This is a genomic window from Variovorax sp. FW301-JW7 (genome assembly GCF_058788795.1).
In genome coordinates, this window is the sequence record NZ_JBYTBC010000002.1 from 499,257 (window position 1) to 610,061 (window position 110,805).

The 110,805-nt window shown below is 69.1% G+C and carries 106 protein-coding genes (2 of these 106 running past the window's edge); 61 read left to right on the plus strand and 45 right to left on the minus strand.

Going from position 1 to position 110,805, the window contains the following annotated elements; all coding sequences use genetic code 11:
• From AC3WQM_RS07345 to AC3WQM_RS07380, 8 genes are all read right to left on the minus strand, one after another.
• A protein-coding gene (locus AC3WQM_RS07345) for a GntR family transcriptional regulator (protein ID WP_489061959.1) crosses the window boundary here: on the minus strand, positions 1-731 show its 5' portion. 28 nt of this gene lie to the left of the window's left edge; 731 of the gene's 759 nt are visible here — the first part of the coding sequence; it begins with the start codon at positions 729-731; its stop codon lies beyond the left edge, outside the window.
• A gap of 14 nt (positions 732-745) precedes the next feature.
• Positions 746-1,483, minus strand: a complete 738-nt coding sequence (locus AC3WQM_RS07350; protein ID WP_492677596.1) for an aspartate/glutamate racemase family protein — start codon at positions 1,481-1,483, stop codon at positions 746-748.
• A 30-nt stretch (positions 1,484-1,513) separates the two neighbouring features.
• Entirely contained in the window at positions 1,514-3,007 is a 1,494-nt protein-coding gene (locus tag AC3WQM_RS07355) for an NCS1 family nucleobase:cation symporter-1 (RefSeq protein ID WP_492677598.1), read from the minus strand.
• Positions 3,008-3,229: 222 nt separating this feature from the next.
• Positions 3,230-4,930 (minus strand): CehA/McbA family metallohydrolase domain-containing protein, encoded by a 1,701-nt coding sequence (locus AC3WQM_RS07360; protein WP_492677600.1) that lies wholly within the window; start codon positions 4,928-4,930, stop codon positions 3,230-3,232.
• A gap of 183 nt (positions 4,931-5,113) precedes the next feature.
• Positions 5,114-6,340, minus strand: a complete 1,227-nt coding sequence (locus tag AC3WQM_RS07365) for a M20 family metallopeptidase (protein ID WP_492677602.1) — start codon at positions 6,338-6,340, stop codon at positions 5,114-5,116.
• Positions 6,341-6,363: 23 nt separating this feature from the next.
• A complete protein-coding gene (uraD, locus tag AC3WQM_RS07370) occupies positions 6,364-8,151 on the minus strand; it encodes a 2-oxo-4-hydroxy-4-carboxy-5-ureidoimidazoline decarboxylase (RefSeq protein WP_492677604.1) in 1,788 nt (595 codons plus the stop codon).
• Positions 8,148-9,110, minus strand: a complete 963-nt coding sequence (gene puuE, locus AC3WQM_RS07375; protein WP_062480836.1) for an allantoinase PuuE — start codon at positions 9,108-9,110, stop codon at positions 8,148-8,150. Before puuE ends, uraD begins: the two co-directional genes overlap by 4 nt.
• 8 nt (positions 9,111-9,118) lie before the next feature.
• Entirely contained in the window at positions 9,119-9,793 is a 675-nt protein-coding gene (locus AC3WQM_RS07380; protein WP_056574067.1) for a GntR family transcriptional regulator, read from the minus strand.
• Positions 9,794-9,888: 95 nt separating this feature from the next.
• Here AC3WQM_RS07380 and uraH point away from each other — a divergent pair, with 95 nt between their 5' ends.
• Positions 9,889-10,239 carry a hydroxyisourate hydrolase gene (uraH, locus tag AC3WQM_RS07385; RefSeq protein ID WP_070061690.1) on the plus strand — a complete coding sequence of 117 codons (351 nt, stop codon included), beginning with the start codon at positions 9,889-9,891 and terminating at the stop codon, positions 10,237-10,239.
• A 2-nt stretch (positions 10,240-10,241) separates the two neighbouring features.
• Here uraH and AC3WQM_RS07390 read toward each other — a convergent pair whose 3' ends face one another.
• On the minus strand, positions 10,242-10,745 hold the full coding sequence (locus AC3WQM_RS07390; protein ID WP_492677606.1) for a hypothetical protein: 504 nt from the start codon (positions 10,743-10,745) through the stop codon (positions 10,242-10,244).
• Positions 10,746-10,798: 53 nt separating this feature from the next.
• Between AC3WQM_RS07390 and xdhC the strand changes: the two genes are divergently transcribed.
• The 4 genes from xdhC (at position 10,799) to AC3WQM_RS07410 (ending at position 16,062) form a co-directional block, all read left to right on the plus strand.
• Positions 10,799-11,605: a xanthine dehydrogenase accessory protein XdhC gene (gene xdhC / locus AC3WQM_RS07395; RefSeq protein WP_492677608.1), complete on the plus strand. Its 807-nt coding sequence runs from the start codon at positions 10,799-10,801 to the stop codon at positions 11,603-11,605.
• Between the two features lie 215 nt (positions 11,606-11,820).
• Entirely contained in the window at positions 11,821-13,032 is a 1,212-nt protein-coding gene (locus AC3WQM_RS07400; protein WP_492677610.1) for a urate hydroxylase PuuD, read from the plus strand.
• 69 nt (positions 13,033-13,101) lie between these two features.
• A complete protein-coding gene (locus AC3WQM_RS07405) occupies positions 13,102-14,445 on the plus strand; it encodes a glycerate kinase type-2 family protein (RefSeq protein ID WP_492677612.1) in 1,344 nt (447 codons plus the stop codon).
• 174 nt (positions 14,446-14,619) lie between these two features.
• Complete coding sequence (locus AC3WQM_RS07410; protein ID WP_492677614.1) at positions 14,620-16,062, plus strand: NAD-dependent succinate-semialdehyde dehydrogenase; 1,443 nt, start codon at positions 14,620-14,622, stop codon at positions 16,060-16,062.
• Here the strand turns inward: AC3WQM_RS07410 and AC3WQM_RS07415 are convergent, their stop codons facing one another.
• The 5 genes from AC3WQM_RS07415 to AC3WQM_RS07435 all read right to left on the minus strand — a co-directional run bounded on the left by AC3WQM_RS07415 (position 16,063) and on the right by AC3WQM_RS07435 (position 21,404).
• Positions 16,063-16,779, minus strand: coding sequence for an MgtC/SapB family protein (locus AC3WQM_RS07415; protein ID WP_062480849.1), 717 nt, complete (start codon positions 16,777-16,779; stop codon positions 16,063-16,065).
• A gap of 88 nt (positions 16,780-16,867) precedes the next feature.
• Positions 16,868-19,633 (minus strand): magnesium-translocating P-type ATPase, encoded by a 2,766-nt coding sequence (gene mgtA / locus AC3WQM_RS07420; protein ID WP_492677616.1) that lies wholly within the window; start codon positions 19,631-19,633, stop codon positions 16,868-16,870.
• A 24-nt stretch (positions 19,634-19,657) separates the two neighbouring features.
• Complete coding sequence (locus tag AC3WQM_RS07425; RefSeq protein WP_492677618.1) at positions 19,658-20,401, minus strand: PA4824 family protein; 744 nt, start codon at positions 20,399-20,401, stop codon at positions 19,658-19,660.
• A 220-nt stretch (positions 20,402-20,621) separates the two neighbouring features.
• Complete coding sequence (locus AC3WQM_RS07430; RefSeq protein WP_489061941.1) at positions 20,622-20,837, minus strand: hypothetical protein; 216 nt, start codon at positions 20,835-20,837, stop codon at positions 20,622-20,624.
• A gap of 288 nt (positions 20,838-21,125) precedes the next feature.
• Positions 21,126-21,404, minus strand: a complete 279-nt coding sequence (locus tag AC3WQM_RS07435; RefSeq protein WP_260684999.1) for a hypothetical protein — start codon at positions 21,402-21,404, stop codon at positions 21,126-21,128.
• 201 nt (positions 21,405-21,605) lie between these two features.
• Here AC3WQM_RS07435 and AC3WQM_RS07440 point away from each other — a divergent pair, with 201 nt between their 5' ends.
• Positions 21,606-22,082, plus strand: coding sequence for a low molecular weight protein-tyrosine-phosphatase (locus AC3WQM_RS07440; protein ID WP_492677620.1), 477 nt, complete (start codon positions 21,606-21,608; stop codon positions 22,080-22,082).
• A gap of 18 nt (positions 22,083-22,100) precedes the next feature.
• On the opposite strand, the gene AC3WQM_RS07445 is transcribed toward AC3WQM_RS07440, so the two are convergent.
• From AC3WQM_RS07445 to AC3WQM_RS07460, 4 genes are read right to left on the minus strand one after another with little or no spacing between them, the layout of a single operon-like run.
• On the minus strand, positions 22,101-22,547 hold the full coding sequence (locus AC3WQM_RS07445; RefSeq protein ID WP_492677622.1) for an acyl-CoA thioesterase: 447 nt from the start codon (positions 22,545-22,547) through the stop codon (positions 22,101-22,103).
• A 20-nt stretch (positions 22,548-22,567) separates the two neighbouring features.
• Positions 22,568-23,557 carry a Bug family tripartite tricarboxylate transporter substrate binding protein gene (locus tag AC3WQM_RS07450; RefSeq protein WP_492677624.1) on the minus strand — a complete coding sequence of 330 codons (990 nt, stop codon included), beginning with the start codon at positions 23,555-23,557 and terminating at the stop codon, positions 22,568-22,570.
• Positions 23,558-23,571: 14 nt separating this feature from the next.
• Positions 23,572-25,194, minus strand: a complete 1,623-nt coding sequence (locus AC3WQM_RS07455) for an indolepyruvate oxidoreductase subunit beta family protein (protein WP_492677626.1) — start codon at positions 25,192-25,194, stop codon at positions 23,572-23,574.
• A 14-nt stretch (positions 25,195-25,208) separates the two neighbouring features.
• Entirely contained in the window at positions 25,209-27,368 is a 2,160-nt protein-coding gene (locus tag AC3WQM_RS07460; RefSeq protein ID WP_369631869.1) for a thiamine pyrophosphate-dependent enzyme, read from the minus strand.
• Positions 27,369-27,455: 87 nt separating this feature from the next.
• Between AC3WQM_RS07460 and AC3WQM_RS07465 the strand changes: the two genes are divergently transcribed.
• The 12 genes from AC3WQM_RS07465 to AC3WQM_RS07520 all read left to right on the plus strand — a co-directional run bounded on the left by AC3WQM_RS07465 (position 27,456) and on the right by AC3WQM_RS07520 (position 43,211).
• Complete coding sequence (locus tag AC3WQM_RS07465; RefSeq protein ID WP_492677628.1) at positions 27,456-28,370, plus strand: LysR family transcriptional regulator; 915 nt, start codon at positions 27,456-27,458, stop codon at positions 28,368-28,370.
• A gap of 146 nt (positions 28,371-28,516) precedes the next feature.
• Entirely contained in the window at positions 28,517-29,770 is a 1,254-nt protein-coding gene (locus tag AC3WQM_RS07470) for an NRAMP family divalent metal transporter (RefSeq protein ID WP_492677630.1), read from the plus strand.
• 141 nt (positions 29,771-29,911) lie between these two features.
• Positions 29,912-30,709, plus strand: a complete 798-nt coding sequence (locus tag AC3WQM_RS07475) for a TSUP family transporter (RefSeq protein ID WP_492677632.1) — start codon at positions 29,912-29,914, stop codon at positions 30,707-30,709.
• A 186-nt stretch (positions 30,710-30,895) separates the two neighbouring features.
• Positions 30,896-32,506 carry a xanthine dehydrogenase small subunit gene (gene xdhA / locus AC3WQM_RS07480; protein ID WP_492677634.1) on the plus strand — a complete coding sequence of 537 codons (1,611 nt, stop codon included), beginning with the start codon at positions 30,896-30,898 and terminating at the stop codon, positions 32,504-32,506.
• A gap of 2 nt (positions 32,507-32,508) precedes the next feature.
• On the plus strand, positions 32,509-34,968 hold the full coding sequence (xdhB, locus tag AC3WQM_RS07485; RefSeq protein WP_489061930.1) for a xanthine dehydrogenase molybdopterin binding subunit: 2,460 nt from the start codon (positions 32,509-32,511) through the stop codon (positions 34,966-34,968).
• A 94-nt stretch (positions 34,969-35,062) separates the two neighbouring features.
• Entirely contained in the window at positions 35,063-36,058 is a 996-nt protein-coding gene (locus AC3WQM_RS07490; protein WP_492677636.1) for a LysR family transcriptional regulator, read from the plus strand.
• Between the two features lie 76 nt (positions 36,059-36,134).
• Positions 36,135-37,532, plus strand: a complete 1,398-nt coding sequence (locus AC3WQM_RS07495) for an NCS2 family permease (protein ID WP_492677638.1) — start codon at positions 36,135-36,137, stop codon at positions 37,530-37,532.
• A 373-nt stretch (positions 37,533-37,905) separates the two neighbouring features.
• Positions 37,906-39,453: an ABC transporter ATP-binding protein gene (locus AC3WQM_RS07500; protein WP_492677640.1), complete on the plus strand. Its 1,548-nt coding sequence runs from the start codon at positions 37,906-37,908 to the stop codon at positions 39,451-39,453.
• Positions 39,440-40,603 carry an ABC transporter permease gene (locus tag AC3WQM_RS07505; RefSeq protein WP_492677642.1) on the plus strand — a complete coding sequence of 388 codons (1,164 nt, stop codon included), beginning with the start codon at positions 39,440-39,442 and terminating at the stop codon, positions 40,601-40,603. The genes AC3WQM_RS07500 and AC3WQM_RS07505 overlap by 14 nt, the downstream gene beginning before the upstream one ends.
• 3 nt (positions 40,604-40,606) lie before the next feature.
• Positions 40,607-41,527, plus strand: coding sequence for an ABC transporter permease (locus AC3WQM_RS07510; protein WP_056574139.1), 921 nt, complete (start codon positions 40,607-40,609; stop codon positions 41,525-41,527).
• Between the two features lie 52 nt (positions 41,528-41,579).
• Positions 41,580-42,749 carry a BMP family ABC transporter substrate-binding protein gene (locus AC3WQM_RS07515; protein WP_489061924.1) on the plus strand — a complete coding sequence of 390 codons (1,170 nt, stop codon included), beginning with the start codon at positions 41,580-41,582 and terminating at the stop codon, positions 42,747-42,749.
• A gap of 3 nt (positions 42,750-42,752) precedes the next feature.
• Positions 42,753-43,211 carry a hypothetical protein gene (locus AC3WQM_RS07520; RefSeq protein ID WP_492677644.1) on the plus strand — a complete coding sequence of 153 codons (459 nt, stop codon included), beginning with the start codon at positions 42,753-42,755 and terminating at the stop codon, positions 43,209-43,211.
• A gap of 6 nt (positions 43,212-43,217) precedes the next feature.
• Here the strand turns inward: AC3WQM_RS07520 and AC3WQM_RS07525 are convergent, their stop codons facing one another.
• The 3 genes from AC3WQM_RS07525 to fabA form a co-directional block, all read right to left on the minus strand.
• Complete coding sequence (locus AC3WQM_RS07525; protein ID WP_492677646.1) at positions 43,218-43,610, minus strand: nuclear transport factor 2 family protein; 393 nt, start codon at positions 43,608-43,610, stop codon at positions 43,218-43,220.
• Between the two features lie 90 nt (positions 43,611-43,700).
• Positions 43,701-44,921: a beta-ketoacyl-ACP synthase I gene (fabB, locus tag AC3WQM_RS07530; RefSeq protein ID WP_492677648.1), complete on the minus strand. Its 1,221-nt coding sequence runs from the start codon at positions 44,919-44,921 to the stop codon at positions 43,701-43,703.
• A 10-nt stretch (positions 44,922-44,931) separates the two neighbouring features.
• Positions 44,932-45,447, minus strand: coding sequence for a 3-hydroxyacyl-[acyl-carrier-protein] dehydratase FabA (gene fabA / locus AC3WQM_RS07535; RefSeq protein WP_095744206.1), 516 nt, complete (start codon positions 45,445-45,447; stop codon positions 44,932-44,934).
• Positions 45,448-45,682: 235 nt separating this feature from the next.
• Between fabA and AC3WQM_RS07540 the strand changes: the two genes are divergently transcribed.
• Positions 45,683-46,750, plus strand: coding sequence for an adenosine deaminase (locus AC3WQM_RS07540; RefSeq protein WP_062477527.1), 1,068 nt, complete (start codon positions 45,683-45,685; stop codon positions 46,748-46,750).
• Here AC3WQM_RS07540 and AC3WQM_RS07545 read toward each other — a convergent pair.
• The gene (locus AC3WQM_RS07545) at positions 46,711-48,024 is read right to left on the minus strand and encodes an MFS transporter (RefSeq protein WP_492677650.1); all 1,314 of its coding nucleotides are present in this window, start codon (positions 48,022-48,024) and stop codon (positions 46,711-46,713) included. The two genes, AC3WQM_RS07540 and AC3WQM_RS07545, sit on opposite strands and share 40 nt — an antisense overlap.
• Before the next feature lie 106 nt (positions 48,025-48,130).
• Here AC3WQM_RS07545 and AC3WQM_RS07550 point away from each other — a divergent pair, with 106 nt between their 5' ends.
• The 3 genes from AC3WQM_RS07550 (at position 48,131) to AC3WQM_RS07560 (ending at position 52,641) form a co-directional block, all read left to right on the plus strand.
• Complete coding sequence (locus AC3WQM_RS07550; protein WP_492677942.1) at positions 48,131-49,084, plus strand: LysR substrate-binding domain-containing protein; 954 nt, start codon at positions 48,131-48,133, stop codon at positions 49,082-49,084.
• Positions 49,085-49,186: 102 nt separating this feature from the next.
• Positions 49,187-49,996: a helix-turn-helix domain-containing protein gene (locus AC3WQM_RS07555; RefSeq protein ID WP_492677652.1), complete on the plus strand. Its 810-nt coding sequence runs from the start codon at positions 49,187-49,189 to the stop codon at positions 49,994-49,996.
• A 113-nt stretch (positions 49,997-50,109) separates the two neighbouring features.
• Positions 50,110-52,641, plus strand: coding sequence for a penicillin acylase family protein (locus tag AC3WQM_RS07560; RefSeq protein ID WP_492677654.1), 2,532 nt, complete (start codon positions 50,110-50,112; stop codon positions 52,639-52,641).
• On the opposite strand, the gene AC3WQM_RS07565 is transcribed toward AC3WQM_RS07560, so the two are convergent.
• Positions 52,631-53,866, minus strand: coding sequence for an MFS transporter (locus AC3WQM_RS07565; RefSeq protein ID WP_492677656.1), 1,236 nt, complete (start codon positions 53,864-53,866; stop codon positions 52,631-52,633). The genes AC3WQM_RS07560 and AC3WQM_RS07565 overlap by 11 nt on opposite strands.
• A gap of 168 nt (positions 53,867-54,034) precedes the next feature.
• On the opposite strand from AC3WQM_RS07565, the gene AC3WQM_RS07570 reads away from it, so the two are divergent.
• The 7 genes from AC3WQM_RS07570 (at position 54,035) to AC3WQM_RS07600 (ending at position 60,974) form a co-directional block, all read left to right on the plus strand.
• A complete protein-coding gene (locus AC3WQM_RS07570; protein WP_492677658.1) occupies positions 54,035-55,150 on the plus strand; it encodes a BMP family ABC transporter substrate-binding protein in 1,116 nt (371 codons plus the stop codon).
• Positions 55,151-55,252: 102 nt separating this feature from the next.
• Positions 55,253-56,539, plus strand: coding sequence for a guanine deaminase (gene guaD / locus AC3WQM_RS07575; RefSeq protein WP_492677660.1), 1,287 nt, complete (start codon positions 55,253-55,255; stop codon positions 56,537-56,539).
• Between the two features lie 85 nt (positions 56,540-56,624).
• Positions 56,625-57,191, plus strand: a complete 567-nt coding sequence (dcd, locus tag AC3WQM_RS07580; protein ID WP_099795730.1) for a dCTP deaminase — start codon at positions 56,625-56,627, stop codon at positions 57,189-57,191.
• A gap of 112 nt (positions 57,192-57,303) precedes the next feature.
• Positions 57,304-58,188: a KPN_02809 family neutral zinc metallopeptidase gene (gene ypfJ / locus AC3WQM_RS07585; protein WP_492677662.1), complete on the plus strand. Its 885-nt coding sequence runs from the start codon at positions 57,304-57,306 to the stop codon at positions 58,186-58,188.
• A gap of 130 nt (positions 58,189-58,318) precedes the next feature.
• A complete protein-coding gene (locus tag AC3WQM_RS07590; protein WP_139701960.1) occupies positions 58,319-59,788 on the plus strand; it encodes a DEAD/DEAH box helicase in 1,470 nt (489 codons plus the stop codon).
• 266 nt (positions 59,789-60,054) lie between these two features.
• Positions 60,055-60,624, plus strand: coding sequence for a hypothetical protein (locus AC3WQM_RS07595; protein WP_492677664.1), 570 nt, complete (start codon positions 60,055-60,057; stop codon positions 60,622-60,624).
• Positions 60,621-60,974: a hypothetical protein gene (locus tag AC3WQM_RS07600; protein ID WP_492677666.1), complete on the plus strand. Its 354-nt coding sequence runs from the start codon at positions 60,621-60,623 to the stop codon at positions 60,972-60,974. The genes AC3WQM_RS07595 and AC3WQM_RS07600 overlap by 4 nt, the downstream gene beginning before the upstream one ends.
• A gap of 2 nt (positions 60,975-60,976) precedes the next feature.
• On the opposite strand, the gene AC3WQM_RS07605 is transcribed toward AC3WQM_RS07600, so the two are convergent.
• Genes AC3WQM_RS07605 through AC3WQM_RS07620 form a run of 4 tightly spaced genes read right to left on the minus strand, consistent with a single transcriptional unit; the run spans position 60,977 to position 65,407 of the window.
• Positions 60,977-62,614: a rhodanese-related sulfurtransferase gene (locus AC3WQM_RS07605; protein ID WP_492677668.1), complete on the minus strand. Its 1,638-nt coding sequence runs from the start codon at positions 62,612-62,614 to the stop codon at positions 60,977-60,979.
• Positions 62,611-63,210 carry a cysteine dioxygenase family protein gene (locus AC3WQM_RS07610; RefSeq protein WP_062477560.1) on the minus strand — a complete coding sequence of 200 codons (600 nt, stop codon included), beginning with the start codon at positions 63,208-63,210 and terminating at the stop codon, positions 62,611-62,613. Before AC3WQM_RS07610 ends, AC3WQM_RS07605 begins: the two co-directional genes overlap by 4 nt.
• Positions 63,207-64,178: an ABC transporter substrate-binding protein gene (locus AC3WQM_RS07615; RefSeq protein ID WP_492677670.1), complete on the minus strand. Its 972-nt coding sequence runs from the start codon at positions 64,176-64,178 to the stop codon at positions 63,207-63,209. Before AC3WQM_RS07615 ends, AC3WQM_RS07610 begins: the two co-directional genes overlap by 4 nt.
• Positions 64,175-65,407 (minus strand): acyl-CoA dehydrogenase family protein, encoded by a 1,233-nt coding sequence (locus AC3WQM_RS07620; RefSeq protein ID WP_492677672.1) that lies wholly within the window; start codon positions 65,405-65,407, stop codon positions 64,175-64,177. Before AC3WQM_RS07620 ends, AC3WQM_RS07615 begins: the two co-directional genes overlap by 4 nt.
• 147 nt (positions 65,408-65,554) lie before the next feature.
• Between AC3WQM_RS07620 and AC3WQM_RS07625 the strand changes: the two genes are divergently transcribed.
• The 8 genes from AC3WQM_RS07625 (at position 65,555) to AC3WQM_RS07660 (ending at position 73,653) form a co-directional block, all read left to right on the plus strand.
• Positions 65,555-66,553: an ABC transporter substrate-binding protein gene (locus AC3WQM_RS07625; protein ID WP_492677674.1), complete on the plus strand. Its 999-nt coding sequence runs from the start codon at positions 65,555-65,557 to the stop codon at positions 66,551-66,553.
• A 33-nt stretch (positions 66,554-66,586) separates the two neighbouring features.
• Positions 66,587-67,696, plus strand: coding sequence for an LLM class flavin-dependent oxidoreductase (locus tag AC3WQM_RS07630; protein WP_062482534.1), 1,110 nt, complete (start codon positions 66,587-66,589; stop codon positions 67,694-67,696).
• 3 nt (positions 67,697-67,699) lie between these two features.
• A complete protein-coding gene (locus tag AC3WQM_RS07635; RefSeq protein WP_492677676.1) occupies positions 67,700-68,524 on the plus strand; it encodes a class II aldolase/adducin family protein in 825 nt (274 codons plus the stop codon).
• Between the two features lie 32 nt (positions 68,525-68,556).
• Positions 68,557-69,558 carry an ABC transporter substrate-binding protein gene (locus AC3WQM_RS07640; protein ID WP_492677678.1) on the plus strand — a complete coding sequence of 334 codons (1,002 nt, stop codon included), beginning with the start codon at positions 68,557-68,559 and terminating at the stop codon, positions 69,556-69,558.
• Positions 69,555-70,622: an ABC transporter permease gene (locus tag AC3WQM_RS07645; RefSeq protein ID WP_492677680.1), complete on the plus strand. Its 1,068-nt coding sequence runs from the start codon at positions 69,555-69,557 to the stop codon at positions 70,620-70,622. The genes AC3WQM_RS07640 and AC3WQM_RS07645 overlap by 4 nt, the downstream gene beginning before the upstream one ends.
• The gene (locus tag AC3WQM_RS07650; RefSeq protein WP_095744224.1) at positions 70,616-71,404 is read left to right on the plus strand and encodes an ABC transporter ATP-binding protein; all 789 of its coding nucleotides are present in this window, start codon (positions 70,616-70,618) and stop codon (positions 71,402-71,404) included. The genes AC3WQM_RS07645 and AC3WQM_RS07650 overlap by 7 nt, the downstream gene beginning before the upstream one ends.
• A 109-nt stretch (positions 71,405-71,513) precedes the next feature.
• Entirely contained in the window at positions 71,514-72,656 is a 1,143-nt protein-coding gene (locus AC3WQM_RS07655; protein ID WP_492677682.1) for a c-type cytochrome, read from the plus strand.
• Positions 72,657-72,690: 34 nt separating this feature from the next.
• Positions 72,691-73,653, plus strand: coding sequence for an ABC transporter substrate-binding protein (locus AC3WQM_RS07660; RefSeq protein WP_492677684.1), 963 nt, complete (start codon positions 72,691-72,693; stop codon positions 73,651-73,653).
• Here the strand turns inward: AC3WQM_RS07660 and AC3WQM_RS07665 are convergent.
• Entirely contained in the window at positions 73,650-74,687 is a 1,038-nt protein-coding gene (locus AC3WQM_RS07665) for an AraC family transcriptional regulator (protein ID WP_492677686.1), read from the minus strand. The two genes, AC3WQM_RS07660 and AC3WQM_RS07665, sit on opposite strands and share 4 nt — an antisense overlap.
• 234 nt (positions 74,688-74,921) lie before the next feature.
• Here AC3WQM_RS07665 and AC3WQM_RS07670 point away from each other — a divergent pair, with 234 nt between their 5' ends.
• On the plus strand, positions 74,922-75,437 hold the full coding sequence (locus AC3WQM_RS07670) for a response regulator transcription factor (protein ID WP_492677688.1): 516 nt from the start codon (positions 74,922-74,924) through the stop codon (positions 75,435-75,437).
• A gap of 2 nt (positions 75,438-75,439) precedes the next feature.
• Here AC3WQM_RS07670 and AC3WQM_RS07675 read toward each other — a convergent pair whose 3' ends face one another.
• Positions 75,440-76,384, minus strand: coding sequence for a LysR family transcriptional regulator (locus tag AC3WQM_RS07675; protein WP_492677690.1), 945 nt, complete (start codon positions 76,382-76,384; stop codon positions 75,440-75,442).
• A 128-nt stretch (positions 76,385-76,512) separates the two neighbouring features.
• On the opposite strand from AC3WQM_RS07675, the gene AC3WQM_RS07680 reads away from it, so the two are divergent.
• A complete protein-coding gene (locus AC3WQM_RS07680) occupies positions 76,513-78,066 on the plus strand; it encodes a M20/M25/M40 family metallo-hydrolase (protein WP_492677692.1) in 1,554 nt (517 codons plus the stop codon).
• Between the two features lie 24 nt (positions 78,067-78,090).
• On the opposite strand, the gene AC3WQM_RS07685 is transcribed toward AC3WQM_RS07680, so the two are convergent.
• On the minus strand, positions 78,091-78,942 hold the full coding sequence (locus AC3WQM_RS07685) for a symmetrical bis(5'-nucleosyl)-tetraphosphatase (protein ID WP_492677694.1): 852 nt from the start codon (positions 78,940-78,942) through the stop codon (positions 78,091-78,093).
• Between the two features lie 23 nt (positions 78,943-78,965).
• On the opposite strand from AC3WQM_RS07685, the gene AC3WQM_RS07690 reads away from it, so the two are divergent.
• From AC3WQM_RS07690 to AC3WQM_RS07715, 6 genes are all read left to right on the plus strand, one after another.
• Entirely contained in the window at positions 78,966-80,276 is a 1,311-nt protein-coding gene (locus AC3WQM_RS07690; protein ID WP_489061873.1) for a hemolysin family protein, read from the plus strand.
• Between the two features lie 16 nt (positions 80,277-80,292).
• Positions 80,293-81,237, plus strand: a complete 945-nt coding sequence (locus tag AC3WQM_RS07695; RefSeq protein ID WP_492677696.1) for a protein kinase family protein — start codon at positions 80,293-80,295, stop codon at positions 81,235-81,237.
• 40 nt (positions 81,238-81,277) lie between these two features.
• On the plus strand, positions 81,278-82,249 hold the full coding sequence (locus AC3WQM_RS07700) for a VWA domain-containing protein (RefSeq protein ID WP_492677698.1): 972 nt from the start codon (positions 81,278-81,280) through the stop codon (positions 82,247-82,249).
• A 10-nt stretch (positions 82,250-82,259) separates the two neighbouring features.
• Entirely contained in the window at positions 82,260-83,588 is a 1,329-nt protein-coding gene (locus AC3WQM_RS07705) for an adenylosuccinate synthetase (protein WP_492677700.1), read from the plus strand.
• A gap of 18 nt (positions 83,589-83,606) precedes the next feature.
• Entirely contained in the window at positions 83,607-84,032 is a 426-nt protein-coding gene (locus AC3WQM_RS07710; protein WP_492677702.1) for a hypothetical protein, read from the plus strand.
• Between the two features lie 77 nt (positions 84,033-84,109).
• Entirely contained in the window at positions 84,110-84,745 is a 636-nt protein-coding gene (locus AC3WQM_RS07715) for an FABP family protein (RefSeq protein ID WP_492677704.1), read from the plus strand.
• A gap of 6 nt (positions 84,746-84,751) precedes the next feature.
• Here the strand turns inward: AC3WQM_RS07715 and AC3WQM_RS07720 are convergent, their stop codons facing one another.
• Positions 84,752-85,108: a tetratricopeptide repeat protein gene (locus tag AC3WQM_RS07720; protein WP_062481904.1), complete on the minus strand. Its 357-nt coding sequence runs from the start codon at positions 85,106-85,108 to the stop codon at positions 84,752-84,754.
• Between the two features lie 99 nt (positions 85,109-85,207).
• Here AC3WQM_RS07720 and AC3WQM_RS07725 point away from each other — a divergent pair, with 99 nt between their 5' ends.
• Both AC3WQM_RS07725 and AC3WQM_RS07730 read left to right on the plus strand, forming a co-directional pair.
• A complete protein-coding gene (locus AC3WQM_RS07725; protein WP_492677706.1) occupies positions 85,208-85,693 on the plus strand; it encodes a DUF2165 family protein in 486 nt (161 codons plus the stop codon).
• Positions 85,694-85,769: 76 nt separating this feature from the next.
• Complete coding sequence (locus AC3WQM_RS07730; RefSeq protein WP_492677708.1) at positions 85,770-86,114, plus strand: hypothetical protein; 345 nt, start codon at positions 85,770-85,772, stop codon at positions 86,112-86,114.
• Positions 86,115-86,118: 4 nt separating this feature from the next.
• Here AC3WQM_RS07730 and AC3WQM_RS07735 read toward each other — a convergent pair whose 3' ends face one another.
• Positions 86,119-86,583 carry a GNAT family N-acetyltransferase gene (locus tag AC3WQM_RS07735; RefSeq protein WP_070061748.1) on the minus strand — a complete coding sequence of 155 codons (465 nt, stop codon included), beginning with the start codon at positions 86,581-86,583 and terminating at the stop codon, positions 86,119-86,121.
• 4 nt (positions 86,584-86,587) lie between these two features.
• Positions 86,588-87,574, minus strand: a complete 987-nt coding sequence (locus AC3WQM_RS07740; protein WP_491513727.1) for a LysR family transcriptional regulator — start codon at positions 87,572-87,574, stop codon at positions 86,588-86,590.
• 177 nt (positions 87,575-87,751) lie between these two features.
• Between AC3WQM_RS07740 and AC3WQM_RS07745 the strand changes: the two genes are divergently transcribed.
• A complete protein-coding gene (locus AC3WQM_RS07745; RefSeq protein WP_492677710.1) occupies positions 87,752-88,036 on the plus strand; it encodes a hypothetical protein in 285 nt (94 codons plus the stop codon).
• Positions 88,037-88,049: 13 nt separating this feature from the next.
• Here the strand turns inward: AC3WQM_RS07745 and AC3WQM_RS07750 are convergent, their stop codons facing one another.
• A complete protein-coding gene (locus AC3WQM_RS07750; protein ID WP_492677712.1) occupies positions 88,050-88,337 on the minus strand; it encodes a helix-turn-helix domain-containing protein in 288 nt (95 codons plus the stop codon).
• A 303-nt stretch (positions 88,338-88,640) separates the two neighbouring features.
• On the opposite strand from AC3WQM_RS07750, the gene AC3WQM_RS07755 reads away from it, so the two are divergent.
• The 5 genes from AC3WQM_RS07755 (at position 88,641) to AC3WQM_RS07775 (ending at position 92,805) form a co-directional block, all read left to right on the plus strand.
• Entirely contained in the window at positions 88,641-89,198 is a 558-nt protein-coding gene (locus AC3WQM_RS07755; RefSeq protein ID WP_492677714.1) for a hypothetical protein, read from the plus strand.
• Positions 89,195-89,569 (plus strand): hypothetical protein, encoded by a 375-nt coding sequence (locus AC3WQM_RS07760; RefSeq protein ID WP_492677716.1) that lies wholly within the window; start codon positions 89,195-89,197, stop codon positions 89,567-89,569. The genes AC3WQM_RS07755 and AC3WQM_RS07760 overlap by 4 nt, the downstream gene beginning before the upstream one ends.
• A gap of 31 nt (positions 89,570-89,600) precedes the next feature.
• On the plus strand, positions 89,601-90,179 hold the full coding sequence (locus tag AC3WQM_RS07765; RefSeq protein WP_492677718.1) for a dihydrofolate reductase family protein: 579 nt from the start codon (positions 89,601-89,603) through the stop codon (positions 90,177-90,179).
• Between the two features lie 114 nt (positions 90,180-90,293).
• A complete protein-coding gene (locus tag AC3WQM_RS07770; RefSeq protein ID WP_492677720.1) occupies positions 90,294-91,541 on the plus strand; it encodes an Lcl C-terminal domain-containing protein in 1,248 nt (415 codons plus the stop codon).
• Between the two features lie 103 nt (positions 91,542-91,644).
• On the plus strand, positions 91,645-92,805 hold the full coding sequence (locus AC3WQM_RS07775) for an ABC transporter substrate-binding protein (RefSeq protein WP_492677722.1): 1,161 nt from the start codon (positions 91,645-91,647) through the stop codon (positions 92,803-92,805).
• A 75-nt stretch (positions 92,806-92,880) separates the two neighbouring features.
• Here AC3WQM_RS07775 and AC3WQM_RS07780 read toward each other — a convergent pair whose 3' ends face one another.
• The 7 genes from AC3WQM_RS07780 to AC3WQM_RS07810 all read right to left on the minus strand — a co-directional run bounded on the left by AC3WQM_RS07780 (position 92,881) and on the right by AC3WQM_RS07810 (position 100,625).
• The gene (locus AC3WQM_RS07780; protein WP_492677724.1) at positions 92,881-94,236 is read right to left on the minus strand and encodes a DUF8696 domain-containing protein; all 1,356 of its coding nucleotides are present in this window, start codon (positions 94,234-94,236) and stop codon (positions 92,881-92,883) included.
• Between the two features lie 110 nt (positions 94,237-94,346).
• Entirely contained in the window at positions 94,347-96,131 is a 1,785-nt protein-coding gene (locus AC3WQM_RS07785) for an ATP-binding response regulator (protein WP_492677726.1), read from the minus strand.
• Between the two features lie 40 nt (positions 96,132-96,171).
• Complete coding sequence (locus AC3WQM_RS07790; RefSeq protein ID WP_489061846.1) at positions 96,172-96,861, minus strand: response regulator transcription factor; 690 nt, start codon at positions 96,859-96,861, stop codon at positions 96,172-96,174.
• Between the two features lie 287 nt (positions 96,862-97,148).
• Positions 97,149-98,183, minus strand: coding sequence for an NAD(P)/FAD-dependent oxidoreductase (locus tag AC3WQM_RS07795; protein WP_492677728.1), 1,035 nt, complete (start codon positions 98,181-98,183; stop codon positions 97,149-97,151).
• On the minus strand, positions 98,180-98,674 hold the full coding sequence (locus AC3WQM_RS07800) for a GFA family protein (protein ID WP_492677730.1): 495 nt from the start codon (positions 98,672-98,674) through the stop codon (positions 98,180-98,182). The genes AC3WQM_RS07795 and AC3WQM_RS07800 overlap by 4 nt, the downstream gene beginning before the upstream one ends.
• Positions 98,675-98,728: 54 nt before the next feature.
• Positions 98,729-99,679, minus strand: a complete 951-nt coding sequence (locus AC3WQM_RS07805) for a hypothetical protein (protein ID WP_492677732.1) — start codon at positions 99,677-99,679, stop codon at positions 98,729-98,731.
• 118 nt (positions 99,680-99,797) lie between these two features.
• Entirely contained in the window at positions 99,798-100,625 is an 828-nt protein-coding gene (locus AC3WQM_RS07810) for a sulfite exporter TauE/SafE family protein (RefSeq protein ID WP_492677734.1), read from the minus strand.
• Between the two features lie 99 nt (positions 100,626-100,724).
• Here AC3WQM_RS07810 and AC3WQM_RS07815 point away from each other — a divergent pair, with 99 nt between their 5' ends.
• Positions 100,725-101,489 carry an AraC family transcriptional regulator gene (locus AC3WQM_RS07815; RefSeq protein ID WP_492677736.1) on the plus strand — a complete coding sequence of 255 codons (765 nt, stop codon included), beginning with the start codon at positions 100,725-100,727 and terminating at the stop codon, positions 101,487-101,489.
• A 32-nt stretch (positions 101,490-101,521) separates the two neighbouring features.
• Here the strand turns inward: AC3WQM_RS07815 and AC3WQM_RS07820 are convergent, their stop codons facing one another.
• Genes AC3WQM_RS07820 through AC3WQM_RS07830 form a run of 3 tightly spaced genes read right to left on the minus strand, consistent with a single transcriptional unit; the run spans position 101,522 to position 104,569 of the window.
• Positions 101,522-102,490 carry a Bug family tripartite tricarboxylate transporter substrate binding protein gene (locus AC3WQM_RS07820; protein ID WP_492677738.1) on the minus strand — a complete coding sequence of 323 codons (969 nt, stop codon included), beginning with the start codon at positions 102,488-102,490 and terminating at the stop codon, positions 101,522-101,524.
• A gap of 48 nt (positions 102,491-102,538) precedes the next feature.
• Positions 102,539-103,489, minus strand: a complete 951-nt coding sequence (locus AC3WQM_RS07825) for a PDR/VanB family oxidoreductase (RefSeq protein ID WP_492677740.1) — start codon at positions 103,487-103,489, stop codon at positions 102,539-102,541.
• 3 nt (positions 103,490-103,492) lie between these two features.
• On the minus strand, positions 103,493-104,569 hold the full coding sequence (locus tag AC3WQM_RS07830) for an aromatic ring-hydroxylating dioxygenase subunit alpha (RefSeq protein WP_492677742.1): 1,077 nt from the start codon (positions 104,567-104,569) through the stop codon (positions 103,493-103,495).
• A gap of 108 nt (positions 104,570-104,677) precedes the next feature.
• Here AC3WQM_RS07830 and AC3WQM_RS07835 point away from each other — a divergent pair, with 108 nt between their 5' ends.
• The 6 genes from AC3WQM_RS07835 to AC3WQM_RS07860 all read left to right on the plus strand — a co-directional run bounded on the left by AC3WQM_RS07835 (position 104,678) and on the right by AC3WQM_RS07860 (position 108,961).
• Positions 104,678-105,646 (plus strand): LysR family transcriptional regulator, encoded by a 969-nt coding sequence (locus tag AC3WQM_RS07835; RefSeq protein ID WP_492677744.1) that lies wholly within the window; start codon positions 104,678-104,680, stop codon positions 105,644-105,646.
• A 116-nt stretch (positions 105,647-105,762) separates the two neighbouring features.
• A complete protein-coding gene (locus AC3WQM_RS07840) occupies positions 105,763-106,809 on the plus strand; it encodes an SAM-dependent methyltransferase (RefSeq protein ID WP_492677746.1) in 1,047 nt (348 codons plus the stop codon).
• The gene (locus AC3WQM_RS07845; protein WP_492677748.1) at positions 106,806-107,609 is read left to right on the plus strand and encodes a DUF1295 domain-containing protein; all 804 of its coding nucleotides are present in this window, start codon (positions 106,806-106,808) and stop codon (positions 107,607-107,609) included. Before AC3WQM_RS07840 ends, AC3WQM_RS07845 begins: the two co-directional genes overlap by 4 nt.
• Positions 107,610-107,671: 62 nt before the next feature.
• Positions 107,672-108,142, plus strand: a complete 471-nt coding sequence (locus tag AC3WQM_RS07850; protein ID WP_492677750.1) for a DUF4124 domain-containing protein — start codon at positions 107,672-107,674, stop codon at positions 108,140-108,142.
• A gap of 35 nt (positions 108,143-108,177) precedes the next feature.
• Positions 108,178-108,642: a ribonuclease HI family protein gene (locus AC3WQM_RS07855; RefSeq protein ID WP_492677752.1), complete on the plus strand. Its 465-nt coding sequence runs from the start codon at positions 108,178-108,180 to the stop codon at positions 108,640-108,642.
• Between the two features lie 64 nt (positions 108,643-108,706).
• The gene (locus AC3WQM_RS07860) at positions 108,707-108,961 is read left to right on the plus strand and encodes a DUF3297 family protein (protein ID WP_099795789.1); all 255 of its coding nucleotides are present in this window, start codon (positions 108,707-108,709) and stop codon (positions 108,959-108,961) included.
• 46 nt (positions 108,962-109,007) lie between these two features.
• On the opposite strand, the gene AC3WQM_RS07865 is transcribed toward AC3WQM_RS07860, so the two are convergent.
• Positions 109,008-109,964, minus strand: a complete 957-nt coding sequence (locus tag AC3WQM_RS07865) for a DUF2272 domain-containing protein (protein ID WP_492677754.1) — start codon at positions 109,962-109,964, stop codon at positions 109,008-109,010.
• 182 nt (positions 109,965-110,146) lie between these two features.
• Between AC3WQM_RS07865 and AC3WQM_RS07870 the strand changes: the two genes are divergently transcribed.
• Positions 110,147-110,805: the 5' portion of an alpha/beta hydrolase gene (locus tag AC3WQM_RS07870; RefSeq protein ID WP_492677756.1), read on the plus strand. 343 nt of this gene lie beyond the right edge of the window; the window shows 659 of its 1,002 coding nt (coding positions 1-659); the start codon lies at positions 110,147-110,149; its stop codon lies off the right edge, out of view.

The window sequence follows — 110,805 nt, forward strand, 5'->3', positions numbered from 1 at the left end:
AGCTGGCGGTCGGGCTTCTCGGTGCCCAGTTCGAGGCTCGCCTCGATGCGTTCGAGGTGCTCGATCATGCAGGTCACGGCCGCTTCCACGTCGCCCTTGCGGCACAGGCGCAGGAAGTCGGAGTGCTCGTCGGACGAGCAGTGCGGGTCGTTCGACGAGTGGTAGAGCATCGCGATCAGCGAGCTGCGCGCCACCAGCTCGCGCACCATCTCGGCCAGCGTGTGGTTGCCGGTGGCTTCGGCCAGCGCCACATGGAAGTCGCCCAGCAGCTTCTCGCGCACCGTGCCCATGGTGCTCTGGCGCAGCGCGGTGCGTTCGAACTTGATGTGCTGCTCGAGCGTCTGGTAGTCGCGAGGCCGCGCATTGGCGATGAACAGGCGCACCACCTCGCGCTCCAGGATGCGGCGCACCGCGAACACCTCGCGTGCCTCGTCCACCGTGGGTTGGCAGACGAAGGCGCCCTTGTCGGGAATCATCTCGATGAGCTTGTCCTTCGACAGCATCAGCAGCGCCGCGCGCACCTTGGTGCGGCTCACCGAGTAGACGCGGCCCAGCGCCTCTTCGCGCAGCCAGGTGCCGGGCGGCAGGCGCTTCTCGACGATCGCGGTGGCGATGTCGTTGGCGATGCTCTCGATGGAACTGCTCTTGTCGGCCGGCGCCGTGCCGTTCTCGGCCGTTTCGGCAACGGGGGCGGCGGAAGGGACGGAGGGTTTGGAACTGGCGCGGGGCATCCGCCGATTGTGGCTCAGCGCGTGAGCGTGAAGGCCTCGAGCGCGCCGATCATGGGCTTGGGCAAGGGCCTTGCCAGCTCGCCGCGCTTGCTGGTGCGCAGCTTCAGCGCCACCAGCGATTCGACGAGCTTGGTGCCGGCGGCCACGCCGTCGATCACCGGCACGCCGAGCACCTGCTCGATGTGCGCGCACAGGTCGGTCATGCCGGCGCAGCCGAGCACGATGCAGTCGGCGCCGTCTTCTTCGAGCGCGCGCCGGCATTCGTCGACGATGCGCTCGCGGGCGTTGGAACCCGGCTCTTCCAGCTCGAGCACCGGCAGCTCGCAGGCGCGCACGTTCGCGCAGAAGCGCTCCATGCCGTAGATCTCGGCCAGGTGCCAGGCCTGGCCCATGGTGCGACCCAGCGTGGTCACCACGCTGAAGCGGCTGCCGATCATGCTGGCCAGGTGCATGGCGGCCTCGGCGATGCCCACCACGGGGCCGCGCGCCAGCTCGCGTGCGGCCTTCAGGCCCGGGTCGCCGAAGCAGGCGATCACGTAGCCGTCGATGCCGTCGCGCTCGCCCGCGGCGATCTCCTGCAGCAACCCCGGCACGGCCAGCGCCTCGTCGTAGTGGCTCTCGATGGAGACCGGCCCCATGGCCGGGCTCACGGCCACGATCTCGGTGCCGGCGTGCGCCACCGCGCGGGCGCAGGCACCGATCTTCTCGGTCATGCTCCAGGTGGTGTTGGGGTTGATGATCTTGATGCGCACGGCGCGGTCCCTTTCTTACTCTCTACAGTTTCAAGTCTTGTTGTTGCGGTTCAGCAGCACGTACAGGATGAAGCCCAGGCCCATGCCGATGAACCACGCATAGTTGGCGGCGCCGCGCAGCGTCGGCACCATCACGCACAGGATGGGCACGAGGGCCGAGGGCACCAACGCCTGGATCGCCTTCGGGTTGTAGCCGCCGCTGTACCAGTACTGGCCTTTGGGGCTCATCGTGTAGAGCGCGTCGACGTCGATGCGCTGCTTGCGCACGATGTAGTAGTCGGCAATCAGGATGCCGAACAGCGGCCCGATGAACGAGCCCAGCACGTCCAGCGTGTAGTGGATGACCTCGGGGCTGTTGTAAAGGTTCCAGGGCGTGAGAAACACCGAGCCCACCGCGGCGATCATGCCGCCCGTGCGCCAGCTGATGTGCTGCGGCGCCACGTTCGAGAAGTCGAAGGCCGGCGACACGAAGTTGGCCACGATGTTGATGCCGATGGTGGCGATCATGAAGGTCAGCGCGCCCAGCACCACGGCTGTGGTGCTGTCGATCTTGCCCACGGTGTGCACCGGGTCGGTGATCAGTTCACCAAAAACGGGCAACGTGGCCGCCGTGGTGATCACCGTGAGCAGCGAGAAGAACACGAAGTTGACCGGCAGGCCCCAGAAGTTGCCCTTCTTCACCGCGTCGAAGCTCTTGCCGTAGCGCGAGAAGTCGCCGAAGTTGAGCATCGGACCGCTGAAGTAGCTCACCACCAGCGCGATGGCCGAGAGCATCACGGGCAGCGCGTCCCAGCCCTGGAACTTGATGCCGCCCAGGTTCAGGTCGATGTTGCTCCAGCCGGCCTTCCACACCAGCCAGCCGCACAGCACGGCCATCACCACGTACACGGCCGGGCCGGCCCAGTCGATGAACTTGCGAATGGCTTCCATGCCGTGCCAGAACACGAAGGCCTGCAGCACCCACATGACCATGAACGCCACCCAGCCCAGGGCCGAGAGGCCGACGAAGCCGTACTGCGCCACGTCGGCGTACGGCGCCAGGCCCGGCGCCATGTGCAGCGCCAGCACCATGAAGGCCGCCGAGGCGAGGTAGGTCTGCACGCCGTACCAGGCCACCGCGATCAGCCCGCGGATGATGGCCGGGACGTTGGCGCCCAGCACGCCGAACGAGGCGCGGCACACCACGGGGTAGGGCACGCCGGTCACCTGGCTGGGCTTGGCCACCAGGTTGCAGAAGACCTGCACGATCACGATGCCCACCAGCAGCGCCACCAGCACCTGCCAGCTCGACAGCCCCAGCGCGAACAGGCTGCCGGCCGTGATGTAGCCGCCCACGCTGTGCACGTCGGACATCCAGAACGCAAAGATGTTGTATTGCCCCCAGGTCTGCTTCTTCAGCGGGGCGAGGTCCTCGTTGGTCAGGCGCGGGTCGTAGCCCGGCTTGATGAGGGCATTCGATTCCGCGTGCGGCGCGATGCCGGCTTCGCTGGCCCCCGCGGGGGCATGGCTGGCGACTGTGCTCATGGTCTTTCCTCGTACTTGGTTGGGATGAGGGACTTTTTGACGCAAATTTCGCGCCGTCTTTATGGGTGCGTTATTTGTATACAAAAATTGAACCCAATCAAGACCATGCGGGGAATCATATATCCGTAGATTCCCTGATGCGAGGCGGGCCGGGGCAAAGAAAAAGCGCCATGCCCCGCGAGGGACATGGCGCCTTGGAGGCCGGGGCGAGGGTGGCACCGCCTACTGCGCCGCCACCTTCACGAACACCGGGTTCGAATAGAACCACAGGTCGTTGTAGTTGCGCGCATTGATCGCATTGAAGCGCGTGACCGGGTCGTCGCCGGCCGGCGTGGGCGTGCGTGCATCGAACAGCGGCTCGCCGCCCGCCGTTTCGTTCGGCACGTCGGTGCCCAGGTTGGTGCCGCGCAGGCGGAAGTACTGGTTGTTGCCGGCCTTCACGGTGTAGCTCACCGCGAAGTAGCCTTCGGTGTCGAGCGTCCAGTCGGCGCGGGTGAAGCGCTTGACCACGCGGGTCGTCGGGTTGGTGTCGCGTGCGTAGCCGGGGGTGCCCGGGAGTTCGCGGCCGGTCACGTCGCCGGCGATGAGGTCGATGTGATCGACCACCGGCTTCACGTTGGCGTACACGCCGCTGCCGAGCTGGTACTCGAAGTTGTTGCGCTCGGGGCTCTTGAAGCGAATGGTGATCTTCAGGTCTTCGCCAGGTTTGGCGCTCACTTCGGCGCCCATCTCGCCCGCGCCCTTGGCGCTTTGCACCTTGAAGTCGAGCGCGTTGATGAGGCTGCCGTTGACTGCGAACAGCTTGCCTGAACGCATCGCCGTGAGCAGCGACTTCGGGTCCTTGATGTCGCCCCAGAGATGATTCTTCGCGTACTCGCCGGGCGCGTAGCCGCTGCTGTACAGGCCCTTGGAGGTCGTGAAGTGGTAGTCGGAATCGGCCACGTTCCAGATGCGGCGGCCTTCGGACAGCAGGGCGTCCCAGGTGCCGCCGAGCTTGGCGACGAGGTAGTCGACGCCGCCGTAGGTGCGCGAGGGCAGGTTGGCCGGCGTGTAGTCGCTGGCGTAGCCGCCGCGGTCGGGCTCCATCTGGTTGCCGACCATGCCCTCGAGCAGGAACGCGATGTCGGGCGCGGTGTCGTTCATCTCGCGCAGCTGGGCGGCGGTGTACTTGCCGGTGTTGCGCGACGGGTGGTTGATCTGCAGGTAGCTGGAATCGGGGTAGTTCTTCTTGAGCCAGGCGATGGCCTTGATCACGTCGTCGTGCGTGGTGAAGGCTCGGGCGTCCTTGGCGTTCCACGCCGCGACGTCGGCGGCCGGGAACAGCGCGGGGTCGCGGTTGGTGAACAGGTATTCGAACTGGCTCACGGCCTTGAGCGCCGCGTCGGACATGGGGCTGTCGGTCAGGATGCCGACGTTGCCGTGGTCGTGCGTGGCCATGTCCCACTCGAAGGACGCGAAGATCGTCTTGTCGGTGTACTTGCCGCCGGCCTGCAGCGCCTTGATGCGCGGCACCTGGTAGTCGGCCATGCCCTTCGAGAACGGAATCTGCGCCGGCAGCTTGCGGCCGTCGTTGTCATAGGAAGACATGCGCAGGTGGTCCGACAGCGCGACCCAGTCGAGGCCGAAGCTGTCGAAGGCCTTGGCGAGCACCTGGTCGAGCGTGGAAATCTGCTGCGTGTCCTCCGACTGGATGGTGTGGACGTGCAGGTCGCCCACGGTCCAGCGGCCGGCGGGCTCGGCCGGTGGCGGCGGTGGTGTGGCGGGCGAGGGTGCCGGTGCGGGGGCCGGCGGTGCGATGGGCAGGCCGGCGAACGGCGCACCGCCGCCGGAGCCGCCGCCGCAGGCGGTCAGCAGGGCCGCGCCGAGCGCGAGGGAAGAGAAAAGCGTGGTGCGAAAGCGGGGTGCGGGAGGCAGGATTTTCATGGCGACACAAGCAGCAACGGCCAGCGCATGGCTGGCCGTCGCATCGGGATTTCAACGAGGCGGATGGCGTGAAAGCGCATCCGCCGGAGAACCCCGGAGTCTGAAATCCTGTCGTGACGCTTCGATGAAACTGCGATGAAAGTTCACACCCAAAGGCGTGTACTTTCAACGGCTTGCGCGCGTTCAGGCCAGCAGGTCGCTCAGCGTGCGCGCCACCACCTTGGTTGCGCGGCGCAGGTCTTCGAGCACCACGCGCTCGTCGCTGCGCTTGGCGTGCGACTCGAGCACGGTGCGCGGGCCGGCGCCGTAGATCACGCCGGGAATGCCGGCCTCGACGTACAGGCGCACGTCGGTGTACAGCGGCGTGCCCATGGCCTTGATGGGTTCGCCGAACAGCTCGCCGCCGTGCTTCTGGATCGCGTCGACCAGCGGTTGGTTGCCGGCCAGCGGCTTCATCGAGTTGGCGAGCAGCATGCGCTTGATCTCGACCGTGATGCCCGCGCTTTCGGCGGCGGCATCGGCGATCACCTGGCGGATGTTGGCTTCGACCTCGACCGGGTTCTCTTCGGGGATCATGCGGCGGTCGAGCTTGAACACGACCTTGCCGGGCACGACGTTGGTGTTGGTGCCGCCCTCGATGCGGCCCACGTTCAGGTAGGGGTGCGTGATGCCCTCGACCTTCGACGTGACCTGCTGGTAGAGCGTGTTCTGCGCGTACAGCGCGTTCAGGATCTTGGTGGCGCCCTGCAGCGCGTCGATGCCGGTGGTGGGCACGGCGGCGTGGGCCATCTTGCCGTGCACCGTGACTTCCATCTGCAGGCAGCCGTTGTGGGCGGTGACCACTTCGTAGCTGAAGCCGGCCGCGATCATCAGGTCGGGCTTGGTCAGGCCCTTCTCGAGCAGCCAGCCCGGGCCGAGGATGCCGCCGAACTCTTCGTCGTAGGTGAAGTGCAGCTCGATGCTGCCCCGGGTGGGCTTGGCCACGGCCTCGAGGGCGCGCAGCGCGAAGGTGAAGCTGGCGAAGTCGCTCTTGCTGACGGCGGCGGCGCGGCCGTACAGGCTGCCGTCGACGATCTCGCCGCCGTACGGGTCGTGCGTCCAGCCTTCGCCGGGCGGCACCACGTCGCCGTGGGCGTTGAGCGCGACGGTGCGGCCACCGTTGCCGTAGGTGCGGCGCACGATCAGGTTGGTGATCGATTCGAGGCCGTAGTCCTTCACCTCTTGCGCGGGCACGGCGTGCTTCTCGGCGTCGAGGCCGAAGTCCTTCAGCAGCTCGGCGGTGCGTTCGGCGTGCGGCGCGTTGTTGCCGGGTGGCGTGTCTGTGGGCACCTGCACCAGTTGCTGCAGGAATTGCACTTCCTCGTCGAAGTGGGCGTCGATCCAGGCGTCGAGTTTGGCGTAGTCGGTCATGGTGGTTGTTCTTGTGGGGTCGGTCAGTGGGCTTGTTCGGCGGCGAGGTTGTCCAGCAGCAGTTGGAACGCTTGCACGGCCAATTGAATGTCGTCGTTGGTGCTCGACTCGAGCGGGTTGTGGCTGATGCCCGAGTTGATGCCGCGCACGAAGAGCATGGCCTGCGGCATCACCTCGTGCAGCTTCATCGCGTCGTGGCCGGCGCCGCTGGGCATGCGGAACAAGGGAATGCCCAGCGCGTCGACGGCCTGTTCCCAGCGCTGCTGCCAGGCCGGTGCGCTCGGCGCGGCGGCGGCGCGCATGGTTTCCTCGAGCTCGTAGCGCACGCCGCGGCGTTCGCAGATGTCCTTCAGCGCGGCGACCACGTCGTTGGCCAGCGCGTCGCGCTGTGCGTTGTTGGGTGCGCGCAGGTCGAGGCTGAACTTGCAGCGGCCGGGCACGACGTTGATCGAACCACTCGGCACTTCGAGCATGCCGACGGTGCCGACCGAGTCGCCGTCTTTCGCGGCGCGCTGCTCGGTGTAGAGGATGAGTTCGGCCACGGCGGCGGCGGCGTCGCGGCGGCGGTCCATGGGCGTGGTGCCGGCGTGGCTGGCCATGCCGATGACTTCGCCCACGTAGCGCACGCTGCCGTTGATGGAGGTGACGATGCCCAGCGGCAGGTCGAGCTCGGTGAGCACGGGGCCCTGCTCGATGTGCACCTCGACGAAGCCGAGGTAGCGCGCGGGGTCGCGCTGGATCTTCGGAATGTCTTCTTCCTTCAGGCCCGCGTGCTGCATGGCCTCGCGCATGGTGATGCCGTCGGCGTCCTTCTGGTCGAGCCAGCGTTGGTCGAAGTGGCCGATGAGCGCGCCCGAGCCGAGGAAGGTGGCCTTGTAGCGCTGGCCTTCTTCTTCGGCGAAGCCGACGACTTCGAAGGCGAAGGGCAGGCGGCGGTTCTGGCGCTTGAGTTCGCGCACGCAGGCCATGGGCACGAAGATGCCCAGGCGGCCGTCGTACTTGCCGCCGTTGCGCACGGTGTCGTAGTGCGAGCCGGTGAGCAGGGTCTTGGCGTCAGGCTTGGCGCCTTCGTAGCGGCCGACCACGTTGCCGACCGCATCGATGTGCACGGAGTCGAAGCCGCAGTCGCGCATCCAGCCCGAGATGTCCGCGGCGCAGGCACGGTGCGCGTCGGTCAGGTAGGTGACGGTGAGCTGGCCCTTCTCGGCATAGCCGGGGTCGGTGTGCACCGACAGCTGCTCCTGCCAGTCCCACACGTCGTTGCCCAGCGTGATGTCGGCGCCGAACTTGTCGTTCAGGCGGATTTCGGCGATGCGGTGGATGTTGCGCAGCGCCTCGCCGAGCTCGAAGCTCGGGTGGTTGTGCAGCCGGCGCGCGAAGGTCTCGATGATCTCGCGCTTGGCGAGACCCGTGCCGCGCGGGCCGCGCACGGCCAGGATGAACGGGAAGCCGAACTTCGCGTTGTAGTCGGCGTTGAGCTTCTGGATCTGCGCGAACTCTTCGGGCGTGCAGTCGGTCAGGCCGGCCTTGTTCTGCTCGTTGGTCGACTCGGCGGTGAGCGTCTTGCTGACCATGGCCTTGCCGGCGAGCTCAGGGTGGGCGCGGATCAGGCCGATCTGTTCGTCGGCCGACGACGCGGCCAACGCTTGCACCAGCGCGTGCTTCAGATGCGCGAGCGAGCGGAAGGGGCGCTGCACCAGCGCGCGCTGCGCGATCCAGGGCGAGTGCTCGTACACGCCGTCGAGCATGGCGACGGCAGCGGCCGGCCCCGCGGCGTTGAGTTGGGCAAGGGTGAGGAGAGGGGTGCTCATGATGCGGCTCCGGCTTCGAAAGGATGTGCCTGCTTCCAGTGGCGTGCGATGTCGACGCGGCGGCAGACCCAGACCTTGTCGTGCGTGGCGATGTGGTCGAGAAAGCGCTGCAGCGCCGTGATGCGGCCGGGGCGGCCGAGCAGGCGGCAGTGCATGCCGATGCTCATCATCTTGGGGCTGTCGTCGCCGTTCGGGTCGCCTTCGGCGTACAGCGCGTCGAAGGTGTCCTTCATGTACTGGAAGAACGGGTCGGCGTGCGAGTAGCCCTGCGGCAGCGCAAAGCGCATGTCGTTGCAGTCCAGCGTGTAGGGCACGATGAGCTGGGGCACGACGCTGCCGTCGGTCTTTTGCACCTTCATCCAGAAGGGCAGGTCGTCGCCGTAGTAGTCGCTGTCGTACTCGAAGCCGCCGTAGTCGGCCACGAGGCGGCGCGTGCGCGGGCTGTCGCGGCCGGTGTACCAGCCGAGCGCGCGCTCGCCGGTGAGCTTTTCGATGGCTTCCATGCCCAGGCGCATGTGCTCGCGCTCGGTGGCTTCATCGAGGTTCTGGTAATGAATCCAGCGCCAGCCGTGGCAGGCGATCTCGTGGCCGAGTTCCTTGAAGGCGGCGGTGAGCTCGGGGTAGCGCTGCAGCGCCATGCCCACGCCGAAGACGGTGAGCGGCAGGCCGCGCTTTTCGAACTCGCGCAGGATGCGCCACACGCCGGCGCGCGAGCCGTACTCGTAGATGCCTTCCATGCTGATGTGCCGGTCGGGGAAGCTCGCCGGGTTGAACATCTCGGAAAGGAACTGCTCCGAGCCCGCATCGCCGTGCAGCGTGGCGTTCTCGCCGCCTTCTTCGTAGTTGAGGACGAACTGCACCGCCACGCGCGCGCCGCCGGGCCAGCGGGCGTGGGGCGGGTTGCGGCCGTAGCCGATCAGGTCGCGCGGGTAGGGCAGGGTGGTGTCGTAGACGGTCATGGTGTGGATCAGGACAGCGCGAGGGAGATGTCGTTGGTCGGGACCTTGCGGTCGAAGGTGAGGTTGGCCTCGACGTGTTCCAGGTGCTCGGTCATGAGGCGCACGGCGAGTTCCTCGTCGCGCGCGGCCAGCGCCTTCACGATGTCGGCGTGCTCGTCGTTGGAGTGCTCGGCGGCGCTGGTGCTCTGGTACATGAGCGTGATGAGGGCACAGCGCGAGATCAGCTCGCCCAGAATCTGCGCCAGCACCTGGTTGCCCATCAGCTCGGCCATGCGCACGTGGAAGTCGCCCAAGAGCTCGGTGCGGCCCGACACGTCTTCGCCGCCGACGGCCGATTTTTCGAGCGCCACGTGCTCCTTGAGCGCCTTGATCTTGGCGGGCGTGACGCTGCGCACGAAGGCGCGCGTCATTTCGGCCTCGAGCATGCGGCGCACGGCGAACACCTGCTTGGCCTCGTCGACGGCGGGCGCGGCCACGAAGGCGCCGCGCGCCGGCTCGAGCCGGATCAGCTTGTTCTGCGAGAGCTGGAACAGCGCCTGGCGCACCAAGGTGCGCGACACGCCGAAGTGATCGGCCAGCTTCTGCTCGGCGAGCTTGGTGCCGGGCTGAAGGCGGTGCTCGACGATGGCCTTCGTGAGGGCATCGACGATCGAACGGGTGGTGGAGGACTCCATGTTTTTCATGATAGACCCAAAGCCGGTAACTGTATACACTTTTGTCCACCGGAATTTCCCGCACCCCGATCTCACCGATCCGACACCCTTTGAAGGAGCGCCCCATGGGCTTGAGCACTCACGTACTGGACACGATGCACGGCGGCCCCGCGGCCGGCATGGAGGTGGCGCTGTACACCACCGACGGCGACGCCGCGACGCTGGTGAAGCGCTTCACGCTGAATTCGGACGGCCGCAGCGACGGCCCGCTCTATGACAACAACTCGATCAAGGTCGGCACCTACCGCTTGGTGTTCGACGTGGCGGGTTACTTCAAGGCCCGCGGCGTGACGCTGCCGGAGCCGAACTTCCTGAACAAGGTGGCGCTGGACTTCGGCGTGGCGCACACCGACCAGCACTACCACGTGCCCCTGCTCGTGAGCCCGTGGAGCTACTCCACCTATCGGGGCTCCTGAGGTCAGTCCCCTTGTTGCTGTCCCTCTGTCAGGGTGTCGAGTTGGAAGCGCCCGCTCTTGTCCCACAGCCAGGTGTCGGTCCAGGTGACCGCGCCCAGGCGCTGGGCGGGCGGGAAGGGCGCGGCCTGCAGCACGGCGCGCTCGATCTCGGCGATCACCTCGGGCGCGTGCTTGGGCGCGCGCAGCCAGTGCATCGAGACCACCTTGCCGCCGGTGTCCAGGTTCACCTGCAGCGTGCCGACCGCGTACAGCAGCGGCGGCATCTGGCCCTTGTAGATGCGCGAGGGGTTGGCGTTGTAGATGTGGCGTGCGGCGTCGCGGCGGTAGTCGCGCGCGGTGGCCGCACTGGAGGCGCGCGGCGCGGGGCCGCTGCCCTGTGCGCTGCTGGCGCCGCTCAGCTGGCCGGGCACCGAGCCCGTCGAGCCGCAGCCGGCGAGCCACAAGGCGGAAAGAACAGTGGCGGCCCAGGCGAGGCGGCGCGGCGTAAGCTGGCGGTTCGTCATCATCGCCGGGGTTATACCGTGAGTTGTTGCTGCCTCGGCAACCGAAGGTATCGGTCATGAACGGTGCGGTCGATCAATTGTTGGCGCGTCTTCGCCATGAAGACGCCGTGCTGGTGCGCGTCGAGTCGACGCAGGGCTCGGCCCCGCGCGAGGCCGGCACCTGGATGGCCGTCTGGGCCGACGGGCTCACGGCCACCATCGGTGGCGGGCAGCTGGAGTTCCAGGCCACCCAGGAAGCACGCGAGATCCTGGCCGGCACCCGCAGCCTCGACGGCGTGCAGCGCTACCCGCTGGGCCCGAGCCTGGGCCAGTGCTGCGGCGGCGTGATGTTCCTGACCTATCGGCGCATCGGCGCGGCCGACGCGCCCGCGCTGCAGAAAGAACTGGTCGCGCAGCTCGAACCCGTGGCCCTGTTCGGCGGCGGCCATGTGGGCGCCGCGCTGGCGCGCCTGCTGGCCGTGCTGCCGTTCTCGGTGCGCTGGATCGACAGCCGCGACGGCGTGTTCCCCGACGCACTGCCCGCGCAGATCGACACCGAGCACTCCGAGCCCGTGCAGGACGCGGTGGCCGCGCTCGCGCCCGGCAGCCGCGTGCTGATCATGAGCTTCAGCCATGCCGAAGACCTGGACATCGTCATCGCCTGCCTGAAGCGCCTGCGCGCGCGCAACGACCTGCCCTACATCGGCCTCATCGGCAGCAAGACCAAATGGGCCACCTTCCGCCACCGGCTGGAGGCGCGCGGCTTCACGGCCGACGAGCTGGCGCGCGTCACCTGCCCGATCGGCGTGCCCGGCATCACGGGCAAGGAACCCGAGGTGATCGCGGTCGCCGTGGCGGCACAGTTGTTGCAATCGCTGGGCTGAACAGGGTTTTCCCTTGGCGACGACGCCGCAAATAGCATCCCGCCTCGTGCCAAAACTGTATACACTTTCGGTCCACAACAAGCCGCAGCGGAGCGAGGTCCATTTCAACGGACCTGCGTTCGCGGCACTTTCTCTGCTTACAGCGCCCGCGGTGGTGAGCAGGCTGAAACCCCTCCTTGGCGCCCCCACGCGCCAACAGGGTTGAGAGAGAGCACATGGAAAGCTATTACCTCGACTGGGCCAACCTGCTGCTGCGCTGGGTCCACGTCATCACCGCCATCGCCTGGATCGGCGCCTCCTTCTACTTCGTGATGCTGGACAACAGCCTCGAGAAGCCGCAGGACCAGGAATCGCTCGACAAGGGCGTGGGCGGCGAGCAATGGGCCGTGCACGGCGGCGGCTTCTACAACAGCCAGAAGTACGCGCTGGCGCCCAAGAAGCTGCCCGACCACCTGCACTGGTCGTACTGGGAGAGCTACTCGACCTGGCTCACGGGCTTTGCGCTGTTCACGATGTCGTACCTGTGGAACGCGAGCACGTACCTCATCGACAAGAGCAAGATGGACTGGCAGCCCGGCGCCGCCATTGCCGTGGCGCTGGCCTTCTTCGTCGTGTTCTGGATGGTCTACGACGGCATCTGCCAGATCTTCGGTCGCCGCAAGCACGGCGACACCATCGTGGGCGTGCTGATCGCGATCTTCATCGCCTTCGCGACCTGGCTGGCCTGCCAGTGGTTCGCGGGCCGCGCGGCCTTCCTGCTGGTGGGCGCCATGATGGCCACCACCATGAGCGGCAACGTGTTCTTCTGGATCATCCCGGGCCAGCGCAAGAACGTGAAGGCGCTGCGCGAAGGCCGGCCGGTCGATCCGGTGCACGGCCAGCGCGGCAAGCAGCGCAGCGTGCACAACACCTACTTCACGCTGCCGGTGCTGTTCGCGATGCTGAGCAACCACTACAGCTTCACCTACACGCACAAGTACAACTGGATCGTACTGCTGCTGATCATGCTCGGCGGCGCGGCCATCCGGCAGTTCTTCGTGGTGCGCCACCGCTTCAAGCTGGGCAATGCGGGCAACCCGCTGCCCTACGCCATGGTCGGCATCGCGGTACTGGGCCTGACCATCGTGTGGATGAAGCCCGAGCCGGCCGCGCCCGTGGCGGCCACCGCCGCCCAGGCCGCGCCCGCCGTGGCTTTCCAGGACGTGCAGAAGGTGCTGGAGCAGCGCTGCTTCATGTGCCACGGCGCGGCCGTGCAGATGAAGAACGTGCGCGTCGACACGCCCGACCAGGTGGCGGCGCACGCCCAGGCGATCTACCAGCAGGTCGTGGTGACCAAGATCATGCCGATGAACAACGCGACCAACATCACCGACGAAGAGCGGGCGTTGATCAGCCGCTGGTTCCAGGCCGGCGCCAAGACGAACTAGAGGCGCAGCGGCCTGCAGGGGTGGGCCGCCGGTCGTCGCACAATCGCCAACCGAGACAACACGCAAGCCATGACCGCATCGACCTCGCCCTCCGCAACCGCCGTTCCCGACCCGCGCGAAGCCCCGCGCGCCTTCCTCGAACACCTGTACCGCGTGGCGGTGGACCGCGCGCTGCCGCTGTCCACGCTGGGCGCGCACCTGCCCCAGCCGCCCAAGGGCCGCACCGTGGTGCTGGGTGCCGGCAAGGCCGGCGGCTCGATGGTGCAGGCGCTCGAAGCGTTGTGGCCGGCCGACGCCCCGTTGTCGGGCCTGGTCGTCACGCGCTATGACCACATTCCGCCGCGCCCCGAAGGCGTGCCGCAGCGCATCGAGCTCGTCGAGGCCGCGCACCCCGTGCCCGACGCGGCCGGCCAGCAGGCGGCCGAGCGCATCCTGGCGCTCACGCAGGGCCTCACGGCCGACGACCTCGTGCTGTGCCTCATCTCCGGCGGCGGCTCGTCGCTGCTGGTGCTGCCGGCCGACGGCCTCACGCTGGCCGACAAGCAGCGCATCAACAAGCAGCTGCTCGACAGCGGCGCCCACATCGGCGAGATGAACTGCGTGCGCAAGCACCTGTCGCGCATCAAGGGCGGTCGGCTTGCGGCGGCCTGCGCGCCGGCGCGCGTGGTCACGCTCACCATCAGCGACGTGCCCGGCGACGACCCGGCCGTGATCGCCAGTGGCCCCACCGTGCCCGACGCCACCACCTGCGCCGACGCGCTGGCCATCCTCGATCGCTACGGCATCGAGGTGCCGGCGCCCGTGCGCGCGCAGCTCGAAAGCGGCGCGCTCGAAACCCCCAAGCCCGACGACGCCGCGTTCGCCGGCCACAGCACCCACCTCATCGCCACGCCGCAGCAGTCGCTCGAAGCCGCCGCCGCGGCCGCGCGCGCCGCCGGCATCGGCGTGCACGTGCTGAGCGACGAAATGGAAGGCGAATCGCGCGAAGTGGGCAAGGTGCATGCGGCGCTCGCCCGCGCCGTGGCCCTGCGCGGCGAGCCCTTCGCCCGGCCCTGCGTCATCCTGTCGGGCGGCGAAACCACCGTCACCATCCGTCCGCGCCAGCCCGGCCAGGCCAAGGGCCGCGGCGGACGGGCCGGCGAGTTCTGCATGGGCCTGGCCGGCGCGCTCATGGGCCAGCCGCAGGTGTGGGCGCTGGCCGCCGACACCGACGGTATCGACGGCGTGGAAGACAACGCCGGCGCCTTCGTCACGCCCGACACCCTGGCGCGCGCCACGGCGCAGGGCAAGAAGCTGTCCGACCACCTCGACCGCAACGACGCCTACGGCTATTTCGACGCCATCGGCGACCTGTTCGTGACCGGTCCGACGAACACCAACGTCAACGACTTCCGCGCGATCCTCGTGCTGTAGGCGCGCCCCGGCCCCTGGCGGGGCCGCCGGCAAGCTTTGTGAACTCAGGTTAATCTACGGCCCCGGCGGCACTTGGCCGCCGTTGTCGCATGCGCACCCCCACGGGGTGCCGCGCCGCGCGCCCGATTTCCCGTTTCGTTTTCACCATCCAGTCCTCGAAGGAAAGAGTTCGCCATGACCGCCACCTACACCGACACCCGCCTGCTGATCGACGGCCAATGGGTCGACGCCGCCGACGGCAAGACGCTCGACGTGCTGAACCCCGCCACCGGCAAGGCCATCGGCAAGGTGGCGCACGCCAGCATCGTCGACCTCGACCGCGCCCTGGCCGCCGCCCAGCGCGGCTTCGAAGCCTGGCGCGACACGCCCGCCAACGAGCGCGCCGCCGTGATGCGCCGCGCCGCCGGCCTGATCCGCGAACGCGCCCTGGACATCGCCAAGCTGCTGACGCAGGAGCAAGGCAAGCCGCTGGGCGAGGCCAAGGTCGAAATGATGGCCGCCGCCGACATCATCGAGTGGTTCGCCGACGAAGGCCGCCGCGTGTACGGCCGCATCGTGCCCTCGCGCAACCTGGCCGCGCAGCAGCTGGTCATCAAGGAGCCGGTCGGCCCGGTCGCGGCCTTCACGCCGTGGAACTTCCCCGTCAACCAGATCGTGCGCAAGCTCGGCGCCGCGCTGGCCACCGGCTGCTCCTTCCTGGTGAAGGCGCCCGAGGAAACCCCGGCCTCGCCGGCCGCACTGCTCAAGGCCTTTGTCGATGCCGGCATTCCGGGCGGCGTGGTGGGCCTGGTGTTCGGCAACCCGGGCGAGATCTCGAGCTACTTCATCGCGCACCCGATCATCCGCAAGGTCACCTTCACCGGCTCGACCCCGGTCGGCAAGCAGCTGGCCGCGCTGGCCGGCTCGCACATGAAGCGCGTCACGATGGAACTGGGCGGCCACGCCCCGGTGATCGTGGCCGAAGACGCCGACGTGGCGTTGGCCGTCAAGGCCGCCGGTGCCGCCAAGTTCCGCAACGCGGGCCAGGTCTGCATCTCGCCGACCCGCTTCCTGGTGCACAACAGCCTGCGCCATGAGTTCGCGAGCCTGCTGGTCAAGCATGCCGAAGGCCTGAAGATGGGCGACGGCCTGGTCGAAGGCACCAACCTCGGCCCGCTGGCCAACGCTCGCCGCCTCACGGCCATGGCCCATGTGCTGGAAGACGCGCGCAAGAAGGGCGCCACGGTCGCGACCGGCGGCGAACGCGTCGGCGACACCGGCAACTTCTTCGCGCCCACCGTCATCACCGACGTGCCGCTGGACGCCGACGTGTTCAACAACGAACCCTTCGGCCCCATCGCCGCCATCCGCGGTTTCGACACGCTCGAAGAAGCCATCACCGAAGCCAACCGCCTGCCGTTCGGCCTGGCCGGCTATGCCTTCACCAAGTCGATCAAGAGCGCGCACCTGCTGAGCCAGAAGCTCGAGCTGGGCATGCTGTGGATCAACCAGCCCGCCACGCCCTCGCCGGAAATGCCGTTCGGCGGCGTGAAGGATTCGGGCTACGGTTCGGAAGGTGGGCCGGAGGCGATCGAGGCCTATCTGAACACCAAAGCCGTTTCGATCCTCGGCGTTTAACTAGTCTTCGGCGGAGGCGTTCCAGAACGCCTGCTGGACACCCTCCAGGGTTTCCAGCTCCGCGATCACCTGGTCGAGCTCCTCGGGCTCGACCGCGGTGGCGTACAGCGTCGCCGCAATCTCCGTGTCGGCCTGCCCGAAGGCGTGCTGGTCGATGTCGCGCACCGGGTAGTTCGCGGCTTCCAGCTGCACCAGCAGCTGGTCCATCACCTCGGGCCGCGCCGCGCGCGAACAGATCACGCGCACCGTGTACGTGGCCTCGCTCGATTCCTCGTGCACCGGGCGGCGGTTGATGCGGTTCACCACCGGCCGCAGCAGCGTGTTGCTCGCCAGCACGAAGAGCGCGGCGATCAGCGCTTCGCCCAGCAGGTCGGCGCCCGCGCAGGCGCCCACCGCGGCCGACCCCCACAGCGTGGCGGCCGTGTTCAGGCCCGTGATGTTGGCGCCTTCCTTCATGATCGCGCCGGCGCCCAGAAAGCCGATGCCCGAGACCACGTAGGCGACCACGCGCACCGCGCCGTCGGGGCCGCCCAGGCGGGCCGCCATGTCGACGAACACGGCGGCGCCCACGGCCACCAGCGTGTTGGTGCGCAGCCCCGCGGTGCGCTGGCGCACCTGGCGCTCGAAGCCGATCAGCGAGCCCAGCAGAAAGGCCGCGCCCACGCTGACCAGGGTGTCCAGCAGCGAAGGCAGGTTGATGTGGCGAATGGCTTCCATGCGTGATCCTCCTGATCCTCTGTGTGCGAAGCAGGGTAGCGGCCTTGTGTGACAGCCGCGACCCTGCGTTCGCCGGGTGGTTCTTGTCTTACTGCCAGCCGTACTTGCGCGCGTACCAGCCCTTCACGGCCTGCGTCAGCGTCGCGTAGCCGACCAGCATCAGCACCAGCCAGGGGAAGTACGCGAGCGGCAGCGCCTGCAGCTTGAAGTAGTGCGCCAGCGGCCCCATCGGCAGCCAGATGCCCACGGCCGCAATGGCCGCGCCCATCGCCAGCAGCGGCCAGGCCGCGCGGCTTTGCAGGAACGGAATCTTGCGGGTGCGGATCAGGTGCACGATCAGCGTCTGCGACAGCAGGCCCTCGATGAACCAGCCCGACTGGAACAGCGTCTGGTGCTCCACCGAGTTGGCCGCGAACACGAACCACATCACGGTGTAGGTCAGGATGTCGAACACCGAGCTCAGCGGCCCGAAGAACACCATGAAGCGGCCCAGGTCGGCCGGGTTCCAGCGCTGCGGCGTCTTCAAAAATTCCTCGTCCACGTTGTCGAACGGGATCGCGATCTGCGACACGTCGTACAGCAGGTTCTGCACCAGCAGGTGCAGCGGCAGCATCGGCAGGAAGGGCAGGAAGGCACTGGCCACCAGCACCGAGAACACGTTGCCGAAGTTCGAGCTGGCCGTGATCTTGATGTACTTGAGCATGTTGGCGAAGGTGCGGCGGCCTTCGACCACGCCTTGCTCCAGCACCATCAGGCTCTTCTCGAGCAGGATGATGTCGGCCGATTCCTTGGCCACGTCCACCGCGCCGTCCACCGAGATGCCGATGTCGGCGGCGCGCAGCGCGGGCGCGTCGTTGATGCCGTCGCCCATGAAACCGACCACGTGGCCGTTGGCATGCAGCGCCTGCACGATGCGTTCCTTGTGCGCGGGCGTGAGCTTGGCGAACACCTGGCGCATTTCCACCACCTGCCGCAGCTCGGCCTCGTTCATGCGCTCGACCTCGTGGCCCAGCACCATGCGTCCGGCGTCGATGCCGACGTCGCCGCAGACCTTGCGCGTGACCAGCTCGTTGTCGCCGGTCAGCACCTTCACCGCCACGCCGTGCGCGGCCAGCGCCTGCAGCGCGGGCGCGGTCGATTCCTTCGGCGGATCGAGAAAGGCCACGTAGCCCAGCAGCGTGAGCCCGGCTTCGTCGGCCACGCTGTAGGCCGGCTTGCGCGCGTCGGCGTGCAGGGTGCGGCTGGCCACGGCCACCACGCGCAGGCCCTGGGCATTGAGCTCCGAGGCCACGCGGTGGATGCGCGCCATCACGTCGGCGTCGAGCGCGAGCACTTCGGCGCCGCGTTCGACCGAGGTGCACACCGACAGGATCTCTTCGAGCGCGCCCTTGCAGATCAGCAGGTGCTCGTCTTCGCCGTGCGCCACCACCACCGACATGCGGCGGCGCGAGAAGTCGAAGGGCACTTCGTCGACCTTGCGCCAGCCGGTCTGCAGCTGCGTGTCGAGCTGCACCTCGGCGTGGCTGAGCACGGCCTTGTCGAGCAGGTTCTTCAGCCCGGTCTGGTGAAAGCTGTTGAGGTAGGCCTGCTGCAGCACGTGGTCGGAGTCTTCGCCCCAGGCGTTGGTGTGGCGTTCGAGCACGATGCGGTCCTGCGTCAGCGTGCCGGTCTTGTCGGTGCACAGCACGTCCATCGCGCCGAAGTTGTGGATGGCCTCGAGCCGCTTCACGATCACCTTCTGGCGCGACATCACGACCGCGCCCTTGGCCAGCGTGGCCGTCACGATCATCGGCAGCATCTCGGGCGTGAGGCCGACCGCGATCGACAGCGCGAACAGCGCCGCCTCCCACCAGTCGCCCTTGGTCACGCCGTTGATCACCAGCACCAGCGGCGCCATCACCAGCATGAAGCGGATCAGCAGCCAGCTCACGCGGTTGATGCCGGCCTGGAAGGCGGTGGTGCCGCGGTCGGTCGCGCTCACGCGCTGGGCCAGTGCACCGAAGAAGGTGCGCTCGCCCGTGTGCACGATCACCGCGGTGGCGGTGCCGCTGATCACGTTGGTGCCCATGAACAGCAGGTTGTCGCGCTCCAGCACGCCGGCCTGGTGGTCGGCGGCGGTGGCTGCGAACTTCTCCACCGGCATCGATTCGCCGGTGAGCGCCGACTGGCTGATGAACAGGTCTTTCGCCGAGAGCAGGCGCGCGTCGGCCGGGATCATGTCGCCGGCCGACAGCGCGATCACGTCGCCGGGCACGAGGTCGCGCATCGGCACTTCGATGCGCTGCGTGCCGGCGTGCGCGAGGTCGAAGCCCTCGTCACCGGCGCGGCCGGCCTTCTCGCCGGGCGCGGGGCGCAGCACCGTCGAGGTGTTGCTGACCATCGCCTTGAGCCGGTCGGCGGCCTTGTTGGAGCGCGACTCCTGCAGGAAGCGCAGCACGGTCGACAGCAGCACCATGCTGCCGATCACCAGCGTGGCCTTCGTGTCTTCGGTGATGTAGGAGACCAGCGCGAGCACCGTCAGCAGCAGGTTGAAAGGGTTGCGGTAGCACTGCCACAGGTGGTTCCACCACGGCAGCGGCTGCTCGTGGCGCACCTCGTTGCTGCCCAGCCGCTTGCGCAGCGCCAGCGCGTGCGCTTCGGTGAGGCCTTGCGACGAGCTGTTCAGGCGCACCAGCACCTCGCCCGCGTCGGTGTGCGAGGCAGCGGCCAGCGCCTTGGCGATCTCGGGCGGCATCGCGGCCGAGCCGCGGTTGCTGGGCTTGGCGCTCAGCAGCGTCTGCCAGCGCTCGAAGTGATGCCGCATGTGGCGGCTGTGCAGGAAGCTCTCGAAAAAGGACTTCAGGACGTTCTTCATTTTTCTTCTCCTGTGTGAGGGCGCTCAGCGAGCGAACGCCCAGGTGAGGCCCAGCGTCCAGCCGCGCGGGCCGTCGTGGCGCAGGTCGCGTGCGTGGCTGAGGTCGACGTTCAGGGCCGGCGTGGCCGCCCAGCGCAGGCCGGCGCGCCAGGCGTTGCGCCCGCCTTCGCGGAAGCGCTCGGCCACGAACGACAGCGCGGGCAGGGCGGCCCATTCGAGCGCGGCGCCCGAGTGGCTGGTGCTCGGTTGCGCGCGATGGAAGTCGCGCCCCAGGTTCAGGTGGGCGCGCCAGGCGTCGTCGAACTGCCAGGTGACGGGGATCACCACGCTGCGGTCGGCCAGGCGCAGCGAGGCGTGGCCGGTATCGCTGCGTTGCCACGTGGCCGAGGCCAGCACGCCGGTGCTCAACGTGTCGGTGAGCGCGAAGGCCCACTTGATCTGCGGGCCGGCGCGCACGGTGCGGCCGTCGGCGCCGCGCTCGCGTTCGAGGTTCAGGCCCAGCTCGACGGGGCCGACACGGCAGGCCGGGCCGAAGTGCACGAGGCGCCGGCCGCCCCAGGTCTCGATCTGGCACTGGCCCGGATCGAGGATGGCAGCGTCGTCCACCGAATGGTGTCCGCCGGCGGCGTGGGTCTGCGTGGCGGCCAGGCCGCAGAGGGTGGCCAGCCAGGCGCGGCTTGGCGCGGGGCGGCGGGAGGCAAAGGGGCGGGCGGTGGCGCGGGCGGCCGTGGCCGTCCGCACGACACGCCGCAGGCGTTCGCGGGTCATGGGCGTTTCTCCTTCGGATGCGGCGCGCCGCGAAGGAAGGAAACGCCCGTGGAGACTGCTTACTTACTCAGCAGCAGTCAGCCGGCGGGGCTCCTTCGCAGCGCGGCAGGCTGCGAGGTGAATGGGGGATCGATCGGGCAAGGAAGGCGGCGCGCAGCGGCGCAAGCAAGGGTCCGGGTCCATGAGGGCCTCCTGTTCTGTGGGGTGGCAGGGGCGGGCTTCAGCGGCGCGTGGTGCCGTGGCCGGGTGGGTCGAGCAGCAGGAAGAAGCTGCGGATGCGGCGCGTGGTCCACAGCGCGGCGGCGCGGTCCAGGGCCTGCTCGTCGTCGACGTGCGGGGCCGGGCTCACCCGCGTGGGCGCACCGGCGTGCGCCGACGGACGACCGTGCGACGGTCGCACCTGCGGATGCAACGGACGAATCTGAAACTGGCGCATGACAAGGCTCCTTCACGCTGAAGGGCCTCGCGCACGGACGCACGCAAGCTGACTGACAAAGTCAGCGACGAAGAACAACGGGAATCGGTAGGGGAGCCGCCTGCCCGAGGGGCAAGGGGTTCGCGCTGCGGACACGGCGACCGCCAGCGCGGGAGCTGCCTGCGCTAGAGGGCCGGGGGTGTCACGCCTGCCGAGGCACGCGTCTTGTCACTGATCCAACTGGCACTGTCCACGCACGGGGCTCCGAAATGATGATTTCCGGATTGTTGCACCGCATCATTGCCAGCGTCAACCCTTGGCATGAAGCAACAGGCTGCGCCGGGGTGGCGCGAGGTGGAGGCGGGCGTCGTTCGCGCTGCGTTCGATGGGGCTCGGAAACCAGCGGAAGACGTTCGAGTCGCCGCGCCAGCCGTCGCTGAAGCGCACGAACAGGAAGCCCGACATCGCATTGCCCAGGTCGTCCACCGGAATGCCCGCGGCGCGCAGGGCCTCGACCTCTTGCGCGGCGCTCATGTCGAAGGGAAGTTTCAGCGTGATGCTCGCGCTGTGAAGACTGGGTCGGGGCATCGTGACCTCCTTTGCACTGACCATGGGCCGTAGTGAAGCGCAAGGAGTTGTGTCAGGCGATACCGAAGATATGGGAGCTGTCCATTGGTGAGGGAGGGTGCGATTCGCCCTCGCTCCCTCGTGGCATCCCCCGACCGGGGGATGTGATGGGTAGGGTGGCCTATGCCGAATGCCTGCCCTCTGTGCCTATAGTCGACGCGCATGAAACCAAGCACCCCCGCCATCCTGTTCGTGTGCACCGGCAACATCTGCCGCTCGCCAACCGCGCACGCATTGCTGCTTCACAAGGCGCAGCGCGCAGGCTTCGCGGTGGAGGTCGACAGCGCTGCGATCTCCGACGAGGAGCGCGGCAATCCGCCCGACCCGCGCTCGGTGGCCGAGGCGCTGCGGCGCGGCATCCAGATGCCCGCGCACCGCGCGCGCCAGGTGCGCGCGGCCGACTTCGAGCGCTTCGATTGGCTCGTCGGCATGACGCAGCAGCACTGCGCCGCGCTGCGCAGGCGTGCGCCCGCGGATGCGGCGCGCAAGGTGCGCCTGCTCTCGGAGTTTGCCGATGCCATCGGCGGCGACGTGCCCGACCCGTGGTACGGCGGCCACCAGGCCTTCATCGAGGCCTTCGACCTGATCGACCTCGGCGTGGAAGGCCTGCTCGCGCAGCTGCGTCGCGACGCGGCCTGAGCGGGCAGGGCTCGTGGCTCAGCCTGTGCAGAGCGCCCGGATCGTCGGCGGAATCGGCACCGCGCGGATGCCGCCGCCTTCGCGCTTCGCTGCAAAGATCCGCACCTCTTCGCATTCGAGGATCAGGTCGTCGCCGCGCGTCACGCGGTAGGTCTGCACGAAGCTCTTGTCGCGCCACTCGGTGATGCGCACCGCGATCTGCAGCGTGTCGCCGTAGCTGGCCGCCTTGACGAAGCGCGTGTGCGTGTCGACCAGCGGCGTGCCGATCACGCCGAGCGTCTGGGCCGTTTCCTCCCAGCGCGGCACGCCGCACTCGGCGAAGAAGTGGCGCGAGGCCGCGTCGATCCAGCGGAAGAAATTGGGAAACCAGACGATGCCGGCCGGGTCGCAGTCGCCGAACTCGACGCGTGCGGTGTAGACGACTTCCTTGCCGGAAGCGTCGGTGGGAGAGGAAGTGCTGCTCATCCGTCGATTGTCCCGGCTGCTCAGTCCGCCTTGATGCCGCGCTCGCGGATCAGCGCGCCGAAGCGTTGCGAATCGGCCGCCGCGCGGCGCTGGAAGTCGGCCGGCGTGCCCGGTGCCGGCTCGCCGCCGATGGCCGCGATGCGCTCCTTCACCGCCGGCAGCGCGAGCGCGCGGTTGACCTGTGTGTTGAGCTGCGCCACCACCTCGGGCGGCGTGCCGGCCGGTGCGTAGAAGCCGAACACCGTGTCGGCGTCGAAGCCGCGCAGGCCGGCCTCGTCGAGCGTGGGCACGTCGGGGAACTGCGAAGAGCGGTGCGGGCTGCCCACGGCCAGCAGCTTGAGCTTGCCGGCGCGCACCTGGTTCAGGGCAATGCCGGGGTCGAAGGCGTAGTCGATCTGGCCGGCCAGCAGGTCCTGCAAGGCGGGCGCCGCGCCGCGGTAGGGCACGTGCAGCGCGAACAGGCCGGCCTGGCTCTTGAACATCTCGCCCGCCAGGTGCGGCGAGCTGCCGTTGCCCGGCGAGCCGTACGAGAGCTTGCCGGGGTTGGCCTTGAGGTAGGCCATGAACGACTTCACGTCGGTCGGCGGCAGCGACGGCCGCGTGACCAAAAACACCAGCACGCGCGCGGCCGCGGCCACGGGCACCAGGTCCTTGGCGGGGTCGAAGCTCATGCGCGCATACAGGTGCGGGTTCACCGACACCATGCCGCCCGAGCTCATGAGCAGCGTGTAGCCGTCGGCCGCCGCGCGCGCCACGGCCTCGCCGCCGACGTTGCCGTTGGCGCCGCCGCGGTTCTCGATCACCACGGGCTGCTTCAGCGCTTCCTGCAGCGGTTGCGAGACGGCGCGCGCGAGCTGGTCGGCCGCGCCGCCGGCCGGGAAGTTGACGATCACCTTGATGGGCTTGGAGGGCCAGGTGTCGGCGTGCACGGCGGGCGCGCACAGGGCGGTGCTGGCCAGGGCGAGCGCCAGCAGCAGGCGGCGCGAGGGAACGGAGGTGGATGGGTTCATGGTTCTTTGTCTCCTCAGATCGTGGTCGTTGTCTTGGGCCGCTTCATCCAGCGGATGGGTTGCGCCTGCACCGGGCGCGGCGCGGCGCCGTGGCGCGTGAGCGCGGCGTCCAGCGCCTTTCCGCCTTCGTCCGCGAGCGCAGCCTCGCGCGCCGCGGCGATCGCCTCGGCGCGCGCGGCGGGCTGCAGCGTGGCGCGGCCCGCCAGCTCGTCGATCACGTGCAGCAGGTTGTGCTTGCCGCGTTCGTTGGTGCTGCCGTAGCCCTTGATGAGCCGGCCGCACAGCGCCAGCTCGCGGCCCAGCGCCCAGTGCGCGCGCGTGCCGGTCTCGACGGCGGCCAGCCAGCGCTCGATCAATGCCTGCTCTTCGGCAAAACGGCTGCCGCGCCGGCGCAGCCAGGTGAGCGAGGCCAGCACGCGCAGCGAGGCCATGCCGAGCACCGAATGGCTGCCCACCTGAAGCGGCAGCGCCCAGGGCGCAAGTCCGCGCGACTGGCGGCCACGGTCCCAGGCGGTCACGCGGCGCGCGAGCGACGGCGGCAGCAGCGCCGCGAACTCGGGCGCACCGGGCTTGAAGTGGTCGAAGACCTTCACGAGGTCGTCGTCGCCCGCGCGCACTTCCTGGCGCACGCGCTGCGCGCGGCTGGCGCGACCCTTCAGCGCGGCCACGCGCACGATGTCGTCGAAGGCCATCCACAGCGCCAGCCAGCGCGCCATTTCGCGCGTGACCGCGAAGCCTTGCGCGCCCGACGGATCGGCGGCGCGCTCGGCCTCGAGCACCCGCGCGAGACGCTCGGCGTACAGCGCGGCGTAGGCGTTGTCCTGGTAGTCGCGCACCCGCGCATGGCCGAGCGCGAGCATGTCGTGCACGGCCGGAGGAAAGCGGCGCGCCACGTCGTCGGGCAGGGGTTGCGGCGACGGGGGCGGGTCGCGCGTGTCGTCGCCGGCCAGCACGCCCTGCACGAAGGCGGCCTGGGCGCGCGGCGCGCGCACGGCCTCGAAGGCGGCGGCAAAGCCGCGCAGGCTGGCGGCGGCCATCTTGCCGAGCTTGTCGGGCGCGGCCTCGTCGCCGCCGCGCACCGCGCGCTCGTAGGCTTCGCGCGGAAACGGGAACAGGCCGCTGCCCGCGATCGCGCCCAGCATCACGGCGCTGACCACCGTGCCGGCCTCGCGCGCCATGGCGCCCATGTCGAGCACGTGGTGCTCGCGGCTGAAGGCCTTGACCACGTCCAGCAGGCGCTGCGCGTCGGCGCGGCCGTCGCCGGGCACCATGCGCTCGGCCGTGGTGAGCACGCGCGCCGACGAGCTGATGACCAGCGTGCGCAGCGGTGCGCTCATGCCGTTGCCGATCTGGCGCGTGGTCTCCAGCAGCTCCGACGAGACGATCGCGTCGAGCGCGCCCGGCACCGGGCCCAGGCTGAACACCGGGCGCCGGCCGCCGAGCTGCGCCATCGGCACCGGGAACACTTCGAGGTAGTAGGTGGTGGCGCCGGTGCGCTGCGCCACGCCGGGGATCGACGTGCTCTGCGCGGCGTAGCCCGCGTGCCGCGCGGCGTCGACCAGCCATTCGGTGAGCACGCCGCCGCCTTCGCCGCCGAGGGCGCACACGAGCAGGGTGGTGGGACGGTTCTGTTCCATGTCTCGGTTCTCTTTCATGCCGGGCGCAGGGCGCCGACGATCGCGCTGCGCAGGCCGTGCAGCAGGCGTTCGTGCCACTTCGGGTTCTGCACCACCTCGGCGCGGTAGAAGCTCGGGCACAGCGTGGCCGCGTGCGCGTTGGCGCCGCACAGGCCGCAGCCCACGCAGCCGTCGATAACCACGGCCACCGGGTCGACCTTCAGCGGGTCGGGGTTGTCCTTGAGCGTGAGCGTGGGGCAGCCCGACAGGCGGATGCAGGCGTGGTCGCCGTTGCACACGTCCTCGTCGACGCCGTACTTCACGCGCACCACGCGCTTGCCTTTTTTCAGCAGGCCGGCGATCCACGGCTTGATGCGGCGTTGGCGCTCCAGCTGGCACTCGCCCTCGGCGATCACCACCTTCAGGCCATTGAAGTCGCTCGTGAGCGCCTCGGTGAGCGTCTTGCGCATGCGCTCCACGTCGTAGGTGGTCACGGTGCGCATCCATTGCACGCCCAGGCCCTTCAGCGTGGCCTCGATGGTCTGGTTCTTGTCGACCAGGCTCTGCTGCTTGTCGACCGCGCGTTCCTTGATCTCGTCGTCGGGCGTGGAGATGATGTCCTGCGTGCCGGTGGCCGAGGTGTAGCCGTTCTTGAAGATCAGCAGCACCGCGTCGTCGTCGTTGAACAGCGCGCTCTGCACGCCCGTGAGCAGGCCGTTGTGCCAGAAGCCGCCGTCGCCCATGATCGACAGCGTGCGCCGGTTCATCATCGGCGCCACGCCCGCGCGGCTGGCCAGGCTCATGCCGTAGCCGAGGATCGAGTGGCCCATCGAGAAGGGCTCGAAGGTGCCGAAGGCATGGCAGCCGATGTCGGCCGCGATGTGCACCGGCCCCGTCTCCTGCTGTGCCAGCTTGAGGGCCGAGAACACCGGCCGCTCGGGGCAGCCCACGCAGAAGCTCGGCGGGCGGTTGGGCAGCGGCGCGTCGAGCCGGCGCGCCACCGCCTCGCGGCGTTCGCGGTTGCCGGCCAGCCAGGCCTGCGCCGAGGCTGCCGCTTCGCTCGCGCCGAGGTAGCGCTCGGCAAAGGCCGCGAGGCCGCCGGACAGCACCTCCACGCCGTATTCGCCGGCCTGCGGCAGCAGGTCCTTGCCGTGCAGCGGGGTCTGGATGTCGCGCCGGCGCAGCAGCGTGGCGATGTCCTGCTCGATGTACTCGGGCTGGCCTTCTTCCACCACCAGCACCGCGCGCTTGCCGATGCAGAAGTCGGCCACCTGCTCGGGCACCAACGGGTAGGTCACGTTGAGCACCAGGATCGGGATGTCGGTGTCGCCGAAGGCATCGGCCAGGCCCTGCTGCTGCAGGCTGCGGATCAGCGCGTTGTACAGGCCGCCCTGCACCACGATGCCCAGGTCGGGGTGGCGCCGGCCGGGCATGAGTTCGTTGAGGCCGTTGGCGACGATGTGGCGGCGCGCGGCCGGCATGCGCTCGTCGCCCTTGAGCTTCTCGTGGCGGAAGGTGACGGGCGGGTGCGCCAGGCGCATGTAGTCGAAGCCCGCGGGCTCGTCCATCAGTGCGCGCGTGGACACGGCGGGCGCGATGTTGTCCTTGCAGTCGAAGCTGCCGCGCACGTGGCAGGTGCGGATGCGCAGCTCCATCAGGCAGGGCATGTTCGACGCCTCCGACAGCTGGAAGCCCTGCTCGACCATGCGCACCATCACGCCCAGGTCGGGCCGCGGATCGAGCAGGCACATGCTCGACTTGAGCGCGTAGGCGTGCGTGCGCTCCTGGATCACGCTGGCGCCTTCGCCGTAGTCTTCGCCCACCACGATCAGCACGCCGCCGGTCACGCCGGGCGACGACAGGTTGGACAGCGCGTCGGCCGCCACGTTGGTGCCTACGATCGACTTCCAGGTCACGGCGCCGCGCAGCGGGTAGTGGATGGACGCGCCGAGCATCGCCGCCGCCGAGGCCTCGTTGGAGCAGGCCTCGACGTGCACGCCCAGCTCGTCCATGTAGGCCTTGCCTTGCACCATCACGTCCAGCAGGTGCGACACCGGCGCGCCCTGGTAGCCGCCGACGTAGGCCACGCCCGACTGCAGCAGGCCCTTGGTGATCGCGAGGATGCCCTCGCCGTGGAAGGTGTCGCCCGCGCCCAAGCGCAGCATTTCCACTTCCTTGCTGAATGAAACTTCCATCGTGTCTCGTGCTTCTTGTCGTGGGGAGAACGCGGGAGTGTGGGCGGAGCTGCGTCATACTTCAATGCAATGAGCCAGCTATCGAATATGAATGGGGTGCATATTGATTCGGTCGACCTCAACCTGCTGCGGTTGTTCGACGCCGTCTACCGCACCCGCAACGTGAGCCGCGCCGCCGAGGCCCTGGGCCTCACGCAGCCGGCGGCCAGCCACGGCCTCACGCGGCTGCGCCTGCTGCTGGGCGACGCGCTGTTCACGCGCAGCCTCGGCGGCGTGGCGCCCACGCCGCGCGCCGAGCGGCTGGCGGTGCCCGTGCAGTCGGCGCTGGCGATGCTGCAGCAGGCGCTGGCCGAGCCCGAGCGCTTCGACCCGGCCGCGTCGCGCAAGCTCTTTCGCATCCACATGAGCGACATCGGCGAGGGCCGCTTCCTGCCCGCGCTGATGGCGCGGCTGCGCGAGCTGGCGCCGGGCGTGCGCGTGGAGACCATGCCACTCGCGCCGGGCGAGATCGCCACCGCGCTGGACAGCGGCAGGGTCGACTTCGCCTTCGGTTTCCTGCCGCACGTGGAGGACACCCAGCGCACCCAGCTGCTGAAAGACCGCTACATCGTGCTGCTGCGCCACGACCATCCCTTCGTGAAGCGCCGGCGCAGCGGCCAGGCGCTGCTGGCCGCGCTGCACGAGCTCGACTACGTGGCCGTGCGCACCCATGCCGATACGCTGCGCATCCTGCAGTTGCTGAACCTCGAAGACCGCCTGCGCCTGACGACCGAGCACTTCATGGTGCTGCCGGCCATCGTGCGCGCCACCGACCTGGCGGTGGTGATGCCGCGCAACATCGCGCGCGGCTTCGCGGTCGAGGGCGGCTACGCCATCGTCGAGCCGCCGTTTCCGCTGCGCGACTTCACGGTGTCGCTGCACTGGAGCAAGCGCTTCGAGGCCGACCCGGGCAACCGCTGGTTGCGGCAGGTGATCGTGGCGTTGTTCTCGGAAAAGGCCTGAAGCGGCGGCGTCCGATTCATGTGGTGGTCAGGTTGGGCGTGCAACCATCGACGGGCTCATTGCCAGAGCGTCGGTTGACTGGCAGCGTGCCCCGGTGTCCTGTGCATGCGCCCCGAGCCGCAGCGCCCCCAAGCCAGCAGAACCACATGAAGAAACGCATCCCCTCCTTCCTGCGCCACGTCGGCCCCGGCGTCGTCACCGGCGCGGCCGACGACGACCCGTCGGGCATCGCCACCTACACCCAGGCCGGGGCCCAGTTCGGCACCGGCCTGCTGTGGACCGTGTTCCTGTCGCTGCCGTTCATGGTGGCCATCCAGCTCGTGTCGGCCCGCATCGGCCGCGTCACCGGCAAGGGCGTCGCGGCCAACCTGCGCGAGCACATGCCGCGCGGCTTCCTCGTCACCCTGGTGGCGCTGCTGGTGGTGGCCAACACCATCAACATCGCGGCCGACATCGCCGCCATGGGCGAGGCCCTGCAGCTGGTGGTGGGCGGCGGCGCGCACTTCCATTCGCTGATCTTCGGCGTGGTCACCGTGCTGCTGCAGGTGTTCGTGCCGTACCGCAAGCTGGCCCACATCCTCAAGTGGCTGACCCTCACCCTGTTCGCCTACGTGGCGGCCGTGTTCGTGGTGCAGGTGCCGTGGGCGCAGGTGCTGCACGACCTCGTCGTGCCGAAACTGCAGTGGCGCGGCGACTACTGGATGATGCTCGTGGCGCTGCTGGGCACCACCATCTCGCCCTACCTGTTCTTCTGGCAGGCCTCGCAGGAAGTCGAGGAACGGCGCCTGAAGGGCGGGCGGCGCGGCACCGACAAGCAGGTGCGCCACGACCTGCGGCGCGTGCGCATCGACACCTGGATGGGCATGACCTTCTCCAACCTCATCGCGTTCTTCGTGATGGTGGTCGGGGCCGCCGTGCTGTACGCGGGCGGCGTGCACGACGTGACCTCCGCCGCGCAGGCCGCCGAGGCCCTGCGCCCGCTGGCCGGCGACTTCGCGTTCTGGCTGTTCGCCGGCGGCATCGTCGCCACCGGGCTGCTGGCCGTGCCGGTGCTGGCCTCGTCGGCGGCCTACGCGGTGGCCGAGGCCTTCGGCTGGGAAGAGGGGCTGGAGCGGCACTGGCGCGAGGCCAAGGAGTTCTACGCCATCATCGCCGTGGCCACGCTGGTGGGCACGGGGCTCGACTTCACGCCCGTCGACCCCATGAAGGCGCTGTACTGGAGCGCGGTCATCAACGGCGTGGTGGCGGTGCCGATCATGGCGGCCATGATGGTGCTGGTGACCCGCGAGAAGGTGATGGGGGCGTTCACCTCCGGGCGGCGAATCCGCTGGCTCGGCTGGGGCGGCACCGCGCTGATGGGCTTCGCCGCGCTGATGATGGGCTGGGACATGGTGCACTGAGCGCCGTCGCCAAGGGCTCGGCGGGCGCGGTATTCTCGGGTGGCCGCTCCGCGGCGTTTCCGTTGCCCTGATGTCCCCCCGCATGTCCGTTTCTTCCTTCCCCTCCCACGCCTTCTTTAACCGCCTCGCGCGCCGTCGCGCGTGCTGACGGCGTCCGCGGTGCAGGCGGTGCTTTCCGGCGCCGTCCCGGTCCTGATCTTCATGGCCTGCGTCGGGCTGGCCACCTACGCGCAGAACCTCACCGGCTTTGCCTTCAGCCTCATCCTGCTGGGCCTCGTGTCGGTGTTCGACATCGCCAGCGTGAACGACGCGGCCAATGCCGCGACCGTGCTCAGCCTCATCAACGCCTGGACCTACTTCCGCGCGCGCCCCGGCCCCGTGCCCTGGCAGCTGATGAAGCCCGCGCTCAACGGCAGCACCGTCGGCGTGATCGTCGGGCTCATGCTGCTCGTGTGGCTCAGCGGCAGCGCCGTGTCGTGGCTGCGGGGCCTGCTGGGCGTGTCGATCCTGATCTGCGCCGTGCTGCTGTTGCTGCAGGGCAAGCCGCTGCCGGCGGTGTCGGGCCGCACCAGCTTCGCCCTCATCGGCGGGCTCTCGGGCGTGCTGGGCGGGCTGTTCTCGGCCTCGGGCCCGCCCATCGTCTTCCACATGTACCGCCAGCCGCTGGACCGCGAACTGGTGCGCCGCGCGCTGCTGCTGATGTTCGGCTTCAACTCGCTCGTGCGGCTCGTCATCGTGGTGCCGACGGGCCACTTCTCGTGGCACTCGGCGCTGCTGGCAGGTTGCGCCATGCCCGTGGTCTACGCCGCGACGCGGCTGCACCATCGCCTGCCCAACAAGCTGCAGCCGCGCACCTTGCAATGGCTGGTCGCCGGACTGCTGTTCGTGGCCGGCGTGACGCTGCTGGCCACCGCCTGGACCGCGATCGCACACGCCTGAAAAACGGCTGAAAACCCCCGGTTTCCGGCGTGGCCCGGGAATTGCAGCGTCAATCCAAGGGTTTCCCCGGACGTGGCATACCGACCCTTACATACGCGTTATGGGCGTGCCCGTATGCAAGACCCCACGCAAGCCGCTAACGTCCATGACTGGCCCATGACGGGCCGCCCACGAGCCAGAAAAAGCATGAGCACCGAGAGCAGTAACCCGATTCAACCGATCCGCTTCTTCCATCGCGGAAAGATCGTCGACGTCAGCGGGGTCCATCCGACCCGCTCCGTGCTCGACTGGCTGCGCGAGGACGCGCGCTGCACCGGCACCAAGGAAGGCTGCAACGAAGGCGACTGCGGCGCCTGCACCGTCGTCATCGGCGAGCTGGCCACCGACGCCCACGCGCCCGGCGCGGTCGATGGCCTGCAGCTGCAGACCGTCAACGCCTGCATCCAGTTTTTGCCCACGCTGCACGGCAAGGCGCTGTTCACGGTCGAAGATCTCAAGGGCCAGTGCGCATCGCAGTGCAAGCCCAAGGCCGACGCTCCCGCCAAGCACGCCGTTCACCCGCTGCACCCCGTGCAGCAGGCCATGGTCGACTGCCACGGCTCGCAGTGCGGCTTCTGCACGCCGGGCTTCGTGATGTCGCTGTGGGCCACCTACGAACACCACCAAGCCGAGGGCACGCAGCCCACGCGCCAGCAGCTGGCCGACGACCTGTCGGGCAACCTGTGCCGCTGCACCGGCTACCGCCCCATCCTCGACGCCGGCCAACGCATGTTCGACCTGCCGGCCGTGCGGCTCGATACCGCCCCCGTGGTGGCCGCGCTCACCGCGCTGAAGAACGACGGCCTGGACTACGCGGCCCCGCTCGGCGCCCGCATCGACCACTTCCACGCCCCCAAGACCCTGGCCCAGCTCGCCGCACTGCGCGTGCAGAAGCCGCGCGCCCAACTGCTGGCCGGCTCGACCGACGTCGGCCTGTGGGTCAACAAGCAGTTCCGCGACCTCGGCGACATCATCTATGTCGGCGACGTGGCCGAGATGAAGACGGTCGAAGAGCGCGCCGACGAGCTCTACATCGGCGCCGGCGCCTCGCTCGAAGCCGCCTTCGGCGCGCTGGTCGAGCGCGTGCCCAGCCTGGCCGACGTGTGGCTGCGCTTTGCCTCGCCGCCGATCCGCCACGCCGGCACCATGGGCGGCAACGTCGCCAACGGCTCGCCCATCGGCGACTCGCCGCCGGTGCTGATGTCGCTCGACACCGAGATCGAACTGCGCCGCGGTGATGTGGTTCGCCGCATGCCGCTGCCCGCGTTCTACCTCGACTACATGAAGAACGAGTTGCAGCCCGGCGAGTTCGTGCAGGGGCTGGCCGTGCCGCTGTCGGCCATGCGCCGCCAGGTGCGCGCCTACAAGATCAGCAAGCGATTCGACTGCGACATCTCGGCGCTGTGCGCGGGCTTCGCCATCGAACTGGAAGCCGGCAGCGACACGGTGAAGGCCGTGCGCCTGGCCTTCGGCGGCATGGCCGCCACCGTCAAGCGCGCCGCCAACGCCGAAGCGGCGCTCGTGGGCAAGCCCTGGACGCAGGCCAGCGTGGCCACCGCCAAGCTGGCGCTGGCACAAGACTTCAAGCCGCTCTCGGACATGCGGGCCTCGGCCGACTACCGCCTGCAGGTGGCGCAGAACCTGATCCAGCGCCTGTGGCTCGAAACCCGCACGCAGGACGCGCTGTCCCTCGAGGAAACCAGCGTCTGGAGCGTGATGCCCCATGTCGTTGCCAAGGTGGCGGCGGAAGGACTCTGACCATGAACAAACCCATCGACGCCCGCCTGCTGCAGCCCGCCGAGGCCTTTGCCGACTACCTGAAGAACACCGCCGCCCGCATCGACGTGGGCGCCGAAGCGCTGGCCCACGACCGCGGCATGCGCGTGGGCATCAGCCGCCCGCACGAGTCGGCGCACCTGCACGTTGCCGGCGAAGCCACCTACATCGACGACATTCCCGAGCTCGCCGGCACGCTGCACTGCGCGCTGGGCCTGTCGCCGGTGGCCAACGGCCGCGTGACGGCGCTGTCGCTCGACGCCATCCGCGCCATGCCCGGCGTGGTCGCGGTGCTCACCGCCGACGACATCCCCGGCACCAACGACTGCGGTTCGATCATTCACGACGATCCGATCCTGCTGCCCGTGAACGACGGCGGCCAGATCCGCTACCTCGGCCAGCCCGTGTTCGCCGTGATCGCCGAAACCCGCGATGCCGCGCGCCGCGCCGCCGCGAAGGCCAAGGACGCGATCACCCTCGAGGCGCAGCCGCCCGTCATCACGCCGCAGGACGCGCATGCGCGCGGCCAGTACGTGGTGCCGCCGATGCACATCGTGCGCAGCGGCGGGGCCGCCAACGAAGGCGACGAGGCCGCCGTGCGCGCCGCCATCGCGAAGGCACCGCACCGCCACACCGCCACGCTCGACGTGGGCGGGCAGGAACAGTTCTACCTCGAAGGCCAGATCAGCTACGCCATTCCGAAAGAGGGCGGCACGCTGCACATCCACTGCTCGACGCAGCACCCGAGCGAGATGCAGCACCTGGTGGCGCATGCGCTGCACCTGTCCTCGAACGAAGTGCACGTGGAATGCCGGCGCATGGGCGGCGGTTTCGGCGGCAAGGAATCGCAGTCGGCGATCTTTGCTTGCGTGGCAGCCATTGCGGCGCGCCAGCTGCAGCGCCCCGTGAAGCTGCGCCTGGACCGCGACGACGACTTCATGATCACCGGCCGTCGCCACTGCTTCTGGTACGAGTACGACGTGGGCTACGACGACGAGGGCCGCATCCTCGGCGCCGAGATCACCATGGTCTCGCGCGCCGGCCACTCGGCCGACCTGTCGGGCCCGGTGATGACGCGCGCGCTGTGCCACTTCGACAACGCCTACTGGCTGCCCAACGTGAGCATGCACGGCTTCTCGGGCAAGACCAACACGCAGAGCAACACCGCGTTTCGCGGCTTCGGCGGCCCGCAGGGCGCCATCGCCATCGAGAACATCATGGACTCGGTGGCCCGCGAGCTGAAGCGCGACCCGCTCGACGTGCGGCGCGTCAACTTCTACGGCAAGGGCGAGAACAACGTCACGCCCTACCGCCAGACCGTGACCGACAACATCGTCCACGAACTCGTGGCCGAGCTGGAAGAAACCAGCGACTACCGCCTGCGCCGCGAAGAGATCGCCGCCTTCAACGCCAAGAGCCCGGTGCTCAAGCGCGGCCTGGCGCTGGCACCGCTGAAGTTCGGCATCTCGTTCAACGTGAAGCACTTCAACCAGGCCGGCGCGCTGGTGCACGTGTACACCGACGGCTCGATCCTCGTGAACCACGGCGGCACCGAGATGGGCCAGGGCCTGAACACCAAGGTGGCGCAGGTGGTGGCGCACGAGCTGGGCGTGAGCTTCGAGCGCGTGCGCGTCACCGCGACCGACACGACCAAGGTGGCGAACACCTCGGCCACGGCCGCCTCGACCGGCGCCGACCTGAACGGCAAGGCCGCGCAGGACGCCGCCCGCCAGATCCGCGAACGCCTGGCCGCCTGCGCCGCCGAGCGCCATGGCGGCAACGCCGCCGACGTGCGCTTTGCCAACGACCAGGTCGAGGTGAACGGCCGCACGCTGGCCTTCAGCACCGTGGTGGGCGAGGCGTACCTCGACCGCAAGCAGCTGTGGTCCGACGGCTTCTATGCCACGCCCGGCCTGAGCTGGGACAAGGACAAGATGCAGGGCCGCCCGTTCTACTACTACGCCTACGGCGCGGCGGTGAGCGAAGTGGTGGTCGACACCCTTACCGGCGAATGGAAGCTGCTGCGCGCCGACATCCTGCACGACGCGGGCAAGTCGCTGAACCCGGCCGTGGACATCGGCCAGGTCGAGGGCGCCTTCATCCAGGGCATGGGCTGGCTCACGACCGAAGAACTGGTGTGGCACCCGGCGAGCGGCAAGCTCACCACGCACGCGCCGAGCACCTACAAGATCCCGACGGCCAACGACTGCCCGCCGGTGTTCAACGTGCGCCTGTTCGAGGGCCAGAACTTCGAAGACTCCATTCACCGCAGCAAGGCCGTGGGCGAACCGCCGCTGTTGCTGCCGTTCTCGGTGTTCTTCGCGATCCGCGATGCCGTGTCGGCCGCGGGCGGGCACCGGGTCGATCCGCCGCTGAAGGCGCCGGCCACGAGCGAATCCATCCTCCGCGCCCTGACCGCGGTGCAGGCAGCCTCTGGCGAATGAGCACCGGCCGTGCTCGCACGGTCCGAGCGTCCTTCCGTTCTCCAAATGTTGCGCTGTATAACTGTTCGCACAGACAAGAAAGGTGTGAACAGCCATGAGAGACCAGGCGCTTTTCGACAAGATCGACCTTCATCTGATTCGGGTGCTTCACACCGTGTTGACCGACCGCAGCGTCTCGCGCGCCGCCATCCGCCTGGGCATGTACCAGCCGGCCGTCTCGGCCGCGCTGAAGCGCCTGCGCGAGCTGTCGGGCGACCCGCTCCTGGTGCGCTCGGGCTCGGGCATGGTGCCCACCGACGCGGGGCTGCGGATGATCGAGCCCGCGGCCAGCATTCTTCGGGCGGCCGAGATGCTGTTCTCGGATGCGCGCGGTTTCGAGCCGCAGTCGGCGGCCACCACCTTCCGCATCGCGGCCAGCGACTACATGGACCCGCTGTTCCTACCGCTGCTGGTGGCGCAGGTCAAGCGCGAGGCGCCGCTGTGCCAGATCGAGATCCATGCGCTCTCGCCCGACTCGGACTACCACGGGCACCTGGCGCTCGGGCAGGTCGACCTGGTGATCGGCAACTGGCTCAAGCCGCCGGAAGACCTGCACATGGCGCGTCTCTTCGGCGACGAGGTGGTGTCGCTGGTCAACCAGGACCATCCGGCCGTGCGGCGCGGGTGGGACCTGGAAACCTGGCTGGCGGCCGAGCACATCGCGCCCACGCCCATGCACCCGGGCGGGCGCGGCATCATCGACCAGATGCTCGACGAGCTGGGGCGGCAGCGCAACATCACGGCGCGCTGCGCGCACTTCAGCCTCATCCCGGACATGGTGGCCTCGAGCCTGCTGGTGCTGACCACCGGGCGCCAGTACTGCGAGCGCTTCGCCGCACGGCTGCCCGTGAAGATCCTCGAGTGCCCGGCTGCCTTGCCGCGCCTCATGTACTACCAGCTCTGGCACGAACGCACGCATTCGTCGAGCTCCGCGCGCTGGCTGCGCGAATGCATCAAGGGCGTGGCGGCGTCGCTGCGGCCCGGCTTCGACGCCGCACCTGTCGCCACTGCCCGAGCCCTGCCGGCTGAGCCGCTTTCCGATCCTCCCTGAGCCCTCCGTCGCGCCGGCGTCGCGACCGAGGCAACGATGAACGAACCGCCACATACAACAGCTGGAGACAAGCGAAATGAACAGGTATGAAGAGGTGCCCAAGGCCACCACTCCCCGGGCCGCCGGGGCCACCGAGGCGGCGCCGTTGCGTGCGGCCACCGCACCGGCCAACGTCGGTCTGCTGGAACGCTTTTTCAAGCTGACCGAGCACAACACCACCGTGCGCACCGAAGTCATCGCAGGGCTGACCACCTTCCTGACGATGGCCTACATCATCTTCGTGAACCCGTCGATCCTCGGGGACGCGGGCATGCCCAAGGGTGCTGTCTTCGTCGCCACCTGCCTGATCGCAGCCATCGGCACGCTGATCATGGGCCTGTACGCCAACTACCCGATCGCCATGGCGCCGGGCATGGGCCTGAACGCCTACTTCGCCTACGTGGTCGTGCTCGGCATGGGCTACACGTGGCAGGTCGCGCTGGGCGCGGTGTTCATCTCCGGGTGCCTGTTCCTGATCGTGACGGTCACCGGGTTGCGGGAGCTGTTCATCGCGGGCATACCGCAGTCCTTGCGAACGGCGATCACCGTGGGCATCGGCATGTTCCTGGCGCTCATCGCGCTCAAGAGCGCGGGCATCGTCGCCGCCTCGCCGGCCACCTTCGTCACGCTGGGCGACCTGCACTCGGCACCGGTGGTGCTGGCCACGCTGGGCTTTCTCGTCATCGTGGCGCTCGACCGATTGAAGGTGCGCGGGGCGATCCTGATCGGGATCATGCTGGTGACGGTGCTGTCGTTCTTCTTCGGCGGCAACAAGTTCCACGGCGTGTTCGACGCACCGCCGTCCATCGCACCGACCTTCATGCAGCTGGACATCCTCGGCGCGCTCAAGGGCGGCATCCTGAACGTGGTGCTGGTGTTCTTCCTGGTCGAGATGTTCGACGCCACCGGCACGCTGATGGGCGTGGCCAAGCGCGCGGGCCTGCTGGTGCCGGGCAAGATGGAGCGCATGAACAAGGCGCTGCTGGCCGACAGCGGCGCGATCTTCGCGGGCTCGCTGCTGGGCACCTCGAGCACCACGGCGTATGTGGAAAGCGCGGCCGGCGTGCAAGCCGGCGGCCGCACCGGCCTCACGGCCGTGGTCGTGGCGCTGCTGTTCCTGGCCTGCCTGATGATCTCGCCGCTGGCGGGCTCGGTGCCGGCCTACGCCACCGCACCGGCGCTGCTCTTCGTGGGCTGCCTGATGCTGCGCGACCTGGTCGAGCTCGACTGGGAAGACACGACCGAGGTGATCCCGGCGGCCGTCACGGCGCTGGCCATGCCCTTCACCTACTCGATCGCCAACGGCCTGGCCTTCGGCTTCATCACCTACGCCGTGCTCAAGCTGTGCACCGGCCGGGCACGGGAAGTGCATGCGATGGTCTGGGTGATCGCGGCGATCTTCCTGTTCAAGTTCGCCTACATCGGCGGACATTGAGAGGCTGAGTAGAGCGCCGTCGGGCGCCGATGGTCGCGGGGACGCCCGGGCCTGTAAACACTGTGTTTTGGTGCCGCGTTGGCCGGCAAAGGGGCTGGATGCAAGGCGCCCGCGCGCAGCAAGGCTTCTGCCTTGCAAGCGCGGGCAACGCCGCAGGCAGCCCCTTTGCCGGCCAACCCGGAGGGAAGGCCTGCCAGGGCGGGCCACTCGGCGTTGCGCTCCTTGCGTGTGCGCATGCACACGCGGCGTCGCGCGCCTTGATTGGCCCGCCCTGGCAGGCCTTCGCGGCACCAAAACACAGTGTTTACAGGCCCTAAACTTATAGCTGTCCCCGCTTGTTGATGTTGAACGAGACAAACCCACGAAACCCGGCATGACAACCCCCAGACTCCAGCTGGCGCACATCACCAAGCGGTACCCCGCGGTGGTGGCCAACAGCGACATCTCCCTGGCCGTGCAGCCCGGCGAAATCCATGCCGTGCTCGGAGAGAACGGCGCGGGCAAATCGACCCTGATGAAGATCATCTACGGCTCGGTCAAGCCCGACGAAGGCACCGTCACCTTCGACGGCCAGGCGGTGAACCTGCGCAACCCGCAGCAGGCGCGCGCGCTGGGCATCAGCATGGTGTTCCAGCACTTCAGCCTGTTCGACACGCTCACCGTGGCCGAGAACGTCTGGCTGGGCCTGGACAAGTCGCTCGCGCTGGCCGAGGTGGCCCGCAGCATCACGGCCAAGGCGAGCGAATACGGGCTGGACATCGACCCCGCGCGCCCCGTGCACACGCTGTCGGTGGGCGAGATGCAGCGGGTGGAGATCATCCGCGCGCTGCTCACCAACCCCAAGCTGCTGATCCTGGACGAGCCGACCTCGGTGCTCACGCCGCAGGCCGTGATCCGCCTGTTCGGCGTGCTGAACAAGCTGGCCTCGGAAGGCTGCAGCATCCTGTACATCAGCCACAAGCTGCACGAGATCCAGGAGCTGTGCACGGCCTGCACCGTGCTGCGCGGCGGCAAGGTCACGGGCGTGTGCAACCCGCGCAACGAGAGCACCGAATCGCTCTCGCGCCTGATGATCGGCAGCGAGCCGCCGCCGCTGCAGCACCGACCGCTGCATGCCGGCGCGGTGGCGCTGCGCGTGCAGGGCCTGAAGCTGGCGCGCGAAGACCAGTTCGGCGTCGACCTGGACGGCATCTCGTTCGACGTGCGCGCGGGCGAGGTCGTCGGCATCGCCGGCGTCTCGGGCAACGGCCAGAAGGAACTGCTGTACACGCTCTCGGGCGAGGACGTGCGCGCCGAGCCCGCCATGGTGCGCGTGTTCGACCAGCCGGCCGGCCGGCTGCGCCCGCGTGCGCGGCGTGCGCTGGGCCTGCATTTCGTGCCCGAGGAACGGCTGGGGCGCGGTGCCGTGCCCACGCTGGGCCTGGCGCACAACCTGCTGCTCACGCGCAGCAACGCGGTGGGCAAGGGCGGCTGGATCCGCACCGCCGAACTCGACAAGCAGGCGCGTTCCATCATCGATCGCTTCAAGGTGAAGGCCGGCGGCCCGGGCGCGGCGGCGCGCTCGCTGTCGGGCGGCAACCTGCAGAAATTCATCGTCGGTCGCGAGATCGACGCCAACCCGAAGCTCTTCATCGTCTCGCAGCCGACCTGGGGCGTGGACGTGGGCGCGGCCGCGCTCATCCACGCCGAGATCCTCGCGCTGCGCGACGCCGGTTGCGCCGTGCTCGTGATCAGCGAGGAACTGGACGAGCTGTTCAACATCTGCGACCGGCTGCACGTGATCGCCAAGGGGCGGCTGTCGCCCTCGATCGACCGCGCGGCGGCCACGCTGCCGCAGATCGGCGAATGGATGAGCGGCCTGTGGCCGCAGGCACAGCCCCACCAGAACAACAACAAGGAGGGCGTGCATGCTCAAGCTTGAACCCCGCCCGGAGCTGTCGCGCTTCTGGAGCTATGGCTCGCCGATCCTGGCGCTCTTGATCACCGTGCTCATCGGCGTGGCGCTGTTCGCCGCGCTGGGCAAGGACCCGGTCAAGGGCTTGCAGGTGTTCTTCTACGAGCCGATCAAGAGCGGCTACGCCATCGGCGAGCTGATGGTGAAGGCCACGCCGCTGCTCATCATTGCGCTCGGCCTGGCCGTGTGCTTTCGCTCCAACGTCTGGAACATCGGCGCCGAAGGGCAGTTCGTCTGCGGCGCCATCGCGGCGGGCGGCGTGGCGCTCCTGGCCGACAAGAGCACCGGCAGCTGGATCGTCGTGGCCATCCTGCTGGCGGGCATTCTGGGCGGCATGGTGTGGGCGGGCATCGTCGCGTTCCTTCGCGACAAGTTCAACGCCAACGAAATCCTCGTGAGCCTGATGCTGGTCTACGTGGCCACGCTGATGCTGAGCTACCTGGTCTTCGGCCCCTGGAAAGACCCGCAGGGCTACAACTTTCCGCAGACCAAGACCTTCGAGGCGGTGACGCAGATCCCGCGGCTCATGAAGGGCTCGCGCGTGTCGATCGGGCTGATCATTGCGCTCATCGGCGCAGGCGCGCTGTGGGTGTTCCTGTTCCGCACGCGCGCAGGCTTCGCGCAGCAGGTCGGCGGGCTGGCGCCCGCGGCGGCGCGCTATGCGGGCTTTTCGGCACGCCGCGCGGTGTGGATTGCGCTGCTCACCTCGGGCGGCGCGGCCGGCCTGGCGGGCGCGCTCGAAGTGGCGGGCCCCATCGGCCAGCTCACGCCGTACGTGCCTGCAGGCTACGGCTTCGCGGCCATCATCGTGGCCTTCGTCGGGCGGCTGCATCCGGTGGGCATGATCTTCTCGGCCATCCTGATGAGCATGTTCTACATCGGCGGCGAGCTCGCGCAGTCGCGCCTGGGCCTGCCCAAGTCGCTCACCGGCGTGTTCCAGGGCCTGCTGCTGTTCACGCTGCTGGCCTGCGACACGCTCATCGCCTACCGCATCCGCCGCAAGGCCGGCGCCAAGGCGGCGACGCTGACCACAAGCTCGCTGCAGGTCAGCACGCCGATCACCGCGCCGACCGCGCCCGTTGCGCCGACCGCGCGTGCCACCGAAGGGGGTCTCTGAACCATGGAAAGCTACGCACTCCTGCTGGGCTCCACCCTGAGCGCGGGCACCGTGCTCGCCATCGCGGCGCTGGGCCTGTTGATCAACGAGAAGGCCGGCATCGTCAACCTCGGCGCCGAGGGCATGATGCTGTGCGCCGCCATCGCCGGCTTCGCGACGGTGGTCATCACGCACAACCCCTGGCTCGGCTTCCTGGCCGGCATGGCGGCCGGTGCGCTGCTCGCCGCCTTCTTCGGCGTGCTCGTGATCTGGCTCAACACCAACCAGTACGCCACGGGGCTGGCGCTGAGCCTGTTCGGCGTGGGCTTCTCGGCCTTCGCGGGCATCAGCTTCGTGCAGGCCAAGCTGCCCGAGAGCACGCCCTTCGCCATTCCCGTGCTGGCCGACATTCCGCTGGCCGGCCCGGCGCTGTTCCGGCACCACCCGATGGTGTACGTGGCCGTGCTGCTGACCATCGGGCTCATCTGGTTCCTGTACCGCACCCGCGCCGGCCTCGTGCTGCGCTCGGTGGGCGAGTCGCCCGAGTCGGCGCATGCGCTGGGCTACCCGGTGCGGCGCATCCGCTTCCTGGCGGTGATCGCGGGCGGCGCGCTGTGCGGCCTGGCGGGTGCGTACCTGTCGACCGTGTACACGCCGCTGTGGGTCGAGGGCATGGTCGCCGGCCGCGGCTGGATCGCGCTGGCGCTGACCACCTTCGCCACCTGGCGCCCGATCCGCGTGCTGCTCGGCGCCTACCTGTTCGGCGGCGTCTCGATGCTGGGTTTCCACCTGCAAAGCAGCGGCGTCGACGTGCCCTCGCAGTTCCTCAGCATGGCCCAGTACATCGCGCCGATCGTGGTGCTGGCGCTGATCTCGCGCAACCCCGCCTTCATCCGCATCAACATGCCGGCCTCGATGGGGAAACCGTTCTACCCCGGCTCATAATCGCGTTCTCGTTTTTTTGCCAACCCGTCCTTTTCTTCTGAGGATTTCGACAATGAATGATCTGAACAAGCGTTCCCTGCTCAAGCTCGCGGCACTCACCGCAGTGGCTTCGGCGGCCCTCATCGGCTGCGGCAAGAAGGAAGAGGCGGCCGCCCCCGCTGCACCGCCGGCCCCGGCGCCCGCCGCCGCGCCGGCCCCCGCGCCAGCAGCCCCGCTGAACATCGCATTCGCCTATGTCGGTCCCGTGGGCGACGGCGGCTGGTCCTTCGCGCACGACAACGCCCGCAAGGCGCTCGAGAAGGAATTCGGCGACAAGATCAAGACCACTTTTGTCGAAAGCGTGCCCGAGTCGGCCGACGCCGAGCGCGTGTTCCGCGACTTCGTGGGCCAGGGCAACAAGCTGATCTTCGGCACCACCTTCGGCTACATGGAGCCCATGCTCAAGGTCGCCAACGACAGCAAGGACGTGAAGTTCGAGCATGCCACCGGCTACAAGACCGCCGAGAACATGCGCACCTACGACAGCCGCACCTACGAAGGCGCGTACATGGCCGGCGTGATCGCCGGCTCCATGACCAAGAGCAACACGCTGGGCGTGGTCGGCTCGGTGCCGATCCCTGAAGTGCTGCGCAACATCAACAGCTTCACGCTGGGCGCGCAGTCGGTCAACCCGAAGATCACCACCAAGGTCGTGTGGGTGAACGAGTGGTTCAGCCCGCCCAAGGAAACCGAAGCCGCCACCGCGCTGATCAACGGCGGCGCCGACGTGCTGTTCCAGAACACCGACTCGCCGGCCGTGCTCAAGACCGCGCAAGAAAAGGGCAAGCGCGCCTTCGGCTGGGACTCCGACATGACCGCCTACGGCCCGAAGGCCCACCTGGGCTCGGCCATCATCAACTGGGCGCCGTACTACATCAAGACCACGCAGGATGCGCTGGACGGCAAGTGGACCACCGGCCAGACCTGGTGGGGCGTGAAGGAAGGCGCGATCGACATCGTCTCGATCGCCGAAGATGTGCCGGCCGAAGCCAAGGCCAAGGTCGAGGAAGTGAAGAAGGGCCTGAAGGACGGCAGCTTCTCGATCTGGAAGGGCCCGATCGTCGGCCAGGACGGCAAGGAACTGATCGCCAAGGACGCAGTCGCCGACGACAAGTTCCTGTCGGGCGTGAACTTCTACGTCAAGGGCGTCGAAGGCAAGGTGCCTGGCGGCGACAAGAAGTAATCATTGATCGATCGCTTCGGCGATTGCCACAAGAAGGGTCGTCTGCGGACGGCCCTTTTTTCATTCAGGAAAGGGATTCACACCATGAAGCTGCAGCGGGTCATGGCGGCAGGTGCGGCACTGCTGGCCGTGTCGATGTCGTTCGCCGCACCGCCGACGTTCTCGAAAGAAGAGCAGCGCCTGCGCAAGGCCGTGGACGACGCGGAAATGTGCTTTCACTTCGCCGGCGAATTCAACGGCGACGGTTCGGCACACGACAAGGAAGTGGCGCGCCAGCAGCGCCGGCATTGCGGCAAGGAAAGCCAGCAACTGGTGCTGCGTGCCTACCGCAAGAACCCGCAGGACACGCGCCTCTACCCGGCGGTGCTGCGGCTGGACGGGCTGATGCCGGGGCTCACGTTGCCCGCGGCCGAGAAGGCTCGGCTGTGCGCCGTGGCCAGGACGGAACTGGCCTGCCCCTGAGTCCGCTTACTGCGTCGCCGCCTGCAGCTGCGCCGCCATCTTCTGGTGGATCAGGTTCACCGCCTTCAACGGCCGCAGCATCACCTTGAACTCGGTGATCTGTCCTTCCGCGTTCCACTTCATCATGTCCACGCCGTTGATGGCGATGCCGTCCAGCTCGAGTTCGAACTCGAGCACCGCGTCGTTCGGGCCCTGGAGCTCACGCACGTAGCGGAAGCTCTCGTTGAAGAAGACCTGGAAGGCCGCGGCGAGGTACTGCTTCGTGATCGCCTTGCCGACCTGCGGCCGGTGCACCACGGGCGAGAGGAAGACGGCGTCGTCGGCCAGCAGGGCATCGAGGCCCGCCACGTCGCGTGTCTTGACGAGCCGGTGCCAGGTGGAAAGGGTGTCGATCGCCATGGGTCTCCTCGCGCGGTGGATGGGGAAACCCAGTCTAGCGAAGCGCCCGCAGGCCCGTCGTCGCGGGCGCGACGGGGCCGGCAGGCGTTCTTACGCGCCCTGCCAGCGCTTGAGCACCAGCGTGGCGTTGGTGCCGCCGAAGCCGAAGCTGTTGCTCATCACGGTGTCGACCGTGGCGTTCTCGCGCGTGGCGGTGAGGATGGGCATGTCGGCTACTTCGGGGTCGAGCGCCTCGATGTTGGCCGAGCCGGCCATGAAGCTGCCTTCCATCATCAGCAGGCAGTAGATCGCCTCGTGCACGCCGGCGGCGCCCAGCGAGTGGCCCGACAGGCTCTTGGTGGAGCTGATGGCCGGCGCCTTGTCGCCGAAGACTTCGCGCACGCCCTTCATTTCCATGACGTCGCCGACGGGCGTCGAGGTGCCGTGGGTGTTCAGGTAGTCGATGGGCGTGTCGACGGTGGACATGGCCATCTGCATGCAGCGCACGGCGCCTTCACCGCTGGGCGCGACCATGTCGTAGCCGTCGGAGGTGGCGCCGTAGCCGACGATTTCGGCGTAGATTTTTGCGCCGCGTGCCAGTGCGTGGTCGAGCGACTCGACCACGACCATGCCGCCACCGCCGGCGATGACGAAACCGTCGCGCTCGGCGTCGTAGGCACGCGAGGCCTTTTCGGGGGTCTCGTTGTACTTGGTGGACAGCGCGCCCATGGCGTCGAACAGGAAAGACTGGGTCCAGTGCTCTTCTTCACCGCCGCCGGCGAACACGATGTCCTGCTTGCCCATCTGGATCTGCTCCATGGCGTTGCCGATGCAGTGCGCGCTGGTGGCGCAGGCCGAGGCGATGGAGTAGTTCAGGCCCTTGATCTTGAAGGGCGTGGCCAGGCAGGCGGACACGGTGCTGCTCATGGTGCGCGTCACGCGGTAGGGACCGACGCGCTTGACGCCCTTTTCACGCAGCAGGTCGAGCGCTTCCATCTGGTTCAGCGTGGAGGCGCCACCCGAGCCGGCGATGAGGCCGGTGCGCGGGTTGGACACCTGCTCCTCGGTCAGGCCGGCATCGGCGATGGCGTCCTTCATGGCCAGGTAGGCGTAGGCCGCCGCGTGGCCGACAAAGCGATAGAGCTTGCGGTCGATGAGGTCTTCGAGGGGAAGGTCGATGGAGCCGGCCACCTGGCTGCGCAGGCCCATTTCGGCGTAGGCCGGCTGGAACCGGATGCCGGGGCGGCTGGCGCGCAGGTTGGCGGAGACGGTCTCCTTGTCGTTGCCCAGGCACGAAACGATGCCCAGACCGGTGATGACGACGCGTCGCATGGCGAAACCCTCAGAAGTTGTCGGTGGAAGTGAACACGCCGACCCGCAGGCCCTCGGCGGTGTAGATCTGGCGGCCGTCGACGCTCACCGAGCCGTCGGCGATGGCCAGGTTCAGCTTGCCCTTGAGCACGCGCTTGATCTGGATGTTGTAGGTGACGAGCTTGGCGGTCGGCAGGACCTGGCCCGTGAACTTCACTTCACCCGAGCCCAGGGCCCGGCCGCGGCCCGGCAGGCCCTGCCAGCCGAGGAAGAAGCCCACCAGCTGCCACATGGCGTCCAGGCCCAGGCAGCCCGGCATGACCGGGTCGCCTTCGAAGTGGCAGGCGAAAAACCACAGGTCGGGCGTGATGTCGAGCTCGGCCGTGAGTTCGCCCTTGCCGTAGGTACCGCCCTCGGCGCTGATGTGGGTGATGCGGTCCACCATCAGCATGTTCGGGGCGGGCAGCTGTGCGTTGCCGGGGCCGAACAGTTCGCCGCGGCTGCAGCGCAGCAGGTCTTCGCGGGTGAAGGCGTTTTGTAGGGTCATGCGAGTCGATCAAGGACGGCGCCAGGGCATGAATGCACGCTGCGCGCGGATTGGAGGGAGAACACACCCGATGCCGGGCCTGCCGGGGTCCAAGCCTAGCGCATCCGCCGCGGCCCGATTTGACCCAGATCAGTTTGGGGGAAAAGGGGCTGGCAGCGTATACGTTTTCGGGGATGCCGCGCAGGGTGTCTGCCCTTATGCTGTGCGCGATCACAACGTCGATTTTCCACGCCCCATGACCGATTCCAGCCGCCCCCTGTTCGACCCGAGCTTCGCGCAACGCATTCCCGCCGAACGCCTGCCCGAGCTGCTGCGCGCCATGCCCAAGGCCGAGCTGCACATGCACATCGAAGGCTCGCTCGAGCCCGAGCTGATCTTTGCGCTCGCGCAGCGAAACGGTGTCTCGATTCCGTATGCCAGCGTCGAAGAACTGCGCAAGGCCTACGCCTTCACCAACCTGCAGACCTTTCTCGACATCTACTACGCCGGCGCGAGCGTGCTGCTGAAAGAGCAGGACTTCTACGACATGGCCTGGGCCTACCTGGAGCGCGCCGCGGCCGACCAGGTGGTGCACACCGAGATGTTCTTCGACCCGCAGACGCACACGGCGCGCGGCGTGGCGATGGAAACGGTGGTGAACGGCCTGCATCGCGCCTGCGTCGATGCACTGCCGAAGCTGGGCGTGAGCGCCTCGCTCATCCTGTGCTTCCTGCGCCACCTGAGCGAGGAAGAAGCCTTCGAGACGCTGGAGCAGGCGCTGCCGTACCGCGACAAATTCATCGGCGTGGGGCTCGATTCGAGCGAAGTCGGCCACCCGCCCGAGAAGTTCGCGCGCGTGTTCGCGCGCTGCCGCGAACTGGGCTTTCACCTCGTCGCGCACGCGGGCGAAGAGGGCCCGCCGGCCTACGTGTGGAGCGCGCTCGACGTGCTGAAGGTCGAGCGCGTCGACCACGGCGTGCAAAGCGCGAAAGACCCGGCGCTGATGAAGCGGCTGGCGCAAGACCGCATTCCGCTCACCGTGTGCCCGCTGTCGAACCTCAAGCTGTGCGTGTTCCCCGACCTGTCGCAGCACAACCTGGGTGCGCTGCTCGACGCGGGGCTGGTCGCCACCGTCAACTCGGACGACCCGGCCTACTTCGGCGGCTACATGAACCAGAACTTCACGCAGACCTTCGCCGCCACCGGCCTGGGCGTGCAGCAGGCCTGGCAGCTTGCGGCCAACAGCTTCGAGGGCAGCTTCATCGACGCGGCCGCCAAGCGCGCCTACGTCGACCGGCTCAACGCCGTCTTCGCGACCTTCTGAGTCAGCTCGGCCGTGCAGGCGCCGGGACCGGCGTTGCGGCGCGGCACGAGCAGCGGCATCGCCACCAGCGCGCAGGCGCTGGCCGCCAGCCACACGACCGGCCAGCCCTGCAGCGCCAGCAGGTGCGGAATCGAGAAGGGCGTGACGAAGCACACGAGGAACACGCTGGTGTTCGCCATGCCCAATGCGGTGCCGGCGCGCGCCGCGCCGGCCAGCGTGGCCAGCTCGGTGTACGCCACGCCGTGCCAGGCCGACACGCACACGCCGCTCACCGCCAGCAGCGCGATCAGCGCCAGCCGCAGCGGTGTGGAGGGTGCCTCGGTGCCCGCCGCCATCACCAGCGCGGCCAGGCCCGCGAACAGCAGCACGCTGAGCGCACTGCAGGCGCGCAGGTAGGCCGGGCGGTTGCGGCGGCGGTCGGTCCAGCGGCCGCTCCACACGCGCATCGCCATCGCGCCCACCTGCACGAAGACCATGGCGGCGGTGATCGTGCCCAGGCCCACGTGGCCGAAGTCGTGCAGGAACACCGTGCCGAAGGACAGCACCGCGAACTGCGGCGCGCACAGGATGCCGATGCCGGCCACGATGCGCCACACGCGCACGTCGCGCAGCGGGCCGGTCTTCGGTGCGGCGGCCTCGGTGGTCTTTGGGTGCGGCGTGATGGGCGGCTCGTGCACCCAGGCCCAGCTCATCGCCGCGCTCAGCGCGCACAGCAGCGCCAGCAGGCCGTACAGCGCGGCAAAGCCGAAGTGCAGCGCCACGAAGGGCAGCACCAGTGCGCCGATGCCGCCGCCCATCGGCACGGCGGTCTGGCGGATGCTCATGGCCAGGCCGCGCTCGCCGGCGTCGAACCAGGTCATCACCGCGCGCCCGCTGGCGCCGTTCACGCTGCCGCCGAGCAGGCCCACCAGCAGCAGCCCCGCGCCGAGCACGCCGAGGCCCGGCAAGTGTCCGGCGCCCGGCGCGGCCCACAGCGCCATCGCGACCAGCGCGATCGCCGTGCTGCCCAGCCCGGCCAGCAGCACGGGGCGGTCGCCCCAGCGGTCGGTCAGCAGGCCCCAGGGCAGCTCGCTCACGGCGATGCCCAGGCCCATGAGGCCGAGCACCAGGCCGAGCGCGGCGTTGTCGAGCTGGTAGCCGGTGCGCATGAGCACGGCGGTCATGGGGATGCCGCTGAAGGCGACCGAGAAGGCCGCGTTGGCGGCCACGCCAGCGGCGAGCACCTTCCAGCGGTGGCGCGGCGACAGCGGGGGGGAGGAGGGCGATTGGGTCATGTTGCAGCGCAGTGTCCGCCGCTGCAAAGGTTTCGAAAATCAGAAAATAATGAGCGGATCGTCCTGAAATTCGGGATGATTGAGAAGCCTCATGCAAGGACCCGCGATGACCCAGGTGATGTTCGATCTCGACGTGCTGCGCACCTTTTCCACCGGCATGGCCCTCGGCAGCTACGCGCGCGCGGCCGACAAGCTGGGCCGCTCGACTTCGGCCGTGAGCGCGCAGCTCAAGAAGCTGGAGTCGCAGGCCGGCACCGTGCTGTTCCGCAAGGAGGGCCGCGGCCTGGCGCTCACCGATGCGGGCGAGACGCTGCTGGCCTATGCGCACCGCATGCTCGAACTCAACGACGAGGCCAGCGCCGCGCTGCGCGGCGTCGACCTGCAAGGCTGGGTGCGGCTGGGCCTGCAGGAAGACTTCGGAGAGACGCTGCTGCCGGCCGTGCTCGGCCGCTTCGCGCGCGCCCACCCCAAGGTGCGCATCGAGGCCTGCGTGGCGCGCAGCGGCGAGCTGCGCGAGCGGCTCGAGCTGGGCCAGCTCGACCTGGCACTGGCCTGGGACGCCGGCGACCAGCCGCTGTCGCCGTATGCCGAGCGCGTGGCGCGGCTGCCGCTGCTGTGGATCGGCCCCACGGCGCCCGAGCGCGTCGATGCGCCCTGGTGGACCGAGCGCGAGCACCGCGCGGGCGTTCGCGCCGTGAAGAGCAAGGAGCCGCTGCCGCTCATCATGCTGGACGCCCCGTGCCCGCTGCGCGAGATCGTCATCACCGCGCTCGACCGCGCCGGCCTGCCGTGGCGCCGCGCCTTCGGCAGCGCCAGCCTGGCGGCGCTGTGGGCCGCGACGTCGGCCGGCCTGGGCCTGACCGTGCGCACGCCGTTTGGGCTGCCCTCGCATGTGCGCACGCTCGATCGCTCGGTGCTCTCGCTGCCGGCGCTGCCGCAGATCTCGCTCGTGCTGTACCGCGCGCAGGCCCGCGCCGAGGCGCCGGCGAGCCGGCTGGCCACGCTGCTGCTGGAGGCGGTGCGCCAGCATGCGCAGCTGCAGGCCGTGCCACCGCGCTGACCCCGCCGATCGCAGGCCCTTGCCGGGGCCGGGGGCGCAATGCGTGAGAATCCGCCGCTGGAGACAAGACAAGCGCAAGCGACAAGACCCAAGCGAGGCGGCATGACCATTACGCGGCACAACTCCCTGCATCTGTGGGACGACAGGTTTCTCTACATCACACCGGCGATCCAGTCGGGGCTCACGGCGCGTTCGTCGGCCACGCTGCTGGCGTCGGTGAGCGGCCATCCCTTCACGCTGGAGGCGCTCGACGGCACGCGCGTGCGCTGCACCGCCGCGCTGGTGGGGCCGCATGTGCCGCGCCGCCTGGACGTCGACGGCTGCGGGCTGCTGTCGCTCAACCTCGACCCGGCCTCCAGCGCCTACCGCATGCTCGCGCGGCACATGGGCGGCCACGGCATCCAGCCGATCGACGCGCGCCGCTTCGGCCGCACGCGCGACGACTTCGAACCGGCGCAGCACGGCGCGCTGTCCGACCGGCGCCTGCAGATGCTGAGCGCGAAGCTGGTCACGTCGATCACCGAGAGCCCCGAGCTGCAGGCCGCCATCGACCCGCGCATCGACCGCGTGCTGCAGGCCATCCGCACGCATGCGGGGCAGATCCCGCTGCGCGAGTTGTCGGCGCTGGCCTTTCTCTCGCCCGACCGGCTCACGCATTTGTTCGCGCAGCAGGTGGGCGTGTCGATCAAGCGCTATGCGCTGTGGACCAAGGTGCGCCGCACGGTGCAGCAGTTCACCGCGCGCCGCCCGCTGACCGACGTGGCGCTGGTCAGCGGCTTCACCGACGCGGCGCACATGAGCCGCACCTTCCAGCGCTACTTCGGCCTGTCGCCGTCCTTCCTGTCGAACCAGGTGCGCGTGACGGCCGACGAGCAGGCCTCGCACGCGTGGGGTCGCGGGATGGCGCACTGAGTCTTCAGCGGTCTCCAGGCGCGGCGCAGGACAGCGGCTGCGTTCAAGCCGCAGCCGGTCTGCCTGCCTAAGCTGGCGGTGCTCCATCAAGAGAGCACCAACCGGAGACATCCATGAGACAGACATCCTCGCGCGGCGCCATGCCGCTGTCCCTGCTCGCGTTGGTCACGGCCGCTGCACTCACCGCTTGCGGTGGCGGTGGTGGCGGCGGCAACGGGTTCCCGTTCTTTCCCATCGGCGGCAACCCGCCCACCAACCCGCAGGCCGAAGGCAGCTACAAGGCCGAGATCCGCCGCACCGCCCTGGGAGTGCCGCACATCAAGGCCGACAACTGGCCCGGCGTGGGCTACGGCTACGGTTTTGCGCAGGCCGAAGACGACCTGTGCACGATGGCCGACTCCTTCCTCACCTACCGCGGCGAGCGTTCGCAGTACCTCGGCGGCGACGCGCAGCTCGTGGCCAGCAGCACCATCGCGCGGCCGCAGAACATCGACTCCGACTTCTTCCACAAGCAGGTGATCTCGGCCGATGTGCTCGCGAAGATGATCGCGGCCCAGCCCGACAACCTGAAGCAGCTGGTCGAGGGCTTCGCCGCCGGCTACAACCGCTACGTGCGCGACGTGAAGGCCGGCGGCACGGCGCACCAGGCCTGTCGCAACGAAGCCTGGGTGAAGCCCATCACGGCCGAGGACATCTACCGCCGCATGTACGCGGCCAACCTCGCGGGCGGCTACAGCAACTTCCTGCCGAACATCGCCAATGCGATCGCACCCGCACCGGCAGCACCCACCAAGATGGCTGCGCGCAGCGGCGCGAAGAAGGCCTCGTTGCAGCTGGCGGCGGTCGTCAACGTGCCCGAGCTGCAGGTCGGTGGCAAGGAGGGCGTGGGCAGCAACATGATCGGCTTCGGTACGGCAGCCACCGGCGACAGCAGCCCGCTGCTCTTCGGCAACCCGCACTGGTACTGGCGCGGGCCGGACCGCTTCTACCAGGCGCAACTCACGATTCCGGGCCAGCTCAACATCAGCGGCACCTCGTTCCTCGGCATTCCGGTGATCCTCATCGGCTTCAACGACAACATCGCGTGGAGCCACACGGTGTCGACCGCGCGCCGCTTCGGCTTCTACGAACTGAAGCTTGCGGCGGGCGACCCGACCAGCTACATGCGCGACGGCAAGCCCGTGAAGATGCAGGCGCTCAACATCACCGTCAACGTGAAGCAGGCCGACGGCAGCGTGGCGCCGGTGACGCGCACGCTCTACAAGTCGGAGTACGGGCCGATGGTCAACCTCACGACCTTCGGTACGCCGTTCGCCTGGAGCCAGACCACGGCCTTCGCGATCCGCGACATCAACGGCGAGAACTACCGCACCTTCAAGAACTGGCTGCGCTGGAACCAGGCCAAGTCGCTGGACGAGTTCATCGCCATCCAGCGCGAGGAAGCGGCCATTCCGTGGGTCAACACCGTGGCGGTGGGCCGCGGCGCGGCCAAGGCCTGGTATGCCGACATCGGCGCGATTCCCAACGTGTCGCCCGCCCAGGTGGCCAGCTGCACGACGCCGCTGGGCGCGGCGGCCGGCGCCTCGCTGCCGCGCGTGCCCTTCTTCGACGGCTCGAAGAGCGAATGCGACTGGCAGACCGATGCCGACTCGGCGCAGAAGGGCGCCATCGGCGCGGCCCGTCTGCCGAGCCTGCTGCGCGACGACTACGTCGAGAACTCGAACGACAGCTACTGGCTCGCGAACCCCAAGGCACCGATGACCGGCTACCCGGCCATCATGGGACCCGCGGGCACGGAGGCCGTGAGCTTCCGCACGCGCCTGGGCAACCTGATGGCGCAGGCGCGCATCGACGGCGCCGACAGCTACGCCGGCAAGGCGGCCACGCCCGAGACCGTCAAGCAGATGGTGCTCAACAGCCGCGTGCTGACGGCCGAACTGTTCAAGGACCAGGCGCTGGCCATGGTGTGCGCGACGCCGACGATCAACGTGGCAACCGATCCGCAAGGCGGCGCCGCCATCGGGCGCGACGTGGACACCGGCCCGGCCTGCGCGGTGCTCAGGGCCTGGAACAACACGGGCACGATCGGCGCGCGCGGCGCACACATCTGGGACGAGTTCTGGAACCGCGCGTCGCTGCAATCCGCGGCCACGCTCTACAACGTGCCCTTCAGCGCGAGCGATCCGATCCACACGCCGCGTGACCTGAAGGCAGGCGCCGCGAGTGCCCTGCAGCAGGCCTTCGGCGCGGCCGTCGCGCGCGTGGAGGCCAGCGGCTTCGCACTCGATGCACAGCGCGGCGACTACCTGTTCGCCACGCGCGGCGGCCAGAAGATCCCGCTGTACGGCGGCTGCCACGGCCCGGGCTACTTCACCATCGCGTGCTCGGAGAACCGTCTGGACAAGGGCGGCTACACCATGGACGGCAACCCGAACGGCAACAGCTACATGCAGATCGTGCGTTTCCCCGAAGGCGGCGTGGAGGCGCACACCTTCCTGACGTTCTCGCTGTCGGACGATCCGGCCTCGGCGCACAACGCCGACTACACCCGGGCCTACAGCGCGGGGCAGTGGCTGAAGGTGCCGTTCTCCGAAGCCGAGATCAAGGCCGACGCGGCCTACCGCAGCGCCGTCGTCAGCGAGTAGCGAACGACGTACGGGACGCGGCTCGCTGCGCGAGCCAGTTCCACCCGGCGCCTGCGGCCATGAGCACGCAGGTGCCGAGGAACACGGCGCGCATGCCGATGTGCCCGCCCACGAAGCCGCCCAGCAGCGGGCCCGCCACCTGGCCCGCGTACTGCGCCGAGGTCGAGTAGCCCAGCATGTTGCCGGCCACGTGCTCGGGCACGTTGTGGCGGATCACGCTCGCGATGCACGGCAGCAGCCCGCCGAGCGACAACCCCATCAGGAAGCGCAGCACCACCAGCTGCCAGCCCGACGTGACGAAGGCCTGCGGAATCAGCAGCAGCGCCGACACCGCCAGGCAGCCGACGATCACGTTCCAGTGCCCCACGCGGTCGGCCAGCTTGCCCAGCCGCGAGGCCGAGAGGATGCTGCCGAGCGCGGCGGCCGACATCACGAGGCCGGCCATCATCGTCACGCGCTGCGGGTCGTCGAGCAGCGTGGCGACGTAGACCGTGATGATCGGCTCGATCGACATGTTCGCGAGCATCAGCAGCATGCCGGTGAAGAGCATCGCGACCAGCGGGCGCTTGTCGGGCACGGCGGCCCAGCCGGTATCGGGCGTGTCGCTTTGCCTTGCGGCCGAGGGTGCTTTCTTCTCCTCGCGAATCAGGAAGGCCGTGGCGAGAAAGGCGATGAAGATCATCGCGCCCGCCGCGAAGAAGGTGTTGCGGATGCCGACCAGCGGCGGCAGCACCCCGCCCACCAGCGGCCCCACGAGGTTGCCCGCCATGATGGCCGACGACATCGTGCCCAGCGCCCAGCCCGTGCGGTCCTTGGGCGTCTGCGTGGCGACCAGCACCATCGAGCCCGAGGCGTACCCGCCGAGCAGCCCCGCCAGCAGCCGCAGGCCCACGAGCTGCCACACGTTGGCCGCGAGGCCGATCAATGCCATCGCCACGGCCATGCCGAGGCTCGCGCGGATCAGCATCGGCTTGCGCCCGTAGCGATCGGCCAGCCGGCCCCACAGCGGCGCGACCAGCGCGGCGCTCAGGAAGGTGGCGCCATAAGCCGCGCCGGACCACTGCACGATGGCCGCGTGGTCCTTCACGCCAAGCTGCTCGACGTACAGCGGCAGGAAGGGCAGCAGCAGCGTCATCGCGATGATGGTCGTGAAGGAGCCGAACATGCAGACCGCGAGGTTGCGCTGCCAGTGTGCGTGGCTGGCGTGGGTGATCGGGTTCGTCATGGGGGAATCGATTGTGTGGCGCGGGGAGCGAAAGCCGCACTGCCGATTCGCGGCGGGTCCCATCGCCGCACCCGACGGATCGCCGCGCACTAAAATCTTCCCCCCGCAGCCGGGCGTCCCGGCCGGCTGCGGGTTTTTTGTTCGACCGGGGCCATGTAGAGGACCACCATGTACAAAAACCTCGCGGGCCGCGCCGTTCTGGCGCTGGCAGCCGCTTGCTTTTTATCTCCCGCCCTGTCCCAGACCGCGCCGCCGAAGCCGCCTCCCGCCAAGGACGCGCTGAAGGTCGGCTTCGTCTACGTCACGCCGGTCACCGATGCCGGCTGGGTGCGCCAGCATGAAGAAGGCCGCAAGGCCGTCGAGGCCGCGCTGGGCCCCCGCGTGAACACCGTCTTCGTCGAGAACGTGCCCGAGGGCGCCGACGCCGAGCGCGTGATCCGCGACCTCGCGCAGCAGGGCAGCCAGCTGATCTTCACGCCCAGCTTCGGCTACATGGAGCCGACGCTGAAGGTCGCGAAGGACTTTCCCGGCGTGAAGTTCGAGTCGATCACCGGCTACAAGACCGCGCCCAACGTCGCCACCGCCAACGCCCGCTACTACGAGGGCCGCTACCTCGCGGGCATCGCGGCGGGGCGCATGACGAAGACGAACGTGGCCGGTTACGTCGCAGGCTTTCCGATTCCCGAGGTGCTGCAGGGCATCAACGCCTTCACGCTCGGCATGCGCTCGGTGAACCCGAAGGCCAAGGTGATCGTGGTGTGGCTCAACGAGTGGTTCGATCCGCCGAAGGAGCGCGACGCGGCCATGGCGCTGTTCAACCAGAACGCCGACGTGCTCGCCTTCCACACCGGCTCCACCGCCGTGATGGCCGCCGCGCAGGAGCGCGGCAAGATGGCCGTGGCCTACCACTCCGACATGCGCAAGATCGCGCCCGACGCGCAGATCGTCGCGGTCACGCACCAGTGGGGCGGCTACTACACGCAACGCGCGAAGGCCGTGCTCGACGGCACCTGGAAGAGCGGCAACCTCTGGGGCGGTGTGAAGGAGGGAATGATCCGCGTCGGCGACTTCGGCACCAAGGTACCCAAGGCCGTGCAGGACGAGGTGCAGGCGCGGCAGAAGGACATCGCGGCAGGCAAGCTGCAGCCGTTCCGCGCGGTGGCGGCCGACGTGCGCGACAACGAAGGCCGCGTCGCGATCGCCAAGGGCGCCCAGTTGAGCGACGAACAGGTCCTGCAGATGAACTGGCTGGCCGAGGGCGTGCAGGGGCGGGTGACGCGCTGAGCGCGGCCTTTTGCCCCGTTTGAAGAGAGCGTTGCGCGTATAGCACTCATACGCGCAGGGCAATTCCCGCCGTCCGGGGCTGGATTACCCTCCGAATCCACGATGAAAAAAGCCTACCGCGCCTCCCTCCTGCGATTCGACGCCGCCGGCCTGCCTGTCTTCGACGAGGACGGCCTGCTGGTCGTCGCCCCCGACAGCACCGGCCGCCAGCGCGTGCTCGACGCCGGCAGCCATGCCGACGTGGCGCCGCGCCATGCCGGCGCCCACACCACCCACCTGCCGGGCCGCATCCTGGCGCCGGGCTTCGTGGACATGCACGTGCATTACCCGCAGACCGACATCATCGGCGCGCCCGCCGCCGGCCTGCTGCCCTGGCTCGAGAACTACACCTTCCCGGCCGAAAGCAAGTTCGCCGACCCCGCGCACTCGCGCGTGGTGGCCGACGTGTTCTTCGACGAGCTGCTGCGCAACGGCGTGACCACCTCGCTGACCTTCGCGACCTCGCACGTCGCCTCGGTCGACGCCTTCTTCGAGAGCGCGCAGCGCCGCCAGCTGCGCATGATCACCGGCAAGGTGCTGCAGGACCGCAACTCGCCCGACGGCGTGCGCGACGACACCGAGCAGAGCCTGGTCGACACCGAGGCGCTGATCCGCAAGTGGCACAACGTCGATCGCCTGGGCTACGCCATCACGCCGCGCTTCGCGCCCACCAGCACCGACGCACAGATGCGCGGCGCTGGCGAGCTGGCCGCCAAATACGGCGACACCTGGATCCAGTCGCACGTGGCCGAGAACCGCGACGAGGTGAAGTGGGCGCGCGAGCTGTACCCGAAGTCGCGCTCGTACCTCGACGTGTACGCCGACTTCGGCCTGCTGCGCGAACGCGCCGTGTACGCCCACTGCATCTACCTGGACGACACCGACCGCGCGCTCATGCACGAGACCAAGACGGCCGCCGCCGTGAGCCCCACGAGCAACCTGTTCCTGGGCAGCGGCTTCTTCGACTTCGGCGCGGCCGACCGCCTCGAGCAACCCTACGGCCTGGCCAGCGACGTGGGCGGCGGCACCAGCTTCAGCCCCTTCCACACCATGCTGGCCGCGTACTACGTCGGTCGCGAGGGCCAGACCAAGACCGGCCTGAGCATCGCGCCCTCGCGGCTGTGGTGGCACCACACCGGCGGCGCGGCGCGTTCGCTGGGGCTGGGCGGCGTGGTCGGCAACCTGCAGCCGGGCTGCGAGGCCGACTTCCTGGTGCTGAACCCGTCCGCCACGCCGCTCCTGGCGCGCAAGACCTCGCTGGCCAACAACCTCGAAGAGCTGCTGTTCGCGATGATCGTGTTGGGCGACGACCGGCTGGTCGAGCGCACGGTGATTTCGCAGGCGGGCTGAGCGGCGCCTGCGGGGGGAGGGCGCGCAGGGCGCCCATGCCACAATTCGGCCCCGATTTCCCCCGCAGCAGCATCAGCGAGCGCATATGAGCATCAAGAGCGACAAATGGATCCGGCGCATGGCCGAGAACGAAGGAATGATCGATCCCTTCGAACCGGGCCAGGTGCGCGAGAACAACGGCCACAAGATCATCAGCTACGGCACCTCCAGCTACGGCTACGACATCCGGTGCGCGCCTGAATTCAAGGTCTTCACCAACATCCACAGCACGGTGGTCGACCCGAAGAACTTCGACGAGAAGAGCTTCGTCGACATGCACGGCGACTACTGCATCATTCCGCCGAACAGCTTCGCGCTGGCGCGCACGGTGGAGTACTTCCGCATCCCGCGCAACGTGCTGACCATCTGCCTGGGCAAGAGCACCTACGCGCGCTGCGGCATCATCGTCAACGTGACCCCGTTCGAGCCCGAGTGGGAAGGCTACGTGACGCTGGAGTTCAGCAACACCACGCCGCTGCCTGCCAAGATCTACGCGGGCGAAGGCTGCGCGCAGGTGCTGTTCTTCGAGAGCGACGAGGTCTGCGAGACCAGCTACAAGGACCGCGGCGGCAAGTACCAGGGCCAGCGCGGCGTCACGCTGCCCAAGACCTGACAGCCTGATACAGGCATCCTGACCGCCGGTTACGTTCCGGGCGGCCGGGCCAAGTACCATCCTGCGACGTTCCGGCAAATACGCCGTTCAGCAAGCCGGCAAGGAGACTGCGATGAGATGGGAAGGCAACGAACAATCCGACAACGTCGAAGACCGCCGTGACGGCGGGGGTGGCGGCGGAGGCGGCGGTTTCATCGGTGGGCGCGGCATTGGCATCGGCACCATCGCGGTCGCGCTCATCGCGGGCTGGATCTTCGGCATCAATCCGCTCACCGTGCTGGGCCTGCTCAGCGGTGGCGGCGATCCGGTCCAGGTGCAGCAACAGCAGGGGCCGGCACCCAAGCCGCCGTCGAACGACCGCGAAGCGGCCTTCGTTTCCACCGTGCTGAAGAACACCGAGGTGGTCTGGACCGATCTGTTCCGCAAGAGCGGCGGCAACTACCAGGCGCCCCGGCTCGTGCTGTTCCGCGGCGCCACGCCCACGGCCTGCGGCACCGGGCAATCGGCCATGGGGCCGTTCTACTGCCCGGGCGACAAGAAGGTCTACATCGACCTGGCGTTCTACGACACCCTGAAGAACCAGCTCGGCGCACCCGGCGAGTTTGCGCAGGCGTACGTCATCGCGCACGAGGTGGGCCACCACGTGCAGGACGAGCTGGGCATCACCGCCAAGGTCGACGGCATGCGCGGGCGCCTGAGCGAGTCGCAGAACAACGCGATGAGCGTGCGTGTCGAGCTGCAGGCCGACTGCTTCGCGGGCGTGTGGGCACACCATTCGCAGGAGTCGAAGAAGTGGCTCGACCCGGGCGACATCGAGGCCGCCATGAACGCCGCCCAGAAGATCGGCGACGACGCTTTGCAGCGTTCCGCAGGCCGCGCGGTGGTGCCCGACAGCTTCACCCACGGCTCCAGTGCACAGCGCCAACGCTGGTTCGGCACGGGCTATCAGACGGGTGAAATGAAGTCCTGCGACACTTTCAACACGCGCAATCTGTAAAGATTGTCTCCCGAGAGCCCCGGATTCATTGGGGCTTTTGCTATTGAATAAATAGCAATTCGGCCTGCGCGGATGTTGTCGTTTCGTTGTCACTGCCGTTTTTTGCGGCAGTGCGACAATAGAAGGCTCAATGACAATGTCCTTCTCCAATCTTTCGCTGGCAGAACCGCTGGCCCGCGCCGTGGCCGAAATGGGCTACGAGACCATGACGCCCATCCAGGCAGAGGCCATTCCGGTCGTGCTTTCAGGCCAGGACGTGATGGGCGCCGCGCAGACCGGCACCGGCAAGACGGCGGCGTTTTCGCTGCCCTTGCTGCAGCGCATGCTCAAGCACGAAAACGCCTCCACCTCGCCCGCGCGGCATCCGGTGCGTGCGCTGGTGCTGCTGCCCACGCGTGAACTGGCCGACCAGGTCGCGCAGCAGGTCAAGCTGTACGCCAAGTACACCAACCTGCGCAGCACGGTGGTGTTCGGCGGCATCGACATGAAGCCCCAGACGCTGGAGCTGAAGAAGGGCGTCGAAGTGCTCGTGGCCACGCCCGGCCGTCTGCTCGACCACATCGAAGCCAAGAACGCGGTGCTCAACCAGGTCGAATACGTCGTGCTCGACGAGGCCGACCGCATGCTCGACATCGGCTTCCTGCCCGACCTGCAGCGCATCCTGAGCTACCTGCCCAAGCAGCGCACCACGCTGCTGTTCTCGGCCACCTTCTCGCCCGAAATCAAGCGCCTGGCCAGCAGCTACCTGCAGAACCCGGTGACCATCGAAGTGGCGCGGCCGAACGAAACGGCCTCCACCGTCGAACAGCACTTCTACAGCGTCTCTGACGATGACAAGCGCCGTGCGCTCAAGCAGATCGTCAAGCAGCGCGGCATTACGCAGGCCTTCGTGTTCGTCAACAGCAAGCTCGGCTGCGCGCGCCTCGCACGCTCGCTGGAGCGCGACGGTCTGCGTACCACCGCACTGCACGGCGACAAGAGCCAGGACGAACGCCTGAAGGCGCTCGCTTCGTTCAAGGCCGGCGAAGTCGACCTGCTGGTGTGCACTGACGTCGCGGCCCGCGGCCTGGACATCAAGGACGTGCCCGCCGTCTTCAACTTTGACATCCCGTTCAACGCCGAAGACTACGTGCACCGCATCGGCCGCACCGGCCGTGCCGGCGCCTCGGGCCTGGCCGTGAGCTTTGCCAGCGGCGGCAACGATGCGCGCCTGGTGGCCGACATCGAGAAGCTGATCAAGAAGAAGATCGAGCTCGAACCCGTCGAGTTCGAAGAAGACCGCCCGCGCGGCCGCATCAACGACGGACGCCGCCATTGGCGTGAAGAAGGCGAAGCCGGCGACGCACGCGACGTGCTCGACCAGCCGCGCGAACGCCGCGAAGCCGACACCCGCCGCAGCATGAGCGGTGGCGGCCGCCCGCACCGCGCACCGTCGGCGCCGCGCGATCCGTTCTTCGACAAGCCCTACGAATCCGGCGAGCGCGAAGCCGCACCGGCCTGGGAAGCGTCGGCCAAGGCCGCGCCCGCACGCGGCATTTCGAGCAACATCAAGAGCAAGCGCAAGGTCGCGGCACTGTTCAAGGCGGCCGAGCCGGGTTGAGCCGGAGCTGCGCGACAGCGAAAGTCAAAAAGCCGGGCATGCCCGGCTTTTTTGCTTTCTGGTCACCCTCTCCCGATGACCCGGCTTACTTGTTTTCGGGGATTGCGAGATGCGGGGGGCTCCCTATCCTTGCCACTGATTTCCGGGGGTGTTCGTCGGCCACGAACCCGGATCGGTGAGATGCATGCGCTTCCTTGCCAGTGCCAGCGCACACCCGTTTCGCCGCCATCGCACCGGCCGATTGCACGCAGGAGGAGGGGCATCCCATGACAAGCATCAGTTCGGCGCACCACGCGATTCCCGACATCGTTTCGAGTGCGCAATTGCTACCCAGGGCCGTGGCTGTCGACAGCGGCGAGATCAAGATCACCTTCATCAACTACTCGAAGTACGAGTTCAGACGCGACGTCACCGGCTACACCAAGGACTTCGCACTGGGGAGCATCACGTCCTCGCCGGGGACGGTTCTCAAGGCGCACTCGGGCATGGAGTCGCTCGACATCTGCCAGATTGCGTTCTCGTGGATCGCGGAGGGCGCAAACAACGCCTACGTGACCTGGTACAGCCCCGAGATTCCGGTGCGATTCGGCGCCCGGATCGTCGCGCCGGTGCAGGTCTTCGGCATGGGCCCGCGCCCGCACTGGGAAGTGTGCTGGGACAACAACCCCGGGGCCGATCCGCACTGGGCCAAGTCCGGGTCCGAGCCGTCGGACCCGCGGGTGTTTTTCGCCGACGGCCATATCGCAGGCCTGACTGCGACCGGCCGCGCGCGATCGTGGCACACCGCGCTCGACCTGACCGTCACCATCAGCAACTACACGCCAGGCAAGCCATGAACGATCTGCTGATGGTCTACACCAGCGAGGGGCGATGGGTGGCCAGGGTGGCGAACGCCGGCATCGAGTATGCGTTCCGCTACCTTGCAGAAGAGCCTGACTTCAGCGGACTCTGCGTGCGGTCGCTGGCGCTCGCCATGCGGGTGAGCCGTGAACAGGTGATCCAGAGCATCGCAGGCAACGGCATTTTCGACCTCCCCGATGGCATCCCGGCCGAAAGGGTGGTCGGCGAGCTGTTTGACGCGACCCAGGTCTTGCGCGTCGGGGGGGGCCCCGTCTTCACCGCCGAAGCTGCTCTGGCCCAGGATCTGGACGGTGCCGGGGAGGCCCTGCTAGTGGCGCTTGGCTGAACTCAGGCCACGCGAAAGTGATGCGTGCCGTCGCGTCCCAGCTGCTCCACCAGCCCGAACTCCCAGTCCAGGTAGGCCTGCATGGCCTCGGCGGGTGCGTCGGTGCCTTCGTAGGGCCGGCGGTAGCGGTCGGTGCGGGCGGTGGCCAGGCGGGTCTCGCCGGTCTCGGCCGGCAGACCGGCGGCGAACCAGGCGGTGTTGCCGCCCGTGAGCACCTGTACCTCCACGTCGCGCTGGCCGCGCGCGTCGAGCAGGGTGCGCAGGTCGGCTGCGGCGTAGCGCGCGAGCAGGCTGCTGCCGCAGGTCAATACGTAGCGCGGCGCGGACGGGATCGCGTTGTTGTCGATCGCCTGTGCCAGCTGCGCGCGGATCGCGTACCAGGCGCCGGGGATGTGGCGCTTCACGTAGTTGGCGCTCGTGGTCACGTCGATCACGGCGGTGGCGGGTTGCTGCTTCAGCAGCTCGGCCAAGGCTTGCGGCGCGATCTCGGCGACCGTGGCCGCGACGGGCGGGTAGGCCGACGTCGGCGTGCCGGTTTCGCTGAGCGCGGCGGCCGGTGGCACCGCATCGGGCACGTACACCTCCCAGCCCATCTGCGCGAGCCATGAGGCGCTCATCGATGCGCGCACGCCGTCGTCGTCGGCCAGCACGACGCGTGCGCCGCGCACCGGCACCTGGTGGTCGGTTTCCTGCACGAGCTGCCCGCCGGGCGCGCTCGCGAAGCCGGGCAGGTGGCCGGCGGTGTATTCCTCGGGCGTGCGCACGTCGAAGCGGTACACGGTGCGGCCCGGGGCCTCGAGCGTGTCGAGTGCGTCGAGTGCGATGCGGCGCACGCCCGCGGCGTCGGCCACGCGGCGCGCGTCGGCCTGCGCCTGCGCGCGGTTCGCGTCCGACACCGCAGCCGGTGCCTGCCGGCCGGCGCCGTGGTCGAGCACCTGGCCCGCGAGCTTCCAGCCGATGGTGCCGTTGCGCAGGGCCGCCACCGGGTTCGGGATGCCCGCGTTCACGAGCGACTGCGTGCCGATGATGCTGCGCGTGCGGCCCGCGCAGTTCACGATCACGCGCGTGGCCGGGTCGGGCGCGAGCTCGCGCACGCGCAGCACCAGCTCCGCGCCGGGCACGCTGGTGGCCGAGGGGATGCTCATGGTCTGGTATTCGTCGAAGCGACGCGCGTCGAGCACGACCACGTCGGCGCGGCTGTCGATGAGCGCCTGCACCTCGGGCGCCGACAGCGACGGCGTGTGCCGCTCGTGCTCGACCAGCTCGCCGAAGGATTTGCTCGGCACGTTCACGTCGCGGAACAGCTCGCCGCCCGCCGCGCGCCAGCCTTCGAGGCCGCCGTCGAGCAGGTGCACGTGGGTGTAGCCCAGCGCGGCGAAGGTGCGTGCCGCCAGCGGCGCGAGGTCGACACCGTCGTGCGCGCCGTACAGCACGATGAAGGTGTCGCGCCGCGGAATGCGTCGCCACGCTTCGATCTCGATGCGCGACAGCGGCAGGTTGGCGGCCCACAGCGGGTGCTCCTGCGCGAACGGGTCTTCCTCGCGCAGGTCGAGCAGCGCGGTCTCCTCGCGCGCGATCAGCCGTTCGCGCAGCGCGGCGAAGGGCAGCAGGGGAAAGGAGGCGGTCGTCGTTGTCGTCATGCGGCAGTGTTTCGGAGTTCGGCGGAGCGGTCCCACAGGTTGGGCAGCAGCGTGTTGGAGTAGCCGGAGACGAAGGGCTTGCGCCCGCCTTCGGCCGGGTAGGTGTGGCGGCGCACGGCGCCGATGTTGGCGCCGTACACGTGGATGCTGATCGACACGCGGTCGGCGTGCGCGTTGTGCACGCGGTGCAGGTCGCCCACGGTGGGCGACACGGCCTCGACATGGCCCGCATCGAGCCGCACCGGCTCGCCCTGGGGCCGTGCGGTGCCGTCGGCGTCGAGCGCGTAAGGCTGGCTGTACTCGGCGCCGCGCAGCATGCCGATGAGGCCCCACACCGTGTGGTCGTGGATCGGCGTGGCCTGGCCCGGCCCCCAGACGAAGCTCACGACCGAGAAGCGCTCGGTGCTGTCCGCATGCAGCAAGAACTGCTGGTAGTAGGTCGGGTCGGCCACGGCGAAGGCGTCGGGCAGCCAGTCGTCGCGCGCCACCAGCGTGCGCAGCAGCGCGCCGCCTTCGGACAGGATGCGCGGCTCGTCGGGCCGGCTGTCGAGCAGCCGGCCGAAGGCGCCGACGAAATCGCGCAGCGGAGCAATCATGCGGGGCGTTTCCAGAGTTGGGTGTCGGTGATCGCGCGCACATCCACGCGTGTGGGAAGGATACCGTCACGCGCCGAGCGGTCGGCCACAGTTTGTAGCGCGACGATGTCGGCCTCGCTCACGGGCCGCCCCGCCACCGAGGCGCGCGCCGTGATGAGCCGCGCCGACGCGATCGGCAGCCGCGTGAGCTGGCTGTAGGCCTGCGCATAGGCCTCGGGGTTGGCCAGCGCCCAGTCGCCCGCGCGGGCGAGCCGTTCGAGGAACTGCACGATGGCCGCGCGCTTGGCCACATCGGCCAGCGAATGCTCGCTCGCGGTGATGAAGCCCAGCGCCGTGTTGATGCCGCGCCCGTCGCGCAGGATGCGCCCGCCCTGCTGCAGCGCGATCGCGTAGTAGGGGTCGAAGATGGCCCAGGCGTCGATCTGCTTCGACGCGAACGCGGCGGCCGCGTCGGTGGGCAGCACGAACTTCACCGTGACCTCGTCGCGTCGCACGCCGGCCTCTTCGAGCGCGCCGTAGAGCTGGTATTGCGAGATGCTGCCGCGCGCCGACGAGACGACCACCGTCTGGCCGCGCAGGTCGGCCACGCGGCGCAGTGGCGAGTTGGGCTGCACCACGATGCCCAGCGACTCGGCCTTGCCCACGCGCGTGGCGACGATCTTCAGCGGCGTCTTGCCGACGGCCGCCGCGAGCACGGGCAGGTCGCCGGCCATCGCGGTGTCGACCGCGGCGCTGCGCTGCGCCTCGAACAGCGGCGCGGCGCCCTGGAAGTTGGCCCAGCGGTAGGCAAAGGGTGCGTCGTCGAGGGCCTTGGAGGCCTCGAACAGCGAGCGCAGGCCGCCGGCCTGGTCGCCGAGCACCAGCGTGGCCTGGGGCTGTGCCACCGCGCGCAGCGGGCCGGCCACGGCCAGCGACAGCGCGGCGCCTTGCGCGAGCCAGGCGCGGCGAGAAATTGGCAGCGCGCTCACGCTGCAGCTCCCGATGCCTGCAACGCACGCTGGCCCGCCGCGACCAGGATCGCGTCGTTCTGCGGCGTGTGGATGCGGCTGCACAGCACGTCGCGGTAGTGGCGTTCGAGCGGGTTCTGCCGCGTGAGGCCGTGGTTGCCGCTCAGCTGCAGCGCCAGCTCGACCACGCGGATGGCGTGCGTGGTCACGGTGTGCTTGAGCAGGCCGCTGTCGGCGGCGGGCGGCGTGTGGCCGCTGTCGACCGCAGCGGCCGCGTCGTCGAGCAGCACGCGGTTGGTGCGCAGCAGCGCCTCGATCTCGCCGACTTGCTCCTGCACGCGCGGCAGGCTGGCCAGCGGCGCACCGAGGCTGCCGGGCGCGCGCCGGTTCAGGAAGTCGACCAGCCAGTCGCGCGCGGCGCGTGCCACGGCGTCGTAGAGGCTGCCCAGCAGCACGACCATCCAGGCCTGCTGCGCCGCATGGGCGTCGATGTCGGTCTGGCTGCCGGCGCCGGGCGCCCAGTCGGCGGGCGCGCGCAGGTCGACGGCGTGGTCGGCGGCGATGGCGACGTCCTCGAACACCACCTCGTGGCTGCCCGAGGCGCGCAGGCCCAGGTGGTCCCAGCTCGCGATCACGCGGATGCCGGGCGCGTCGCGCGGCACCAGGAACACGCCGGTGCGCGGCGCGGCCTCGTCGGTGCGGGCCCAGACCGCGAGCCACGACAGGCCCTCGATGCCGGTCGTGTAGAGCTTGTGGCCGTCGATGCGCCAGCCCTCGGGCGTGCGCCGCGCCACGGTGCCGGGCAGGCCGCCGCGCGCCGGCGAGCCCAGCGCGGGCTCCACGCGCAGCGCGTTGATGAGCGCGCCGTGCGCCACCGCGTCGCGTGCCACGCGCTCGCGCAGGTGCGCGGGCCAGCGGCTCTCGCGGCGCGCGAGCGCCTGGTGCTGCAGGTAGGTCATGGTGAGGATCAGCGCGGTGGCGGACTCGCCGCGCGCCACCGCCGCGATCACGCGGCGTGCCGTGGCCAGCGTGGCGCCGCCGCCGCCGTATGCGGCGGGCGCGACGAGGCCGATCAGGCCGTTCGCCTGCAGCGCCTCGAAGTTCTGGCGCGGAAAGGCGCCGCTGCGGTCGTGGTCGGCCGCCGTGGACGCGAACTGGTCCGACAGGCGGGCCAGCACGGCGGGGTCGACGGAGGGCGGGGTGTCGGTGTCGGGAACGGCCGGCGCGCGGCGCAAGGGGAGTGCACTCATGGTGCCCGCACGGTAAAGGCCCGCTGCCAGCGCGCGAAGGATGCATCGCGCATATCCAAATTCGTTTTTCTGCGTTCGTTTTCGGGGCCCGCCTCGGTACGGTCTCGCTTCTCCTCGTGAGTGAGTGAAGAAGAAAGAACACAAGGCATGACACCCGAATTCCCACTGGACCGACGCCGCCTGCTGCAGGCTGCCGCTGCATGGGGCGTGGCGGCTTCGGGCGTGGCGCAGGCCGCCGCGCCCTCGCGCGACCTGTCGGGCGTGACGCTGCGCGTGGGCACCTACAAGGGCCTGTGGCGCCCGCTGCTCACGGCCTCGGGCCAGGCCGACACGCCCTACAAGATCGACTGGCGCGAACTCAACAACGGCGTGCTGCACATCGAGGCCATCAACGGCGACGCGCTCGACCTGGGCTCGGGCAGCGAGATCCCGCCGGTGTTCGCGGCGCGGCAGAAGTCGAGCGTGCGGCTCGTGGCCGTGACGCACGAAGACCTCAACAACCAGGCCACGCTGGCGCGCAAGGACGCGCCGATCCGCAGCATCGCCGACCTCAAGGGCAAGCGCGTGGGCTATGTGCGTGCCACCACCTCGCACTACTACCTGGCCAAGCAGCTGGCCGAGGCGGGCCTGTCGTTCGCCGACATCCAGCCCGTGAGCCTCACGCCGGCCGACGGCCTCTCGGCCTTTGCGCGCGGCGACCTCGATGCGTGGGCCATCTACGGCTACAACGGCCAGCTCGCGCGCACCCAGTACGGCGCGCGCACGCTCAAGACCGGCGTGGGCTACCTGTCGGGCAACTTCCCCATCTATGCCAACCCGCGCGCGCTCGACGACACGCTGCGCCGCGCGGCGCTGGGCGACCTGCTGCAGCGCCTGCAGCGCGCGTTCGCCTGGATCAACGGCAACTTCCTGGCCTACGCCCGCGCGCAGTCGGCCGAGACGCGCGTGCCCGTGGGCGACCTGGTCGAGCTGTTCAACGGCCGCAGCGGCGACTACAGCCTGGGCCCGGTGACCGACGCCGTGGTGCGCAGCCACCAGGACGTGGCCGACACCTTCCAGAAGATCGGCGTGCTCGACGGCCCCGCCGACGTGAAGCCCCTGTGGGACCGCCGCTTCGAAAACCTGCTGCGGCTTCCCGCCGCCTGACCCCTTCATTCCATCCGCATCCACGAGGACACCATGAGCCAGAACGACGTTGAATTCATCGGCATGATCCAGGGCCAGAAGGTCTCGGAGATCCACGCCGCCAAGGGCCCGGCCATCGACCGCGACTACGTGCGCGCCTTCGCGCAGGCACACGAGAACGCCGGCTTCGACCGCGTGCTGGTGCCGCACCATTCCACCAGCCCCGATGCCACGCTCACCGTGGCCTACGCGGCCTCGGTGACCGAGCGCATCCACTTCATGCTCGCGCACCGCCCGGGCTTCGTGGCGCCCACGCTCGCGGCGCGCCAGTTCGCCTCGCTCGACCAGTTCAGCGGCGGCCGGCTCGGCGTGCACTACATCTCGGGCGGCTCCGACGAGGAGCAGAAGCGCGACGGCGACTGGCTCGACCACGACCAGCGCTACGCCCGCACCGACGAATACCTCGAGGTGCTGCACAAGGTGTGGACGGCCGAGAAGCCCTTCGACCACGAAGGCGCGCACTACCGCTTCCAGAACGCGTTCTCCGAAGTGAAGCCGGTGCAGACGCGCCACGGCAAGCCGCACGTGCCCGTGTACTTCGGCGGTGCGTCGGAGGCGGCGATTCCGGTCGCGGGCAAGTACGCCGACGTGTACGCGCTGTGGGGCGAGTCGCTCGACCAGGCGCGCGAGCTCACGACGCGCGTGCGAGCCGAGGCCGCCAAACACGGGCGCAGCGTGCGCTTCTCGGTGTCGTTCCGCCCGATCCTGGCGGACACCGAAGAGGCCGCATGGGCGCGCGCCGAGAACATCCTGGCGGAGACGAAGCGCCTGCGCGTGGTGCAGGGCTACAACCGTGGCGGTCCGCAGCAGAGCGAAGGCGCCAAGCGCCTGCTGGCCGCGGCCGAGAAGGGCTCGCGCCTCGACAAGCGCCTGTGGACCGCGGTCGCGCAGGAGATCGGCGGGCGCTCCAACAGCACCGCGCTGGTCGGCACGCCCGAGCAGGTCGCCGATGCGCTGCTCGACTACTACGACCTGGGCGTGACGACCTTCCTGATCCGCGGCTTCGATCCGCTCGAAGACGCGACGGACTATGGGCGCGCGCTGATTCCGCGCACGCGCGAACTCGTCGCGCAGCGCCTGCAGTCGCAGCGCAAGGCGGCCTGAGCCATGAGTGCCGTTCTTTCCATCGACCGGAACACAGCCCAGCCGCTGAAGCTCCACGCGAACCCGCAGCAGAAGCACTGGTTCGACCCCATCCCGCCGCGCCCCACCGTGCAGGCCGAGCGCCGCCACCGGCAGGAGCGCCTGGCGGGCGCCTTCCGCCTGTTCGCGCGCTTCGGCTTCGCGCAGGGCCTGGCCGGTCACATCACGGCGCGCGACCCCGAGCTGACCGACCACTTCTGGGTCAACCCGCTGGGCGTGCACTTCTCGCGCATCAAGGTGTCCGACCTGCTGCTGGTCAATTCGAAGGGCGAGACGGTTGTCGGCGACCGGCCGCTCAACAAGGCCGCCTTCGCCATCCACGCCGCGATCCACGAGCACAACCCGAACATCGTGGCCGCCGCCCACACGCACTCGACCTACGGCAAGGCCTGGTCCACGCTGGGCCGCCAACTCGACACGCTCACGCAGGACGCCTGCGTGTTCCACGACGACGTGGCGCTGTTCGACGACTTCACCGGCATGGTGGTCGACACCAGCGAAGGCGATCGCATCGCCCGCGCGCTGGGCGACAAGAAGGGCGCCATCCTCAAGAACCACGGCATCCTGACGGCCGGCCCCACCGTGGAGGCCGCTGCGTGGTGGTACATCGCGCTGGACAACGCCTGCCACACGCAGCTGCTGGCCGAGGCGGCCGGCACGCCGCAGCCGATCGACGAGGCCACCGCGCGCCACACGCACGGCCAGATCGGCGGGCCCGAAGGCGCCATCCATTCCTTCGACAGCCTGTACGAAGGCCTGGTCGAGGCCGAACCCGAACTCCTGCTTTGACGATGACGACGAACCCCCGGAGCCTTTCCCCGATGAACGCATCCCTTTCCCGCCGCAGCGTGCTGCGCACCGGCGCCGCCGCCGCCGTGGTCGCCTCGGGCGGCCTCATGGCCTCGCAGGCCTTCTCGCAGCAGGCGCGCAAGCTCACCTTCGCCTGGAACGCCGCGGCCTTCTGCCTCTCGCCCGTGGTGGTGGCGCAGGAGCGCGGCTACTTCGAGCGCAACGGCCTGCAGGTGGACCTCATCAACTACACGGGCTCGACCGACCAGCTGCTCGAATCGCTCGCCACCGCCAAGGCCGACGCGGCCGTGGGCATGATCCACCGCTGGCTCAAGCCGCTCGAATCGGGCTTCGACGTGAAGATCGTCGGCAGCTCGCACGGCGGCTGCGTGCGCCTGGTGGGCGCCAAGGACGCGGGCGCCACCAGCCTGGCCAGCCTCAAGGGCAAGATCATCGGCGTGTCGGACATCGCGAGCCCGGGCAAGAACTTCTTCTCGATCCTGCTGGCCAAGAACGGCATCGACGCCGACCGCGACGTGACCTGGCGCCAGTACCCGGCCGACCTGCTCGACATCGCGGTGAAGAAGGGCGAGATCCACGCCATCGCCGACGGCGACCCGAACGTCTACCTCATCGAGAAGCGCAACCAGGGCACCTTCGTCGAGCTCGCGAGCAACCTCTCGGGCGAGTACAAGGACAAGGTCTGCTGCATCGTCGGCGCGCGCGGCGAGCTGGTGCGCAAGGACAAGGCCACCGTCGCCTCGCTGGTGCGCGCCATCGCGCAGGCCTCCGACTACGTGGCCGAGAACCCAAACGAGTCGGCCAAGCTCTTCGCCAAGTACTCGCCCAAGGTGCCGGTCGAAGACCTGCGCGCGCTGCTGGGCACGCTCACGCACAACCACCACCCGCTGGGCCGCAAGCTGCGCGACGAGGTGGAGTTCTACGCACGCGACTTCCGCGGCGTCGGCGTGCTCAAGAAGACCACCGACCCGGTGCGCTTCGCGGAGCACGTCTCCTTCGATCCGCTGGCATGAGCGCCGTCATCGACCGGGTGCTCGAGGCACCACCGCAAGCGCCGGGGCACTGGCGCCGCCCTGGCATCGAGAAAGCCGCGCCGGCCGCCGTGTTCGCGCGTCCCGCCGAAGGCTTCTGGCGCACCGGTGCGCTCGCGAGCGTGGGCTGGGTCGCGCTGGGCCTGCTCACCGTCTACTGGCCCAACAAGGCCGTGGGCTTCAGCGACTGGGCCTACACCGACGAGTTCGGCATCGCCGCCATCGCCATCGGCGCGGTGCTGCTGCTCGTGGCGCTGCTCGGCGCGCGCGCGGGCCGCGTGGCGCGCACGCTGCGACCGGTCGGGCCGTGGCTGGTCGCGCTGCCGGTGCTGTTCGCCCTTTGGGAAATTGCGACCGCCAAGCTCGCGCTGCTGCCCACGCCGTTCTTCGCGCCGCCGCAGAGCCTCATCGAAACCTACATCGACGACTGGCGCCGCCTCGGGGAAAGCCTGGCGCATTCGGCGCGGCTGCTGGCCCACGGCTTCGTGCTGGGCGCGCTGGCGGGCTTTCTCACGGGCGTGACCATCGGCTGGTCGCGCATCGCGGGCTACTGGGTGCATCCGGTGCTGCGCTTCGTGGGGCCGGTGCCGGCCTCGGCGCTGCTGCCGCTGGCGTTTTTCTTCTTTCCGTCGAGCTACGCGGCGGCCGTGTTCCTCATCGCGCTGGCCACGGGTTTTCCGGTGGCGGTGCTCACGTGGTCGGGCGTGGCGGGCGTCAACCGCAACTACTACGACGTGGCGCGCACCATGGGCGCGAGCGAGCGCTTCCTGGTGCTGCGCGTGGCGATTCCCGCCGCGCTGCCGCAGGTGTTCGTGGGCCTGTTCATGGGGCTGGGCGCCGCCTTCTCGGTGCTGGTGACGGCCGAGATGATGGGCGTGAAGGCCGGGCTGGGCTTCTACCTGTCGTGGGCGCAGGGCTGGGCCTCGTACTCGAACATGTATGCCGCGCTGATCGTCATGGCGCTGCTGTGCTCGGGCCTGATCACGCTGCTGTTCAAGGTGCGCGACCGCGTGCTGTCGTGGCAGAAGGGGACCGTGAAATGGTAGCCACCGCCGAAGCCAACGTGCGCCAGGCCGGTGCGCAGATCGACATCCAGGGCGTGAGCCACTGGTTCGACGTGCCGGCCGGGCCACTGCAGGTGCTCGACGACATCGACCTCACGGTGAAGCCCGGCGAGTTCGTCGCGCTGCTCGGGCCGAGCGGCTGCGGCAAGTCGACGCTGCTGCGCCTCGTGGCCGGGCTGGAGCCCGCCACGGCCGGTCGCATCACGCAAGACGGCGCGCCCATCACGCGGCCCGACCCGTCGCGCATCGTCGTCTTCCAGGACCCGACGCTCTACCCCTGGCGCAGCGTGTGGGACAACGTGGCGCTCGGCCTGCAGGCGCGCGGCGTGCTCAAGGCGCAGCGCGGGCGCGTCGACGAGGCGCTGAAGCTCGTCGGGCTCACCGACTTCGCCAAGGCCTTTCCGCACCAGCTCTCGGGCGGCATGGCGCAGCGCGTGGCGCTGGCGCGCGCGCTGGTCAACGACCCGCAGCTGCTGGTACTCGACGAGCCGCTGGGCAAGCTCGACTCGCTCACGCGCATCGCGATGCAGAGCGAGCTGGTCAACCTGTGGCAGCGCGCGGGCTTCTCGGCGCTGCTGGTGACGCACGACGTGGAAGAGGCGCTGTTCCTCGCCAACCGCGTGATCGTGCTGAGCGACCGGCCGGCGCGCATCGCGGCGGAGCTCGTGGTCGATTTGCCGTATCCGCGGCATCGGGGCCATGCGCGGCTGGCAGAACTTCGTCACGAGGCACTGCGCCACTTGGGGCTCGACGCCACCTGGTAGATGTAGCTCGCCCCCAGGCTGCGCGCACTTCGTGTCGCTTCGCCAACCCCCTACCGGGGGCGGGCCGGCCGCTTCGGGCGGCCGTGCGCGGCGGCCCCCTTGAACAGATATGAACGCTCTGCCGGAAGCCGACGGGCTCAATTTCCTGATCGACCTGCTCCAGGGCGCCCAGGTGCAACTGCTGCGCGTGCTCGATGCGCTCGGCCTCGTGCAAAAGGTGAACGGCCAGCCGGCGTGGCCGTGGGCGCACCGGCTGTCGGGCGAGAACCTGCTGATCGACCTGGGGCAGGCGCGCAGCCTCGCGTGGACGCTGGTGTGCGTCGGCGTGGCGGTGCTGCTGCTGTCGGTCGCGTTGCTCTGGCGGCGCCCGCGCTGGTACCTGCTCGCGCTGGTGCCGATGCTGCTGATCGCCGCGCCCTGGCCCCACGCGAATGTCGTGCTCGTGCCTGCAACGCCGACGAGCTTCCACGTGTCGCCGACCGGCTTCACGGCCACATCGATCGCGCAAGGCCGCGTGCTCTACGCGCAGCACTGCGTGAGCTGCCACGGCACCGACGGCAAGGGCGAAGGGCCGCTGGCCGCCTCGCTGGCCGTGTGGCCGCCGAACCTCACGGGCCCGCTGCTGTGGCGCCGCGCCGATGGCGACCTGCTCTGGCGCGTGCTTCACGGCACCGCCACCATGCCCGGCTTCGACGGCCCGCTCGACGCGGCCGATGCCTGGGCGCTCATCGACTACATGAAGGCGCAGGGCGCGGGCCAGAGCCTGCGCGCGCAGGGCCACTGGCCGCAGCCCGTCGGCCTGCCCGACATGGCGGTGCGCTGCGGCGCGCAGGCGCCCCGGTCGCTCGCGCAGTGGCGCGGGCAGCGCGTGCGCGTCGTGGCGGGCGCGGTCGCGCCCAGCGAAGACCCGCGCCTGGTGACGGTGCAGTTGCTGCCGCCCGGGGCGAAGGCGGCGGGCGTTACCGCCGATTGCGTGGCCGACTCACCGGCCGCGTGGGAGGCACTGGCGCTCATCGCGGGCACCGACCAGCTCGCGGGCATGCAGCTCATCGCCGACCGCGACGGCTGGCTGCGCGTGCGCGGCCTGCCGGGGCAGGCCGGCTGGTCCGACGACGACCTGCTGTGCCGCAGCGACAGCCCGCCGGCCGCCTCGGCGAAAGGCACCGTGCTGCCACCCGATGGCCTGGGCGCGCTCATCGCGCGCATGGACGCCGAGCCGGTGCGCTTCGTCAAGGGCGGCTTCATCCACTGATTTCCTTTTCACTGCTTTTACGGAGAACGAACCCATGACCTCACACCTCGACCGATCGCGCCGCCAGCTGCTTGCCGGCGGCCTTGCTGCGGCCACGACCGCCACCTTGCCCGCCTTCGTGCGTGCACAAGGTCGCCCGGTGCTCAAGGCCGGCGACCAGAAGGGTGGGCTGCGCGCGCTGCTCGAAGCGGCGGGCGGGCTCGACGGCCTGGGCTACGACATCCAGTGGTCGGAATTCCCGGCCGCCGCGCCGCTGGCCGAAGCGCTCAACGCGGGCGCGGTCGACTCGGGTCCGATCGGCGATGCGCCGCTGATCTTCGCGCTCGCGGCCGGCACGCGCGTCAAGGCCATCGGCGCGAACCGCTCGGACGCCTACGGCACGGCGGTGCTGGTGCGGCCCGATTCGCCGCTCAAGAGCGCGGCCGAACTCAAGGGCAAGAGCGTCGCCACCAACCGCGGCTCCATCGGCCACTACGTCACGCTGAAGGCGATCACCGCGGCGGGGCTGAAGCCCGAGGACGTGAACATCCGCTTTCTTGCACCGGCCGATGCCAAGCTCGCGCTCACCCAAGGCTCGGTCGACGCCTGGGCCACCTGGGAGCCCTACACCGCGCTGGCCGAAATCAGCCGCCATGCGCGCGTGCTGGTCAGCGGGCGCGGCCTGCTGCCGGGGCTGAGCTACCTCGCCGCGACCGACGCCGCCATTGCCACCAAGCGGCCGGTGCTGCAGGACTTTCTGCAGCGCGTGGTGAAGGCGCAGCGCTGGTCGTACCGCAATGTCGATGCCTTCTCGGCCACGCTGGCACGCATCATCGGCATTCCGCCCGAGGCGGCGAAGCTGCAGTTCGAGCGCCGCCAGCAGCAGTGGATTCCCATCGACGCGCAGGTCATCGCCGACCAGCAGGGCACGGCCGATTTCTACCGGCAGGTGGGGCTCATCAAGCAGCCGCTCGACGTGAAGGGCACGTTCGACACGGGCTTCGGTGCCACGGCCTAGGGTCGTCGCTCGAGCGCCTGCACGCGGAAGTCCTGCGGCGCGATGCCGTAGGCGCGGCGGAAGGCGCGGCTGAAATCCGAGGCGCTGCGAAAGCCCGCGCTGTAGGCGATGTCGGTCACCATCACATGCGGGTAGCGCGCCAGGTCGCTTGCCGCCTGGCGCAGCCGCAGGCTGCGGATGTAGCTGCCCAGCCCGCCCTCGTGCTGGAACATGCGGTACAGCGTGGGGCGCGGCAGCTGCAGCGCGGCCAGCACGCTCTCGGGCGTGAGGTCGGCGCGGTGCAGGTGGGTCTGCACGTGGCGGCGCACCTGGTCGAACATGGCGGCACGTGCCGCCGAGCGCGCGTTGCCGTCGAAGCCGGCCTGCTTGCCGAAGGCCGACACCACGAGCTGCGCGCCCGTGCGCACCGCGCTCTGGGCCGCCGCCGGCGTCATGCCGCCGATGTCGCGCGCCAGCGAGATCGCGTGCCCCGCCGCCAGCCGCGCCAGCGGCGTGGTGCAGGTGAGCATGCGCCCGTGGATGGCCTCGGGGTCGGGGAAGCTCTCCTGCACCAGCGTGCCGGGCACGAAGAAGGTGTGGACCCGGCAGTCGTGGCGCCGCATGCGCACCGGCTGGTTCATGTCCAGTGCAAGGATGGTGGGCGTGCCGGCGGGGGCGGGCGGCGGTTCGCCCTTGCGGCGTGCACCGGGTGTGGCACGCACCCGCAGGTCGTCCACGCCGCCTTCCTCGAACACATGGAACACGAAGTCGCGCACGCTGTCGGTCGATACGCGGGCCAGCGAGCGCTCCAGCACCAGCGTGTCGGAGCGGCACTCGGTGAAGACCAGGCCGCCCACGTCGTAGCGGTCGATCGCGGCGTTGAACGGACGCTCGAGCGCATCGCGCGTGGGCAGCGCGTCCATCACATGGCCGACGCGTGCGCGCCAGGCCAGGAACTGCCGGTCGGGCGGCTCCGCGCGCACGTCGAAGTGGCTGTGCGCCACGCCCGGGGGAGAGAGGGGGCGTTCGGGGGCCGCGGCGGCGCTGGATGTCATGGGCGAGGTCGGAACAGCGCCAGGGCGTGAGGCGGGCTGTTCCGCCAAATAGTACTAACTAAGCGTTAAAAAATCACAGATTTCGCGGAATTCTCCCAAGAACTGAGACGGATGGTCAAGGCTGTTTACAAAGCGCCCTCAGGCTCGCAGCAGGCGTCCCGCATGGCAATTTCATTGCACAGGGACACCGGGTTTACTTTTTTCCCAGCGTTGATTGACCGAGCGAGCATTGACATGTCCAAAGGAAGCGCCGAGCTGCGTGCCATTTCGGAACTGGACGACGCACCGCCCTTGAGCCCCGCCGTGGCCGCGAACGCCGCGGCGCGGCTCTTTGCCCAGGCCAACCAGCTGGAGCTGGCCAACCTGATGGCGGCGGTCGAGCGCGGCGACGTGTGGGCCGCTGCGCGCACGGCGCGGCAGATCCTGTGCGACATCGAGGAGGCGGCCCTGGCGGCGCACGGGCTCGACCGGGCGCAGGAAGAAACCGGCGACGAGGGCCTGCTCTCGCCGCGTGAACTCAAGGTGCTCGAACTCGTGGCCCAGGGCTGGAGCAACCGGCGCGTGGCCGAGGCGCTGCACCGCTCCGACAGCACGGTTGCCAGCCAGATCAAGAGCATCTACCGCAAGCTGTCGGTCCATTCGCGCACGCAGGCCGTGCACGAGGCCATGCGGCGCGGGCTGCTGCACCCCTCGGGCGCGACGCAGCGCCGGGTGATCAGGTTCCCGGGGGCCGGGCCCACGCGCGGCTGAGTTCAGGCGGCCTTGCGCGTGCGCGGCCTGGGCGTGCCGCCGGGCGCTGGCAACTGCTCGCGCAGGCAGTCCAGGAAGGTGCGCACCACCTCCGGCAGCGTGCGGTCGGCCAGCGTCTGCAGCTCGACCGAACGCCCGCGCATGCCGGGCTCGCGGATCTCGGCCGCGACCAGCTCGCCGCGCTGCACGCGGTCGCGCACCGTGATCTCTCCCGTGATGCCCAGGCCGCCGCCCTGCAGCACGAAATTGGCGATGGCCTCGAAGCGGTTGCTCACCAGCACGGGTTCGAACACGAGGCCGCGGTTGCTGCAGGCCACGTCGAACAGCTGGCGCACCGTGTTCTCGGGGCTGCTGAGTGCGATGGGAAAGGGATGCATCTGCGCCAGCGTCACGCTGCGCGAGGTGGCCAGCACATGGTCGGGCCGCATCACCACGAACACCGACGCCGGCTGGCGGTGCTCGACCCGGATGCCGCGCACCGCCGCGCGGCTGTAGGTCAGGCCGATGTCCGCCTCGCCGAGCAGCACGGCATCGCTCACCTGCGTCGGGCCGGTGGCATCGAGCCGGAAGCGCACACCCGGGTACTGCGCGCGGAACGCCGCGATGGTGCGCGGCAGGAACTCGTTGGCGAAGCCCGAGGAACAGGCGATGCGCACCCGCCCGCTCAGCGGCCCCTGCAGCGCCTGGATGTCCGACAGCACGCGCTCGGCCTCCAGCGCGCCGCGCAGGGCGTGCGCCGCCAGCAGCTCGCCCGCGGCGCTGGGCACCATGCCGCGCGGGCGGCGCTCGAACAGCGGCGCGCCCACCAGCGTTTCGAGCGCGGCCACCTGGCGGCTGATGGCCGAGATGCTGACGTTCAGTCGCGCAGCCGCCTCGGTGAGCGAGCCGGTGCGGGCCACTTCGAGGAAGTAGCGCAGCGAGGTTTCCTGCAGGCGACGGCTGGGCATGGGGGCGTGAGAGGTTTGCAAGGAATGCAAAGGTAGCTCAAGAAAATAGCAATTGTTGAAAAGGTGCCCGCTTTTTATGCTGCGCAGACACCCCGTTCCTCGTTCTGCTCCCTTCTGCGCTGCCATCCATGCCCACTCGTTCCCCCCGCTTTCCCCGCCGCCTGATGGCACTGGTGCCCATGGCCTTCCTGCTTATGGGCCACGGCCTCGCGCAGTCCGCCGAACTCTCGCCGGCCCAGGCCGAGCGCCATGCGCAGGGCACCTACCGCGAGTACTTCGAGCTGCTGGCCCTGCCCAACGACGCCACCGTGCCGGAAGACATCCGCAAGAACGTCGACTGGCTGGAGCAGGCCTTCCGCAAGCGCGGCTTCACGACGAAGCAGCTGCCCAACAACGGCAAACCGATGCTCTACGCCGAGTTCCCGGGCAGCGACCCGGCGCGCAAGACGGTGCTCTTCTACATGCACCTCGATGGCCAGCCGGTGATTCCCGCGCAGTGGGCGCAAAAGAGCCCGTGGACGCCCGTGCTCAAGCGCAAGACCGATAAGGGCGAGTGGGAAGAGATCGATGCGGCCCCGCTCTTCAGCGGCCCGCTGGACCCCGAGTGGCGCGTGTTCGGCCGGGCCTCGGCGGACGACAAGGGCCCGATCATGATGCTGCTGGCGGCCATCGACGCGCTGAAGGCCGGCGGCGGCCAGCCAGCGGTCAACGTGAAGGTGATCCTCGACAGCGAGGAAGAAAAGGGCTCGCCGTCGATCAGCCAGGTCATGCAGGCGCACCGCGAGCTGCTGCGCAGCGACGCCATCGTGATCCACGACGGCCCCATGCACGCCACCAACCGGCCCACGCTGGTGTTCGGCAACCGCGGCGCGGCCGATGCGCGGCTCACCGTGTACGGCGCCAAGGTGCCGCTGCACAGCGGGCACTACGGCAACTACGCGCCCAACCCGGCCCAGCGCCTGGCCAGCCTGCTGGCCACGATGAAGGACGACACCGGCCGGGTCACCGTGCCCGGCTACTACGACCGCGTGAAGATCGGCGAGGCCGAGCGCAAGATCATGGCCGCCGTGCCCGACGACGAGGCCGCGCTCAAGCGCCGCCTGGGCATCGCGCGCACTGACCGGGTCGGCGCCAACTACCAGGAGGCGATGCAGTACCCCTCGCTGAACGTGCGCGGCATGGCCTCGGCGGCGGTGGGCGACAAGGTGGCGAACATCGTGCCCGACAAGGCCGAGGCCGAGATGGACCTGCGCACCACGCCCGACTCCGACGCGCCCTACCTGGGCAAGCTCATCGAGGCGCACATCGTCAAGCAGGGCTACCACCTCGTGAAGGGCGCGCCGACCGACGAGGAGCGCGCCCGCTACGACAAGATCGCCAGCTTCAGCTACCGCAGCGAGGGCGCCGACGCGGCAGGCTCGCCGATCAACTCACCGATCGGCCAGTGGGCCTACAAGGCGCTGACCGACACCTTCGGCACCACGCCCGAGCCGGTGCGCATCCGCATGATGGGCGGCACCGTGCCGACGGCGGAAATCGTGCGCGTGCTGCAGGTGCCCTTTGCGATCATTCCGCTGGTGAACGCCGACAACAACCAGCACGCGGCGAACGAGAACCTGCGCATGGGCAACTACGTGACCGGCGTGCAGACCGTGTACGCGCTGATGACGCACGGGTTCTGAGCCCCCGAACGGGGCGGGTGCCCGTCAGGCTCCCTTGCCGGGCTTCTGCGCCTGCTCGCAGTTCACCTGGACCAGCTCGCGCTGGTCCAGCGTCGCGCCGAAGCGCACCGCGCTGAGGCAGCCGCCCCACACGCAGCCGGTGTCGGTCGAGAGCAGGTCGGGCCGCGAGAGCCAGCCCAGCGTCGACCAGTGGCCGAAGGCGACCGTGGCCGCAGCCGTCTTGCGGCCCGGCACGTCGAACCACGGCAGGTAGCCTTCGGGGCCGGGAATCGAACCGTCCTTGCTCTCGAACTCCATCACGCCCTCGGGCGTGCAATAGCGCAGGCGCGTGAGCGCGTTGACGATCACGCGCAGCCGCGCATGGCCCGTGAGCGTGTCGTCCCAGTGGTCGGGCGTGTTGCCGTACATCTCGTGCAGGAAGTCGCCCAGCGCGGGGCCGCGCAGCACCGACTCGACCTCCGACGCCAGCGCCAGCGTGTCGCCCACCGTCCACTGCGGCAGTACGCCGGCATGCACCATCAGCAGGTCGCCGCCGCCGATCTGCATGTGCAGCGCCATGTGCTGCTGGCGCAGCCAGTCGAGCATCGCCTCGCTGTCGGGCGCGGCCAGCAGGCCGGCCACCGTGTCCTTGCGGCCGCCCTTGCGCACGCCGTGCGCCACGCCCAGCAGGTGCAGGTCGTGGTTGCCCAGCAGGCTGCGTGCCGAGGCGCCGTAGCCCTGCAGGCGGCGCAGCACCGCGGCCGAATCGGGGCCCCGGTTGACCAGGTCGCCGAGCACCACGAGGGTGTCGCGGCTGGGGGAGAAATCGATCTTGTCGAGCAGCCGGCCCAGGGGGGCATCGCAGCCCTGGACGTCGCCGATACAGTAAAGTGACATTCCCTCATTCTCTCCCCCTGTTCATGGATGTCTTCCTGCTGGCCTTGCTGACCACCCTCAATGCGGTGTTCGCAATGTCCGAAATGGCCCTTTCCACCAGCCGCCGCGCACGCCTCGCGGCCTTGGCCGAAACGGGGGACACCGGGGCGGAGGCCGCGTTGAAGCTGATGGAATCGCCCACGCAATTCCTCTCGACCGTGCAGATCGGCATCACGTCCATCGGCATGCTCAGCGGTATCGTGGGCGAAGCTGCTTTTGCGGCGCCGCTCGCGGTGTGGATGGAAAGCGTCGGCATGGGCGCCGGCACCGCCAGCGTCGTGTCGACCGCGGTGGTGGTGACCTGCATCACCTTCTTCACCATCATCTTCGGCGAGCTGGTGCCCAAGCGCATCGGCCAGCTGTACCCCGAGCCGGTGGCGCGTTTCGTGTCGCGCCCCATGCGCAGCCTGGCCAAGGGCGCCAAGCCTTTCGTGTGGCTGCTGGCCGGCGCCACCGCCACCACGCTGAAGCTGTTGCGCATCGACGCCAACGCCGCGCGCTCGGTGACCGAAGAAGAAATCTCGGCCAGCCTCGAAGAAGGCGTGGACGCCGGCGTGATCGAGCAGCACGAGCACCAGATGGTGCGCAACGTGTTCCACCTGGACGACCGCCGCCTGTCGTCGCTCATGATCCCGCGCGCCGACATCGAATGGCTCGACGCCTCCAACACCGTGGCGCAGGCGCTGCAGAAGGTGGCGGACGCCGCGGCGCTCAACCTCGTGCATTCGTGGTACCCCGTGTGCCGCAACTCGCTGGACGACGTGGTCGGCGTGATCAGCGTGGCGCACCTGCTGCGCCTGGGCTCGGCCCACACCGGCGTGCTGGGCCAGGAGGCCACGCCGGCCGTGTTCGTGCCCGAGACGCTCACCGGCATGGAGCTGCTCGAGCAGTTCCGCACGCGCGCCGGCCGGCTGGTGTTCGTGGTCGACGAGTACGGCGTGGTGCAGGGCCTCATGACCCCGCGCGACCTGCTCGAGGCCATCACCGGCGAGCTGCAACCCGGCATGCAGGCCGATGCCTGGGCCCACCAGCGCACCGACGGTGTGTGGGAGCTCGACGGCCTCATGCCCGTGTCGGAACTGCGCGCGCGCCTGGGCATCCGCGAGCTGCCCGATGAAGAGCGCGGGCGCTACAACACCGTGGCCGGCTTGCTGATGTCCGTGTCGGGCCACCTGCCCGCCGTGGGCGAGCACATCGACTGCGCCGGCTGGTGCTTCGAGATCGTGGCGCTCGAAGGGCGCCGCATCGACCGCGTGCTGGCGTCGCCGGACCCGGCCGCGCCGCAAGAAGACTGAAGAGGAGGGCGCGGCCATGCTGTCGCTGCTTGCACTGAGTTGCCCCCAATGCTCGGCCCCGCTGCCGCGCGCGGCGCGCTGGCGCACCGTCACCTGCGGCTACTGCGGCGCCACCATCACGCGCGGCACCGAAACCGTCGAGCGCGAGAGCTTTCGCGCCGCCTGGCGCCGCGCCAACGCGCCGCAGCTCACGGACACCGGCCGCCTCCTGCAATGGCGCGGCGCGCACTACCGCGTGCTCGCGCCGCTGGGCCACGGCGAGCACAGCGAGGTGCTGCTGGCCGAACGGCTGGGCGCGCTGCCCGAGCGCGTGACGATCAAGCTTGCGCGTGACGCGGCCGGCGATGCCGTGCTGGCGCGCGAGGCCGCCGTGCTGCAGTCGCTGCAAGCCCTGTCGGTGGCCGGTGCGGCCTACTTCACGCGGCGGCTGCCGCAGCCGCTGGGCCTGGGCGTGGCGCTGGGCCTGGGCGACGGCGAGCGGCAGGCGCTCGTGCTGCGCCACCCGACCGGTTTCTGGGGCAGCCTGCAAGAGGTGCAGCAAGCCAACAGCCCGCAAGGCATCGATGCGCGCCATGCCGTCTGGCTCTGGCGGCGCATGCTCGAGGTGCTGGCCTTCGTGCACGGCGCCGGCTGGACGCACCGCGCGCTCGTGCCCGCGCATGCGCTCGTGCATCCGCGCGACCACGGCGTGCTGCTCATCGGCTGGTCGCAGGCGCGGCAAGACGTGTCCGGTGGCGCCATCGGGCGCGACCTGATGGCGTCCGCGCGCAGCGTGCGCACGTTGCTGTCGGATGGTGCTGTGCCCGCACCGCTCGCCGCCTTGCTGCGCGAGTGCAGCGACGACGCGATTGCCTGCGAGCGCCTGGGCGCGCAGGGCATCGAGCTGGCGCTGTCGGCCGCCTCGCGCGAAGCCTTCGGGCCGCCGCGCTTCGTTCACTTCGACCCCGCGCCGGCCGGCTAGCAGTCAGCCTTTCACTTTTTCCTCACGAAGGAGTACCTCCATGGGTTACGGAAATTATTCGCACGCCGCCCACGCGGCCATCGTGGCCGATCGCGCCGCCAAGTCCGGCAGCGAGGTCTTCACGCAGACCGCCACGCACGCGCTCATGAACCCGCAGGGGCTCAAGGTGCGCGAGTCGCGCGACAACGCCGACCATCCGAACTCGCTGGGCATCGTGTTCGCGCTCGATGTCACCGGCTCGATGGGCGACATCCCGCAGACCCTCGCGCGCCGCGAGCTGCCCACCTTCATGAAGCTGCTGACGGACTGCGGCGTGGCCGACCCCCAGCTGCTCTTCATGGCCATCGGCGACGCCACCTCCGACCAGGCGCCGCTGCAGGTGGGGCAGTTCGAATCGACCGCCAACCTCATGGACCAGTGGCTCACCTGGAGCTACCTCGAAGGCGGCGGCGGGGGCAGCGGCGAAGAAAGCTACGAGCTGGCCTTCTACGTCATGGCGCAGCACACCGACATGGACTGCTGGGTGAAACGCAAGAAGCGCGGCTACCTGTTCGTCACGGGCGACGAGCTGCCGTACCCGGCCGTGTCGCGCCACCAGGTCGAAGGCCTCATCGGCGAGAAGCTCGACGAGGACATTCCCATCGAAGAGGTCATCGCCGCCGCGGCCGAGACCACGCACCTGTTCTTCCTGATCCCCGACGCACAACGCCGTCGCCGCTGCGAGCCGCGCTGGCGCGAGCTGCTGGGCGACCACGTGATCTGCATGGACTCGCCCGACGATGCCTGCGCCGTGGCCGCCGGCATCGTCGCGCTCACCGAGAAGGCCGTGCCCAACCTCGACGCGCTGGCCCGCGTGATGGGCGCCACCGGCATGGCCAAGGAACGCGTGGGCGGCGTGCTGCACGCGCTGGACGGCTACGCCGCGCTGCTCGACCCGACCGCACCGCGCCGCGCCACGCCGGCCGCGGGCAATGGGGCACGCAGCTCGTGGTGGAAGCGGCTCTTCGGCTGACGGCCTGCCGTTGACTTCGACGCGCTACGTCTCGCTGCTCGGCCTCGGTTTCGGCGACTGCGGCAAGGGCCGCTTCACCGATTTTTTATGCGGCGCCTGGGGTGCCCACACCGTGGTGCGCTTCAACGGCGGCGCGCAGGCCGGCCACAACGTGGTGCTGGCCGGCGGCCGCCACCACACCTTCTCGCAGTTCGGCGCAGGCAGCTTCCATGCGGGCGTGGCGACCGTGCTTGCGAGTCCGGTGGTGGTGCATCCGACGGCGTTGCGCGTCGAGGCCGAGGTGCTGCAGCGCGCCGGTGTGCCCGACGCCTTCGCGCGCCTGTTCATCGATGCGCGCTGCCGCGTGACCACGCCGTTCCATCAGGCTGCTGGCCGATTGCGCGAATGGGCACGCGGCGCGGCGGCGCATGGCAGCTGTGGCGTCGGTGTGGGCGAGACCGTGCGGCAAGCACTGGCCGCGCCTGAAACGACGCTGCACTACGGCGACCTTGTTCACCCCGCGCGCACGCTCGACAGGCTCGAGGCCTTGCGCCTCGCGCTGCACCGGGAGTTCGCGAACGCGCTGCCTTCGTCGGCAGACGCCGCGCAAGAGCTGGCCGTGCTCGCCGACGCTTCACTCGCACCACGCTGGCTCGACGCTGTGCAGCCCTGCCTGCGCCAGTCGCCGCCCGCGAGCGCCGACGCCATCGGCGAACGGCTCGCGCGCCCCGGCACCGTGCTGTTCGAAGGCGCGCAGGGCGTGCTGCTCGACGAGTGGCGCGGCTTTCATCCGCACACGACCTGGAGCACCGTCTCCACCGCCGCCGTCGAGGCGGTGCTGCGCGATGCGGGCATCGCGGCGCCCGTGCAGCACCTGGGCGTGCTGCGCAGTCACCTCACGCGGCACGGCGTCGGTCCGCTGCCCACGCACGACCGCGCGCTCGATGCGCGGCTGGCCGAGCCGCACAACGCCGACGAGGGCTGGCAGGGCGCGTTCCGCCGCGGCCATCCCGACGCCGTGCTGCTGCGCTACGCGCTCGCTGCCGCCGGTCCGCTCGACGGGCTGCTCGCCAGCCACCTCGACGCGGTCGCGAACGCCGACTTGCGCTGGTGCACCGGCTACCGCGGCGCCGACGGCCATACGGTGTCATCGCTGCCCCTGAGCGACGCACCCGACCTCGACCACCAGCACGCGCTGACCCGCCTGCTGGAAGGCGCCCAGCCCCTGTACGACCCGCACCCCGTCGCCAACGCCCCCGAGTGGGTGCAGCGCGTGGAAGCCCTCAGCGGCCTGCCCGTGCGCTTCGGCGCGTTCGGCCCGGTGCGCGAGGCCGTCCGTGCGCGCGACCTGCTGCGCTGACCTGATGAGAAAGCCCGCGTGACCCCCAACGTCTTCCTGATCGCCGGCGCCGTGCTGAGCGCCATCGCCGCGCTCTTGCATGTGTGCGTCATCTTCGGCGGCCCGGCCTGGTACCGCTTCTTTGGCGCTGGCGAGCGGATGGCCGCGAGCGCCGAGGCCGGCCACCTGTACCCCGTGGCCGTCACGCTGGTCATCGCCGGCATGCTGGGCGTGTGGGCCGCCTACGCGCTCGCGGGTGCCGGCGTGCTGCAGCCACTGCCCTTGCAGGCGCTGGTGCTGCCCTCCATCACGGCCGTGTACCTGCTGCGCGGCCTTGTCGCCGTCGCGATGTGGCTGTTCGACCGGCGCCGCCTCAGCGCTTTCTGGGTGTGGAGCTCGCTCGTGTGCTTCGTGTACGGCGTGGTGCACCTCGTCGGGCTCGTGCAGGTCTGGGGCACGCTCTGACGACCTGGCCGCCGCGGCACTCAAGCAGAATCAGAACCGACAAGCTTCTCTCCGTTTTCTTTCTCCCACGACACACCATGACCACACCCGAAGACATCTACACCGAACCCCCGGCCGATCCCGACACGCTCGCCAACCTCGGTCCGCTGCGGCCGATGGCGGGCATCTGGGAGGGCATGAAGGGCGTCGACGTCAAGCCGAAGAAAGACGGCCCGAAGACACAGGTCTACGTGGAGCACTATGAGCTGCAGCCCATCGACGCGCAGACCAACGGCCCGCAGCTGCTGTACGGCCTGCGCTATCACACCTACATCCACAAGCCCGGCCTCACCAAGATGTACCACGACCAGGTCGGCTACTGGCTGTGGGAGCCGGCCACGAGCACCGTGTTCCTCACGCTGGCCATTCCGCGCGGACAGGTGGCCATGGCCAGCGGCCACGTGAAGCCCGGCGACACCGAGTTCACGCTCAGCGCCGAGCACGGCAGCCTGGTGAACGGCATCGTGTCGAACCCGTTCCTGGAGCGCGCCTTCACCACGCTGGCGTGGAACATCACGGTGAAGATCAACGCCGACGGCACCTGGTCGTACGACCAGGACACCGTGATGCAGATCCTGGGCCAGGCCGAGCCTTTCCATCACACCGATCGCAACACGCTCACGCGCGTTGGCGAGCCCGGGCTCAATCCGCTGGCGAAGACGGCGGCGGCCTGAGGCCGTTCAGTCGGCGGGCGGCTTCGGCGTGCGCAGGCGCCGCAGCCGCACGGTGAGTTCCTTCACCAGCTGAAGCTCCCCGCGCCGCTGCGCCACCTCCAGCGCCTGCGCGAACGAGGCCTCGGCCTTCGCAGAATCGCCGAGCGCCAGCGCGAGCAGACCCTGCAGCCGCCATGCGGCCGTGAATTCGGGGTCGAAGGCGAGCGCTTTCTCGACATGCATCAGCGCCGTGGGCGCGTCATCGCGCCGGTGGTGCGCCAGCGCCAGGCTCATGCGCAGCAGGGCGCCGTCGCGGCCGGCGGCCAGCAGGCGTTCGAGCGCTTCCGGTGAGGGGCCGGGTGGGGTGGGGGCGGCGGTGTTCATGGCGTTCGTTCGACCTTCCTTGAGGGACTTTGAGCGCAGACCGGCGGGCGCGTCAATATCAAAGAATAATCTTTGATATTTAGAAACGCAGGCGCCCCGATGAATCTCCCTACCTCCGTCTGGCTGTTCCAGTCCCTTCACGCGCTGGGCATGGCGCTGTGGCTTTCGATTGCGGTGCGCAACAACTGGCGCGGCTTTGCGGGCTCGGCGTTCGCGGTCGGCGGCACGATGTCGATGGCGCCGTTGCGCGTCGAGCCCGCGATCGACACACCCTTGCTGACGCGCGCCGTCCGCTCGGTGGCGTTGCATCGCGCGGCGCTCGGGGTGGTGCTGGCATTGCAGTTCGGCGCGGCGCTGGCGTTCTGGGCAGGCAGCGCCGCGTTGGTCGTCGGCGGCGACCTGGCCACCGCACGGCCGTGGCTCAACCTGGGGCTCGCCGGCTTTGCCGCCTTCCTCTTCGCCATGCACCTGGGCGGCCCGTGGTTCGCCTACTGGATTCGGCAGGATGGCTTGCAGCTCACGCACCTCGTGCTGTTGCTGTGGGTGCTCGCGGCGTTCTTCCTGTTCAACCTGTCATGGCATTGATGCCGCCTTCGTCCTACGCGCGCCGTGAGGCCACGCCCACAGCCCGCGCGACGGCCAGCACCCACCATCGGTCCCCATGAACAGAGTGATTCTTGCGTTCCTGGGTGTGGCTGCTTGCACAGCGGCCGTCGTGGCCATTGCGGAGCCCGTCAAAGTGCCCATCGACAGCGACGACAAGGGCACGGCCTACATCGCGCCCAACGTGAACTCCACCGAAACCTCGGCCCGCACGAACGGCGCCGCGGTCGGCGTGCAGCGCCCGGATGGCAGTGCGCTGGAGGCCGGCACCGACACGTCTGGCAAGCGGCCCACCTATTCGGTCGGTGCCAAGACCGGCGGCGACGTCTCCTTCTCGGGCGGCGCGCATTCGGATGGCAAGGCCAACACCGGCGTGAAGGCCGGCATCACCATCAAGTACTGATCGGTCAGACCATCGTCGCGTAGACGATGAAGCCCTCGTGCTTCGCGACCTTGTCGTAGAGCGTGCGCCCGGCCGCGTTGGTCGTGTGCGTCTGCCAGTACACGCGCTGTCCGCCCGCGCGGCGCACCGCGTCGTACACGCCCTGGATCAGCTGCCGGCCCACGCCCCGGCCGCGTTCGGACGACTGCGTGAAGAGGTCCTGCAGGTAGCAGGTCGGTTCGATGCGCGTCGTGCTGCGGTGGAACAGGTAGTGCACCAGCCCCACCAGTTGCCCCTCGCGTTCGGCCACCAGCGCATGCACCGGCTCGTACGGATCGAAGAAGCGCTGCCACGTGACCTGCGTGATCGCCTCGGGCAGGGCCGTGGGGCCCTCGCGGCCGTAGAAGGCGTTGTAGCCGTCCCAGAGCGGCTTCCAGGCGGCGAAGTCGTCGGGCGTGGGTGGGCGGATCAGGAGCGCGGGCGTGGTCATGAGGTCAGGGGGCCTTTCCATTGGGCACGGGTGTGTTGCGCGCCACGATGGCGGCGTTGACGGGACAGGCCGGCAGCGCCACCGGCACCGCCGCGGGCATGGGTTCGGGCACCGGCCCCATCGATTTTTCGAGAAAGTCGAGCATTGCGCGCATCGCCGCGCTGTTGTGGCGGCGCTGCGAGTACGCGGCATACAGCCAGTGCTCGTGCGGCATGTGGTCGCGCAGCACCGGCACCAGTGCGCCGCGCTCCAGGTGCGACTGCGCCAGCGGCTCGGGCACGTAGGCCACGCCCACGCCGCGCAGCGCCAGCTCGATCAGCGCCACCGCGTCGTTGGCCTCCATGCGGCTGTGCACCGCCACCTCGTGCGGCTGGCCGTCGGTTTCAAACGGCAGGTGCGTGGTGGGCATCGGCGAATAGCTCAGCACGTCGTGCCGCGCCATGTCCTCGGGCACCTGCGGAATGCCGCGCTGCGCCCAGTAGGCGGGCGACGCGCACACCACCATGTCGAAGCGCACCAGCCGGCGCACGATCAGGTTCATGTCGTCGATGCGCCCGCCCGTCAGGTGGATGTCGATGCCTTCCTCGATCAGGTCGATGTCGTGGTTGGTGAAATTCAGGCTCACGTACACGTCGGGGTAGAGCTTGATGAACTCCGCGATCACGTCCGAGAGCCAGCCCGCGATGAGCCCGTGCGGCGCGCTCATGCGCAGGCGCCCGCGCGGGTGCGAGCCGTGCGCCTGCAGGTCGTTGAGCGTGTTCTCGGCCATCGTCACCAGCTCGGTGCTGCGCTCCAGCAGCACCTCGCCCGCGTCGGTGAGGCTCAGGGAGCGGGTCGAGCGGTTGAGCAGGCGCACGCCGCTGCGCGCTTCCAGCTCGGCCACATAGCGGCTGACCGTCGCCTTGGACATGCCCAGCGACAGGGCCGCGCGGGAAAAGCTGCGCCGGAACGCGACTTCGCGGAACGTTTTGATGAGATCGAGACCATCCATAGATCGGCGCATTGTTCCAGCATCGGGGGAGGGGGCACGGGTCGTAGGGGCATCCCGGTTTTGCGCTGTGAAGGGGGGTGGGGGTGCGTGGCTATACTGCGGCCCGTTGCGCCTGAGGAGGCGCGGCCGGGCTTGGTCTCCCGAAACACCTCTGCGCCCACCTCCCGGAGGCCATGCATGGCGCTCGCTCCCTCGTTACCCGAATCCTCGGCGACTCTCTGCGCCGAATCGCTCGCCCTTCAGGCCTGCGACGACCTCGACAGCTTTCACACGGTGCGCCGCGCGTATGCGTGCATCGAGAAACTCGTCGTGCCGCAATGTGTGAACGACACCGACGATGTGTACCCGACGCGCACCGAACTCGGCGCGCTCGTGCGGCTGGTCAATGAAGAGCTGCAGCGGCGCATCGAAACGGCCGAGGCCACGCTGCAGTCGCTGCGAGCTGCCGTGGGCGGCGCCTAGCTAGGCTGACAGCTCAGGCGGGGCGCTCGCCGTTCTCCGCCGGTGGTTGCGGCTGTCGCTGTTGCAGCGTCGTCGAGATGCCGTAGAGCGCCAGCATGCCGAGCACGTGCCCGATGGCAACGCCCGGCTCCCCCGATTCGATCCGCGCGATCGTCTGGACGTGAACGCCCAGGCGCGCGGCAGCAGCGGCCTGGCCCTCGCCAGCCGTTGTGCGCGCCAGCTTGGCGGCAGCACCGAACGCCTTGATCGCTTGGATCGCGTCGTCTCCGATGTCGGAAGAAATTCGTTTTCCTTGAGCCATGGGGTGATTGTCTCTGGTTGCTGGGGGATGTCTGACATGGGTAGGTACCATCGGTCGGGCGCAGGCGTTGAATTCCCTGCATGAGCATCAAGGCCATCCATGCACTCACGAGCGGTCTCTTTCGGTTTCGCATGCACGCTACTGACTTTCGGCGCTTCGTCCTTCGCGTGCTCGCCTCCTAGCGACCCGACCCTTCGAGCCGAATTCTTCGAGAGTCTCAAGGGCCGCTACAGATTCTGGGCAGTTGTTCTCGGAGAGGAGTCCGTCACGACAAAGGCTGGGCCCTTTCGGCCTGCGGCGACGATGACAGGTCTGCGCGTTCGGATCGTGGAAAGTGCCTACGCAGCGCTTCCCGTGTCGAAAGAGTTCACCTTCGTCGAAGCGGCAATTGGATCGGCTTGTGAGCCGGACTACCGCTCTCTTTCGATCCTCAAATACCCCGTCCGAACAGAGGTGCAGCTGGGCTCTGAGGACCTCGTTGGCATCCGTGTGTTGGGCTTCTCGCGTGCAGCAGCTCGGCAGTGCCCTGAGGCTGCTCTGGTCATGAACACAAAGACTCGCATCGACGGTGAGATCGAATGGGTCGCGATGCCAAAAGCCATACCAACTGGTTACAGCGGCTGTCGGTATTCGTGGTCTCGCTTCACCGGCAGCCGGGCTTCGATGGCACCCGACGCCACCAGTCACTTTCAGAATGGACGTCTGCAATGGCTTCGAACGCCGGAGATGTTGTGTACCTACGAAGCCGGCGCCCTTGTCGCAGGGAAGTCATTCAGCGCGCATATCTGTCCAACGTCGGAAGCCATTGCGTCAGAACGTTGGCGGTTTAATGGAGCCGCAGCAAACCTGAACAGCCCATGATCCTGGACGTCATCTCCCTCAGTCGATCGCTTGTCGACGACGCATGGAACAACCCCGAAAAATGGGAAGCGAACCTTGCCTCTGCGCAAGCGTTGCTCTCGAAGGCGCTCGTTGAATCCCCTGGCAATGTTCTTGCCCTGACGTGCTTGGGCGCAGTGCTTTCCGATCAAGGCAAGCACGAAGAAGCAGCATCCGCTCTGAAGCGTGCGATCGAACTCGGTTCCACCGACCGGAACACTTTCTTCAACCTCGGCGTGGCAACGATGAACTTCGGCTCACGCGCGAAAGCCATGTCTGCATTCCGTGGGGCCGAAGGGCTCCAGGCTTCGCCGCTGTCGTGGCCGGCATACTTTGATGCGCAGGCCCATTGAGCACCCTCCCACCTCAAGCAAGGAGACCCGCATGAGAACGCTGAAAATCATGGAGCACATCTCGCTGGACGGCGTGATCCAGACCTCGGGCGAAGACGGTTTTCCCTACGCGGACTGGACCGCGCCGTACCGCAGCCCCGCCGGCCGGGATGAAGTGCTCGCCGCGCATGGCGGGCGTTTCGACCTGCTGCTCGGGCGTCGCACCTACGACATGTGGTCGGACTACTGGCCCAAGGCACCGAGCAGCGCGATGGCGGACGGACTGAATGCAGCGACCAAGCATGTTGTGACCCACCGTCCCGAAAGCCTTTCGTGGGGCCCGTTCGAAAGCTTGGGGCCGGACGTCGTCGAGGGCGTTCACCGCATCAAGTCGCAGGCGGGCCCGAACCTGATTCTCTGGGGCAGCTCTACGCTGACATCGACACTGCTCGAACACGGTCTTGTGGATGAAGTGCTGCTGGTCGTTTATCCGGTCCTGGTGGGCGCTGGAAAGCGCTTCTTCGCGCAGGGAACCCCACCGCGCTCCCTCGAACTCGTCAGCACGAAAGCCATGCCGTCCGGCCTCCTCGTCAGTGCCTACAAGGTCGCCGGCGCTTTGAAAGCCGGGTAGTCGAACAGCCCGGCAGCGCGAGTGAAATCCGGCGTCACGCCAGACCCATCTGCCCCGTTCGAACTCCTCATGAATACCTCCAGCCTTTCCGCCGCCCGCGCCTATGCACTGCGCGTGCTCCGCGCAGCAGCCACCGCGATCGCTCTGCTGGTGGGATGGGCCGCCGCGCCTGCCGCCGCGCAGTCGCCGGCGGTCACGGCCGGACCGACCACCGTGAAGGTGCCGCCCACCGGCGCGCGCACGTGCCTGGGCTTGCAGCAAGACGGCAGATCGGCCCCTCAGTCGTGCACGGACGCGGGACCGCTGGCCTTGATCCCCAAGCAGGACGGCATGTTGCGCGCGGGCCCACCCGACTACGAGGCGGTGGCCGGCCAACCCTTGACCTCCTGCGTGCGCGACCGGGTGTCCGGGCTGGTCTGGGAGGGCAAGCCCGACAGCGGCAAGCTGGCGTGGATGAGGACACAGGCCGGTCCGCCGGGCACCGGCAAGCTGATCGACAGCTACGGTCCGCACAACGAGCCAGCGCCCGGCAGCCGGGCCAACACCGACGCCTATTCCTACTACGGCGACGGGCGGCCGGGCGATGCCATGGCCTATGTGGCGCAGGTGAACGCGATGCGCCTGTGCGGCTTCACCGATTGGCGCCTGCCCACGGTGGCCGAGCTGTACGGCCTGATCGATCTGGGGGAGCTGATCAACGAACGGGCGGGGCGGTGGCCTGCCGAACAGGCCGCCGTCGATGCGCGATGGCTGCCCAACACCATGCCGGGCCACTACCTGAGCTCCGAGCCGGACGACCAGACCCGCATCTGGTGCGTGAGCTTCAAGCTCGGGTTCGTCTACAGCTGCAACCGCAGGATGGAGAGAAAACCGCAGCCGTTGTTCGTGCGCCTGGTGCGCGGCCCCGAAGTGCCCGAGACCGGCCGCTGGCGCGAAGTGCCCGACGAGCGCGGCGTGCCCGGCGGCGTGGTCGAAGACCGCCACACCGGCCTGGCGTGGCGCCGCTGCGACGAGCCGCAGGTATGGAACGGCCAGCGCTGCACCGGAACGGCCGGGCGCTACCGCTATGTGCAAGCCCTGCAGCACGCCGCCACACAACCGGGTTGGCGCCTGCCCACCATCAAGGAGGTGAACAGCCTCGCGGAGCGCTGGTTCAAGAAGCTCGACATCCCCGCCGCCGATTTCCCGGCGTCCGGCACGCAGCCGCTGCGCGAAGGGTATCGGTCCTCCACCGTCTGCACCGCCGGCCCCGCGACGCGGGAGGCCCGTGCATGGATCGGCGGATGGGTGCTGGGGGGTGGGGGCGATATCTCTTGCGAGGCGCAGCCCATGCCCCTCGGGGTCCGGCTCGTGCGCGAGTGATGTGCAGTGCGCGTCGGTCTCGAAGCAGCGTCGTGAACCTGCTTCCGGGCAAAGGGCGGCCGGGAACAGGCGAGACTCGCTTCACTCATTCACAAGGAACATCTTGATCCACCGCATCCGCACGGCCCTCGTGGCCTGCACCTTGGGCGCCGCGGCATGGGCCGTTTCCGCGCAGGTCAACATCGGCTTCATCGGCACGCTCTCCGGCCCCGGAGCCGCGCTCGGGCAGGAGCAGTACGACGGCTTCATGCTGGCGGTCGAGCAACGCCAAGGCATGCTCGGCGGCGTGCCCGTGACGGTCCTCAAGGAAGACGACCAGCACAACCCCGAGCGCGGGGCGCAGCTGGTGCAGAACCTGATCGAGAAGGACAAGGTCAGCTTCGTCACCGGCGTGACCTTCTCCGACGTGATGATGGCCATGGCCAAGCCGATGGCCCGGGCGGGCATGCTGTTCGTCGGCTCGAATGCCGGCCCCGCGCCGATCGCCGGCAAGCAGTGCAACACCCGGTTCGTCTTCGCCTCGTACCAGGACGAGTACCAGGCCGGGATCGTGGGACGCTACGCGGTCGACAAGGGCTACTGGAAGACGCTGTTCATTGCGCCCGACAACGCCTCGGGCAAGGACCAGCTGCGCGGCTTCAAGCGCTACTACTCGGGCGAGGTGATCAGCGAAATCTACGTCCCGCCCCAGCAGACCGACTACGCGGCGGCGCTGGCGCAGATCCAGCGCGTCGCGCCCGATGCGGTGGTGGCCTTCCTGCCGGGCGACATGGGCGTGAACTTCATCCAGCAGATGAACCGCTCGGGCCTGCTGAGCAAGGTGCCCTTGCTGACCGTGGGCACGGTCGATGGCACGACATTGCCACTGCTCAAGGAGGCCGCGCTTGGTGTGCTGGCCGGCGCGGTCTGGGGCCCCGACCTGCCGAGCCCGACGAGCAAGGCTTTTGTTGCAGCCTTCGAAAAGAAGCACGGGCGCATTCCCTCGCAGTACGCGGCGCAAGGTTTCGATGCGGCGCTCCTGATCGACAGCGCATTGAGGGAGACCAAGGGCTCCGTCGCCGATCGCGGTGCCTTGCGCAACGCGCTCAATGCCGCCAACTTTGCGTCGGTGCGCAGCGGCTTCAAGTTTCTGCGCAACGGGTTCCCGGTGCAGGACGGGAACATCTTCGTGGTCGCGAAGGATGCACAGGGCCGCACGTCGCTCAAGCGGATCGCCACGCCGCTGGAGGCGAACCCGGATGGGTACTGGAACGAGTGCCGGTAGGGGAGGCGGCCGGGACATGTCGCTCGCCGGGTCTTCGGCTCGCACGCTGCGAGCCGAAGATCCCTCGGCGCTCTCTCAGGGTGCCAGCGTGAGCTTGAAGATCTGGTTGCCGTTGGAGGCGCCCACGTAGACGCTGCCGTCGTTGGCCACTGCCACGCCGATCGGGAAGTTGAACGCCATCGCCGCGCCGGTGCTGTCGCGCAGCGTGCTGATCTCGCCCGCAGGCGTGACCACGCGCGCCACGCCGTCCCAGGCATGGGTCAGGAACACGTTGTCGTGCGCATCCACCGTCACGCCGTAGGAGAAGCCGAGCTTGGCCGGCGTGGCGGCCGTTCCGTCGACCACGCCGCCGTTGGCGCAATCGCCCAGCAGCGTGCTCACGGTGGCGCTGGCCACGTCGATCTTGCGCAGGCACAGGCTGTCGGTGTCCGTGTCGTACAGCGTGCGGCCGTCGCGGCTGATCGCCAGGCCTTGCGGGCGGGCGAACTGGGCAGCGGTGCCGACCCCGTCCAGGTTGGCCTGCGTGCCGTCGCCCGCGAGCGTGCTCGTGGTGCCATCGGCTGCGACCTTGCGCACGCGCTTGTTTCCGAGGTCTGCCACGAACAGATTGCCTGCACCGTCGAGCGCGATGCTGGCGGGGTTGTTGAACATCGGCGTGGCCGGGCTGTCGGCATAGCCGCTCGTGCCACCGCCGACCCAGGTGCTGTAGGTCGTGGCGTTGGGGGCGATCTTGTTGATGCGGTGCTGGTCGCTCACGTACAGGGTGCCGTCGGCGGCCAGTGCCAGGCCATACGGCGTATTCATGGTCGACCCCGGCGTGACTTCGGTGCCGGTGCCGCTGGCCGTGTCGATGCGGTAGACCGAGCCGTTGCCGCCCATGGCCACGTAGAGGTTCGCGCCGCTGGCGTCGAGGACGAGCTGGTAGGGGTGGTTGTAGGTCACGCCGGTGGTCGCCAGCACGGTGGCGACCCAGGGTTTGACCGTGAGCGTGGCGGCATGGCTGGTCACGCTGCCGCTGGCGCCCGTCACCTGCACGCGCAGCTGCTGGCCGCTGTCGGCCAGCTGGTTGGCTGGCGTGGTGAAGCTGTCGCCGGTGGCGCCGGAGACATCGGTCCAGCTGGCACCGCCATCCGCGCTGCGCTGCCACTGGTAGGCCGTGGCGCGCGTGGCCTGGACCTTCAGCGTGGCGGCCACGCCCTGGCCCACGGTGGTGTCGGAGGGCTGCGTCGTGATGGCGGGCGTGGTGTCTTCCGGTGTGGGCGGCGGTGTGTCCTGGGCTGCAGGCGCAGGGGCCGGTGCTGGCGCGACAGCGAAGCCGGGGAAGCCGCCGCCTCCGCCCCCACCCCCACCGCAAGCCACCAGCGCGAGGTTCATCATCAGCAGCGCGGCGGGTGTGCGCCATGCACGGAAAACGGGGCGAGGGGTGTTCATGAGAGGCCTTCCTTTTTTCAGCTGGAGTGGATGAGAAGGCCTCCACGGTAGGGTCGGTGCTACCTGCAATCCAGTGTCGAAGGTCATCGACCTGGCGAGAAAAAAAGTGCTCAGGAGCGCTTGCGTGCGTGCGTCGTGTCGTGCGGGGTCAGCGAGGCCAGGGCCTGCAGCAGCCTGTCGGCGGCCACGGGTTTGAGCAGCACCTGCAGCCCGGATTCGAGCATCTGCTGCTGTCGCCGCGGCGCGGTTTCCCCGGTGATCAACAGCACCTGCAAGCCGGGGCCGAAGCGTGCGCGCAGGCGCAGCGCAGCGGCCAGTCCGTCGGCACCGTCGGCCAGGCGCACGTCGCACAACAGCACGTCGACCGGGGCACTTTCATGGGGGGCCTGCACCAGCACGGCCTCGGCTTCGGCCTCGCTGGCCACGGCGTCGATGCGCACGCCGTGGGCCTGCAGCAGCCCGGTGACGGCCTGGCGGATCGCGGCTTCGTCGTCGATGAGCAGCACGCGCTGCGGCAACGGCAAGGCAGCGTCCGGGCGCACGGCGAGCGGCGCGACGCCCGAGGCCGACACCGCCGGAAGCACCAGGCGAAAGCGGCTGCCGTGGTCCAGGCGCGAGCGCACCTGCAATGGGTGCGCCATCAGGCGCGAGAGCCGGTGCACGATGGACAGGCCGATGCCCAGCCCCTGCGCGCGGTCGCGCCCCGGATTCCCGACCTGGTAGAACTCGTCGAAGATGCGGCCCAGGTGCTCGTGCGGAATGCCGATGCCGGTGTCGCAGACGTCGATCCACACCAGCGGCCCGCGCGCACGGGCGGCCACCACCACGCCGCCGCGCGGCGTGTACTTGAGCGCGTTGTCCACGAGATTGGACAGCAGCCGCTGCAACAGCTGCGGGTCGCTCAGCACCCAGCACGGCGTGGCGCGCAATCGCAATTGCAGGTCCCGGTCGGTCGCCTGGGCCGCGAACACGTTGTTGAGCGCGAGGAACAGCGGGTTGAGTTCCACGGGGCGGATCTGCGGCGACACCTCGCCGGCGTCCAGCCGCGAGATGTCGAGCAGGGTGTCCAGCGAATCGCCGAGCGTGCCGACCGCATCCATCAGCCGCGCCGCGTGGTTCCATTCGTCGCTGCCCTGGAGCTTCTTCTCGATGACGGCGCCGAACAGCGCGATGGCGTGCAGGGGCTGGCGCAGGTCGTGGCTGGCGGCGGCAAGGAAGCGCGTTTTTTCCTCGCTGGCGCGCTGGGTGGCGGCAATCTGGTGGCTCAGTTGCTCGGCCAGCGCCTCCTTCTCGAAACGCATGGTCAGCGCGGCGGTCAGCAGCCGGTGGTGCTGCAGCGCGAAGATGATCATGACGCCCATGTACAGCAGGCAGCCGGTGGCCAGGAACAGGTGCACGGTGTCGCCGCGCCAGGCCAGCGCCAGGGTCAGGCTCGCCATGCTGGGCACGATGAAGCGGGGGATGTTGCGCTTGAGAACGGCCAGCGACAGCGCACCGCCGGCGCAGCCGCCCATCATCATGACGATCACCATCACCCACAGCCCGAGGTTGCGCCCCGGCGGCACGCACAGCCAGGGCGCCAGGCCCCAGACGCAGGAGCGCATCAGCACGTTGCGTGCATTGAAGCGGGCCCAGTACTCGGGGTGGGCCGCCGCATCGGGGCTGCGCTGGTAGCGCCGGTACGCGCGCCGCAGCGTCAGTGCCAGGTGCAGCGCCATCCACAGCAGCACCTGCCAGCGCCGCGTGGCCACGAACAGGCCGATGCCCAGCGTCTGCGCCGTGAGGAAGTCCGCGAGGTAGGCGGCCGGCGCGTTGGCATGCACCGTGGCCACCTGCTCGCGCAGCACCCGCTGGGCCAGCGCGGGCGGATGCAGGTCGTCATTCATCGCAGGCATGCGGGCATCGCCACGTCGAAGGCCGCACCGCGCGCGGGGATCACCTCAGGCTGCTGATGAGCTGGGCCCGCGAGCGCATGCCGAACAGCAGCAACAGGGTGGACACATGGTTCTTGACCGTGCCCTCGGTCAGGCGCGAGAGCTGCGCGATCTCCTTGTTCGACTTGCCGGCCAGCAGCCAGTCGAGGATCTCGACCTGGCGCGCATTGAGCTGCGGCTGCGGCTGCAATTCGGCCGTCGCCGGTTGCGTGTGCGCAGTGACGGGAGCCGCAGGCAGCCGGGCTGGCATGCCGACCAGGTCGTTGTCCCGCACGTAGCGCAGCACCTCGCCCAGGTGACCGGTCTTGGGCAGGAAGGCCTGCGCCCCGAGCGCCATCGCCCCCTGCAGCAGCGCGTGGCTGTCCTTGCCCGAGAGCACGACCACGCGCGATGCGGGAAAGGCGCGCTTGAAGCGCACGAGGGTGTCCAGTCCCTGGGAGTCGGGCAGGTCGAGATCGAGCAGCACCAGGAAGTGCGACGCGACATGGAGTTCGTACAGGTGCAATGCGTCGGCGAGGCAGCGTGCCTCGTACACCGGCACGCTGCCGGTCTCTGCCAGCAGCAGTGCCCGCAGGCCCAGTCGCACCAACTCGTGGTCGTCGACCACCAGGATGCCCCGCGCGGGGATGGCAATGCCGGCCTCGCTGCGCAACGGTGCGGCATGTGACGGCAATGGTGTGGCAGTGGCCATGGTCCGGGCATGTTAGTGCGGACGATCTCGAACCTGAAATGACCAAAGTCATGAGGACGCTGGTCGTGACAAGTCGAACGACATACGCATGAAGGCATATGCCGTGGGGGCATTCCGTTGCGGCGACCTGCTTGCTGCGTGCGTCGCCTTCCTCACCGGTCGCCCTGCGCAGTGATCGTCGATGGCAACTGCGTGCCTGACTGCCGCTCGGAAGACCATGGTGGCCGGCTGTAGTCCAAGCCGTGTCGTTGTCGAAGCGCTCGCGAACCTTGCAGGCCCTGCCGCAGTCAAGAACCCAGGACAGCTTCGGCGCAGCGCCGACCCAGAAGCGGGGCAAGGATCACGCCGGGGTGCGCGACCACGGCATACAAGCCGTCGATCTTTCCCACAGCGCCGCAAAGTGGCCTGCCGTCGGTGGTCATGGGACGTTGCACGGCGTTGATGGACAGAAGCGATGGCACCGTCGCGGCCCCAAGCAGATGCGCAATGGCGTTGCCCGTTCGCGCGGCAAGGGCAGGAAGGCCGGCCTCGCCTTCTTCTGGACAGTCGGCAGCAGACACAAGGCCGCCTCCCAGGGCGGGGCGCAGCTCCATGTCCCGCGCGCAGATCAGGTGGCGAATGCCCTGCGCCTGCGCACCGAATCGAATCAACACGGCCGGCGATGCATGGACCGGAAGGTCGACGCCGACCGTTGCGGCCAGCGTGCGCGCGCCATGGCCGTTGGCGAGCACCACCGTGTCGGCAGGCAGTGTCTGCCCGTCGATCACGACACCTGTGATCCGACGGCCTGCGGCTTCGATGGCTTGAGCCGTTCCGTGGCGGATGCGTGCCCCCGCAGCCTGCGCGCCTGCCAGCAGCTGGCGTGCGAAGGCGGCGGGCTCCAACGCGAAGTCGCCGGGCGCCCAGGCAGCGAGCGGGGGTGGCTCTGCAAGCAGCGGTTCCATTTCGGCGACCTGGGCGCGAGTGAGTCGCTCCATCCGTGTGCCGGCGGCTCGATGCTCGGCAATCATGGCGGCCGTTTCATCTTCCGTAGACCTCCAGAGCAGCGCGCCGCGCGCTGCGATCGGCAACGGACCGAGTTCGCGCTCGAGCCGGGCGAACTCTTCCAGCGCCCTCAACCTCTGGGCGAAGGCTGCCGGGTTGTCGGAAGGCGTGCTCGCGCTGGCGCCGACCCATCCGAAAGACGAGGCGGTCGCAGAAAAGAGATCGTCGGGGGCGCGTTCAATCAACGTGACTGCAGCACCTGCCCTGGACAGATGCCACGCGGCTGACGCACCCAGGATGCCGCCGCCCACCACGATGACCTTGCTTCTGTGTTTCACGGAAGGGGCGGGCTCGACGGCCGAGCCAGCACAGGCGCTTCATGCCGTGACGCCACTTCGGGCACGCCATCCAGCGTGGCCCGCGCCCTGGCAAAGCAATCCACGTCGGCCGGCAAGGCCACACCGCTTTGCGCAGAGCGGGTCCAGATGTGGCTCGTGAGTTCGACCGCATTCGGATCGTCATAGCACCCGCGCGAGATGGCACGCACGTCGGGCCAGCGTTCGAAGGTCAGGCCGATCGTCGTGCCGCACGAGGGGCAGAAATGAACGAAGACCTGCTTGTGGCTGCCATCCGAGTGATGTGCGTACTGCCGCAGTTCGCCGTCGTTGAACTGCACGTCGTCCATCGGAAAGAGGGACTCGGCGTAGAACGACGTGCCGGTCATGCGCTGGCAGAAGCTGCAATGGCAGGCGAACGTGCGCAGCGGCGGCTGGCTCGTGCTGAATCGGACCTTGCCGCAGAGGCAACCCCCTTCAAGTACAGCTGGCATACGGCACCCAAAAAGAGAGGATTCTGCCCCGATGGATCAGGGCCGATGCCGCGCTCAGGCCAGCCCCAGCTCCTTGGCCTCGGCTTCGTAGTTCGGGTAGGAGGCCTTCATCGTCGCGCCATTGAGGATCATCTCGGCCACGAGCGTGCGCGACGGCATCTCGTACACCCGGGTGCGTATCCACACGGATTCGGTGCGCGCGCTTTCGCTCAGCGCGATGATTTCGCGTTCCAGTTCGTAGTCCTGATCCACGAAGAGCGGGCCCTTGATCAGGCGAATCTCCTGCCCGGCGAACAGACCCACCGCCGGCTTGCGGCCACTCAGTTGTGCCTCGGCGCTGGTGGAACCGAGCAGCACGCTGATCATCTCGGTCGGGATGATCGCCCGGCCCCACGGCGAACCCTTGCCGCCTTCGGGCGTGTACCAGTCGCAGGGCTCGGTGATGACCTTGAGCTTGTCCGCCAACGTGAAGGGGTAGTGGTCGCCCATGTGCTGGTCGAAGCCCATGCGGATCTTCTCGACGACGGCGCCGCGCTGGCCCACGCGCAGGTCGCGGTTGATGACCAGGCCCTGGGCCGGGCGCAGCTTCGCGATGCGCTGGCGCAGCTCGTGCGGGTGCTGCGACGCATCGCCGATCGATGCGGTGCCGGTCAGCACCGGCGTGCCGTCGGCCTTCTCGGCACGCAGGCGCACGAAAGTGGCGCCGGGTGCGGGCAGGTCGACAAAGGCACGCACCGATTCGCCCTCGACCACCATGTTCTGGTAATGAGCGCTGATGCAGCCGGTCTCGAACCAGGCCTGGCCGAACACGTGGAACAGCAGGGGATCGAACTGGCTGAAGTGCGTCGGCCCCTCGATCGGCCCGGCGCGCAAGCCCAGGTTTTCCGCCGTCGCGTCGTCGTGGATCGACTTGTGGTCGTCGTAGGTCTGGTCGGCCAGCATCTGGCGCGGCTGGCGCAGCGGGCCGCACAGGCCCAGGGCGGTGGTGGTGAAAGGCGAGGTCATGGGGGAGGGCTCCGTGTAGCAGGCGGCAGGCGGCAGTCGAATTCGCGATGATGGCAAAGACTGTGCGCTGCGCCTGTCGCCTAGGGAACGCCTGAGGCGGCCGCGCAGGCCCACGCGGTCAGCGCACCACCATCGCCAGGAAAACCACGATCAGCAAGGCCAGGTAGACCTTGGCGTGGAGTCGGTCTGGAATGCGCCCGATCCACAGCGCGGCGACGCGAATGCCGATCCAGGAGCCCACCACGAGCGTCGCCGCTGCGCGCACGTCGACGTACCCCAGATGCCATGGCCCGAACGACGGCGTCGATGTGGTCGACAAGGCCACGTAGGTGGCCGTGCCCGCCAGCGCCACCGGCAGGGACAGCGGGTTGGCCATGGCCGTCGCGCGGCGCATCTCGATGCCGCGGCGGCGCATGAGGGGCACCGTCATCACGCTGCCGCCGACCCCGAGGAATGCGGCGATGCCACCGATCACCAGCCCCGACAGCGTCGTGGCCGTGGCAGAGGGCGCGGCCTTGGGCGCCGCAGCCGGCGAAAGAAAGCCGGGCCGGAGCCAGCAGTCCCCGATGGTCAGCGCGAGGTACGCCGCAAATGTCCAGCGCAGCCATTCCCCATGCACCGCGGTGGCGGCCAGCGCACCCAGCACCGCGCCGGCACCCAGGGCGCCCAGCAGCGGCCGGACTTGCGACCAGTCGAGCGTCCCCGCACGCTGATGGCGCCAGGTGGCCAGCAGTGCGCCGAAGATCATCACGCACGTGGAGGTGGCGACGGCGATCTGCATGGCCGACTGCCCGACGGCGCTGTCAGGCGCGTTCAGCTGGGACAAGAGCTGGTACAGCAACGGGACCACGACGAACCCGCCACCGAAACCGAACAGCACGGTGGTGACGCCCGTCAGGCATCCACACACCACCAACAACAGATACAACGACACGAGAAGCTCCATCGACACAGAAAGAAGCCTCGAGGCTAGAGCGGGGTGGCTTGGCGCGCGTGCGCGCTTCGGTCAACAATATTTGCGTTCCGGCCAACCCACCGATTCGCTGTGCGCAACCAGTCCCTCGACGCCCTCGACCTCACGCCGCGTGCCGTTCTGGCCATCGGCACCGACTACGCGCCGGGCACCGTGCTCGAAATGCACAGCCATCGCCGCGCCCAGTTTCTTTACGGCGCCACCGGGCTGATGGAGGTGGGCACGGACGATGGCGCGTGGGTCGTCCCGCCCCACAGCGGCGTGTGGATTCCCGCCGGCAAGCCGCACCGGGTGAGGATGGTGGGCGTCAGCACCCGCAGCCTCTACATCGAGCCCGCGTCGGCACCGCGCGGCGGTTCGCTGTGCGAAGTGCTGGCGGTGTCGCCCTTGCTGCGGCAGCTGCTGATCGAGGCCATCGACGTGCCGGCGCTGTATGACGAGCGGGGCCGCGATGGCTTGCTGATGTCGCTGCTGCTGCAGGAGGTGCGCCGTGCGGCTGCATTGCCCTTCTTTGCGCCGCTGCCCAGCGATCAACGTCTGGCGGCGTTGTGCATCGCGTTCCTGCACCAGCCCGACGTGCGCACGCCTCCGCTCGCCTGGGCGCGGCAACTGCACCAGAGCGAACGCACGTTCAGCCGGTTCTTTCGCTTGCACACGGGCATGACGTTCGCCGAATGGCGCAGCCAGGCCTGCCTGCTTTCGGCCATGGCCCAGTTGGCCAGGGGCCAGTCGGTGACCACCGTGGCGCTTCAGCTGGGCTACGACAGCCCGGGCGCCTTCTCCACGATGTTCCGAAAGCGGCTCGGGCAGAATCCGTCGGCGTTCATGGCGACGTGACGTGCCTCATGGGCGCCGGGCGGTCGCCTGCCTCATTGCGCCTCGACGCCCAGGTCGCGCATCCGCCGGGTGATGACGTTGAACTCCTCCTTGTACGACGCCGCGAACTGCTCGGGCGTGCTGTTCATCATCTCGAAGCCGCGGCTCACGAACAGCTGGCTGACGTCGGGCGAGCCGACGATGGCGCGCACCTCGCGGGCCAGCTTGTCGACGATGGGCTGCGGCGTCTTCGCCGGTGCCAGCAGTCCGACCCAGACGTTGGTGTCGTAGAGCGGGTCCTTGAAGCCCAGCTCGTTCATGGTCGGGACCTGCGGGAGCGTGGTGGAGCGCTGGCGGCCCAGCACGGCCAGCGGCACGACCTTGCCCGTCGGCACATGCTGCATCGCGCTGGGCACCGACGACAGGCCGAGGTCGATGGTGCCCGACAGCAGGTCGGTCACCACGGGCCCTTCGCCGCGCTGCGGCACATGCACCATGCCGGCATTCAGTGCGCGGTTGAGGCTCTCGCCGGCCAGGTGGCCCAGCCCGCCGACGCCCCAGGACCCGTAGCTCAGTTTCACGCCCTTGGCCACCTTGGCCTTCAGGTCTTCGATGCTCTTGATGCCGGTGCCGGGGTGCGTGGAGATCAGCGCCGGGCTGCGCACCACCTGCGTGACGCCGACGAAGTCCTTCTGCGGGTCGTAGGCCAGGGTCTTGAACAGCGCCGTGTTGTTGATCTGCGAATCGGTGATGGTCATCAGCAGCGTGTAGCCGTCGGGTTTGGCGCGGCCGACTTCGCCGGCACCGATGGCGCCCGCCGCGCCCGCCTTGTTGTCCACCACCACGGGCTGCCCCATCGATTTCGAGAGGCGGTCGCCGAGGGTGCGCGCGACGAAGTCGGTCGCGCCGCCGGCGGCGTAGGGCACGACGAGGCGGATCGGCCGCGAGGGGTAGCTTTCCTGCGCGGCGATGGGCAGCGCCAGCGTGATCGCTGCGCAGGCGGCCGTTATTTTTCTGAACATGGTTGTCTCCAGTGGTGGGGTTGAGTCGTTGGTGCTGTGGGGGGAACGTCAGAGATCGAGAACGAGCACGGCGCTCCGTGCGCGGGACACGCAGGGCAGGATGCAGGTGTGGCTGTCGCGCTCCTCGTCGCTGAGCACGAAGTCGCGGTGCTCGGCCTCGCCTTCGAGCAGCGGCACCTCGCAGCTGCGGCACATGCCTTCGCGGCACGAGAAGGGAACGCTGACGTTCGCACTTTCCAGTGCATCGAGCAGGCTCTGCTGCGGCGCGACCTCGATCCGCTGGCCGCTGCGATGCAGCACCACGGTGAAGCTGCCGGCCGGCGCCAGGGGCGTGGCGGGTTCCGGCGGCGCGAAGCGTTCGAAATGGGTGGCCGCCTTGTCGATGCCGGCAACGCCTGCAGCCGCGCCGACCGCGTTCATCAGCCCTTCGGGGCCGCAGCAGTAGACGTGGGCGCCCGGGGCCGCGCCGGTCAGCCAGCCCGCCAGGTCGGGCGGCGTGCCTGCCGCTTCCTGGTCCACGTGCAGTTGCACGCGGTCAGGGTGGCGCGCCAGCGTCCACGCGTAGGCGGCACGGGCCCGCGTGCGCATGCAGTACAGCAGCTTCCAGGGCCTGGCGTGGGCCTCGCACCAGAGGATCATGCTCAGGAGGGGCGTGATGCCGATGCCGCCGGCCACGAACACATGCTCGGTGGCGGCCGGGTCGATGCCGAACAGCGCGCGCGGCGCGCCCACCTCGAGCACATCGCCCACGGCAAGGCGCTGGTGAACGAAGGCCGAGCCGCCGCGCGAGGCTGGCGCCAGGCCCACGCCGAGCACGTAGCGGTGGCGCTCCAGCGGCGAGTTGGCCAGCGAATACTGTCGGCGGATGTCGCCGGGCAGCAGCAGGTCCACATGGGCGCCCGCGGTGAAGGGCGGCAGCGCGGCACCGTCCTGCGCACGCAACTCCAGGCCGAGCACATCCTGCGCCTCGTGCGTGAGGCGGGTGACGAGGAGCTTCATGGCTCAGGCCCGGGCGGGTTCGGGCGCTGCTGTGGCGGCGGGGCGGCCCGCAGCTTCTTCGAGCGCTTCTTCCTCCAGCCGGCGCGAGACCATCCAGCGGAACTGGTTCAGCGCGGCGTCGATGCCGAAGGCCATCATCTTGAAGCCGGGCGCCAGCGCCAGGCTCTTTTGCTGCGCGGTGATGATGTCGCGGTCTTCATCGAAGGCGTCCACCACGGCCTGGTGGATCGAGTGCGTGACTTCGGGTTGGTCGATGGCGAAGTTGTGGGGATGCGCGAAGAAGTAGTGGGTGGAGTTTTCCGTCTCGGGCGTGATGGCCTGGCAGCCGCGAAACTCGATCGCGCCGTCGCGGTTGCCTTCGGCGGCGCCCTGGCCGGTGGGCGCCATGCCGGAGTCCATCAGCAGGATGGCGGGGATGGTGAAGTTGTAGATGTTCCACCGGTCGACCCTGCTGCCCCAGTCCTTCACCGCCTGGGCGAAAGGCGGCGGCTCGGTGTCGAGGGCCCACCGGGTGATGCGCACGCCGTGGTCGATGCGTTCGACCTTGGGCTGGGCGGCGGCGTAGTCCGCACTGCCGCCCAGCGTGGTCGGGTGCACGAAGGGCAGGTGGGAGAAGTCCAGCAGGTTGTCGCAGATCAGCAGGTAGTTGACGTCGTAGTGGATGTAGCCGTCCAGGCTGCGCCAGTTCGGGTCGTCCAGCCAGGGTGTGTCGGGAATCAGCGCCGGGTCGGCCTTGTCGGCGGCACCCATCCAGATCCAGACCCAGCGATGGCGTTGCACCACGGGAAAGGTGCGCACCCTGGCCTGGATGGGAATGCGCTTCTGGGCCGGGGCCTCGATGCACTGGCCCGAGGCGTCGAACTTCAGGCCGTGGTACATGCAGCGCACGCAGTTGCCTTCCCGCCGCCCCACCGACAGGGGCGCACCGCGGTGGCAGCAGCGGTCTTCCATGGCGACGATCTCGCCGTCGTCCTTGCGGTACATGAGAACGGGCACGCCGATGATGGTGCGGGCGAACAGGCCCTGCGGCGTGAGCTCGTTGTCCCAGGCAGCCACGTACCAGGTGTTTTTGATGAACATGGGGCGTCTCCTTTGTTGTTCGCCGCGTTCGGGTCACGGCATGGGCACAGCGTAGGGCGAGGGTTCTCATGTATCAACGTCATGCCAGTCATTTCTAGAATGCGCCGCATGCATGCGGAAAACCTCGACCTGAACCTGCTGGCGGTCTTCGACGCGATGTTTCGCGAGGCCAATGTCACGAAGGCCGCGCAGGGCCTCGGGCTGACGCAGAGTGCGATGAGCCACGCGCTCAACCGGCTGCGCGCTTTTTTCGACGACCCGTTGTTCGTCAAGGTCGGCAGCCGCATGGCACCGACGCGCAAGGCCGAGGGCATGCGCGCCGCGGTGGTCGAGGTGATGGCCACCGTGCGCCAGCAGATCCTGGCCGGCGCCCGCTTCGAGCCTGCGCTGGCGCAGCGCATCTTCACCCTGTGCCTGACCGACATGGGCGAGCTGGTGTTCCTGCCCCCGCTGCTCGAGCGCTTCAAGAAAGAGGCGCCCGGCTGCTCGCTGCGCACGCTGCAGGTGCCGCTCGAGCAGGTCGAAGGGCTGCTTGCGTCAGGCGAGGCCGATCTGGCGGTGGGGTCCATCCGTGCGGCGCCCGAAGGGCTGTTTCATCAGCGCCTGTTCCTGCACCCCATCGTGACCATCGCCAGCACGCGGAACAAGGACATCGGCGCCACCCTCACGCGCGAGCGCTTCGAAGCGATGCGGCACATCGTGGTTTCGCTCACCGGCCATCTGGCGGAGAGCTACGACAAGGTGCTGGAAGACCAGGGCGTTCGCCGCACCGTGGCCGTGACGACGCCCCACTTCCTGATGGTTCCGCTGCTGATGGACCAGCACCCGGATCTGCTCGCGACCGTGCCGCGCGAGCTGGGGGAGGTCTTCGCCCGCATGGGCACGGTGCGCATCTTCGAGCCGCCGGTGCCCGTGCCCCAGTTTCAACTCAACCAGCACTGGCATCCGCGCTTTCATCACGACCCGGCCGTGGTCTGGCTGCGCGATGTGATGAAACATACCTTCGAGCACTACCCGCACATCACCACGCAGGCCGCTCCCCCGGCCAGGAAGAGGGTGCGAACCCCGTCGCGTTGACGCTCGCGGCGGCATCGACTTTTTCTCCACCGCGAAGCTCATCCAAAACCAGTTTCCCCGCGTACAGGTGCCTGTGGCACGCTTCCCGACGTGCCTTTGCCGAGGAGCACACCGTCATGCCGCAGGACATCGCATTCGCCATCCGCTGGGTCGAACGGGGCCTGGTGCCCGACGCCGTGGTCCGCCGGGGCATCCGCCGCCTGCTGCGCGAGCGGCTGACCGAGCTGCACGCCGGCAACGCATTGGCGGCGGCCGAGCTGACGCAGGACTTCGTCGCCGGCATGGGCGCGGCGCACCTGGCGCCGCTGCCCGAGAAGGCCAACGAACAGCACTACGAAGTGCCGGCCGCCTTCTTCGGCGAGGTGCTGGGCCAGCACCGCAAGTACAGCAGCTGCTACTGGCCCGAAGGCACGCGCACGCTCGAAGAGGCCGAGGCCGCCGCACTGGCCGCGACCTGCGAGCGCGCCGGGCTGGCCAACGGGCAGGACGTGCTGGAGCTGGGCTGCGGCTGGGGCTCGCTCACGTTGTGGATGGCCGAGCGCTACCCGGGTAGCCGGATCACGGCGCTGTCGAATTCGCAGTCGCAGCGCGCCTACATCGAGGCGCAGGCGGCTCGGCGCGGGCTGGGCAACGTGCGGGTGCTCACGCAGGACATCAACCGCTTCGACACCGACCAGCGCTTCGACCGCGTGGTGTCGGTCGAGATGTTCGAGCACCTGCGCAACTGGCCGCAGGCCTTCGCCAACGTGGCGCGCTGGCTGCGGCCGCAGGGGCGCTTCTTCATGCACGTGTTCGCGCACCGCGAGGCGCCGTACCCCTTCGAGGTGCGCGACGCGAGCGACTGGATGAGCCGCTACTTTTTCTCGGGCGGCATGATGCCCAGCGACGACCTCGCGCTGTACTGCCAGGACGATCTGCGCCTGCTGCGCCGCTGGCGCTGGGCCGGCAACCACTACCAGCGCACGGCCGAGGCCTGGCTGCGCAACATGGACGAGCGGCGCGAGGCGCTGCGTCCGCTGTTCCAGGCCACCTACGGTGCCGACGCCGGCCTGTGGTGGACGCGCTGGCGGCTGTTCTTCATGTCGGTGGCGGAACTCTTCGGCTTCGAGCAGGGGCAGCGCTGGTGGGTGAGCCACTACCTGTTCGAGCCGCGCCGCGCATGAGCACGCTGCAGATCGCGCTCGCGGGGCTCGGCTGGACCGCCATGCTGGCGGTGCTGACGTGGCTTGTCAGCCTGGCGCGGCGCGATGCGAGCCTGGTCGACCGCGTGTGGTCCGCCTGTATCGCGGGCGCTGGCTTCGTGTACCTGGCGCTGCTGCCGGCGACCGGTGTGCGCGGATGGTGGATGGCGGTGCTCGCGGGGGCGTGGGCGTTGCGGCTGGGCGTGTTCATCACGTGGCGCAACTGGGGCCACGGCGAAGACCGCCGCTACCAGGCGATCCGCGAACGCAACGCGCCGCACTTCGGATGGAAGAGCCTGTACCTCGTGTTCGGGTTGCAGGCGGTGCTGGCGTGGGTCGTGTCGGCGCCGCTGTTCGTGGGCATGGCGGCGGTGCCCACGTCGCTGGGTTGGCTCGACATGGCGGGCATCGCGCTGGCGTTGTGCGGCATCGGTTTCGAGGCCGTGGCCGATGCGCAGATGGCGCGCTTTCGTGCCGACCCCGCCAACCACGGGCAGGTGATGGACCGCGGGCTCTGGCGCCACAGCCGGCACCCGAACTACTTCGGCGAGGCCTGCGTCTGGTGGGGGCTGTGGCTGATCGCGATGGCCGGCGCGGGTTGGGCCGGGGCATGGAGCGCGGTGTCGCCGGTGCTCATGACCTGGCTGCTGCTGCGCGTGTCGGGCGTGCGGATGCTTGAGGCCGACATCGGCGAGCGGCGGCCCGCGTACCGCGACTACATCGCGCGCACGCCGGCCTTCGTGCCAGGGCCGCGGCGGCGGTCCCTCGACGAGAAGGCGTGAGCGGCTCCCGCGCTTTCTTTTGCTTGTTCGCGCGGCCGCGCACTGTTACAAAGAGCGTCTCCATGCGCTCGCCCACCTTCCTTCTTGTTTCATTGCTCTGGCTCGTCGTGGCCGCACCGGCCGCGCAGGCGGAGGTGGTGCGTTGCACCGACGCCGACGGCCGCATCGTCTACACCGATGGCACCTGCCCGTCGGGCACCAGGCAGTCGCGGCAGCTGCGGATCGACGAGCCGCCGTCTGCACCGTCGCGTGCCCCGTCCGAGGAGGCCGAGCCTCGCCGGCCGGACTACGCGGCACCGTCCGCACCGCCATCGCAGCCCGCGCCCTCGGGGCCGGCGATCATTCCGCGCTACCCGGTGGGCGAGGCGCCCGCGGTCGATCCGGCACCGACCTACATCTGGGGCGGCGATCCGTACTACGGCCCGCCGCGCCCCGGGTATCACCCCCGGCCGCCGCGTCCGCCGCACGACCCCGGACCGCCGCCCGGCCAGCGGCCTTGCAATCTCGCGGGCATCAAGCGCAGCAACTGCTGAGCGCGTTCGTCGCCTTCGCCTTTTTCTTCCTCTTCATGACCGTTGCTGCGCCCGAGCGCCTTCCCCCGTGGGTCGTCCATTGCGACGGCAGTGCCATGCCGAACCCCGGGCGCATGGGCGTCGGCGTCGTCATCACCCAGCCCGACGGCACCCGCCACACCTTCTCGCAGGCCACGCACACCACGGGCTGCAACAACGAGGCCGAGCTGCGGGCGCTGACGCTCGCACTGCGCGAACTGCAGGCGCGCGGCGCCACCACCGTGCAGGCCTACAGCGACAACAGCACGCTGGTCGAACAGTTGAGCGGCGGTGCCGACGTGCGGCCGATCGTGCGCATGGCGCCGCTGTTCGACGAGGCGCGCACGCTGCTGCAGGGCTTCGACGAAGCGCACGTGCAATGGATTCCGCGCCACCGCAACGCCGAGGCCGACGCGCTTGCGCGGGCCGCGCTGGGCTTCGGGCCGAAGCCGCCCGCCAAGGCCTGGAAGAAGCGGCGGTAGACGCTGCGAAGCGGGGAGGGCGGCAGGTTCTATCATTCGGGTCGATTCAGAAACCCGTTTCCCCATGACCGAAGAAGCCACCTCCAAGCCCGCATTGCCCGATCACCTCTCGACCGATCCGCGCAGCCCGCACCACATTCCCGCCATTTTCGAGCACCCCATCGGCATCCGCTTCAACGGCAAGGACCGCCTGGACGTCGAGGAATACTGCATCAGCGAAGGCTGGATCAAGGTACCCGCCGGCCGCACGCTGGACCGCAAGGGCTATCCGCTGCTGATCAAGCTCAAGGGCGCTGTCGAGGTGTACTACCGCGACTGATGGCTGGCGGCGCATCGCCGCCGTTCCTGCTTCTCTTCTCTTTCTTTCAACGCCACTGCAGCAGCAGCGACCACGGCTGCCGGCTCATGTGGCGATCGACGCACGCCACGCCGCCCGTCGTGCAGCCTTCGGGCAGGTAGCTCGGGTCCAGCAGCCGCGTGCCGGGCGCGAAGGCCAGGCGCCGCCAGGTGACCGACTGCAGCACGTTGCCACCCACGGTGTCGAAGCCCGCGTCGTCCACGTTCACCACCACATCGCAGTGCATCGGCAGCGGCGCGCCGCCCGTGGGGCGTCCGGCCAGCACCTCTCCGATCTTTTCGAAACTGTCGAGCGCAGCACCGCTTGCGCCGCGCGCCTGGCAGACCAGGTCGCCCGGGCGCGGCGGCGTGCGCATCAGGTCGCAGGCGCGCAGGGCCTGTGGTGTCGCGCGGCCCGCGGCCTCGTCGAGGCCGGCCTGCCATGCGGCGCCCGCGTAGTCGACGTGGGCCTCGGAAAAGACGAACTCGTCGGCGCCGAGACCGGCCTCGCGTGCGACCCAGCTGATGAATGCGGCGGACCAGGGCGTGTCGATCACCGCGACACGCTGCAGGGCCACCTCGAGGGCGCGCTGGTCCGACGTGCTCAGTCCCTGGTCGGGGCCGACGCCCAGGCCCGCCAGGCGCGCGGTGCTCGCCTGGTTCAGCGCCTCGGTCAACAGCGTGCGGTCGGCCGCGCGCAGGGCGCCGAAGCGCACGAGGTAAGGCAGCCGTTCGTTCGGCGGATCGACCGCGCGCCAGTAGCGCAGCACGCGTTGCCACGCGGGCAGCGCACCGGGCGCATGGCGCGTGTCTTCCGCTTCCGAATCGCCGGACTCGGTGAGCCGGCCTTCGGCATCCATCGTCTGGCCGCCGAAGGCCGAATGTTCCTGCCGGGCCAGCGCCGCCATCGCCAGGGCGCGGGGCGGTGGCGGGATGTGCGAGGCCGTGGCAAGGCAGCCGGCGGCGGCCGTTGCGAAGGCCGGCATTGCCGTCAACGCCAGGGCAGCGCACAGCATGCGCGCGGCATGGCGGGGCGCTTGTCTGTGAGTGGAGGAGGGCGATGGCGGCATGTGAGGCGAGCATAGCGGGGGCGTTCGTGCAGCAAGCCAAGCAGAATGCGGGCTGCGCACCCTGAAGCGCCGGGCCGTCCGGTGCAGGCGCCCCCACGGTGAAGCTCCAGAAGATCCTGCTCCGCACCCTCGGTGTCATCGCCGGCCTTGCCATCGTGGGCTATGCCGCATTCCAGTGGAGCCCGTGGCCCTCGGTGCTGATGATCCGCTACGCCTTCGGCAAGGGATCGGACGCCGCATCGCAGTCGCTGCAAAAGCATGTGCCGCCCGGCATCTCGGCGGTGCTCGACCAGCCCTACGACGAAGCCGACCCGGATGCCTACCTCGACGTGTTCCGTCCGGCCTCGGCGGGCGTCCGGCCATTGCCCACCATCGTGTGGGTGCATGGCGGCGCCTGGGTCTCGGGCCACCGGCGTGACGTGGCCAACTACGCGCGCGTGCTGGCGGGGCAGGGCTTCACCGTGGTGGCGGTCGGCTATTCGATCGCGCCCGGGGAAGGCTATCCAGTACCCGTGCGGCAGGTGAACACGGCGCTGGGCTATCTCGTGCGCGAGGCGGCGAGGCTCGGCGTGGACCCGACGCGGCTCGTGCTGGCCGGCGACTCTGCGGGGGCGCACATCGTCGCGCAGGTCGCGAACGCGGTGGCGGTGCCGAGCTATGCAAAGGCCGTCGGCCTCACGCCCGTCATCGCGCGCGAGCAACTGCGCGGCATGTTGTTGCATTGCGGCGCCTACGACGCGGCGCAGGCCAGGCTCGA

Excerpts from the sequence above, each read along its gene's own strand:
- AC3WQM_RS07670 (WP_492677688.1), top strand. The coding sequence starts at position 74,922 with ATGTCCAAAGGAAGCGCCGAGCTGCGTGCCATTTCGGAACTGGACGAC.
- AC3WQM_RS07435 (WP_260684999.1), bottom strand. The coding sequence starts at position 21,404 with ATGCCCCGACCCAGTCTTCACAGCGCGAGCATCACGCTGAAACTTCCC.
- AC3WQM_RS07730 (WP_492677708.1), top strand. The coding sequence starts at position 85,770 with ATGAACAGAGTGATTCTTGCGTTCCTGGGTGTGGCTGCTTGCACAGCG.
- AC3WQM_RS07410 (WP_492677614.1), top strand. The coding sequence starts at position 14,620 with ATGACCGCCACCTACACCGACACCCGCCTGCTGATCGACGGCCAATGG.
- uraH (WP_070061690.1), top strand. The coding sequence starts at position 9,889 with ATGGGCTTGAGCACTCACGTACTGGACACGATGCACGGCGGCCCCGCG.
- AC3WQM_RS07460 (WP_369631869.1), bottom strand. The coding sequence starts at position 27,368 with ATGGAAGTTTCATTCAGCAAGGAAGTGGAAATGCTGCGCTTGGGCGCG.
- AC3WQM_RS07360 (WP_492677600.1), bottom strand. The coding sequence starts at position 4,930 with ATGAAAATCCTGCCTCCCGCACCCCGCTTTCGCACCACGCTTTTCTCT.
- AC3WQM_RS07790 (WP_489061846.1), bottom strand. The coding sequence starts at position 96,861 with ATGGCCACTGCCACACCATTGCCGTCACATGCCGCACCGTTGCGCAGC.
- AC3WQM_RS07625 (WP_492677674.1), top strand. The coding sequence starts at position 65,555 with ATGACACCCGAATTCCCACTGGACCGACGCCGCCTGCTGCAGGCTGCC.
- AC3WQM_RS07750 (WP_492677712.1), bottom strand. The coding sequence starts at position 88,337 with ATGGCTCAAGGAAAACGAATTTCTTCCGACATCGGAGACGACGCGATC.
- AC3WQM_RS07525 (WP_492677646.1), bottom strand. The coding sequence starts at position 43,610 with ATGGCGATCGACACCCTTTCCACCTGGCACCGGCTCGTCAAGACACGC.
- AC3WQM_RS07860 (WP_099795789.1), top strand. The coding sequence starts at position 108,707 with ATGACCGAAGAAGCCACCTCCAAGCCCGCATTGCCCGATCACCTCTCG.
- AC3WQM_RS07660 (WP_492677684.1), top strand. The coding sequence starts at position 72,691 with ATGACCTCACACCTCGACCGATCGCGCCGCCAGCTGCTTGCCGGCGGC.
- AC3WQM_RS07465 (WP_492677628.1), top strand. The coding sequence starts at position 27,456 with ATGAATGGGGTGCATATTGATTCGGTCGACCTCAACCTGCTGCGGTTG.
- AC3WQM_RS07445 (WP_492677622.1), bottom strand. The coding sequence starts at position 22,547 with ATGAGCAGCACTTCCTCTCCCACCGACGCTTCCGGCAAGGAAGTCGTC.
- AC3WQM_RS07380 (WP_056574067.1), bottom strand. The coding sequence starts at position 9,793 with ATGAAAAACATGGAGTCCTCCACCACCCGTTCGATCGTCGATGCCCTC.
- AC3WQM_RS07675 (WP_492677690.1), bottom strand. The coding sequence starts at position 76,384 with ATGCCCAGCCGTCGCCTGCAGGAAACCTCGCTGCGCTACTTCCTCGAA.
- AC3WQM_RS07640 (WP_492677678.1), top strand. The coding sequence starts at position 68,557 with ATGAACGCATCCCTTTCCCGCCGCAGCGTGCTGCGCACCGGCGCCGCC.
- AC3WQM_RS07645 (WP_492677680.1), top strand. The coding sequence starts at position 69,555 with ATGAGCGCCGTCATCGACCGGGTGCTCGAGGCACCACCGCAAGCGCCG.
- ypfJ (WP_492677662.1), top strand. The coding sequence starts at position 57,304 with ATGAGATGGGAAGGCAACGAACAATCCGACAACGTCGAAGACCGCCGT.
- dcd (WP_099795730.1), top strand. The coding sequence starts at position 56,625 with ATGAGCATCAAGAGCGACAAATGGATCCGGCGCATGGCCGAGAACGAA.
- fabA (WP_095744206.1), bottom strand. The coding sequence starts at position 45,447 with ATGACCCTACAAAACGCCTTCACCCGCGAAGACCTGCTGCGCTGCAGC.
- AC3WQM_RS07450 (WP_492677624.1), bottom strand. The coding sequence starts at position 23,557 with ATGAACCCATCCACCTCCGTTCCCTCGCGCCGCCTGCTGCTGGCGCTC.
- AC3WQM_RS07510 (WP_056574139.1), top strand. The coding sequence starts at position 40,607 with ATGGAAAGCTACGCACTCCTGCTGGGCTCCACCCTGAGCGCGGGCACC.
- AC3WQM_RS07570 (WP_492677658.1), top strand. The coding sequence starts at position 54,035 with ATGTACAAAAACCTCGCGGGCCGCGCCGTTCTGGCGCTGGCAGCCGCT.
- AC3WQM_RS07405 (WP_492677612.1), top strand. The coding sequence starts at position 13,102 with ATGACCGCATCGACCTCGCCCTCCGCAACCGCCGTTCCCGACCCGCGC.
- AC3WQM_RS07560 (WP_492677654.1), top strand. The coding sequence starts at position 50,110 with ATGAGACAGACATCCTCGCGCGGCGCCATGCCGCTGTCCCTGCTCGCG.
- AC3WQM_RS07805 (WP_492677732.1), bottom strand. The coding sequence starts at position 99,679 with ATGACCTCGCCTTTCACCACCACCGCCCTGGGCCTGTGCGGCCCGCTG.
- AC3WQM_RS07830 (WP_492677742.1), bottom strand. The coding sequence starts at position 104,569 with ATGTTCATCAAAAACACCTGGTACGTGGCTGCCTGGGACAACGAGCTC.
- AC3WQM_RS07500 (WP_492677640.1), top strand. The coding sequence starts at position 37,906 with ATGACAACCCCCAGACTCCAGCTGGCGCACATCACCAAGCGGTACCCC.
- AC3WQM_RS07430 (WP_489061941.1), bottom strand. The coding sequence starts at position 20,837 with ATGCGCCAGTTTCAGATTCGTCCGTTGCATCCGCAGGTGCGACCGTCG.
- AC3WQM_RS07605 (WP_492677668.1), bottom strand. The coding sequence starts at position 62,614 with ATGACGACAACGACGACCGCCTCCTTTCCCCTGCTGCCCTTCGCCGCG.
- AC3WQM_RS07630 (WP_062482534.1), top strand. The coding sequence starts at position 66,587 with ATGAGCCAGAACGACGTTGAATTCATCGGCATGATCCAGGGCCAGAAG.
- AC3WQM_RS07540 (WP_062477527.1), top strand. The coding sequence starts at position 45,683 with ATGACCGATTCCAGCCGCCCCCTGTTCGACCCGAGCTTCGCGCAACGC.
- AC3WQM_RS07515 (WP_489061924.1), top strand. The coding sequence starts at position 41,580 with ATGAATGATCTGAACAAGCGTTCCCTGCTCAAGCTCGCGGCACTCACC.
- AC3WQM_RS07765 (WP_492677718.1), top strand. The coding sequence starts at position 89,601 with ATGAGAACGCTGAAAATCATGGAGCACATCTCGCTGGACGGCGTGATC.
- AC3WQM_RS07835 (WP_492677744.1), top strand. The coding sequence starts at position 104,678 with ATGCATGCGGAAAACCTCGACCTGAACCTGCTGGCGGTCTTCGACGCG.
- AC3WQM_RS07685 (WP_492677694.1), bottom strand. The coding sequence starts at position 78,942 with ATGTCACTTTACTGTATCGGCGACGTCCAGGGCTGCGATGCCCCCCTG.
- AC3WQM_RS07355 (WP_492677598.1), bottom strand. The coding sequence starts at position 3,007 with ATGAGCACAGTCGCCAGCCATGCCCCCGCGGGGGCCAGCGAAGCCGGC.
- AC3WQM_RS07850 (WP_492677750.1), top strand. The coding sequence starts at position 107,672 with ATGCGCTCGCCCACCTTCCTTCTTGTTTCATTGCTCTGGCTCGTCGTG.
- AC3WQM_RS07820 (WP_492677738.1), bottom strand. The coding sequence starts at position 102,490 with ATGTTCAGAAAAATAACGGCCGCCTGCGCAGCGATCACGCTGGCGCTG.
- AC3WQM_RS07390 (WP_492677606.1), bottom strand. The coding sequence starts at position 10,745 with ATGATGACGAACCGCCAGCTTACGCCGCGCCGCCTCGCCTGGGCCGCC.
- AC3WQM_RS07440 (WP_492677620.1), top strand. The coding sequence starts at position 21,606 with ATGAAACCAAGCACCCCCGCCATCCTGTTCGTGTGCACCGGCAACATC.
- AC3WQM_RS07735 (WP_070061748.1), bottom strand. The coding sequence starts at position 86,583 with ATGACCACGCCCGCGCTCCTGATCCGCCCACCCACGCCCGACGACTTC.
- AC3WQM_RS07785 (WP_492677726.1), bottom strand. The coding sequence starts at position 96,131 with ATGCCTGCGATGAATGACGACCTGCATCCGCCCGCGCTGGCCCAGCGG.
- AC3WQM_RS07760 (WP_492677716.1), top strand. The coding sequence starts at position 89,195 with ATGATCCTGGACGTCATCTCCCTCAGTCGATCGCTTGTCGACGACGCA.
- AC3WQM_RS07695 (WP_492677696.1), top strand. The coding sequence starts at position 80,293 with ATGCTGTCGCTGCTTGCACTGAGTTGCCCCCAATGCTCGGCCCCGCTG.
- uraD (WP_492677604.1), bottom strand. The coding sequence starts at position 8,151 with ATGAGCACCCCTCTCCTCACCCTTGCCCAACTCAACGCCGCGGGGCCG.
- AC3WQM_RS07505 (WP_492677642.1), top strand. The coding sequence starts at position 39,440 with ATGCTCAAGCTTGAACCCCGCCCGGAGCTGTCGCGCTTCTGGAGCTAT.
- AC3WQM_RS07555 (WP_492677652.1), top strand. The coding sequence starts at position 49,187 with ATGACCATTACGCGGCACAACTCCCTGCATCTGTGGGACGACAGGTTT.
- AC3WQM_RS07425 (WP_492677618.1), bottom strand. The coding sequence starts at position 20,401 with ATGACCCGCGAACGCCTGCGGCGTGTCGTGCGGACGGCCACGGCCGCC.
- AC3WQM_RS07595 (WP_492677664.1), top strand. The coding sequence starts at position 60,055 with ATGACAAGCATCAGTTCGGCGCACCACGCGATTCCCGACATCGTTTCG.
- AC3WQM_RS07610 (WP_062477560.1), bottom strand. The coding sequence starts at position 63,210 with ATGATTGCTCCGCTGCGCGATTTCGTCGGCGCCTTCGGCCGGCTGCTC.
- AC3WQM_RS07665 (WP_492677686.1), bottom strand. The coding sequence starts at position 74,687 with ATGACATCCAGCGCCGCCGCGGCCCCCGAACGCCCCCTCTCTCCCCCG.
- AC3WQM_RS07825 (WP_492677740.1), bottom strand. The coding sequence starts at position 103,489 with ATGAAGCTCCTCGTCACCCGCCTCACGCACGAGGCGCAGGATGTGCTC.
- AC3WQM_RS07715 (WP_492677704.1), top strand. The coding sequence starts at position 84,110 with ATGACCACACCCGAAGACATCTACACCGAACCCCCGGCCGATCCCGAC.
- AC3WQM_RS07620 (WP_492677672.1), bottom strand. The coding sequence starts at position 65,407 with ATGAGTGCACTCCCCTTGCGCCGCGCGCCGGCCGTTCCCGACACCGAC.
- AC3WQM_RS07725 (WP_492677706.1), top strand. The coding sequence starts at position 85,208 with ATGAATCTCCCTACCTCCGTCTGGCTGTTCCAGTCCCTTCACGCGCTG.
- AC3WQM_RS07470 (WP_492677630.1), top strand. The coding sequence starts at position 28,517 with ATGAAGAAACGCATCCCCTCCTTCCTGCGCCACGTCGGCCCCGGCGTC.
- AC3WQM_RS07800 (WP_492677730.1), bottom strand. The coding sequence starts at position 98,674 with ATGCCAGCTGTACTTGAAGGGGGTTGCCTCTGCGGCAAGGTCCGATTC.
- AC3WQM_RS07365 (WP_492677602.1), bottom strand. The coding sequence starts at position 6,340 with ATGACCGACTACGCCAAACTCGACGCCTGGATCGACGCCCACTTCGAC.
- AC3WQM_RS07755 (WP_492677714.1), top strand. The coding sequence starts at position 88,641 with ATGACAGGTCTGCGCGTTCGGATCGTGGAAAGTGCCTACGCAGCGCTT.
- AC3WQM_RS07600 (WP_492677666.1), top strand. The coding sequence starts at position 60,621 with ATGAACGATCTGCTGATGGTCTACACCAGCGAGGGGCGATGGGTGGCC.
- AC3WQM_RS07550 (WP_492677942.1), top strand. The coding sequence starts at position 48,131 with ATGACCCAGGTGATGTTCGATCTCGACGTGCTGCGCACCTTTTCCACC.
- AC3WQM_RS07810 (WP_492677734.1), bottom strand. The coding sequence starts at position 100,625 with ATGGAGCTTCTCGTGTCGTTGTATCTGTTGTTGGTGGTGTGTGGATGC.
- AC3WQM_RS07745 (WP_492677710.1), top strand. The coding sequence starts at position 87,752 with ATGGCGCTCGCTCCCTCGTTACCCGAATCCTCGGCGACTCTCTGCGCC.
- AC3WQM_RS07655 (WP_492677682.1), top strand. The coding sequence starts at position 71,514 with ATGAACGCTCTGCCGGAAGCCGACGGGCTCAATTTCCTGATCGACCTG.
- AC3WQM_RS07495 (WP_492677638.1), top strand. The coding sequence starts at position 36,135 with ATGAACAGGTATGAAGAGGTGCCCAAGGCCACCACTCCCCGGGCCGCC.
- AC3WQM_RS07720 (WP_062481904.1), bottom strand. The coding sequence starts at position 85,108 with ATGAACACCGCCGCCCCCACCCCACCCGGCCCCTCACCGGAAGCGCTC.
- mgtA (WP_492677616.1), bottom strand. The coding sequence starts at position 19,633 with ATGAAGAACGTCCTGAAGTCCTTTTTCGAGAGCTTCCTGCACAGCCGC.
- AC3WQM_RS07690 (WP_489061873.1), top strand. The coding sequence starts at position 78,966 with ATGGATGTCTTCCTGCTGGCCTTGCTGACCACCCTCAATGCGGTGTTC.
- AC3WQM_RS07590 (WP_139701960.1), top strand. The coding sequence starts at position 58,319 with ATGACAATGTCCTTCTCCAATCTTTCGCTGGCAGAACCGCTGGCCCGC.
- AC3WQM_RS07680 (WP_492677692.1), top strand. The coding sequence starts at position 76,513 with ATGCCCACTCGTTCCCCCCGCTTTCCCCGCCGCCTGATGGCACTGGTG.
- AC3WQM_RS07635 (WP_492677676.1), top strand. The coding sequence starts at position 67,700 with ATGAGTGCCGTTCTTTCCATCGACCGGAACACAGCCCAGCCGCTGAAG.
- AC3WQM_RS07545 (WP_492677650.1), bottom strand. The coding sequence starts at position 48,024 with ATGACCCAATCGCCCTCCTCCCCCCCGCTGTCGCCGCGCCACCGCTGG.
- AC3WQM_RS07780 (WP_492677724.1), bottom strand. The coding sequence starts at position 94,236 with ATGAACACCCCTCGCCCCGTTTTCCGTGCATGGCGCACACCCGCCGCG.
- xdhB (WP_489061930.1), top strand. The coding sequence starts at position 32,509 with ATGAACAAACCCATCGACGCCCGCCTGCTGCAGCCCGCCGAGGCCTTT.
- AC3WQM_RS07455 (WP_492677626.1), bottom strand. The coding sequence starts at position 25,194 with ATGGAACAGAACCGTCCCACCACCCTGCTCGTGTGCGCCCTCGGCGGC.
- AC3WQM_RS07840 (WP_492677746.1), top strand. The coding sequence starts at position 105,763 with ATGCCGCAGGACATCGCATTCGCCATCCGCTGGGTCGAACGGGGCCTG.
- AC3WQM_RS07490 (WP_492677636.1), top strand. The coding sequence starts at position 35,063 with ATGAGAGACCAGGCGCTTTTCGACAAGATCGACCTTCATCTGATTCGG.
- xdhA (WP_492677634.1), top strand. The coding sequence starts at position 30,896 with ATGAGCACCGAGAGCAGTAACCCGATTCAACCGATCCGCTTCTTCCAT.
- AC3WQM_RS07415 (WP_062480849.1), bottom strand. The coding sequence starts at position 16,779 with ATGGAAGCCATTCGCCACATCAACCTGCCTTCGCTGCTGGACACCCTG.
- guaD (WP_492677660.1), top strand. The coding sequence starts at position 55,253 with ATGAAAAAAGCCTACCGCGCCTCCCTCCTGCGATTCGACGCCGCCGGC.
- xdhC (WP_492677608.1), top strand. The coding sequence starts at position 10,799 with ATGAACGGTGCGGTCGATCAATTGTTGGCGCGTCTTCGCCATGAAGAC.
- AC3WQM_RS07400 (WP_492677610.1), top strand. The coding sequence starts at position 11,821 with ATGGAAAGCTATTACCTCGACTGGGCCAACCTGCTGCTGCGCTGGGTC.
- AC3WQM_RS07565 (WP_492677656.1), bottom strand. The coding sequence starts at position 53,866 with ATGACGAACCCGATCACCCACGCCAGCCACGCACACTGGCAGCGCAAC.
- AC3WQM_RS07650 (WP_095744224.1), top strand. The coding sequence starts at position 70,616 with ATGGTAGCCACCGCCGAAGCCAACGTGCGCCAGGCCGGTGCGCAGATC.
- AC3WQM_RS07855 (WP_492677752.1), top strand. The coding sequence starts at position 108,178 with ATGACCGTTGCTGCGCCCGAGCGCCTTCCCCCGTGGGTCGTCCATTGC.
- AC3WQM_RS07845 (WP_492677748.1), top strand. The coding sequence starts at position 106,806 with ATGAGCACGCTGCAGATCGCGCTCGCGGGGCTCGGCTGGACCGCCATG.
- AC3WQM_RS07865 (WP_492677754.1), bottom strand. The coding sequence starts at position 109,964 with ATGCCGGCCTTCGCAACGGCCGCCGCCGGCTGCCTTGCCACGGCCTCG.
- AC3WQM_RS07700 (WP_492677698.1), top strand. The coding sequence starts at position 81,278 with ATGGGTTACGGAAATTATTCGCACGCCGCCCACGCGGCCATCGTGGCC.
- puuE (WP_062480836.1), bottom strand. The coding sequence starts at position 9,110 with ATGACCGTCTACGACACCACCCTGCCCTACCCGCGCGACCTGATCGGC.
- fabB (WP_492677648.1), bottom strand. The coding sequence starts at position 44,921 with ATGCGACGCGTCGTCATCACCGGTCTGGGCATCGTTTCGTGCCTGGGC.
- AC3WQM_RS07740 (WP_491513727.1), bottom strand. The coding sequence starts at position 87,574 with ATGGATGGTCTCGATCTCATCAAAACGTTCCGCGAAGTCGCGTTCCGG.